The sequence below is a fragment of the Streptomyces sp. NPDC111744 genome (assembly GCF_055634995.1).
This window is the reverse complement of sequence record NZ_JBVKCG010000018.1, coordinates 56846-172188: the sequence shown is the minus strand read 5'-3', so window position 1 is coordinate 172188 and position 115343 is coordinate 56846. Positions and strand designations below refer to the sequence as shown.

87 protein-coding genes, 2 tRNA genes and 5 pseudogenes (1 of these 94 cut by a window edge) are annotated in these 115343 nt (G+C 70.5%); 33 read left to right on the top strand and 61 right to left on the bottom strand.

Going from position 1 to position 115343, the window contains the following annotated elements:
* Nucleotides 1–3442 carry the 5' end (the start) of an amino acid adenylation domain-containing protein gene (locus ACZ7OO_RS32550; RefSeq protein ID WP_471510295.1) on the bottom strand. It extends 3785 nt beyond the left edge of the window, so only the first 3442 of its 7227 coding nucleotides appear in the window; its start codon is at nucleotides 3440–3442; its stop codon lies off the left edge, out of view.
* A 108-nt stretch (nucleotides 3443–3550) separates the two neighbouring features.
* Complete coding sequence (locus tag ACZ7OO_RS32545; RefSeq protein WP_471510293.1) at nucleotides 3551–4834, bottom strand: M18 family aminopeptidase; 1284 nt, start codon at nucleotides 4832–4834, stop codon at nucleotides 3551–3553.
* Between the two features lie 409 nt (nucleotides 4835–5243).
* On the opposite strand from ACZ7OO_RS32545, the gene ACZ7OO_RS32540 reads away from it, so the two are divergent.
* Nucleotides 5244–6254, top strand: coding sequence for a LuxR C-terminal-related transcriptional regulator (locus ACZ7OO_RS32540; protein ID WP_471510291.1), 1011 nt, complete (start codon nucleotides 5244–5246; stop codon nucleotides 6252–6254).
* A gap of 1240 nt (nucleotides 6255–7494) precedes the next feature.
* Here ACZ7OO_RS32540 and ACZ7OO_RS32535 read toward each other — a convergent pair.
* From ACZ7OO_RS32535 to bldG, 11 genes are all read right to left on the bottom strand, one after another.
* Nucleotides 7495–7568, bottom strand: a tRNA-Thr gene (locus ACZ7OO_RS32535).
* A gap of 106 nt (nucleotides 7569–7674) precedes the next feature.
* Nucleotides 7675–9282 carry an alpha/beta hydrolase gene (locus ACZ7OO_RS32530; protein ID WP_471510289.1) on the bottom strand — a complete coding sequence of 536 codons (1608 nt, stop codon included), beginning with the start codon at nucleotides 9280–9282 and terminating at the stop codon, nucleotides 7675–7677.
* 112 nt (nucleotides 9283–9394) lie between these two features.
* Nucleotides 9395–10600 (bottom strand): DNA polymerase III subunit delta', encoded by a 1206-nt coding sequence (locus ACZ7OO_RS32525; RefSeq protein WP_471510287.1) that lies wholly within the window; start codon nucleotides 10598–10600, stop codon nucleotides 9395–9397.
* 238 nt (nucleotides 10601–10838) lie between these two features.
* Complete coding sequence (tmk, locus tag ACZ7OO_RS32520) at nucleotides 10839–14117, bottom strand: dTMP kinase (protein WP_471510285.1); 3279 nt, start codon at nucleotides 14115–14117, stop codon at nucleotides 10839–10841.
* A gap of 179 nt (nucleotides 14118–14296) precedes the next feature.
* The gene (gene topA / locus ACZ7OO_RS32515; RefSeq protein WP_471510283.1) at nucleotides 14297–17119 is read right to left on the bottom strand and encodes a type I DNA topoisomerase; all 2823 of its coding nucleotides are present in this window, start codon (nucleotides 17117–17119) and stop codon (nucleotides 14297–14299) included.
* 255 nt (nucleotides 17120–17374) lie between these two features.
* Nucleotides 17375–17572, bottom strand: a complete 198-nt coding sequence (locus ACZ7OO_RS32510) for a hypothetical protein (protein WP_471510281.1) — start codon at nucleotides 17570–17572, stop codon at nucleotides 17375–17377.
* A 678-nt stretch (nucleotides 17573–18250) separates the two neighbouring features.
* Nucleotides 18251–19780 (bottom strand): DUF7059 domain-containing protein, encoded by a 1530-nt coding sequence (locus ACZ7OO_RS32505; RefSeq protein ID WP_471510279.1) that lies wholly within the window; start codon nucleotides 19778–19780, stop codon nucleotides 18251–18253.
* Between the two features lie 53 nt (nucleotides 19781–19833).
* Entirely contained in the window at nucleotides 19834–20460 is a 627-nt protein-coding gene (locus ACZ7OO_RS32500; protein WP_471510278.1) for a small secreted protein, read from the bottom strand.
* A 279-nt stretch (nucleotides 20461–20739) separates the two neighbouring features.
* A complete protein-coding gene (locus tag ACZ7OO_RS32495) occupies nucleotides 20740–23148 on the bottom strand; it encodes a sodium-translocating pyrophosphatase (RefSeq protein WP_471510276.1) in 2409 nt (802 codons plus the stop codon).
* Nucleotides 23149–23474: 326 nt separating this feature from the next.
* A complete protein-coding gene (locus tag ACZ7OO_RS32490; RefSeq protein ID WP_352222458.1) occupies nucleotides 23475–23909 on the bottom strand; it encodes an ATP-binding protein in 435 nt (144 codons plus the stop codon).
* A gap of 236 nt (nucleotides 23910–24145) precedes the next feature.
* Entirely contained in the window at nucleotides 24146–24487 is a 342-nt protein-coding gene (bldG, locus tag ACZ7OO_RS32485) for an anti-sigma factor antagonist BldG (protein ID WP_010986038.1), read from the bottom strand.
* An 83-nt stretch (nucleotides 24488–24570) separates the two neighbouring features.
* Between bldG and ACZ7OO_RS32480 the strand changes: the two genes are divergently transcribed.
* Nucleotides 24571–27039: a DEAD/DEAH box helicase gene (locus ACZ7OO_RS32480; RefSeq protein WP_471510273.1), complete on the top strand. Its 2469-nt coding sequence runs from the start codon at nucleotides 24571–24573 to the stop codon at nucleotides 27037–27039.
* Here the strand turns inward: ACZ7OO_RS32480 and ACZ7OO_RS32475 are convergent.
* The 7 genes from ACZ7OO_RS32475 to ssd all read right to left on the bottom strand — a co-directional run bounded on the left by ACZ7OO_RS32475 (nucleotide 26990) and on the right by ssd (nucleotide 31939).
* On the bottom strand, nucleotides 26990–27376 hold the full coding sequence (locus tag ACZ7OO_RS32475) for an Rv3654c family TadE-like protein (protein ID WP_471510272.1): 387 nt from the start codon (nucleotides 27374–27376) through the stop codon (nucleotides 26990–26992). The genes ACZ7OO_RS32480 and ACZ7OO_RS32475 overlap by 50 nt on opposite strands.
* Complete coding sequence (locus ACZ7OO_RS32470; protein ID WP_471510271.1) at nucleotides 27373–27693, bottom strand: TadE family type IV pilus minor pilin; 321 nt, start codon at nucleotides 27691–27693, stop codon at nucleotides 27373–27375. The genes ACZ7OO_RS32475 and ACZ7OO_RS32470 overlap by 4 nt, the downstream gene beginning before the upstream one ends.
* A gap of 28 nt (nucleotides 27694–27721) precedes the next feature.
* On the bottom strand, nucleotides 27722–27901 hold the full coding sequence (locus ACZ7OO_RS32465; protein ID WP_471510270.1) for a DUF4244 domain-containing protein: 180 nt from the start codon (nucleotides 27899–27901) through the stop codon (nucleotides 27722–27724).
* 67 nt (nucleotides 27902–27968) lie between these two features.
* A complete protein-coding gene (locus ACZ7OO_RS32460) occupies nucleotides 27969–28748 on the bottom strand; it encodes a type II secretion system F family protein (protein WP_471510268.1) in 780 nt (259 codons plus the stop codon).
* A complete protein-coding gene (locus tag ACZ7OO_RS32455) occupies nucleotides 28745–29605 on the bottom strand; it encodes a type II secretion system F family protein (protein WP_471510266.1) in 861 nt (286 codons plus the stop codon). The genes ACZ7OO_RS32460 and ACZ7OO_RS32455 overlap by 4 nt, the downstream gene beginning before the upstream one ends.
* A gap of 121 nt (nucleotides 29606–29726) precedes the next feature.
* A complete protein-coding gene (locus tag ACZ7OO_RS32450; protein WP_471510264.1) occupies nucleotides 29727–30908 on the bottom strand; it encodes a TadA family conjugal transfer-associated ATPase in 1182 nt (393 codons plus the stop codon).
* Nucleotides 30905–31939, bottom strand: coding sequence for a septum site-determining protein Ssd (gene ssd / locus ACZ7OO_RS32445; RefSeq protein WP_471510262.1), 1035 nt, complete (start codon nucleotides 31937–31939; stop codon nucleotides 30905–30907). The genes ACZ7OO_RS32450 and ssd overlap by 4 nt, the downstream gene beginning before the upstream one ends.
* A 643-nt stretch (nucleotides 31940–32582) precedes the next feature.
* On the opposite strand from ssd, the gene ACZ7OO_RS32440 reads away from it, so the two are divergent.
* Entirely contained in the window at nucleotides 32583–33407 is an 825-nt protein-coding gene (locus tag ACZ7OO_RS32440) for an HAD family hydrolase (RefSeq protein ID WP_471510260.1), read from the top strand.
* Between the two features lie 390 nt (nucleotides 33408–33797).
* Here the strand turns inward: ACZ7OO_RS32440 and ACZ7OO_RS32435 are convergent, their stop codons facing one another.
* On the bottom strand, nucleotides 33798–34622 hold the full coding sequence (locus ACZ7OO_RS32435; protein WP_471510258.1) for a Fic family protein: 825 nt from the start codon (nucleotides 34620–34622) through the stop codon (nucleotides 33798–33800).
* 101 nt (nucleotides 34623–34723) lie between these two features.
* Between ACZ7OO_RS32435 and ACZ7OO_RS32430 the strand changes: the two genes are divergently transcribed.
* Entirely contained in the window at nucleotides 34724–35704 is a 981-nt protein-coding gene (locus ACZ7OO_RS32430) for an ATP-binding protein (RefSeq protein ID WP_471510256.1), read from the top strand.
* A 44-nt stretch (nucleotides 35705–35748) separates the two neighbouring features.
* Here ACZ7OO_RS32430 and ACZ7OO_RS32425 read toward each other — a convergent pair whose 3' ends face one another.
* Nucleotides 35749–37011, bottom strand: a complete 1263-nt coding sequence (locus tag ACZ7OO_RS32425) for a polysaccharide deacetylase family protein (protein WP_471510254.1) — start codon at nucleotides 37009–37011, stop codon at nucleotides 35749–35751.
* Nucleotides 37012–37350: 339 nt separating this feature from the next.
* Between ACZ7OO_RS32425 and ACZ7OO_RS32420 the strand changes: the two genes are divergently transcribed.
* The 6 genes from ACZ7OO_RS32420 to ACZ7OO_RS32395 all read left to right on the top strand — a co-directional run bounded on the left by ACZ7OO_RS32420 (nucleotide 37351) and on the right by ACZ7OO_RS32395 (nucleotide 45374).
* The gene (locus tag ACZ7OO_RS32420; protein WP_471510252.1) at nucleotides 37351–39804 is read left to right on the top strand and encodes a SulP family inorganic anion transporter; all 2454 of its coding nucleotides are present in this window, start codon (nucleotides 37351–37353) and stop codon (nucleotides 39802–39804) included.
* A gap of 173 nt (nucleotides 39805–39977) precedes the next feature.
* Complete coding sequence (gene acs / locus ACZ7OO_RS32415) at nucleotides 39978–41936, top strand: acetate--CoA ligase (protein WP_471510250.1); 1959 nt, start codon at nucleotides 39978–39980, stop codon at nucleotides 41934–41936.
* Nucleotides 41937–42139: 203 nt separating this feature from the next.
* Nucleotides 42140–43528: a Na+/H+ antiporter NhaA gene (gene nhaA / locus ACZ7OO_RS32410; RefSeq protein ID WP_471510248.1), complete on the top strand. Its 1389-nt coding sequence runs from the start codon at nucleotides 42140–42142 to the stop codon at nucleotides 43526–43528.
* A 136-nt stretch (nucleotides 43529–43664) separates the two neighbouring features.
* A complete protein-coding gene (locus ACZ7OO_RS32405; protein WP_471510246.1) occupies nucleotides 43665–44150 on the top strand; it encodes a phage holin family protein in 486 nt (161 codons plus the stop codon).
* Nucleotides 44147–45067: an alpha/beta fold hydrolase gene (locus ACZ7OO_RS32400; RefSeq protein ID WP_471510244.1), complete on the top strand. Its 921-nt coding sequence runs from the start codon at nucleotides 44147–44149 to the stop codon at nucleotides 45065–45067. Before ACZ7OO_RS32405 ends, ACZ7OO_RS32400 begins: the two co-directional genes overlap by 4 nt.
* Before the next feature lie 127 nt (nucleotides 45068–45194).
* The gene (locus tag ACZ7OO_RS32395; RefSeq protein ID WP_352222441.1) at nucleotides 45195–45374 is read left to right on the top strand and encodes a hypothetical protein; all 180 of its coding nucleotides are present in this window, start codon (nucleotides 45195–45197) and stop codon (nucleotides 45372–45374) included.
* Nucleotides 45375–45378: 4 nt separating this feature from the next.
* On the opposite strand, the gene ACZ7OO_RS32390 is transcribed toward ACZ7OO_RS32395, so the two are convergent.
* The 3 genes from ACZ7OO_RS32390 to nth all read right to left on the bottom strand — a co-directional run bounded on the left by ACZ7OO_RS32390 (nucleotide 45379) and on the right by nth (nucleotide 48371).
* A complete protein-coding gene (locus tag ACZ7OO_RS32390) occupies nucleotides 45379–46578 on the bottom strand; it encodes a MarP family serine protease (RefSeq protein WP_471510317.1) in 1200 nt (399 codons plus the stop codon).
* Between the two features lie 13 nt (nucleotides 46579–46591).
* Complete coding sequence (locus ACZ7OO_RS32385; protein WP_471510242.1) at nucleotides 46592–47299, bottom strand: NUDIX hydrolase; 708 nt, start codon at nucleotides 47297–47299, stop codon at nucleotides 46592–46594.
* 97 nt (nucleotides 47300–47396) lie between these two features.
* The gene (nth, locus tag ACZ7OO_RS32380) at nucleotides 47397–48371 is read right to left on the bottom strand and encodes an endonuclease III (protein WP_471510240.1); all 975 of its coding nucleotides are present in this window, start codon (nucleotides 48369–48371) and stop codon (nucleotides 47397–47399) included.
* Between the two features lie 356 nt (nucleotides 48372–48727).
* Between nth and ACZ7OO_RS32375 the strand changes: the two genes are divergently transcribed.
* Complete coding sequence (locus tag ACZ7OO_RS32375; RefSeq protein WP_018547939.1) at nucleotides 48728–49402, top strand: Crp/Fnr family transcriptional regulator; 675 nt, start codon at nucleotides 48728–48730, stop codon at nucleotides 49400–49402.
* A gap of 40 nt (nucleotides 49403–49442) precedes the next feature.
* Nucleotides 49443–50273 (top strand): nucleotidyltransferase domain-containing protein, encoded by an 831-nt coding sequence (locus ACZ7OO_RS32370; RefSeq protein WP_471510238.1) that lies wholly within the window; start codon nucleotides 49443–49445, stop codon nucleotides 50271–50273.
* A 50-nt stretch (nucleotides 50274–50323) separates the two neighbouring features.
* Here the strand turns inward: ACZ7OO_RS32370 and ACZ7OO_RS32365 are convergent, their stop codons facing one another.
* The 4 genes from ACZ7OO_RS32365 to ACZ7OO_RS32350 form a co-directional block, all read right to left on the bottom strand.
* Nucleotides 50324–51154 carry an MBL fold metallo-hydrolase gene (locus tag ACZ7OO_RS32365; protein WP_471510236.1) on the bottom strand — a complete coding sequence of 277 codons (831 nt, stop codon included), beginning with the start codon at nucleotides 51152–51154 and terminating at the stop codon, nucleotides 50324–50326.
* A complete protein-coding gene (locus ACZ7OO_RS32360) occupies nucleotides 51151–52053 on the bottom strand; it encodes an NUDIX hydrolase (RefSeq protein WP_471510234.1) in 903 nt (300 codons plus the stop codon). Before ACZ7OO_RS32360 ends, ACZ7OO_RS32365 begins: the two co-directional genes overlap by 4 nt.
* A 254-nt stretch (nucleotides 52054–52307) precedes the next feature.
* On the bottom strand, nucleotides 52308–52772 hold the full coding sequence (locus tag ACZ7OO_RS32355) for a RidA family protein (RefSeq protein WP_471510232.1): 465 nt from the start codon (nucleotides 52770–52772) through the stop codon (nucleotides 52308–52310).
* Entirely contained in the window at nucleotides 52772–52930 is a 159-nt protein-coding gene (locus tag ACZ7OO_RS32350) for a DUF4177 domain-containing protein (RefSeq protein ID WP_019992579.1), read from the bottom strand. The genes ACZ7OO_RS32355 and ACZ7OO_RS32350 overlap by 1 nt, the downstream gene beginning before the upstream one ends.
* Nucleotides 52931–53082: 152 nt before the next feature.
* On the opposite strand from ACZ7OO_RS32350, the gene bagA reads away from it, so the two are divergent.
* A complete protein-coding gene (gene bagA, locus ACZ7OO_RS32345; protein WP_471510230.1) occupies nucleotides 53083–54060 on the top strand; it encodes an ATPase BagA in 978 nt (325 codons plus the stop codon).
* A complete protein-coding gene (locus ACZ7OO_RS32340; protein ID WP_471510228.1) occupies nucleotides 54057–55640 on the top strand; it encodes an ArsA family ATPase in 1584 nt (527 codons plus the stop codon). The genes bagA and ACZ7OO_RS32340 overlap by 4 nt, the downstream gene beginning before the upstream one ends.
* Before the next feature lie 80 nt (nucleotides 55641–55720).
* On the opposite strand, the gene wblA is transcribed toward ACZ7OO_RS32340, so the two are convergent.
* Nucleotides 55721–56059 (bottom strand): transcriptional regulator WblA, encoded by a 339-nt coding sequence (wblA, locus tag ACZ7OO_RS32335; protein WP_132856581.1) that lies wholly within the window; start codon nucleotides 56057–56059, stop codon nucleotides 55721–55723.
* Between the two features lie 608 nt (nucleotides 56060–56667).
* Between wblA and ACZ7OO_RS32330 the strand changes: the two genes are divergently transcribed.
* Nucleotides 56668–58992: a transglycosylase domain-containing protein gene (locus ACZ7OO_RS32330; RefSeq protein WP_471510226.1), complete on the top strand. Its 2325-nt coding sequence runs from the start codon at nucleotides 56668–56670 to the stop codon at nucleotides 58990–58992.
* A gap of 164 nt (nucleotides 58993–59156) precedes the next feature.
* On the opposite strand, the gene ACZ7OO_RS32325 is transcribed toward ACZ7OO_RS32330, so the two are convergent.
* Nucleotides 59157–59624 (bottom strand): GatB/YqeY domain-containing protein, encoded by a 468-nt coding sequence (locus ACZ7OO_RS32325; RefSeq protein WP_352222430.1) that lies wholly within the window; start codon nucleotides 59622–59624, stop codon nucleotides 59157–59159.
* 106 nt (nucleotides 59625–59730) lie between these two features.
* Here ACZ7OO_RS32325 and ACZ7OO_RS32320 point away from each other — a divergent pair, with 106 nt between their 5' ends.
* From ACZ7OO_RS32320 to ACZ7OO_RS32310, 3 genes are all read left to right on the top strand, one after another.
* The gene (locus tag ACZ7OO_RS32320) at nucleotides 59731–60657 is read left to right on the top strand and encodes a metallophosphoesterase (RefSeq protein ID WP_471510224.1); all 927 of its coding nucleotides are present in this window, start codon (nucleotides 59731–59733) and stop codon (nucleotides 60655–60657) included.
* 56 nt (nucleotides 60658–60713) lie between these two features.
* Entirely contained in the window at nucleotides 60714–61472 is a 759-nt protein-coding gene (locus ACZ7OO_RS32315; RefSeq protein WP_471510222.1) for a Pr6Pr family membrane protein, read from the top strand.
* 74 nt (nucleotides 61473–61546) lie between these two features.
* Nucleotides 61547–61620, top strand: a tRNA-Pro gene (locus tag ACZ7OO_RS32310).
* 97 nt (nucleotides 61621–61717) lie between these two features.
* On the opposite strand, the gene ACZ7OO_RS32305 is transcribed toward ACZ7OO_RS32310, so the two are convergent.
* Nucleotides 61718–61888, bottom strand: a complete 171-nt coding sequence (locus ACZ7OO_RS32305) for a hypothetical protein (RefSeq protein WP_471510220.1) — start codon at nucleotides 61886–61888, stop codon at nucleotides 61718–61720.
* 81 nt (nucleotides 61889–61969) lie between these two features.
* On the opposite strand from ACZ7OO_RS32305, the pseudogene ACZ7OO_RS32300 reads away from it, so the two are divergent.
* Nucleotides 61970–62446, top strand: a pseudogene (locus ACZ7OO_RS32300) (transposase); the annotation flags it as partial.
* A gap of 362 nt (nucleotides 62447–62808) precedes the next feature.
* Here ACZ7OO_RS32300 and ACZ7OO_RS32295 read toward each other — a convergent pair.
* The gene (locus tag ACZ7OO_RS32295; RefSeq protein WP_471510218.1) at nucleotides 62809–63711 is read right to left on the bottom strand and encodes an NmrA family NAD(P)-binding protein; all 903 of its coding nucleotides are present in this window, start codon (nucleotides 63709–63711) and stop codon (nucleotides 62809–62811) included.
* Between the two features lie 187 nt (nucleotides 63712–63898).
* Nucleotides 63899–65518: an MFS transporter gene (locus tag ACZ7OO_RS32290; protein ID WP_471510216.1), complete on the bottom strand. Its 1620-nt coding sequence runs from the start codon at nucleotides 65516–65518 to the stop codon at nucleotides 63899–63901.
* Between the two features lie 191 nt (nucleotides 65519–65709).
* Here ACZ7OO_RS32290 and ACZ7OO_RS32285 point away from each other — a divergent pair, with 191 nt between their 5' ends.
* Entirely contained in the window at nucleotides 65710–66306 is a 597-nt protein-coding gene (locus tag ACZ7OO_RS32285; RefSeq protein ID WP_471510214.1) for a TetR/AcrR family transcriptional regulator, read from the top strand.
* Between the two features lie 569 nt (nucleotides 66307–66875).
* Here the strand turns inward: ACZ7OO_RS32285 and ACZ7OO_RS32280 are convergent.
* From ACZ7OO_RS32280 to ACZ7OO_RS32240, 9 genes and pseudogenes are all read right to left on the bottom strand, one after another.
* A pseudogene (locus ACZ7OO_RS32280) lies at nucleotides 66876–67423 on the bottom strand (TIGR03943 family putative permease subunit).
* A complete protein-coding gene (locus ACZ7OO_RS32275) occupies nucleotides 67420–68340 on the bottom strand; it encodes a permease (protein ID WP_471510212.1) in 921 nt (306 codons plus the stop codon). Before ACZ7OO_RS32275 ends, ACZ7OO_RS32280 begins: the two are co-directional and overlap by 4 nt.
* Before the next feature lie 554 nt (nucleotides 68341–68894).
* Nucleotides 68895–69650, bottom strand: coding sequence for a class I SAM-dependent methyltransferase (locus tag ACZ7OO_RS32270; protein WP_471510210.1), 756 nt, complete (start codon nucleotides 69648–69650; stop codon nucleotides 68895–68897).
* A gap of 48 nt (nucleotides 69651–69698) precedes the next feature.
* Entirely contained in the window at nucleotides 69699–70898 is a 1200-nt protein-coding gene (locus ACZ7OO_RS32265) for an aminotransferase class V-fold PLP-dependent enzyme (RefSeq protein WP_471510209.1), read from the bottom strand.
* 1 nt (nucleotide 70899) lies between these two features.
* Nucleotides 70900–72219, bottom strand: a complete 1320-nt coding sequence (locus ACZ7OO_RS32260; protein ID WP_471510207.1) for a pyridoxal-phosphate dependent enzyme — start codon at nucleotides 72217–72219, stop codon at nucleotides 70900–70902.
* A complete protein-coding gene (locus ACZ7OO_RS32255) occupies nucleotides 72216–73697 on the bottom strand; it encodes a type III PLP-dependent enzyme domain-containing protein (RefSeq protein WP_471510205.1) in 1482 nt (493 codons plus the stop codon). Before ACZ7OO_RS32255 ends, ACZ7OO_RS32260 begins: the two co-directional genes overlap by 4 nt.
* A 160-nt stretch (nucleotides 73698–73857) precedes the next feature.
* A pseudogene (locus ACZ7OO_RS32250) lies at nucleotides 73858–74007 on the bottom strand (GNAT family N-acetyltransferase); the annotation flags it as partial.
* 696 nt (nucleotides 74008–74703) lie between these two features.
* Nucleotides 74704–74955, bottom strand: a complete 252-nt coding sequence (locus ACZ7OO_RS32245; RefSeq protein WP_471510203.1) for a hypothetical protein — start codon at nucleotides 74953–74955, stop codon at nucleotides 74704–74706.
* A pseudogene (locus tag ACZ7OO_RS32240) lies at nucleotides 74952–75392 on the bottom strand (GNAT family N-acetyltransferase); the annotation flags it as partial. The gene ACZ7OO_RS32245 and the pseudogene ACZ7OO_RS32240, both read right to left, overlap by 4 nt.
* 587 nt (nucleotides 75393–75979) lie before the next feature.
* Between ACZ7OO_RS32240 and ACZ7OO_RS32235 the strand changes: the two are divergent.
* The 3 genes from ACZ7OO_RS32235 (at nucleotide 75980) to ACZ7OO_RS32225 (ending at nucleotide 81824) form a co-directional block, all read left to right on the top strand.
* A complete protein-coding gene (locus ACZ7OO_RS32235) occupies nucleotides 75980–76810 on the top strand; it encodes a class I SAM-dependent methyltransferase (RefSeq protein WP_471510201.1) in 831 nt (276 codons plus the stop codon).
* A gap of 87 nt (nucleotides 76811–76897) precedes the next feature.
* Complete coding sequence (locus ACZ7OO_RS32230) at nucleotides 76898–78559, top strand: adenosine deaminase family protein (RefSeq protein WP_471510199.1); 1662 nt, start codon at nucleotides 76898–76900, stop codon at nucleotides 78557–78559.
* 88 nt (nucleotides 78560–78647) lie between these two features.
* On the top strand, nucleotides 78648–81824 hold the full coding sequence (locus tag ACZ7OO_RS32225) for an ATP-binding protein (protein WP_471510198.1): 3177 nt from the start codon (nucleotides 78648–78650) through the stop codon (nucleotides 81822–81824).
* Here ACZ7OO_RS32225 and ACZ7OO_RS32220 read toward each other — a convergent pair.
* On the bottom strand, nucleotides 81802–82596 hold the full coding sequence (locus ACZ7OO_RS32220; protein WP_471510197.1) for an ABC transporter permease: 795 nt from the start codon (nucleotides 82594–82596) through the stop codon (nucleotides 81802–81804). The two genes, ACZ7OO_RS32225 and ACZ7OO_RS32220, sit on opposite strands and share 23 nt — an antisense overlap.
* Nucleotides 82593–83558 (bottom strand): ATP-binding cassette domain-containing protein, encoded by a 966-nt coding sequence (locus tag ACZ7OO_RS32215; RefSeq protein WP_471510195.1) that lies wholly within the window; start codon nucleotides 83556–83558, stop codon nucleotides 82593–82595. The genes ACZ7OO_RS32220 and ACZ7OO_RS32215 overlap by 4 nt, the downstream gene beginning before the upstream one ends.
* Before the next feature lie 164 nt (nucleotides 83559–83722).
* Between ACZ7OO_RS32215 and ACZ7OO_RS32210 the strand changes: the two genes are divergently transcribed.
* A complete protein-coding gene (locus tag ACZ7OO_RS32210; protein ID WP_471510193.1) occupies nucleotides 83723–84625 on the top strand; it encodes a sulfite exporter TauE/SafE family protein in 903 nt (300 codons plus the stop codon).
* A gap of 117 nt (nucleotides 84626–84742) precedes the next feature.
* Nucleotides 84743–85111 (top strand): peptidoglycan-binding domain-containing protein, encoded by a 369-nt coding sequence (locus ACZ7OO_RS32205; RefSeq protein WP_471510191.1) that lies wholly within the window; start codon nucleotides 84743–84745, stop codon nucleotides 85109–85111.
* Between the two features lie 92 nt (nucleotides 85112–85203).
* Here ACZ7OO_RS32205 and ACZ7OO_RS32200 read toward each other — a convergent pair whose 3' ends face one another.
* On the bottom strand, nucleotides 85204–85929 hold the full coding sequence (locus ACZ7OO_RS32200) for a TIGR03943 family putative permease subunit (protein WP_471510189.1): 726 nt from the start codon (nucleotides 85927–85929) through the stop codon (nucleotides 85204–85206).
* Entirely contained in the window at nucleotides 85926–86966 is a 1041-nt protein-coding gene (locus tag ACZ7OO_RS32195) for a permease (RefSeq protein ID WP_471510187.1), read from the bottom strand. The genes ACZ7OO_RS32200 and ACZ7OO_RS32195 overlap by 4 nt, the downstream gene beginning before the upstream one ends.
* Nucleotides 86967–87215: 249 nt before the next feature.
* Here ACZ7OO_RS32195 and ACZ7OO_RS32190 point away from each other — a divergent pair, with 249 nt between their 5' ends.
* Nucleotides 87216–89093, top strand: coding sequence for an NAD-binding protein (locus ACZ7OO_RS32190; RefSeq protein ID WP_471510315.1), 1878 nt, complete (start codon nucleotides 87216–87218; stop codon nucleotides 89091–89093).
* A gap of 184 nt (nucleotides 89094–89277) precedes the next feature.
* Here the strand turns inward: ACZ7OO_RS32190 and ACZ7OO_RS32185 are convergent, their stop codons facing one another.
* Nucleotides 89278–91098, bottom strand: a complete 1821-nt coding sequence (locus ACZ7OO_RS32185; RefSeq protein ID WP_471510185.1) for a S9 family peptidase — start codon at nucleotides 91096–91098, stop codon at nucleotides 89278–89280.
* A gap of 140 nt (nucleotides 91099–91238) precedes the next feature.
* Here ACZ7OO_RS32185 and ACZ7OO_RS32180 point away from each other — a divergent pair, with 140 nt between their 5' ends.
* Entirely contained in the window at nucleotides 91239–92036 is a 798-nt protein-coding gene (locus tag ACZ7OO_RS32180) for an SURF1 family protein (RefSeq protein WP_471510183.1), read from the top strand.
* A gap of 46 nt (nucleotides 92037–92082) precedes the next feature.
* On the opposite strand, the gene ACZ7OO_RS32175 is transcribed toward ACZ7OO_RS32180, so the two are convergent.
* From ACZ7OO_RS32175 to ACZ7OO_RS32135, 9 genes and pseudogenes are all read right to left on the bottom strand, one after another.
* Complete coding sequence (locus ACZ7OO_RS32175) at nucleotides 92083–93225, bottom strand: hypothetical protein (protein ID WP_471510181.1); 1143 nt, start codon at nucleotides 93223–93225, stop codon at nucleotides 92083–92085.
* Nucleotides 93226–93380: 155 nt separating this feature from the next.
* The gene (locus tag ACZ7OO_RS32170) at nucleotides 93381–94055 is read right to left on the bottom strand and encodes a SigE family RNA polymerase sigma factor (protein WP_471510179.1); all 675 of its coding nucleotides are present in this window, start codon (nucleotides 94053–94055) and stop codon (nucleotides 93381–93383) included.
* 473 nt (nucleotides 94056–94528) lie between these two features.
* On the bottom strand, nucleotides 94529–95608 hold the full coding sequence (locus tag ACZ7OO_RS32165) for an aspartate-semialdehyde dehydrogenase (protein ID WP_471510177.1): 1080 nt from the start codon (nucleotides 95606–95608) through the stop codon (nucleotides 94529–94531).
* Entirely contained in the window at nucleotides 95605–96876 is a 1272-nt protein-coding gene (locus ACZ7OO_RS32160) for an aspartate kinase (RefSeq protein ID WP_358917711.1), read from the bottom strand. Before ACZ7OO_RS32160 ends, ACZ7OO_RS32165 begins: the two co-directional genes overlap by 4 nt.
* Before the next feature lie 171 nt (nucleotides 96877–97047).
* Nucleotides 97048–97215, bottom strand: coding sequence for a hypothetical protein (locus ACZ7OO_RS32155; protein ID WP_471510175.1), 168 nt, complete (start codon nucleotides 97213–97215; stop codon nucleotides 97048–97050).
* A 230-nt stretch (nucleotides 97216–97445) separates the two neighbouring features.
* A pseudogene (locus tag ACZ7OO_RS32150) lies at nucleotides 97446–97750 on the bottom strand (VOC family protein); the annotation flags it as partial.
* A 92-nt stretch (nucleotides 97751–97842) separates the two neighbouring features.
* On the bottom strand, nucleotides 97843–98502 hold the full coding sequence (locus tag ACZ7OO_RS32145; RefSeq protein WP_471510173.1) for a DUF5063 domain-containing protein: 660 nt from the start codon (nucleotides 98500–98502) through the stop codon (nucleotides 97843–97845).
* Nucleotides 98495–99094, bottom strand: a complete 600-nt coding sequence (gene recR, locus ACZ7OO_RS32140) for a recombination mediator RecR (protein ID WP_123975374.1) — start codon at nucleotides 99092–99094, stop codon at nucleotides 98495–98497. Before recR ends, ACZ7OO_RS32145 begins: the two co-directional genes overlap by 8 nt.
* Nucleotides 99095–99233: 139 nt before the next feature.
* A complete protein-coding gene (locus ACZ7OO_RS32135) occupies nucleotides 99234–99578 on the bottom strand; it encodes a YbaB/EbfC family nucleoid-associated protein (protein WP_352222484.1) in 345 nt (114 codons plus the stop codon).
* 301 nt (nucleotides 99579–99879) lie between these two features.
* Between ACZ7OO_RS32135 and ACZ7OO_RS32130 the strand changes: the two genes are divergently transcribed.
* Both ACZ7OO_RS32130 and ACZ7OO_RS32125 read left to right on the top strand, forming a co-directional pair.
* Nucleotides 99880–100632: an SLATT domain-containing protein gene (locus tag ACZ7OO_RS32130; protein ID WP_471510170.1), complete on the top strand. Its 753-nt coding sequence runs from the start codon at nucleotides 99880–99882 to the stop codon at nucleotides 100630–100632.
* Nucleotides 100633–100732: 100 nt separating this feature from the next.
* Nucleotides 100733–101887, top strand: coding sequence for a Gfo/Idh/MocA family protein (locus ACZ7OO_RS32125; protein WP_471510168.1), 1155 nt, complete (start codon nucleotides 100733–100735; stop codon nucleotides 101885–101887).
* Nucleotides 101888–101985: 98 nt separating this feature from the next.
* Here the strand turns inward: ACZ7OO_RS32125 and ACZ7OO_RS32120 are convergent, their stop codons facing one another.
* Complete coding sequence (locus ACZ7OO_RS32120; RefSeq protein ID WP_471510166.1) at nucleotides 101986–103707, bottom strand: protein kinase domain-containing protein; 1722 nt, start codon at nucleotides 103705–103707, stop codon at nucleotides 101986–101988.
* Between the two features lie 221 nt (nucleotides 103708–103928).
* On the opposite strand from ACZ7OO_RS32120, the gene ACZ7OO_RS32115 reads away from it, so the two are divergent.
* From ACZ7OO_RS32115 to ACZ7OO_RS32100, 4 genes are all read left to right on the top strand, one after another.
* Nucleotides 103929–105284: an aminotransferase class III-fold pyridoxal phosphate-dependent enzyme gene (locus ACZ7OO_RS32115; RefSeq protein WP_471510164.1), complete on the top strand. Its 1356-nt coding sequence runs from the start codon at nucleotides 103929–103931 to the stop codon at nucleotides 105282–105284.
* A gap of 151 nt (nucleotides 105285–105435) precedes the next feature.
* Nucleotides 105436–106134 carry a GntR family transcriptional regulator gene (locus ACZ7OO_RS32110; protein WP_471510162.1) on the top strand — a complete coding sequence of 233 codons (699 nt, stop codon included), beginning with the start codon at nucleotides 105436–105438 and terminating at the stop codon, nucleotides 106132–106134.
* Entirely contained in the window at nucleotides 106131–108542 is a 2412-nt protein-coding gene (locus tag ACZ7OO_RS32105) for a dolichyl-phosphate beta-glucosyltransferase (protein ID WP_471510160.1), read from the top strand. The genes ACZ7OO_RS32110 and ACZ7OO_RS32105 overlap by 4 nt, the downstream gene beginning before the upstream one ends.
* Before the next feature lie 78 nt (nucleotides 108543–108620).
* Nucleotides 108621–109271 (top strand): phospholipase D-like domain-containing protein, encoded by a 651-nt coding sequence (locus tag ACZ7OO_RS32100; protein WP_352222380.1) that lies wholly within the window; start codon nucleotides 108621–108623, stop codon nucleotides 109269–109271.
* A 138-nt stretch (nucleotides 109272–109409) separates the two neighbouring features.
* On the opposite strand, the gene ACZ7OO_RS32095 is transcribed toward ACZ7OO_RS32100, so the two are convergent.
* From ACZ7OO_RS32095 to ACZ7OO_RS32085, 3 genes are all read right to left on the bottom strand, one after another.
* Complete coding sequence (locus ACZ7OO_RS32095) at nucleotides 109410–111233, bottom strand: bifunctional metallophosphatase/5'-nucleotidase (RefSeq protein ID WP_471510158.1); 1824 nt, start codon at nucleotides 111231–111233, stop codon at nucleotides 109410–109412.
* A gap of 175 nt (nucleotides 111234–111408) precedes the next feature.
* A complete protein-coding gene (locus ACZ7OO_RS32090; protein WP_471510156.1) occupies nucleotides 111409–113391 on the bottom strand; it encodes an AAA family ATPase in 1983 nt (660 codons plus the stop codon).
* Between the two features lie 496 nt (nucleotides 113392–113887).
* Nucleotides 113888–115171 carry an adenylosuccinate synthase gene (locus ACZ7OO_RS32085; RefSeq protein ID WP_352222378.1) on the bottom strand — a complete coding sequence of 428 codons (1284 nt, stop codon included), beginning with the start codon at nucleotides 115169–115171 and terminating at the stop codon, nucleotides 113888–113890.
* Between the last annotated feature and the right edge of the window lie 172 nt (nucleotides 115172–115343).

Sequence of the window (115343 nt, the reverse complement as noted above, 5' to 3'; positions counted from 1 at the left end):
CCGCGACCGCGGTACGCCAGGCGTCTTCGGAGTAGGCAGCCCTGAGCCGGTATGAGGAGGTGTTGTGGTAAAGGCCAGTGCCCATCGTCGACAGCCCGGTGTGGAAGAACATCCCCAGCTGCAGCCGGGTCATCGGGTAGGCGTCCTCCAGCCGGGCCGGCAGCCGCGAGCGGTCCTCGGGTGAGACGAGGGCGAACGGCTCGGCCCCCGGCTTCTTGGCGGAGGCCTCGGAGACGGTGGCCACCTCGGCGAGCCGACGGATGGTCTGGCAGGACAGCAGATCGGTGAGCGAGAAATCGATACCCGCCTCACGCACGGCCGCGAGTAGCGTGATGCTGCGGATCGAATCGCCGCCCAGCGAGTAGTACTTGTCGTCGATACCCACCCGCGGATGTCCCAGTACTGCGGCCCAGATCTCCGAAAGTGTGCGCTCCACCGCTGTGCGCGGCGCAGCGTGGGCTTGCGCGGGAGAGGTCGACGTGGTCCGCGGGTCCGGCAGCTTGGCCCGGTCGACCTTGCCGTTCGCCGTCAGCGGGAAGTCGTCGAGTACGGCGAACGCACTCGGAACCATGTAGTGGGGCAGAAGGCCCGACAGGTGCTGTCGCAGTTCCTCTTCGAGCGACGGTTGCTCCAGTGCGCCACCCGTGCTCCGCGCCACCACGTAGGCCGCGAGGTAAGGGTGTCCGTCGCCATCGGCGCGCAGCATCACCACAGCGCTGGATATCTGGTCGTAGGAGGCGAGGGCCGTTTCGATCTCGCCCAATTCCACACGGAAGCCCCGCAGCTTGACCTGGCTGTCGATGCGGCCCCGGTACTCGAGGTCGCCGTCCGGCAGAATCCGCACCAGGTCACCTGTGCGGTACAGCCGGTCCTCACACGTGTCGGGTGCGAACGGGTTCCGGATGAAGCGTTCCGAGGTCAGCTCGGGGCGATTGAGATACCCGCGTGCGACTCCCGCTCCGCCGACATACAGTTCGCCGACCGCTCCCGTCGGCACAGGCCTGCCGTGGCGATCCAGCACGTACAGGCGCAGGTCGGGAATGGGCACGCCGATCACGCTTCCCCGGCCGGTGTCGAGGTCGGACTGCCTGATCGGTCCGTAGGTGACGTGCACGGTGGTCTCTGTGATGCCGTACATGTTGACGAGGAGTGGGGCCTCGTCACCGTGCCGATCGAACCAAGGGCGCAGCGAGCCGAGTTCAAGTGCCTCGCCACCGAACACCACATATCGCAGCGCGAGTTGGCAGGCCGTCTCCGCGGCAGCCTGAGTGTCGGCCCGGATGAATTGAGTGAAGGCGGACGGAGTCTGGTTGAGCACGGTCACGCCCTCGGTCCGCACCAGTTCGTGGAAGGCCGACGGGGTCCGGCTTGTCTCGTAGTCGACAAGGACCAGACGGCCACCATGGGCGAGGGCGCCCCACAGTTCCCAGACGGAGAAGTCGAAGGCATAGGAGTGGAACAGCGTCCACACGTCCTGGTGACCGAACCCGAACCATGCGTCCGTCGCCGAGAACAAGCGGACGACGTTCCGGTGCGGAACGAGGACTCCCTTGGGGCGCCCCGTGGAGCCCGAGGTGTAGATGACGTACGCCAGGTGGTCACCGGTGACGGCGACGTTCGGGGCGGTTTCCGGGCGGGCTTCGATGTCCCGCGCGTCCTTTTCGAGGTGCACCACGTGCCCGTGGAAGTCCGACCACTGGTCCGCTGCCGCGTCGTTGACCAACAGTGTGGTGATGCCCGCGTCCTCGGCCATGTACCGGAGGCGCTCGACCGGATACGCGGGGTCGAGAGGCAGGTAGGCGCCGCCGGCCTTGTGAATGGCGAGGATGCACGCCACCAGGTCGGGTGAGCGGTCGACGCTCAAGCCCACCAGAGTGTCGGGCCCGACCCCCAGTTCCCGCAGGTGGTGGGCGATGCGGTTGGCCCTGCGGTCGAGGTCTGCGTAGCTGATGTGCTCACCACGGAAGGTGAGGGCCGTGCTGGCGGGCGCCATGTGCGCCCATTGCTCGAACTGTTCGTGGCACAGCGGACGGTGTGCGGGAGTGGAGGCAGCGTCGCCGGGCGGCCTCAGCCAGCGGGAGCGTTCATTGGTGGTGAGCAGTTCGAGCCGGGAGACGGGAGTGTGGGGTTCGCGCACGGCGGAGTCGAGGAGCTTGCCGAAGTGCTCTGCGAACAGTTCCACCGCGGCGGGATCCAACAGATCGCTCCGGTATTCGATCGAGCACTCGACTCCCCGTGGCGTCTTGTACGCGTCGAAGAGCAGGTCGAACTTGGCGCTGCGCAGTCCCGAGGGGACGGATGTGACGTCGACCCCAGGCAGCTCCCAGCCCAGATCGCCGTCCTGATTCATGCCGAACATGACCTGGAACAATGGCGAGGTGTCGTCGGTACGGTCGGCGCCTTTGAGAGCGACAAGCCACTCAAGCGGAATGTCCTGGTTGTCCTGGGCTGCGAGCACGGTGCCCCGTACCTGGGTTAGCAGCTGAGCGAACGTCTGGTCCCCGGACAGGTCCGCGCGGATCACCGAGGTGTTGACGAACAATCCCACGGTTCTCTCGAACTCGGCGCGGTTGCGGTTGGCGATCGGGGTGCCGACCAGGATGTCGGTGTGGCCGGTGTACCGGCTCAGAAGGACGTCGAAGACCGCCAGAAGGCCCATGTAAAGGGTGCTGTTGGACGCGACACACAGATCCGTGAGCCGCCCGATCGCATCCTGCGGAGGCGTGAAGTAGTGGACGGCGCTGGGGCGCTCCGGCGCCGCAGCCGTCTGGGGGCGGCTCGCCGGATGTCTGAGCACGGGAAGGTCGCCATCGAGGCGGTCCCGCCAGTACTCCTCCTGCCGACGAGCGGCCGGACCCTCCAGCCACTCCTCCTGCCAGGCGGAGTAGTCGGCGTACTGGAACTCGGGCGGTTTCTGGTCGTCGGGCTGTCCTGCGACCAACGCCCGGTAGCTTGCGGCGAGTTCCTTGAGCAGGATGCCCGCCGACCAGCCGTCGCACACGATGTGATGCAGGTGGAGAACGAGCACTCGCCGAGTGGGCGAGAGCCGGAGCAAGAAGACACGGAAGAGCGGGCCGTGCTCAAGGTCGAAGGAGCGGCGGTTCCGCGTCCGCAGCCAGTCGCGAACATCGGCCTGGGTCGTACCCTGCGCCGCGTCCTCGGCCTGCCAGTCGAGACGCGCTCGGGCGCTGATCAGCTGGACCAACTGGCCGTCTTTGACGGCGAAGCGTGTGCGGAGCGCCTCGTGCCGATCCACCAGTCCCTGGGCGGCGGCGTGCAGCACGGATTCGTCGAGGGCGCCGTTCAACTCGTGGCACAGAGGCACGTGGTAGGTCGGCGAACCTTGTGCCAGCTCTTCGAGGAAGTACATGCGCTGCTGTGCGCGAGAGGCCCGGAATTCGTAGGTCTCTCCCTCGAACAGACCAGCATGACCGACAGTCACAAGGTTCCCCTCACAGATAGACGATTACCGTTCGGCCGGGGTTGGTTCAGCACCCCGGGAGTACCGAGTCGGCGGACGAACGCCGCCGGGAGTGGCCCGGTCGATCGTTCAAGCGGCGGCCAGGAAGGCCATGAGTACCCTGGTCAGAAGCCAGGGGTCGTCCGCACCGCACAGTTCACGTGCCGAGTGCATGGAGAGTCCCGCCACGCCCACGTCGATGGTGGGCACACCCAGCCTGGCCGCTACGACCGGGCCGAGCGAGGTGCCGCAGCTGGTCGAGTTGTGGGCTACGAACTGTTGCCAGGGTGTGCCGTCCCGCTCGCACAGGGCGGCGAACATGGCCAAGCCCTGTCCGTCGGTGCCGTAGCTCCGGTTGCCGCTCACCTTCACCACTGGCCCGCCATTGGGCAGGGGGCTGTGGTCCGGGTCGTGGCACTCCGGGTAGTTCGGGTTCACGGCATGCGCCATGTCTGCGGAAACGCAGTACGAGTCCGCGAGCGCCCGCTCCCAGTCCTCCACGGCGCCGCCCCGTGCGCTCACTGACCTACTCAACGCCTTCTCCAGTAGTCGGCTCCGGGCTCCGGCGCGGGATACGCCGCCGGCCTCTTCGTGATCGAAGGCGACGAGCACCGCCACGGGAGCGGAGCGTGTCCCGCCGTCCGCCGCCACGTCGGTGAGGGCCACGATTCCGGCATGCACCGACACCAGGTTGTCCAGTCGGGAGGCGACGAGGAACTCCTCCCGGTCGCCCAAGTAGGCAGGCTGTTGAACGTCGTGCAGCATCAGGTCCCAGCCGAGGATCTCGTACAGGTCCGTGTCCGACTCGTCCGCGACGCGGCCGAGCAACGACCCGCTCTCGGCTCCGCCCAGGCCCCACACCGGCGCGCTGTGCCGCTGCCGGTCGAGGAACAGGGTGTCGCCGGTGCCACTGTCGAGACGGACTGCCAGTTGCGGTATGCGCAGCAGCGGGCGGTCGACGGCGATCAGCCTCGTCGATCCGTCACGCATGACGAGCCGACCCGAGATCCCCAGGTCCCGGTCGAGCCAGGAGTTGAGCGGCACTCCGCCGTAGATCTCCACGGCCGCCTGACGCCACCCCAGTCTGCTGGTATCCGGGGACGGTTTGATCTTCAGGTTTGGGGAATCGGTGTGGGCTCCCACGATGCGGAACGGGGTCCGCGGACCCGCATCTGCAGGTACATGCCAGGCAACTAGGGCCCCTTCACGGGTGACGAAGTGTCCGCCGGCGGCACCGGAGTACTCGTCCGCTTCCCGCTGTTCGCGGAACCCCGCCGCCACCAGCCGGTCCACCGCGTTTGCCACTACGTGATACGGGGAGGGGCTTGCCGCGATGAACGTCATCAGGTCATCGCAGTGACTTCTGTCAGCCACTAGTTCCTGGCCTTTCGTAGATGCGCGATGGGATTCAGCCGACTGCCCCGCCCTACGACGCACGACGGCGCGGGACACGAGCCTCCGTTCGGCGCGAGCAGGCGTATCGCCCTACGACACCGCGTTACCCCAGCCCGAATCGGCCGCGACCACCTGCGTCGCACTGGCGCCCCAGCCCGAGTCGGCCGTAGTAACCCCGTTCACCACATCGGCAGCACCGGAAGTGCACACTCCCAAAGCCGAGAGCGCCACAACGACGGAGGCAATGACAGCGGAGCGGAGCAGACGAAGCATGGAAACACCACTTTCATGACGATCAGGGCTGATTCTCTTGCCGTGACCTCATGCTTGCGGATGTGAACAGCTCCACCCACCCCCGCGAGGGCCCATGAATGTAACCTGCATAGTTGTGAACGAAGAGCAATCTGCCGCTACGCACTGTAAATGCGACATATCGACCGACGATGCTCCGTGCACAAGCGCGATGAACGCATACCGGCGCGCGTTGGACGGAGAGCGGTTGTCCGCCCAAGACGTGCCCGACTGCCTGCGTGACCTGCAGTTGGTGATGACTGATCCCAACGCGCCCGACCGGATCGTCGCCGTCCCCCCAGGACCTGCGGCACACGCCGTCCTGAACCCTCTACAGGACAGGATCGAGGAACAGCAGCGGGCAGTGCGCTCCCTCCAGGCGTCCTTCGCATCCTTCCAGGAAATTTACTCGGACAGCAGGAAGGACGAACTGCCCACGCTGACGCTGCTGACCGGTGGAGATCTGATCAACAAGGCGCTGGAAAACGCGGTCGAGAACTGCCGCCAAGAACTGATGACCGCACAACCCGGCGGTGGCCGAGCGCCCCACGTGCTGGGCGACGCCATCGGCAGGGATATGCGACTGCTCGCCCGCGGGGTGCGCCAGCGGACGATCTACCAGCACACCGTTCGGTCCCATCAGGCAACACTCGCTTACATCGAGAAGGTCACCGCCGCCGGAGCCGAGGTACGCACCCTGGCCGAGGTCTTCGAGCGATTGATCATCTGCGACCGTCAGGTCGCATTCATCCCTGTCTCGAATGAGCGCGGAGCAGCGGCCCTGCAAGTCCGACACCCGGCCCTCGTGCGATTCATGACCCAGTCCTTCGAGAGCACGTGGGCCCGTGCGGTGCCCGTCCAACCGGAGCAGTCACCTGTCCGCCCGCCGGTCATCAACTCCGACATCCAAAGGACCATCCTCTTCGCCGTGGTCTCCGGTGAGACCGACGACTCCATTGCCCGTCGCGTGGGAATGAGCCGGCGCAGCGTCGCCGAGCACGTCCGCAAAGTGTCCCAGCAGCTCAACAGCACGAGCCGGGCCCAACTGGGCTATCTCCTTGCGCTGTCGGGTCTTCTCGACCAGGACGACGAAGCGCTGCTCGACTGAGCCCCGATCCACCGGTCTGATGCCTGTGGATGGTTTCTCCAGAAACGAAGAAGTGCCCTGTGACCTGCGATGATGGGGTTTCTCTAGGACCACATCAAGCAAGATCGACAAAGCACTTCCGAGAAGCAATCCTCCCATGCCGCAGCGGCGGTCTCATCCGCGTTCGATGACCCGAACCTGGTCACGTACGGCGGACTGGAGCCGGTGATCCGGCTGGCCGAGCGGTGCGGTCTGCCAGCTCTGACCGACGAGCTCATCAGGCTGCCACGCTCGAAGGACGGCACCGGCGCCTTCCCGCGGCGAAGCTGATGTCGCTGGTGGGCGGCATGGTCGTGGGCGCGGACAGCATCGACGACATCGACCGGCTACGGCACGGCGCGATAGACCACCCGTTCGCCGGGGTGCGGACTCCGTCCACGCTCGGCTCGTTTCCTGCGCTCCTTCACGCACGGGCATGTGAAGCAACTGCACGCCGTGGCCCGCCGACTGTTGCCCCGTCTCGCTGCACACACCCCGCTGCTGCCCGGCGCGGACCAAGTCGCCTACGTCGACATCGACAACACCATCCGCCGCACCTACGGCTACGCCAAGCAGGCGCCGGATACGGACACAGCAAGGTCAAGGGCAAGGGCCTCAACACGCTGCTCGGAATCATCTCCACGCCTGGCCGCACCACTGATCGCAGCCACCCGCCTGTACAAGGGACCCACCAACTCCGCACGCGGGGCGGCCGCGTCCGTCGCCGAGACCCATCCGCACCGCCCACGCCTCAGGCGCGAGCGGTCTCCTCGTGGTGCGGGCAGACTCCGCATTCTACGGCGCCGACCGACGCCCGTGCCCCGATCGGCTACTGAGTGCGCTCACAGCCGTGATCAACGCCAAGACCCGAACCGCACGTAAGACCTGTCAGGATTGGACAGTCCCGCCGCTGCCGATCGCCCCATCGAAGACGGTCACATTTCACCCGTCGCCTTAGGGGCAGCGACAGGCCCCTGATGGAGTGTCACGCACGTCTGTCCACCGGTTGTCCACCGAAACCCATTGCGCATACCTGACTTGACCCTCCCAGATCAGCAAAAGCCCAGCTCAGAGACTCAGGCCGTCTATACGGTCACGGAAACGGTACCTCCGACCTACGCATTACGATGCACAGACCACCGTCACCCGATTTGCATCGATTCCAAGGTCAACAGAAACAAGAAACCCCAGGTCACGGCGAGTGAGTCCTGAGGTTCCTTAGAGCCGCCTTCGGGATTCGAACCCGAGACCTACGCATTACGAGTGCGTTGCTCTGGCCATCTGAGCTAAGGCGGCGCGTCGCCCGCACTATGGTGCGATCAGCGACGTCGGTAAGTCTACACAGTTTCCGAGGGTGCTCAGAACACGCCCCGGCAGCGGAGCTCCCGGGGCGTCGGCAGGGCTATGAGCAGCGTTTTCCCTTCGCCGGTGGGGTGCCCTTGAGGAGGTAGGTGTTGATCGCCGAGTCGATGCAGGCGCTGCCCCGGCCGTACGCGGTGTGGCCGTCGCCGACGTAGGTGAGGAGACGGGCCGAGGTGAGCTGGCCGGCCAGGGACTGGGCCCAGGGGTAGGGCGTCGCCGGGTCGCGGGTGGTGCCGACCACGACGATCGGGGCGGCGCCCTTCGCCTTGATGCGGTGCGGCTCCCCCGTGGCACTCACCGGCCAGTACGTGCAGTTCAGCGACGCCCACGCCAGGTTGGCCCCGAACACGGGGGACGCCTTCTCGAACTCGGGCAGGGCCTTCTCGACCTGCTCGGGGCTGTTGAAGGCGGGCGGCAGGTCCAGGCAGTTCACCGCGGCGTTGGCAAACATCAGGTTCGAGTAACGGCCGTCGGAATCGCGCTGGTAGTAGCTGTCGGAGAGGGCGAGCAGGCCCGCGCCGTCGTTCTCCTTCGTCGCCGCGTGCAGCGCTTCGCGCAGTTGTTCCCACTCCGCCTGGTCGTACATCGCCGCGATCACACCGGTCGTGCCGAGGGACTCGGTGAGCTTGCGGCCGTCCGCGTCACCGGTCGGGATCGGGTGCGCGTCGAGTTTCCGGAAGAACGTACCGAGGTTGTCCGCGATCTGCGTCGGCGTACTGCCCTTCGTGCCCAGCGGGCAGTCGGTGCGCTTCGCGCAGTCCTTCGCGAAGGACTGGAACGCCGTCTCGAACCCCGCCGTCTGCTCCAGGTTCATCTGACGCGCGGACAGGGAGGGGTCCATCGCACCGTCCAGGACCATCCGCCCGACCCTGTCCGGGAACAGCCCCGCGTAGGTCGCGCCGAGGAACGTGCCGTACGACGCCCCGACATAGTTCAGCTTCTTGTCGCCGAGCACCGCCCGCAGGATGTCCATGTCACGCGCCGAGTCGGCGGTGGAGACATGGCGCAGCAGCTGCGCCGAGTGCGCCCCGCACGCCTCCGCGAACTTCTTGTACTCCCCGACCAGTTCGTCCGTCTCCCGCTGGTCGTCGGGCGTCACGTCGGTCTCGGTGTACGCGTCCATCTGCGGTCCGTCGAGGCAGTCGACGGGCTCGCTGCGAGCGACCCCGCGCGGGTCCATCGCGACCATGTCGTAGCGTGCCCGTACCTCGGAGGGGTAGCCGATGCCGGCGTACTGCTGGAGGTAGTCCACCGCCGAGCCACCCGGCCCACCCGGGTTGACCAGCAGCGAACCGAGCGGCTTCGCCTTGCCGGTCGCCTTCTTCCGGGCGACCGCCAGCCGGACGTCACCGGCGCCGGGCTTGGCGTAGTCGAGCGGGGCCTTCATCGTCGCGCACTGGAAGCCGGGGACGCCGCAGGTGCGCCAGCTGAGCTTCTGGTCGTAGTAAGGCGCCAGCGCGGACGGGGTCGAACGGGGCAGCGCGGCCAGCTGGGCGGCGCCGGCGGAGGCCGATGCCGATGCGCTGCCCGAGGAGGAGCAGGCGGAGACGAGCAGGGCGGCGGTCGACAGCAGAGCCGCCGCGGCCAGGGCGTTGGTGCGAGTCCGGGTACGGGTCCGGGTACGGCGGATGGTTCGCCTGGTGTGCATCAATCGAGCGTAACGCTGCGAGATGATCTACGTGCGGTGCGTGTTGACTGGCGCTCGTATGGGTGACCCTGGTCAACGAGGCGACCATCGGCCCTGCCGGTCAGCGGCCCGCTCAGCCCGCTCTGAGCGCCATCGTCATCGCCTCGACCGCCAGCAGCGGCGCCACATTGCGGTCGAGGGCGTCCCGGCAGGCGGCGATCGCCTCGATCCGGCGCAGCGTGGCCTCGGGCGAGCCCGCGCGGGCCAGCCGATCCAGGGCGTCCTCGGCGTCCCCGTTGGCGATCGCGACCCTGGAGCCCAGCTGGAGGGCGAGGACGTCACGGTAGAAGCCGGTGAGGTCGGTGAGGGCGACGTCGAGGCTGTCCCGCTGGGTTCTGGTACGACGGCGCTTCTGCATGTCCTCCAGGTCCTTCATCACGCCCGCCGTGCCGCGCGGCAGCCGCCCGCCCTGGGCCGCGCCCAGCGCCGTCTTCAGCTCCTCGGTCTCCTTGCCGTCCGTCTCCTCAGCAAGCTGCTTGGCGTCCTCCGCCGCCGCGTCGACCAGCTCCTGGGCGGCCTTCAGACACGCGCCGATCTCGTCCAGCCGCAGCGGCAGCTTCAGCACGGCGGCACGGCGCTGACGGGCGGCCGGGTCGGTGGCCAGCCGACGGGCCCGGTCGACATGCCCCTGGGTGGCACGGGCGGCCGCGGCGGCCACCTCGGGCTCGATGCCCTCGCGCCGTACGAGCATGTCGGCGACCGCCTCCACCGAGGGGGTGCTGAGGTTCAGGTGACGGCAACGGGAGCGGATCGTGGGCAGCACATCCTCGATCGACGGCGCGCAGAGCAGCCAGACCGTACGGGGAGCGGGCTCCTCGACGGCCTTGAGGACGGCGTTGGCCGACTTCTCGTTCAGCCGCTCGGCGTCCTCGACGAGGATGATCTGCCAGCGGCCGATCGCCGGGGACGTGTACGACTTGCGAACCGTGTCGCGCATGTCCTTGACCAGGATCTCGGAGCCGACGGCGGCGACCGTGGTGACGTCCGCGTGGGTGCCGATCAGCGCGGTGTGGCACCCGTCGCAGAAGCCGCAGCCGGGTACTCCGCCGAGGGCGCGGTCGGGGCTCACGCACTGGAGGGCGGCGGCGAAGGCCCGCGCCGTCTGGCTCCGGCCGGCACCGGGCGGGCCCGTGAACAGCCAGGCGTGTGTCATCTTCGACGTCTCCGGCAGCGGCTGGTCGGCCGCGGCGGCGGTGACGAGGGCGTCGGCATCCCGGGCGGCGGCGGTGAGCACCTCGCTCACCCGCTCCTGCCCGACGAGGTCGTCCCATACGGTCATGGGTCACGCCGCCTTCCGTCCGTCACGCGTCTTGATCCCACGCGTCCTGATCCCTGATCCGTAGTCCACCGGTTCCGTGGTCCGGACTCCATTGTGCGGGCGCCCACTGACAACGGGTTCCGTGGTTCCGCACAACGGGTTCCGCGTCACGGGTTCCGCGCCGGCGGCAACGGGGGCGGCACCGGCCGGCATCCCGACCCGCACCGCCCCCGTACGAGCGCCTCCGGGCCGGAAGGGGTCAGCCGCGTCGGCCACGCCCCCGGCGGCCCCGTTCGTCGCCGAACTCCTCTTCCTCGTACGACCCCAGCAGCTCGTCCGCCAGCGACGGCAGGTCGTCCAGCGGGGTCTCCTCGGCCCAGTCGGGCCGGGGGCGCTGTCGCCGGGCCGTGCCGTCGTCCTCGACCTGCGGCAGCTCGCGCGTGCGGTCCTGGGAGCCGTCGGGGTTCCCGCCCGACCGCTCGTCCCGGAAGAAACCGGGCGGCACCCGGTCCGCCGGGACGTCGGCCGGAGCGGTGGCGTCGTCGCGCAGGGGAGGCAGTACGGCGGTCTCGTCGGCCGCGCCCACGTGAGGCAGCACCGCCGTCTCATCCGCAGCGCCGGGCACGCCGGGAGGCAGCACGGCCGTCTCGTCCGCGGCCCCCGGCACCGGAGGCAGCACCGCGGTCTCGTCGGTCGCGCCCGCCGGCGGCTGCGGCAGCTGCGCCGTCACCTCGGACTCGGACTCCGGGGCCGCGGGCTCACGGTCCGCACGCACCGGGCGCAGCACCGTCGTCTCGTCCACCGCGTGCGTCGGCGCCGCCGGAGGCTCGTCGTCCGGCCGCACCACCGGCGTCGGCATGGTCGTCGCCTCCGGTGTGACGCCGGGTGCCGTCGGCCGCGGCGCGGACGACTCCCGGGCGGCCGCGTCGGCCGCGGCCGCCGCCTCCGCCGCGGCGCGCCGCGCCTGCTCGGCCTTGAGCAGGGCCTCCTCGGCCTTGCGCTGCTTCTCCAGGCGCCGTTCCTCGGCCTCGGCATGCAGCCGGGCCTCCTCCTCGGCCTGCTGGCGGCGCCGCTCCTCCTCGGCCTTGCGGCGGGCCTCCGCCTCCGCGCGGGCCTTCTCCTCGGCAAGCAGCCGGGCCTGCTCCTCCTCGGCACGCCTGCGGGCTTCCTCGGCGCGCAGCCGGGCCTCCTCCGCCTGCCGTTCGGCCTCGCGGCGCTGCGCCTCCTCCAGCTCGCGGCGCTTGCGCTCCTCCTCCTCGGCGCGCAGCTTGGCGAGCTGCTCCTGGCGCTCCCGCTCCAGGCGCTCCTCCTCGGCCTTGCGCGCGGCCTCTTCCTCGGCCTTGCGGCGGGCCTCCTCCTCGGCTGCCTTGCGGGCTTCCTCGGCGGCCTTGATCTCGGCCTCGGACAGCGGCAGCACGGTGTCGAGCCGGGCCCGGATGACCGTGGTCACCGCCTCGGGCTCCTGGCCGGCGTCGACGACCAGGTAGCGGCCGGGGTCAGAGGCGGCAAGTGTCAGGAAGCCGGCCCGTACGCGCGCGTGGAACTCGGCGGGCTCCGACTCCAGCCGGTCGGGTGCCTCGGTGAACCGCTCGCGGGCGGTCTCCGGCTCCACGTCCAGCAGAACGGTCAGATGCGGGACCAGTCCGGCGGTCGCCCAGCGGTTGATGCGGGCGACCTCGGTCGGGGACAGGTCGCGGCCGGCGCCCTGGTAGGCGACGGAGGAGTCGATGTAGCGGTCGGAGATGACGACCGCGCCGCGCTCCAGGGCGGGCCGGACGACGGTGTCGACGTGCTCGGCGCGGTCGGCGGCGTACAGCAGCGCCTCCGCGCGGTGCGACAGACCGGCGGACGACACGTCGAGCAGAATCGAGCGCAGTCGCTTGCCGACCGGGGTGGCACCGGGCTCGCGGGTGAGGACGACCTCGTGTCCCTTGGCGCGGATCCACTCGGCGAGGGCCTCGGCCTGGGTCGACTTCCCGGCGCCGTCGCCGCCCTCCAGGGCGATGAAGAAACCGTTGGCAGTGAGCGCCTGCGCCGGGTCGTCGCCGCCGAGCAGCGCGTCCCGCAGGTCGTGGCGGAGCGGCACGCCCGCGCGGTCGTCGACCTTGGCCAGCACCAGCGCGGCCACCGGCAGCAGCAGCGCGCCGACCAGCATCAGGGTGAAGGCGGCGCCGCCGTGCGCGAACAGGAACTTGCCGTTTTCCAGCCGGTGCGGTCCGATCAGCGCGGCCACCAGGGGGGCGGTCAGCGCGCCGACCGCTATGGCGACCCGGACCACCGCGTGCAGATGCTCGGTGGTGCGGGCCTTGCGGTGGTCCTCGGTCTCCTGGTCGAGCAGGGTGTGCCCGGTGTTGGCGGCCACGCCCGCGCCGATGCCGGCCAGCGCGACGATCAGCAGCACCGTGGTGACGTCCGGGACCAGGCCCGCGGCCAGCAGCGCGATACCGGTGAAGGCGATGGCCAGCGACAGCAGCCGGCGGCGGGAGAGCGTCGGCAGCAGCGAGGGCGCCGTACGGATGCCGATGGCGACCCCGCCGGTCAGCGCGAGCACCAGCAGGCCGTACAGCACCGGGCCGCCGCCCAGGTCCTTGGCGTGCAGCACGGAGACGGCGACCGCGGCCGAGATCGCACCGGCGACGGCTGCGCAGGCCGTCACCAGCAGCGGGATGGCGCCGGTGCGGCCCCGGTCGGTGCCGGTGCCGGCCCTGGGACGGCGCAGCCCCTCCAGCGGCGACCGCGCGCGCGGGGTGCGCGTGCCGGGCACCTCCAGGTTGACCAGCACCGAGAGGGAGGCGGCGAACAGGCCCGCCGCCACGTACGAACCGAGGGCTGCCTGATGCTGGGCGAACCACTCGATGCCCGTGCCCAGCAGGTTGTTGATCAGGGAGGCGGCGACGAGCGCGGCGGCCGCGAGCGGGACCGCCAGGAAGGTCGTACGCAGCGACAGACGGCGCAGCGCGTCCAGGTGGTCCGGCAGCGGTCGTACCGTCGCGCCTTCCGGGGGCGGGACGGGCAGCAAGGTGGGGGCCGCGCTCTCCCGGCAGACCGTCCAGAAGCGCTCGGCGACGCCGGTGGCGAAGGCCGTCCCCAGAAGCACCGCCGGGGCGTTCTCCGGGGTCCAGTCGATCCACAGGGGCGCGATGATCAGCAGGGCGGCGCGCAGGCCGTCGGCACCGACCATGGTCCAGCGGCGGTCCAGCGGGCCGTCCTGAGCGGTCAGCGTGGTCAGCGGGCCCAGCAGGACCGCGCCGAAGAGCAGGGTGGCCAGAACGCGCACCCCGAAGACGATCGCCACCGCGAACGCCACCCCGCGGTAGCCCCCGCCGAACGAACCCTGCGTGATCGCCGCTTGGAGCGTGAGCACGACAAGCACAAGGAGCGCAAGCGTGTCGCCGACTCCGCTGACGAGCTGGGCGCTCCACAGCCGCCTCAGCTCGGGTCGGCGCAGCAGCGAGCGGACGGCGCGTTCGCGGGAATCCGCTACCAGTGCGTCGTCCGGTTCTGTCCGGTGGGCCGTTGGCTGCTCGGCTGGCGTCATGCTTTCAGCCTATCGGCAGCCGCCGACAGGCCGCCGCGACCGTCCACAGGTACGCGCGCCCCGACACCAAGTTGATGCCGGGGCGTTCGTAATGCGAAGCCGGTGTGAACCAGTGTGGCCGGTATGAACCGGCACACCCGATACGAACCGGGCTGACGGTATGAGCACCTGAGGGTGGCTCAGTCCTCCGCGACCGCCTTGGAAGCCGTCGCCTTCTTCGCGGCCGTCTTCTTCGCGGCCGTCGTCGTCTTGGCGGCGGTCTTCTTGGCAGCCGTCTTCTTCGCGGGCGCGGCCTTCTTCGCGGCCGTCGTCTTCTTCGCGGGTGCCTTCTTCGCCGTCTTCTTGGCGGGCGCCTTCGCCCGCTTCTCGGCGAGCAGTTCGAAGCCGCGCTCCGGGGTGATCTCCTCGACGCTGTCGCCGGAGCGCAGGGTCGCGTTGGTCTCCCCGTCGGTGACGTACGGCCCGAAACGGCCGTCCTTCACCACGACCGGCTTCTCGCTGACCGGGTCCGTGCCCAGCTCCTTCAGCGGCGGCTTGGCGGCGGCCCGGCCCCGCTGCTTGGGCTGGGCGTAGATCGCCAGCGCCTCTTCGAGGGTGATCGTGAAGAGCTGGTCCTCGGAGGTGAGCGAGCGCGAGTCCGTGCCCTTCTTCAGGTACGGCCCGTAGCGCCCGTTCTGGGCGGTGATCTCCTGGCCCTCGGCGTCGGTGCCGACGACACGCGGCAGCGACATCAGCTTCAGCGCGTCCGCGAGGGTCACCGTGTCCAGCGACATCGACTTGAACAGCGACGCCGTACGCGGCTTGACCGCGTTCTTGCCGGTCTTCGGGGTGCCCTCGGGGAGCACCTCGGTGACGTACGGGCCGTATCGGCCGTCGCGGGCGATGATCTGGTGGCCCGTCTCCGGGTCGGCACCCAGCTCGAAGTCGCCGCTCGGCTTGGCGAGCAGTTCCTCCGCGAGTTCGACGGACAGCTCGTCGGGCGCCAGGTCCTCCGGCACGTCCGCGCGCTGGTGACCCTCGGAGTCCTTCTCGCCGCGCTCGACGTACGGGCCGTAGCGGCCGACCCGCAGCACGATGTCGTTGCCCACCGGGAACGACGACACCTCGCGCGCGTCGATCGCGCCCAGGTCGGTCACCAGCTCCTTGAGGCCGCCCAGGTGGTCGCCGTCGCCGTTGCCGGCGTCGGCCGCACCGCCCGTCGCCGTGCCTTCGCCGAAGTAGAAGCGCCGCAGCCACGGCACCGCCTGTGCCTGACCGGCCGCGATGCGGTCGAGGTCGTCCTCCATCCTGGCGGTGAAGTCGTAGTCGACCAGCCGGCCGAAGTGCTTCTCCAGCAGGTTGACCACGGCGAAGGACAGGAAGGACGGCACGAGGGCCGTGCCCTTCTTGAAGACATAGCCGCGGTCGAGGATCGTGCCGATGATCGACGCGTACGTCGACGGGCGGCCGATCTCGCGCTCTTCCAGCTCCTTGACCAGCGAGGCCTCGGTGTAGCGGGCCGGGGGCTTGGTGGAGTGCCCGTCGACCGTGATCTCCTCGGCGGAGAGCGCGTCACCCTCGCTGACCTGGGGCAGCCGGCGCTCGCGGTCGTCCAGCTCGGCGTTCGGGTCGTCGGCACCTTCGACGTAGGCCTTGAGGAAGCCGTGGAAGGTGATCGTCTTGCCGGAGGCGCTGAACTCGACGTCCCGGCCGTCAGCGGCGGTGCCACCGATCTTGACCGTCACACTGTTGCCGGTCGCGTCCTTCATCTGGGAGGCGACGGTTCGCTTCCAGATCAGCTCGTAGAGCTTGAACTGGTCGCCGGTCAGGCCGGTCTCCGCCGGGGTGCGGAAACGATCACCCGAGGGGCGGATCGCTTCGTGCGCCTCCTGCGCGTTCTTGACCTTCCCGGCGTACGTACGCGGGGCCGAGGGCAGGTAGTCGGCACCGTACAGCTGCGTCACCTGGGCGCGGGCGGCGGCGATGGCCGTGTCGCTCAGGGTCGTGGAGTCCGTACGCATGTACGTGATGTGGCCGTTCTCGTACAGCTTCTGCGCGACCTGCATGGTGGCCTTCGCGCCGAAGCCGAGCTTGCGGCTGGCCTCCTGCTGCAGCGTCGTCGTACGGAACGGGGCGTACGGCGAGCGGCGGTACGGCTTCGACTCGACCGAGCGGACCGAGAAGCGGGTGTTCTCCAGGGCGGCGGCCAGGGCGCGAGCGTTCGCCTCGTCGAGGTGGAGGGTGTTCGCGCTCTTGATCTGTCCGAGCGAGTCGAAGTCACGGCCCTGGGCGACGCGCCTGCCGTCGACGGCCTGGAGGCGGGCCACCAGCGACGACGGGTCCGACGGATCGCCCGCGCGGCCGGTCGCGAAGGTGCCCGTCAGGTCCCAGTAGTCAGCGGAGCGAAACGCGATGCGGTCGCGTTCCCGCTCGACCACGAGCCGGGTGGCGACGGACTGGACACGACCGGCCGACAGGCGCGGCATGACCTTCTTCCACAGGACCGGCGAGACCTCGTAGCCGTAGAGGCGGTCGAGGATACGGCGGGTCTCCTGGGCGTCGACGAGCTTCTGGTTGAGGTCGCGCGGGTTGGCGACAGCCTCCCGGATCGCGTCCTTGGTGATCTCGTGGAAGACCATCCGCTTGACGGGGATCTTCGGCTTGAGGACCTCCTGGAGGTGCCAGGCGATCGCCTCGCCCTCGCGGTCCTCATCGGTGGCGAGGAAGAGCTCGTCGGAGTCCTTCAGCAGGTCCTTGAGCTTCTTGACCTGCGCCCTCTTGTCCGCGTTGATCACGTAGATGGGCTGGAAGTCGTGCTCGACGTCCACGCCGAGGCGGCGCACCTCGCCGGTGTACTTCTCGGGCACCTCCGCGGCGCCGTTGGGAAGGTCACGGATGTGCCCGACGCTCGCTTCGACGACGTATCCGGGGCCCAGATAGCCCTTGATCGTCTTCGCCTTGGCGGGCGACTCGACGATGACGAGTCGGCGGCCGCCCTGTGCGGTCTCGCTGGTCGGGGACAACTTCGCTCTTCTCTCCGGTCGACGCTGGGGCCTCCCCAGGCCTTGCTCCCGGGGTCGTGGCACGGGCACGGATGCCCGCTCACTTGGTGACGCTGCGGAGTGTGACGGTACATCCCGCCCCCGTGTCAAACGGGAAAAGCCCACAACGGCCACTCGAACGGTAACCCGACTACCGCCATTCCTGCCGCCCGGAGTCCCCGGCCACCCTCACGGCCCTGTCCGGAGCGTGAGGCTCCGATTACCGGAACGGCATCCTCACAGGCGGGTCAGGCAGTATGCCCCGAGGCCCAGCGAGACCACCGCGGCGAGGCTCGCGAGGGTCGTCGATGCGACCTGACTCACACCCTGGGCGACGGGTTCACCACGCCGGACCCGGATGCCGGTCCACACCAGCAATGCGCCTCCGAACAGGGCGAACACCGCCCCCGCGAAGATCGCCGGTCCGCTCTCCATGGGCCGCGCGCCCCTTCCCTGCCGTCCGTGAATGCCCAGCGCGGGGAGACTGCCACGGGCGGGCGGCGGACGGGAGGATTGCGGGGGAAATCGAGGTGAACGAGACGCCGTAACAATCTGGAACAAACGACCGACGGACTACGGGGCGAACATTCCGGCCACATTTTTCCGGCCCTTTCCTTCCCCCGGCGTGTCCCAGTTGCGCCCGGACCGGCCGGCCAGGCCCTGCCGGGCACGGCCTCTCCGCCACCTCTGCCAGGCAGACGGACAGTCCCGGCCGGGCTCAGTACGTCCCGCGGATCAGCCCTGCAGGCTGCCCCGCCGGACTCGGCTGCCCCGCAGGCCCCTCCGGGCTCGGCCTGTCCCACGGATCGGCCGGCCCAGGCAGGGCCGGGCGCGGCATGGCCCAGGGACAGCAACATCGGCCAGGCGAGCCCCGAAAGGCGCGGCGGTCTCCAGCGGCTCAGCCAGGCAGACCGGGCAGGACAGGCCCCGCCGGATTCGGCCTGCTCCATGGATAAGCCCCGCAGCCCCACCAGACTCGGCCTGTCCCACGGACAAGCCCCGCAGGCCGAGCCGGCCTGGGTCTGCTCGGTCCGCGCCGTGGACCGGTCTGGTAGGGCAGGCAGGTGCGTCGCGCGGAGCACGGGGTCTCCGTCGGCCCGTGCTCCCGGTCCGTCAGCGCGCCGGCTCCAGGAACCCCTGTTCCACCAGCAGCCGGATCTGCGCGGGCGTGCGGTCGCGCAGCAACACCGGGTCCTCGCCCATCAGCTGGGCGATGGCGTCGAGAATCCGCCCCGCGCTCAGCGAGCCGTCGCACACCCCTGCGAACCCCGCGCCCACCGTGTCCACCTTGGTCGCGCGGCGCATCCCGCGGTGCTGACGCAGCACCACATGCTCCGGGTCCTCGGCGCCGGGCAGCCCGACCTGTTCCTGGACCACCTCGACGGCGAGCCTGAAGTGGTCTTCGAGCAGATCGGCGTCGTCGTGGTCGCGGAGATAATCGAGGCGGTCGAAGTGCGCGCGGATCGCCTGACCGAGCGGCTGTTCGATCGGATGTGGCCATTCCTCCACGGTGACCGAGGGCACCGCGGCCCCTGTCTTCTTCAAGGTGATCCAACCGAAGCCCACCCCCTTCACCTTGCGCGCCTCGAACTCGTCGAGCCACGCGTCGTACCGCGCCTGGTACTCCGCCGGGTCCCCGCGGTGGTCGCCGGCGTCCCGGAGCCACAGCTCGGCGTACTGGTTGACGTCCTGCATCTCGCGCTGCACGATCCACGCGTCGCACCCGCGCGGCACCCACGACCTGACCCGGTCCTGCCAGTCCTCCCCCGCGACGTGCTGCCAGTTGGCGAGGAACTGCGCGAACCCGCCGTCGGCCAGCCGCTCCCCGGCCTGTTGAACGAGCGAGCGGCACAGATCGTCCCCGCTCATCCCGCCGTCCCGGTACGTCAGCCGGGCGCCCGGCGAGATCACGAACGGCGGGTTGGACACGATGAGGTCGTACGTCTCCCCGTCCTTGACCGGCTCGAACAGCGAGCCCTCGCGCAGGTCGGCCGCCGGGGCGCCGGACAGCGCCAGCGTGAGCGCCGTGATGTGCAGCGCGCGCGGGTTGAGGTCGGTCGCCGTCACGCGCGTTGCGTGCTGGGCGGCGTGCAGGGCCTGGATGCCGGAGCCCGTGCCGAGGTCGAGGGCGGCGGAGACGGGCGTACGGACGGTGATGCCGGCCAGCGTCGTGGACGCACCGCCGACGCCCAGGACGACGCCCTCGTGGCGCTGCCCGATGCCGCCGGCGCCGCCGACCGCGCAGCCGAGGTCGGAGACGATGAACCAGTCCTCGCCGTCGGGCCCGCCGTACGGCCGTACGTCCACCGTGGCCGCGACCTCGTCGCCGCCCGCGCGGGTCAGCCAGCCGCTCTCCAGAAGGTCGTCGACGGGCAGCATGTCGGCCACGCGCGCGTGCGGCACGGGCTGCTGGAGCAGGAACAGCCGGACGAGAGTCTCCAGCGGTGTGTCCCCGCGGGTGGCCCGAAGCGCGGGCACCGTCTCGCTGCGGGCCAGCGCCGCGTACGCGGGCGCGCCGAGCAGTTCCAGGAGCCCGTCGGCGGTGAAGGAGGCGCCCAGCAGGGCGGTGCGCAGCCGGGCGGCGACGTCGGGGCGGTCGGAGGCGGGCAGGGTGGCGAGGCCGGAGTCAGTCACGCCCTCCATTGTGGCCCGCGCCCCCTTCCGGACACCGCCTCAGCTCGCGGCGGCCGGGGCCGTCAGCTCGTGGTCGACGAGGCCGACGCCGAAGCCGACGTCGTCACGGAGACCTTCTTGCAGCTGGCCTGCTCGGCGATCGCGTTCTTGACCTCGCCCTGCTCCAGGGCCTGCAGCGCCGCGGTGCCGCTCTTGTTCTGCGTCTCCAGGTCCGCCATCTGGGAGGCGACGTCGTGCAGACCGGAGGCGAACTTCGCCTGGTCCTTGGTGTCGAGCGCGTCGACCTTCTTCTTCAGGGCGGCGTAGGACGCGGAGAGGCTGTTGAGGTTCCTGACGACGTCCTGCTGGCGCTTGGCGCCGTCGGCGATCCCGGGGGGCGCGCCGGCGCTGCCGATGGCCGTGGCGAGCGCCCTGTAGCCGTCGGACATGTCCTGGAAGGCCTGGGAGTCGGTCTTCTGGATGGTCGCGGGCGAGCTCGTGGTGTCCGAGGCCGTCTGCGCGATGGCCTCGTTGGCCGCCTTGATCTTCGCGTCCTGCGCCGGCACCGCGTCGCACACGGTCTTGGCCCAGGCGATCAGCTTGGGGTCGGTGCCCTTGTTGCTGCTGCACCCGGACAGCGCCACTACCAGTACCGCACCGCCGGACAGTGCGGCCGCGAGCTTCTTGTTCACCGGATCGGTCCCTTCCATGGCTCTCGGCTCCCGGAATCTACACGGCGCACGGACAGCACCCCCATGGAGACCACCCGTTAAGTATGTTTTTAGGCGAATTTGCACCAGGGAGAGAAGGCTCACCACAAGACGACGGGCACACCAGGAGCCGGAGCCCACGACCGCGTACGACCGCGCACGGGAACCAGCGAGCGCGCCCAGCGCACGAAACGGGCGGACGGCGCGTCAGCACACGCCATCCGCCCGCTCGTTGGCCGGGCCCCCTCGCGAGAGCCCCGGTGGCCGTCGTAAGACCGCCTACGAAACCACCGCTGGGTCGGCCGAATTGGCCACGCGTTCGGCGCTGTCCTCGTCGTCGCCGACGGTGATACCGCGCCGCTTGGAGATGTACACCGCGCCGACGATCACGACCAGCGCGAGGACCGCGATCAGGATCCGGATGCCGATGCTCTTGTCATGGCCGTACGAGAACTTGATCACCGCCGGCGCGATGATCAGCGAGACCAGGTTCATGACCTTGAGCAGCGGGTTGATCGCGGGTCCCGCGGTGTCCTTGAAGGGGTCGCCGACGGTGTCACCGATCACCGTGGCGGCGTGGGCCTCGCTGCCCTTGCCGCCGTGGTGGCCGTCCTCGACGAGCTTCTTGGCGTTGTCCCAGGCGCCGCCCGAGTTGGCCAGGAAGACGGCCATCAGGGTGCCCGCGCCGATCGCCCCGGCGAGGTAGGAGCCGAGGGCCCCGACGCCGAGCGTGAACCCGATGAAGATGGGCGCCATCACGGCGAGCAGTCCCGGCGTGGCCAGCTCGCGCAGGGCGTCCTTGGTGCAGATGTCGACGACCTTGCCGTACTCGGGCGTCTCCGTGTAGTCCATGATCCCGGGGTGCTCGCGGAACTGCCGCCGCACCTCGTAGACCACCGAACCCGCCGACCTCGACACCGCGTTGATGGCGAGTCCGGAGAAGAGGAAGACGACCGCCGCGCCGGCGATGAGGCCGACGAGGTTGTTGGGTTGCGAGATGTCCATCGACAAGGTCAACGGCGCGCCCGTACCGGTCAGTTTCGCTCCCACGTCCTGCACGTTCGTGGTGATCGCGTCCCGGTACGACCCGAAGAGCGCCGACGCCGCGAGGACGGCGGTGGCGATGGCGATGCCCTTGGTGATGGCCTTGGTGGTGTTGCCGACGGCGTCCAGGTTGGTGAGCACCTGCGCGCCCGCGCCCTGGACGTCGCCGGACATCTCGGCGATGCCCTGGGCGTTGTCGGAGACCGGCCCGAAGGTGTCCATGGCGACGATCACACCGACCGTGGTGAGCAGGCCGGTGCCGGCCAGCGCCACCGCGAACAGCGCCAGCATGATCGACGTACCGCCGAGCAGGAACGCCCCGTAGACGCCGAGGCCGATCAACAGGGCGGTGTAGACGGCCGATTCGAGGCCGACCGAGATGCCGGCGAGGACCACGGTGGCCGGGCCGGTCAGCGAGGACTTGCCGATGTCCATGACCGGACGCCGGTTGGTCTCGGTGAAGTAGCCGGTCAGCTGCTGGATGACGGCCGCCAGCACGATGCCGATGGCGACCGCGACGAGCGCGAAAATCCGCGGATCGCCGTCCTTGGCCCTGATGGCCGCGTCGGAGATGCCGTTGAGGTCGGCGTACTTCCCCGGCAGGTACACGAAGACCGCGACCGCGACCAGCGCGAGCGAGATCACCGCGGAGATGAAGAAGCCGCGGTTGATGGCGCTCATGCCGCTGCGGTCGCTGCGACGCGGGGCGACCGCGAAGATGCCGACCATGGCGGTGAGCACACCGATCGCCGGCACCAGGAGCGGGAAGGCGAGACCCGCGTCCCCGAAGGCCGCCTTGCCGAGGATCAGCGCGGCGACCAGGGTCACCGCGTAGGACTCGAAGAGGTCGGCCGCCATGCCCGCGCAGTCGCCGACGTTGTCGCCCACGTTGTCGGCGATGGTCGCGGCATTGCGCGGGTCGTCCTCCGGAATGCCCTGTTCGACCTTTCCGACCAGGTCGGCGCCGACGTCGGCGGCCTTGGTGAAGATGCCGCCGCCGACACGCATGAACATGGCGATGAGGGCGGCGCCGAGGCCGAAGCCTTCGAGCACCTTCGGCGCGTCGGCCGCGTACACCAGCACCACACAGGAGGCGCCGAGCAGGCCGAGCCCCACCGTGAACATGCCGACCACGCCGCCCGTGCGGAAAGCGATCTTCATGGCCTTGTGCGAGACGGCGGTGAGATCCTTTTCCGGTTCGCCTTCCGCCGGGGTGGCTTCCCGGGCCGCCGCGGCGACGCGGACATTGCTGCGTACGGCGAGCCACATGCCGATATAGCCGGTGGCCGCCGAGAAGGCCGCGCCGATCAAGAAGAAGATCGATCGGCCGGCGCGTTGATTCCAGTCGTCCGCGGGCAGCAGCAGGAGCAGGAAGAACACCACGACGGCGAATACGCCGAGGGTGCGCAGCTGCCGGGCCAGATAGGCGTTCGCGCCTTCCTGGACCGCCGCTGCGATCTTCTTCATGCTGTCGGTGCCCTCGCCGGCCGCGAGCACCTGGCGCACCAGGATCCAGGCGACCACGAGCGCGGCCAGCGCCACGACGGCGATCACCGCGACCAGGACCCGGTTGTCGTGGGTCAGGACCGCGGCCGCGAGGGTTGTGGGGTGACCCAACTGATGAGGGGTAGAAAGCCCCGCCATTCGTCCTCCTTGACGCTTGGGCTGAGCTCAAGATGTGGACGGATTGTAGGTACCCGCGAGTGATCTAAACAGGGGACGGTAAACGGAATTGGCCTTCTCGTGCTCGTCAGCAATGATCGAGGTCACGCCGACGAACCCGAAAGTGGTAACGCCCCAAAACCATTGACGATCACCACTGGCCTATTCGGCGCTTGATCAAATTATCGGGCGATCTTCCCGAGCATTGATCGTGAATTCTTTCACGAATTCGGCGACCGGATGACATCCGTCGGAAAATAACAAGAAGGGCCCTGCTCGGCAGGACCCTTCTCATGATCGGGCGACTCTCAGGTGAGCGCGACTCCGGGCGGGGTGGTCGGCCAGGTCATGCGGATCAGCCCGCCGTTCTCGCCGGCGGTGACCTCCACGTCGTCCACGAGACCGCTGATGACCGCGAGGCCCATCTCGTCCTCCTCGGCCTCCACGTCCGCGTCCGGCGCCGCACCGGTCGCCCGGTCGACGGGAGCCGAACGGGGTGCCTCGTCGCCGACCTCGATGGAGAACTGTTTCTCCTCCTCGATCAGCGCCACCCGTACCGGCTCGGTGATGCCGGCACTCTGGTGCAGACCAACAGCACGGGAACAGGCCTCGCCGACGGCCAGCCGGACCTCGTCCAGGACGGCCTCGTCCACTCCGGCCCTGCGTGCCACCGCCGCCGCCACCAGTCGGGCGGTGCGGACGTGCTCGGGCAGCGCGCTGAAGCGGAGTTCAACGGTGGCCATACGTCCCCCTCGAAACTACGGGCGTGCGGTAGGGGGCCGGATCGCCGAAAACCCGGCCCCCCGTTGAATTGCGTCCGCCACGGGCCTGCGGCCCGTGAACGGCTGCCGGCACGGACCGCGGGCCCGAGCGGGCGGGGGCGACACGGGCCTGCGTACGGCTCTGTACGAGCCCGTGTCGGAGGCCGACCGGACGGCGCGGACCGATCGGCGGTCCGGAAGCCGTCGGCCGGCCCGGGTCAGTCGGTGGCCGCCACCGCTTCCTCGACCGAGGTGTGAATCGGGAACACCTTGGTGAGGCCGGTGATGCGGAAGATCTTCAGAATGCGCTCCTGGTTGCAGACCAGGCGCAGCGAGCCCTCATGGGCACGCACCCGCTTCAGGCCGCCGACCAGCACGCCGAGCCCGGTGGAGTCGAGGAAGTCCACGCCCTCCATGTCAACGACGAGGTGGAAATTCCCGTCGTTCACCAGCTCCACCAGCTGCTCGCGCAGCTTGGGCGCGGTATATACGTCGATTTCGCCACCGACCTCGACGACCGTGCGATCGCCGACGGTACGGGTCGACAGGGACAGGTCCACGAATCCTCCAGCACCTTGCTATCGAGCGGGTCGCCCCTTGGGAAACCTCGGCTTGCGGCCCCCGGGACGGTACGCCAGCCGCGATGGCATTCAATCACTTACCGGCAGGCGTGCACGACGCCTTGGCCCCATTGTCCGTCACGCCAGTGACACACTCGGTCCCGATGGCCATAAATCACCGATCCGATCGACCCTCGGCTCCGGCCGCGTCCGGGTTCTCTCCGGGCACGGTCCTGGGCCGGCTCGCCTCCGGGCCGAGCCGGGCTTCGCGCATCACTCATACGGAGCACTTGCCCCCGCGCGCGGGTCGGCATGCCGTCTGGCCTGACCGGATTCGTTCGGAGGTTGTCGCGGCCGTGCAGGCGTGCGGCATCGACCATCCCTGGGAGCATCAGGCCCTGGCCGCCGAGCACGCCCTGGACGGCGACTCGGTGGTGGTCGCCACCGGCACCGCCTCCGGCAAGTCCCTGGCCTATCTCGTGCCGGTCCTCTCCACCCTCCTGGAAGGCTCCGAGGCGGCCAACGGCCGCGGCGCCACCGCCCTCTACCTGGCGCCCACCAAGGCACTCGCGGCAGATCAGTGCCGATCGGTGAAGGAACTTTCACAACCGCTGGGCACTGCGGTGCGCCCCGCGGTGTACGACGGCGACACCCCGTACGAGGAACGGGAGTGGATCCGCCAGTACGCCAACTACGTGCTCACCAACCCGGACATGCTGCACCGCGGGATACTTCCCGGGCACGCCCGTTGGTCCTCCTTCCTGAAATCCCTGAAGTACGTCGTCGTCGACGAGTGCCACACCTACCGGGGCGTCTTCGGCTCGCATGTCGCCCAGGTGCTGCGCCGGCTGCGCCGCCTGTGCTCCCGCTACGGCGCCTCCCCCGTCTTCCTGCTGGCCTCCGCGACCGCCGCGGAGCCGGCCGTCGCCGCCCGCCGCCTCACCGGCCTGCCGGTCGTGGAGATCGCCGAGGACGCCTCCCCGCGCGGCGAGCTGGTCTTCGCCCTCTGGGAGCCGCCCCTGACCGAGCTGCACGGCGAGAAGGGCGCCCCGGTCCGCCGCACCGCCACCGCCGAGACCGCCGATCTGCTGACCGACCTCGCCGTGCAGGGCGTGCGGTCGGTGGCCTTCGTGCGCTCCCGGCGCGGGGCCGAGCTGATCGCCGTCATCGCCCAGGAACGGCTGGCCGAGGTCGACCGTTCCCTGGCCCGGCGTGTCGCGGCCTATCGCGGCGGCTACCTCCCCGAGGAGCGGCGCGCCCTGGAACGCGCGCTGCACTCCGGGGAACTCCTCGGCCTTGCCGCCACCACAGCCCTGGAGCTGGGCGTGGACGTCTCCGGGCTGGACGCCGTACTGATCGCCGGGTACCCGGGTACGAGGGCCTCTGTGTGGCAGCAGGCGGGCCGCGCGGGCCGTTCCGGGCAGGGCGCCCTCGCGGTCCTGGTCGCCCGCGACGATCCGCTGGACACCTTCCTCGTCCATCATCCCGAGGCCCTGTTCGACCAACCGGTGGAATCGACGGTCCTCGACCCCGACAATCCGTACGTCCTCGCCCCGCACCTGTGCGCCGCCGCGGCCGAGATCCCGCTCACCGACGACGACCTCGACCTTTTCGGTCCCGCCTGCAAGGAACTGCTGCCGCAGCTGGAGGCCGCGAAGCTGCTGCGCCGCCGTACCAAGGCCTGGCACTGGACCCGGCGGGAACGGGCCGCCGAGCTGACCGACATCCGCGGCGAGGGCGGCCGCCCGGTGCAGGTCGTCGAGGCGGGCACGGGCCGTCTGCTCGGCACGGTGGACGCGGGCGCCGCGCACTCCACGGTCCACGAGGGCGCGGTCCACCTGCACCAGGGCCGCACCTACCTCGTGCGCTCCCTGGACCTGGAGGACTCGGTCGCGCTGGTCGAACAGGCCGAGCCGCCGTACTCCACGGTCGCCCGCGACACCACGGCCATCTCCGTCCTGGAGACCGACATCGCGGTCCCCTGGGGCGACGGCCGCCTCTGCTACGGCTCCGTCGAGGTCACCAACCAGGTGGTCTCCTTCCTGCGCCGCCGTCTCATCACCGGCGAGGTGCTGGGCGAGACGAAACTCGACCTCCCTCCCCGGACGCTGCGCACCCGCGCGGTGTGGTGGACCGTCACCGAGGACCAGCTCGACGAGGCCCGGATCAACCCGGAGATCCTCGGCGGCGCCCTGCACGCCGCCGAACACGCCTCCATCGGCCTGCTGCCGCTCTTCGCGACCTGCGACCGCTGGGACATCGGCGGCGTGTCGATCCCCCTGCACCCCGACACGCTTCTGCCGACGGTCTTCGTCTACGACGGCCACCCAGGCGGCGCGGGCTTCGCGGAGCGCGCGTTCCACACGGCCCGCGAGTGGCTGACTGCCACCCGGGAGGCGATCGCCGTGTGTGAGTGCGACGCGGGGTGTCCTTCCTGCATCCAGTCGCCCAAGTGCGGGAACGGGAACGATCCGTTGCACAAGCGGGGGGCGGTGCGGCTGCTCACGGTGCTGCTGAAGGGGGCGCCGGAGGAGAAACCGGCGGAGGGCTAGCGGCAGAGGGGCCCGCTCTGGCCCGGACCTCTGCCGTGAACAGCCCACCGCCCGACGCCGCCGTCACATCCGAGACGTCGCCCACGATCACGCACCGCGTCAGCCGCGCACCTTGTGCTTGGGCCACCCGGTCCGCCCGGGCGCAGGCCGCCGCGATCCCCTCGGCCCAGTGGTCGGCCGCCGCGAGCGCCGCCATGTCGGCACCGCCGGCCGCACGGTGCCGGACCACCACGGCCTGCCCCAGTCCGAGCACGACGCCGAACACCACGCACAGGACGGCGATCGCCCCTACGCTCCAGACCGTGGCGGACCCCTGATCCGAATACCGGCGTCTCACGGCCCCGCCTCCTCCGCCAGCGCCACCGCCGACTCCCGCACCTCGAACGGCAGTCCGTGCAGCACCGGCGGCCTCGCCACCACCGTCACCCGCACCTGGTCGCCCTCCCGGCCGACGGTCACCGTCGCCCCCTCCGGCGCCGCCTCCTTCGTCACGGCGACCACCGCGCCCTCGGCGTCCTGCCGCGCGGCGGCCCGCGCCCCGGTGCGGGCGGCGTCCACGCACCGGATCTGGGCGGCCACCACGAGCAGCCCCCACACCAGCGCCATCGTGAACGCCACCAGCACCGGCAGCACCACGGCCGCCTCAGCCGTCACGAACCCGCGGTCCGCCCCGCGCCCCCGCTCACATCCGCGCACTGAGGGCTCGTTTCACGATGTCCTGGAGCTCGGCACTGACCTGCCCGCTCGTCACGACCGCGTAGAGGACCGCCGCGAACCCGACGGCGGCGATGATCCCCATCGCGTACTCGGACGTGACCATTCCCGCGTCCCTGCGCAGCAACTTCCGCATCTTCTGGCACATCTCGACTCCCTTGAATGAATTCGGAATTCGGTGATCTGTTCCTGTTGACGGCCCGTTATCGCCCCTTTCATCCACCACCTCCTCGCATCACCCCGGCCGCCAGCCCGATCACCACGGGCAGGACCCCGACCGCGATGAACGCGGGCAGGAAACACAGGCCCACCGGTGCGGAGATCAGTACGGACGCCCGTCGCGCCCGTGCGGTCGCGCTTCTCGCCCACTCCGCGCGGGCGTCCGCGGCGAGCCGGGCGACCGGGGTGGCGGCCGGCATCCCGGACTCGTCCGCGCGCTCCAGGAGCCGGGCGAGGGCGGCGGCCCCCGGCAGTGCCGCCAACCGTCGCCAGGCGTCCGCAGGTTCGCCGCCCAGCCGGACCTCCGCCGCACCCCGCGCGAGCCCTTCCCCGACGGGTCCGCCGAGCGCCTCGCCAACGGCCTGGGCTGCGACCACCGGGCCTGCCCCGGCGGCGATGCAGGCGGCCAGCAGGTCGGAGGCGAGCGGGAGTTGGCGAGCGGCCCGGGACGCCTCGGCCTCCGCCGCCAGTCCCGCGTCTGCCTCCTGGCGCCGCCACCGCCACAGCCCCACGGCGACACCCAGCCCCAGGAGCACTCCGACGACCCCGCCGACCAGCACCCAGCCGCCGCACACCACACCGACCAGGGGCAGCCACCGGCGGGCAACGCCGCCGACGTCGGATCGCCGCTCCGTCATCTCCAGGGCCAGCAGTTCGGCCACCCTGCGCCGGGCCCAGCGCCGGCGCCTGACCCTCTCCAGCCGCCACGCCGACCAGCCCAGGGCCAGCAGCGCCGCGACCGTCACCCCCAGCCTGTGGACAAGCTCCGCGCTCATGCCGCCTCAGCTCCCCGCACGATCCGGGTCGCCCACCACATCCCGGCACCCTCGAACACCGCGCCGACGACCAGGCAGCCCAGCCCGGCCCCGGTGTGCAGCAGTACGCGCAGCGGGTCCGCGCCCATGGCCGAGCCGAGCAGGAGACCGAGGGCGGGCAGCGCGGCCAGCAGCACCGCGGTGGCCCGGGCGCCGGACAACTGGGCGCGCAGGTCGGCGCGCTGGTCCCGTTCGGCGCGCAGGGCCGCGTCCAGGCGGTCGAGGCCGGCCGCGAGCCCGGCGCCCTGGTCGACGGCCACCCTCCAGCAGGCCGCGAGCCCCAGCAGGCCGTCGGCACCCGGCTGGCGTGCGGCCATCGCGAGCGCGCCCGGCACATCCCCGCCGAAGCGTGCCGCCGCGACCACTGCCGCCTGGGCCTCGCCGAGTCCGCCGGAGTCCCGCGCGGCCCGCAGCAGCGCCTCGCCGGGCTGCCGTCCCGCGCGCACCTCACCGGCGAGCGCTCCGCACAGCGCGATCACCGCGTCGGCGCGCGCCTGCCGGACCTGCCTCGCCTGCCGGGCCAGCCGCAGCCGGCGCAGCACCGGCACCCCGGCCGCCCCCGCGAGGACCGGAAGCACCGAGGCGGCAAGGAGGGCGAGTGCGATGCCGACGGTCAGGGCCCACCACTCACCCCGCCAACGGCCGCGCAGCCGCCGCAGTTCCCCGACCGTCTGCTCCCAGGAGGGCGGCCCGGCGGCCACCGCGCCGCCCCCGGCGAGCAGCAGCCGCGCCCGCCGTACCTCGCGCTGCCGTTCGGCCAGGAGCCACGCCATGACCCCGCCGCAGACCACGGCCGCACCGGCCGTCATCTCACCCATCACACAAACCCCTTCCAATTCACAGACCACTCAGGTCACTTCAGGCCGGATGCCGCAGACACTCCGGCCCCACGGATCAGCCGGTCTTCGAACCCACAGATCACTGGCATCGCTTCGAAACTCACAGACCACCGTCGTCACTTCGCAGCAGGTCCCGCAGCCGCTCCCACCCCGGCTCGCGCACAAAGGCCTCCGCGCCCCAGCGCAGCGCCGGTTCCGTCCGCACCAGCCCCGAGGGGGCCCGCTCCAGCACATGCACCTCGGCGATCCGCCGCCGGCCCGTGCGGTCCCGTACGAGGTGCAGCACCACCGACAGCGCGGCCGCCAACTGGCTGTGCAGGGCGGCCCGGTCGAGCCCGGCGGCCGTACCGAGCGCCTCCAGGCGGGCCGGGACGTCCGCGGCCGCGTTGGCGTGCACCGTGCCGCAGCCGCCCTCGTGGCCGGTGTTGAGCGCGGCCAGCAGGTGCACGACCTCGGGGCCGCGCACCTCGCCGACGACCAGCCGGTCGGGGCGCATCCGCAGCGCCTGCCGAACCAGGTCCTCCAGGGTGACCAGGCCGGCGCCCTCCTGGTTGGCGGGTCTGGTCTCCAGCCGCACGACGTGCGGGTGTTCAGGCCTGAGCTCCGCCGAGTCCTCGGCGAGCACGATCCGTTCCCCCGGGCCCACCAGGCCGAGCAGCGCGCTGAGCAGGGTCGTCTTGCCAGTGCCGGTGCCACCGCTGACCAGGAACGAGAGCCGGGCCGCCAGAAGCGCGCGCAGAATCCGGTCGCCGCCCGGTGGCACCGTCCCGGCCGCCACCAGTTCGTCGAGCGTGAACGCCCGCGGTCGCACCACCCGCAGGGACAGGCAGGTGCAGCCGACCGCCACCGGGGGCAGGACCGCGTGCAGGCGGGTGCCGTCTGGCAGCCGGGCGTCCGCCCAGGGCCGTGCGTCGTCCAGGCGCCGGCCGGCCACCGCGGCCAGCCGCTGCGCGAGGCGTCGTACGGCCGCCGCGTCCGGGAAGGCGACCGGGGTCAGTTCCAGGCCGCCGCCGCGGTCCACCCAGACCCGGTCCGGGGCGGACACCAGGACGTCGGTGACCGTGGGATCGGCGAGCAGGGGTTCCAGGGGGCCGCTGCCGACCAGTTCGGAGCGCAGTCGCTCGGCCGCGCCGAGGACTTCGGCGTCGCCGAGCACCCGGCCCTGCGCGCGCAGCGCCTGCGCCACGCGCGCGGGGGTGGGTTCGGCGCCGCTCTCGGCGAGCCAGCGCCGTACCCCGTCGAGCAGGGCCGGGCCGTCCGCGTCCGCCGTGCCGGGCCTCATACGCCACCCGCCTCGACCAGCGTGCGCTCCCAGAAGCCCTTGCAGAAGCGGGCCAGCGGGCCGCGTGCGGCGGATCCCGGCGGTTTCCGGTGGGGGCGGGACAGGCCCGGTTCGGCGGGCACTTCGCCGGCCAGGGGCAGGCCGAGCAGCCTGGCCACCTCGCGGTCGTCCAGTCCGGGCGCGTACGGGCCCCGTACCGCCACCCGCAGATCGCGCACGACCATGCCGACCGTGGCCGCCACCCGGCCGGCCGCCGCGATCGCGCGGAGTTCGGCGGGGACCACCAGGACGGCGAGGTCGAGCTGGGTGAGGACCTCGGCGACCTCGTCGTCCAGGCGGCGCGGCAGGTCGACGACGACCGTGCCGCCGCGCCTGCGGACTGCGGCGAGCACCGCGCGGACGGCGGGCGGCGGGATGGCCACGCTGTCGCCGCGGTCCCAGCTGAGGATCCGCAGCGAGTGCAGTTCCGGCAGCGACTCCTCCAGGGCGCCGCTGCCGAGCCGGCCGCGCGAGGCGGCGAACGCGGGCCAGCGCAAGCCCTCGGCCGTCTCGGCGCCGAGGAGTACGTCGATTCCACCGCCCAGTGGATCCGCGTCCACGAGGAGGGTGCGCAGTCCCTCCCGCGCGGAGGTGACGGCGAGCGCGCAGGCCAGCGTCGAGGCACCGGCCCCGCCCCGGCCGCCGATCACCCCGACGGTGAGGGCCGGGCGACCCACGCCCTCGACGACGTCGGCGATCCGGTCCACGAGCCACTGCTCGCCGTCGGGCAGCATCAGGACGTGGTCCGCGCCGATCTCCACGGCGCGTTTCCACACATCGGGGTCGTCCTGGTCCTGGCCGACCAGCACCACCCCGCGCCGGCGTGCGGCCCCGCGCACCCGGAGGGCGGCGTCGTCGCCGACCAGGACGAGCGGGGCGGACTCCCAGCCGCCGCGTTCCGGTACCCCGTGGTGGACCTCGGGTTTGGCACCGGCCGCGGCGCACAGGCGCAACAGGTCGTCGAGGAGTTCGGAGTCCTCGGTGACGATCATCGGGCGTCCGGGCCGTCCTGAGGCGGCGGATGGTGGTTCGTGGGTGACAGTTCCGGCCACGTGAGCTTCCCCCTTGGCTGCGTTCTTGCGCGCGGCCTCCGAGGCCACGCGATTCCCAAACGTGTGAAGAACCGGCAAGCGGCCTCCATATGCACGGCCGACAGAAACCGGCCATTGGCGCCCGGCAATCGGAAGCGGCCATGAACTCGCCGCCGCCGGAGCGCGCTGGAATCACGGTGCAGCGAGCCCTGAAATCGTGTGGATCTTGGTGAAAAACTGTGGACAACTCGATGGTTGTGAATATCGCTGTCACCCATACCGGTGAGGCCCGTTCGGGACCCTGTGTGACTTCCACAGAGCAGCGCTACGGTTACCCACTGTGACGGATCATGGGCATGCGACAAGGGCGGCCGCAGCCGCCCGATCAAGGTCTCAGGGCCCGGAGAAGAGAGGAAAAAAGCATCCGGACATGCGACGACCCCCACCGGGGGGGAGAGTGGGGGTCGTCTCCACGGCCGACTCGGGGGGGGAGGAGCCGGACCGGGTTAGCACGGTCGCGAACGATCCGTGACTTCCATGGTGTACCCGAGAGGCCTCTCAGGCAAACCCACGCGCCCCACCTTACGCCGAATGGTGGGCGCCTATGCTCGGGGGCGTGGAAAACCACTCCTCGCCCCGCACCGCGGCCTTCTTTGACCTGGACAAGACGGTCATTGCGAAGTCGAGCACGCTCACCTTCAGCAAGTCGTTCTACCAAGGCGGTCTGATCAACCGCAGGGCGGCTCTGCGCAACGCGTACTCCCAGTTCGTGTTCCTGGCCGGCGGTATGGACCACGACCAGATGGAGCGCACGCGCGCATACCTGTCCGGTCTGGTCCGTGGCTGGAATGTCCAGCAGGTCAAGGAGATCGTCGCCGAGACCCTGCACGACCTGATCGACCCGATCATCTACGACGAGGCCGCCTCCCTCATCGAGGCCCACCACCGGGCCGGCCGGGATGTCGTCATCGTGTCCACCTCGGGCGCCGAGGTGGTCGAGCCGATCGGCGAACTGCTGGGCGCCGACCGGGTGGTGGCCACCCGCATGGTCGTCGGCGCCGACGGCTGCTACACCGGCGAGGTGGAGTACTACGCGTACGGTCCGACGAAGGCCGAGGCGGTCCGGGAGCTGGCCGCATCCGAGGGGTACGACCTCGACCGCTGCTACGCGTACAGCGACTCGGCGACCGACCTGCCGATGCTCGGGGCCGTCGGGCATCCGCACGCCGTGAACCCGGACCGGGCGCTGCGCCGTGAGGCACTCGCGCATGGCTGGCCGATTCTGGACTTCAACCGTCCGGTACGGCTCAAGCAGCGGATCTCCACGCCCCCGCGCCCGGCCCTGGTCGCCGCGGCCGCGATAGGGGCGGCGGCCGCCACCGCGGGCCTGGTCTGGTACGCGAGCCGGCGCCGGAGCTCGGTCGCCTGAATCGGCTTACCACCACCCCTTTTTCACCCGTTCGGACTACCGATGCCCCTTTATTACCACTCAGTGCATGTTTGAACCTACAAGTAAAGAACTGTAGGCAGGGGTTCCGCTTGCTCCGGGCTTGCAGTACAAAGGGCTTAGTGGCCCGCGAGACCGAAGGACATCCGAGAGGATCACCTTTAAAACGCATTTGGCCCCACGGACCCAGCATGGACACCGGGCACCCACGCGACGTCGACCCGTCGATTACGGGCCAGCCGCACCAGGTGACGGGCAAAGTACCCGACCTGATGGGCGACATTTCGAGGACGCTTGGTAACCCGGTGAACATGCCAGCGGCGGTACGAGAACTCGTACCGCCGCAACCCGTTTACGCAGCCTTGCGGGCTCTCACGCCGCCCCGCGCTGCAGCGCCTCGCACACCGCGGTCGACTCCCGCACACCCAGCTCGACCGCGCGGCCGCAGTGCGCGATCCAGGCCGCCATGCCCTCCGGGGTGCCCGAGACATAGCCGTCCAGGGCCGCCAGATAGGAGGCCCGGCCCAGTTCGGCGTGGCCGACCTCGGCGGGGCAGACCGACTTGGGGTCGAGGCCGCTGCCGATCAGCACGATCCGCTCGGCCGCGCGCGCGACCAGCCCGTTGTACGAAGTGAAGGGCCGCAGCGCGAGCAGCTCGCCGTGCACCACGGCGGCCGTCACCAGCGCGGGCGCGGAACTTCCCGCGATGATCAGCTCGGAGAGCCCGTCGAGGCGCCCGGACACCTCGTCGGCGTCCGGCAGCGCCAACCCGATCAGCGGCTCGTCGACGCCTTCGCCGGCCCGGCGTGGCCGCCCCACCTCGTCGTCACCGGTCGCGGCCGCCACCAGGTGCAGCCGGGCCAGCACGCGCAGCGGTGACTGCCGCCAGATGGACAGCAGTTGGCCCGCCTCGGCGGTCAGCCGCAGGGCCGCACCCACCACGCGCGCGTCGTCGTCGACACCGAAGTCGGAGCGCCGCCGGACCTCCTCCAGTGCCCAGTCGGCGCCAGACAGCGCCGCGCTGCCCCGGGCGCCGCGCAGCGCGGCCTCGGACGTGACGGCGTTGCTGCGGCGCCGCATGACCCGGTGCCCGTAGACCCGGTCCACGGCCTTGCGCACGGATTCCACGGACTCGGCCACACCGGGCAGCGAGCCCAGGGCCGCGAGCGGATCGGCGGTCGCACCTGTCGTACTCATGAGTACGACCCTACGCACCCCCTGCCCGCCACTCCACGAAGGAGTGGTCTTCTTCACTTCGCCCGACACGGTCGGCTATCGGTCGACTACTCTTCGTGAACATGAAAATTGCTTTCGTCGGGAAGGGCGGCAGCGGCAAGACCACGCTCTCCTCTCTGTTCATCCGCCATCTGGCGGCCGCCGGCGCGCCCGTCGTCGCCGTCGACGCCGACATCAACCAGCACCTGGGCCCGGCGCTCGGCCTCGACGAGACGGAGTCGGCGGCGCTGCCCGCGATGGGTGAGCGGCTCTCCCTGATCAAGGACTATCTGCGCGGCAACAACCCGCGCATCGCCTCCGCCGCAACGATGATCAAGACGACCCCGCCCGGCCAGGGCTCGCGGCTGGTCCAGGTGCGGGAACCCAATCCGGTGTACGACGCCTGTGCGCGCCCGGTGGAACTCGACGGCGGCGCCGTCCGTTTGATGGTCACCGGGCCCTTCACGGACGCCGACCTGGGGGTCTCCTGCTACCACTCCAAGACAGGAGCGGTGGAGCTGTTCCTGAACCACCTCGTCGACGGCCCCGACGAGTATGTCGTGGTCGACATGACTGCGGGTTCGGACTCCTTCGCCTCCGGCATGTTCACCCGCTTCGACATCACGTTCCTCATCGCCGAACCGACCCGGAAGGGGGTCTCCGTCTATCGCCAGTACAAGGAGTACGCCCGGGACTTCGGCGTAGTGCTGAAGGTCGTCGGCAACAAGGTGCAGGGGCAGGACGACATCGACTTCCTCCGCGCGGAAGTCGGGGACGACCTGCTGGTCACGGTCGGGCACTCGGACTGGGTGCGCGCCATGGAGAAGGGCCGCCCGCCCCGGTTCGATCTCCTTGAGGCCGCCAACTCCCGTGCCCTGCACGCCCTCAAGGTCGCCGCCGACGCGACGTACGAGCTGCGGGACTGGGAGCGCTACACCCGGCAGATGGTCCACTTCCACCTGAAGAACGCCCAGTCGTGGGGCAACGAGCGCACCGGGGCCGATCTGACGGCGCAGATCGACCCGGGCTTCGTGCTCGGCGAGGAAGTGACGGCACCCGTCTGACGGAGGTGGGCACTCCGCCGACGGGGCGCCACCCCGCCTGTTGCCTACTGCTTGACCGCCGGTGCCCCGGGCACCCCCTTCGGTGCCGGGGCAGGACGGCCGGAGAGGAAGGACGCCCAACCCTGGCGCGGGGCCTCGCCCACGTTCAGGGTGCGCAGCCGGGCCAGGACCTGCGGGTCCTGGGCGTCCAGCCAGTCGGCCAGCTGATGGAAGGAGACACAGCGCACCTCTGGCTTGTTGCAGACGTTCCCGACGACCTCGTCGATGGCCCGCATGTAGGTGCCGCCGTTCCAGGACTCGAAGTGGTTGCCGATGACGAGCGGCGCACGGTTGCCGTTGTAGGCCCGGTTGAAGCCCTGGAGCAACCCGTCGCGCATCTGCTCGCCCCAGTAGTCGTACTTGTCGGGGTCACCCTGGGTCGAGGTGCCGGACTGGTTGACCATGAAGTTGTAGTCCATGGTCAGCTGTTCGAAGGAGTGGCCTGGGAACGGGACGAGCTGCATCGACAGGTCCCACAGCCCTTCCTTCTTCTTCGGCCAGACCTGGTCGTTGACACCGCTGGTGTCGTAGCGGAAGCCCAGCTGGCTCGCCGCCTTCGTGAAGTTCTTCTGTCCCTCCAGGCAGGGGGTGCGGGCGCCGATGAGCTCCTTGTCGTAGTCGAAGGGCAGGGGTGAGGCGTTCTTCATGCCCGTGTTGGTCTTCCAGGTCTTCACGAACTGCTTGGCCTGGGCGATCTCGCTCTTCCACTCCGCCACCGACCACTCGCCGACACCTCCGTCGGGGCCACAGAAGTGCCCGTTGAAGTGGGTGCCGATCTCGTTGCCCTCCAGCCAGGCCAGCCGCAGCTGCTTGACGGTGTCGGCGATGCCCTGCTCGTCGTTGAAGCCGATCTCGGAGCGGCCGGGCGAGTGCTGCGGGGGCCGGTAGAGGTCACGTTTCTCCTCGGGCAGCATGTAGACGCCGCTGAGGAAGTACGTCATGGTCGCGTTGTTCTCCTTGGAGAGCTTGCGGAAGTGTGAGAACAGCTTCTGGCTGTCCTCGCCCGCGCCGTCCCAGGAGAACACCACGAACTGCGGGGGCTTCTCACCTGGCTGGAGCTTCTCCGGCCGGGGCAGATGCGGCTGCGCTCCGGTGTACGAGGTGGAACCGTCGCCGATCAGACGGACCACGCTCTGGGGCGCCGGCGCTCCCTTCTGCGGCCCGGACGCCCCTTCCTTGGAGTTGGTGCCTGTCGCGCAACCCGCCAGCGACGCGGCACAGGCCGCGGCGGCCACGGCGCCGACGGCGATCCTCTGGTTGGCGGCCAATTCCGCCCACCTTCTTCCTTCTCTCGGCAAACGCCGATCACGGCGTTTTATGGCGGTGTGCCGGGTATGTGCCGACAGCGCCGCCAAGGTCGCATAGGACCGAGAGAGGGATTAATACGACAAGCCGATGAACTGCTCACTTCACCCATGGAGGTGAACGGGTGCCCCATTTGCGCAGAAAATCCATGCCTGACCTTTACTCTGCATTACGATTCGTTTACCGAATGTTGATTCATCCCGCCACTGCACGCCGTGACCCACGGCCGCGACCGAGCCCCAGCCCTCTGGCGAGGGGACACCCTGATCCGCGACCGCGCTGCCCCGGAGGAGACGGGAAACATGTCATCAGCCTGCGTACCCGCCCACCCCGAGAGCTTCGGCCCCGCCCAATCCGGAGCCCCAGCCGAAGCCACAAGCCCCCGCCGCACCAAGGGCGCTGACCGGCCACCGAGCCCGACCACGCCCCCGCGCCGCCGTCTCCGGATCGAGGGCACCGACCTGTCCGCGTCCGTCTCGGTGTTCCTGATCGCCCTGCCGCTGTCCCTCGGTATCGCCCTCGCCACCGGCGCCCCGCTCCAGGCCGGGCTGGTCGCGGCGGCCGTCGGCGGACTGGTCGCCGGGCGGCTCGGCGGCTGCCCGCTCCAGGTCAGCGGCCCGGCCGCCGGGCTCACCGTGGTCACCGCCGACCTGATCCACCGCTACGGCTGGCGGACCACCTGCGGCATCACCGTCCTCGCCGGCCTGGCCCAACTGGGCCTGGGCTGTCTGCGTGTGGCCCGCACCGCGCTCGCCGTCAGCCCCGCCGTGGTGCACGGCATGCTCGCCGGCATCGGCATCACCATCGCCGTCGCCCAGCTGCACATCGTCCTCGGTGGCAACCCGCAGAGCTCGGTCCTCGCCAATGTCCGCGCGCTGCCCGCCCAGTTGGCGAACGTGCACCCGGCTGCCGTGACGATGAGCGCGCTGACCCTGACCCTGCTGTTCGGCTGGCCGCGGATCCCCGGCAGAGCGGGCCGTCTGCTGCGCACGGTCCCGGCGGCCCTGGTCGCCGTCGCCGGTGCCACGGCGACCGCCTCGCTCACCGGGCTCACCCTGCCCCGGGTCGACCTGCCGTCCTGGAGCAGCCATGCCCTGGCGGGGCTTCCCGAGGGGCCGGTGCTCGGCATCGTCGCCGCCGTGCTCACCACGACTCTGGTGTGCAGCGTGCAGTCGCTGCTCGGCGCGGTCGCGGTGGACAAGCTGGTGGTCGGCCGCCCCGGACCCCAGTCCCGGGTCGGCCGGTCCGACCTGAACCGCGAACTGCTCGGTCAGGGCGCGGCCAACATCGTCTCCGGTGCGCTCGGCGGGCTGCCGGTCGCGGGGGTCGCGGTGCGCAGTTCGGCGAATGTGCAATCTGGTGCCGTCAGCCGGAACTCCACGATGCTGCACGGCGTTTTCGTAGTAGTCGCCGCACTGCTGATGGTCCCGGTCCTGGATCTCATCCCGCTCGCCTCGCTCGCTGCCCTGGTGATGGCCGTCGGCATCCAGATGGTGTCCCTGCACCACATCCGTACGGTGACCCGCCACCGCGAGGTCGCGGTGTACGCCGTCACCACACTCGGCGTGGTGATCCTCGGCGTCCTGGAGGGCGTGCTCCTCGGGGTCGCCGTGGCCGTCGCCGTCGCCCTGCACCGCCTCGCCCGTACCCGCATCACCCATGAAGACGAGGGAGGAGTCCATCGCGTACACGTAAGAGGACAGCTGACGTTCCTCGCGGTGCCCCGGCTCAGCAGAGCCCTGCATCTCGTACCCCAAGGCGCCCACGCCGTGGTGGAGTTGGACGGTTCGTTCATGGACCACGCGGCATACGAGTCACTGCGGGACTGGCGCAGGGCCCACACCGCGCAGGGCGGCTCGGCCGAACTGACCGGCTGCCGGGTGGGTGTGCGCTCACCGGAGTACGGCCAGGAATCGGAGCATGGCCACAGACCGGAGCACGGGCACAGACCGGAGCACGGGCACAGACCGGAGCACGGGCACCGTCCCGAGCCGCGCCTGAGTCACGGCCACGGACCGGGCCTCGTCAGGTCGGGCCTCGCCCGGTGGGGCGGGGGCGGACCGGCCGGTGCCGGTCATGAACTCGCCCGTGGGGTCGGCGCGTTCCAGCGCGACACCGCGCCCCTGGTGCGGGAGGAGCTGGCCCGGCTGGCGCGTGAGGGGCAGCGGCCGTCGCAGCTCTTTCTCACCTGCGCCGACTCCAGGCTCGTCACGTCGATGATCACCTCCAGTGGTCCGGGTGACCTGTTCGTGGTCCGCAACGTCGGCAACCTGATCCCCCTTCCGGGTGAGGAGAACGGTGACGACTCGGTGGCGGCCGCGATCGAGTACGCGGTGGACGTGCTGAAGGTGCGGTCCATCACGGTGTGTGGGCACTCCGGGTGCGGGGCCATGCAGGCGCTGCTGAGTTCCGGGTCCGGGGGTGGCACCACTCCGCTCGGACGGTGGCTGCGGCACGGGCTGCCGAGCCTGGCGCGGCTGGCCGACGACGGTCTCCCAGGGGTCCGGCTGGCCGCGCGGGCGGCGGCGGACACGGCGGAGCGGCTCTGTCTGGCCAATGTGGTCCAGCAGCTGGAGCATCTGCGGGCGCACGACTCGGTGGCGCGGGCGCTGGCGGCCGGTGAGCTGGAGCTTCAGGGGATGTACTTCCATGTGGGCGAGGCGCAGGCGTATCTGCTGCGCCGGGCCGAAGGTGAGAGAGAGGAAGAGGTGTTCGAGGGGGTGCCGGGCGGGGAGGACCTGCGCAGCCCGGCCTGAGGAAGGGGCGGCGGGGGCCTGCCGGCGCCGTCCAGGCCGGCATCGCGGGCCCGGCTTGCCCTGCCGTACCCGACAGGTCTAAACCAATTTTTCGACGGCCCTTGTCACCGGGCCCCCAGGTCTGATGAGCTGTGGCCTGGGACACAACGGACACCCTTGGAAAGGGAGATGTCGTGAGCAACGAAAGCCTGGCCAACCTCTTGAAGGAGGAGCGACGCTTCGCGCCGCCTGCTGACCTGGCCGAGAACGCCAATGTCAGGGCCGAGGCGTACGAACAGGCCAAGGCTGACAGGCTCGGCTTCTGGGCCGAGCAGGCCCGCCGGCTGACCTGGGCCAAGGAGCCGACCGAGACGCTGGACTGGTCGAACCCGCCGTTCGCGAAGTGGTTCAAGGACGGCGAGCTCAACGTCGCGTACAACTGCGTGGACCGGCATGTGGAAGCCGGTAACGGCGACCGGGTCGCCATCCACTTCGAGGGCGAGCCCGGCGACAGCCGCGCGATCACCTATGCCGAGCTGAAGGACGAGGTCTCCAAGGCTGCGAACGCCCTGCTCGAACTGGGAGTCCAGAAGGGTGACCGGGTCGCGGTCTATATGCCGATGATCCCGGAGACGGCGATCGCGATGCTCGCCTGCGCCCGGATCGGCGCCGCGCACTCCGTGGTCTTCGGTGGCTTCTCGGCGGACGCGCTCGCCACCCGTATCCAGGACGCGGACGCCAGGGTGGTCATCACCTCCGACGGCGGCTACCGGCGCGGCAAGCCGTCCGCGCTCAAGCCGGCCGTGGACGAGGCGGTCGGCAAGGCCGGCAACGTCGAGCATGTACTGGTCGTAAGGCGCACCGGGCAGGAGGTCGCCTGGGACGACACGCGGGACGTGTGGTGGCACGAGGTCGTGGAGCGGCAGTCGGCCGAGCACACCCCGGAGGCGTTCGAAGCAGAGCACCCGCTCTTCATCCTCTACACGTCCGGTACGACGGGTAAGCCGAAGGGCATCCTGCACACCTCGGGCGGCTATCTCACCCAGGCGTCGTACACGCACTGGGCGGTGTTCGACCTCAAGCCGGAGACGGACGTGTACTGGTGCACGGCCGACGTCGGCTGGGTCACGGGCCACTCGTACATCGTGTACGGGCCGCTGGCCAACGGCGCGACGCAGGTGATGTACGAGGGCACCCCGGACACCCCGCACCAGGGCCGGTTCTGGGAGATCGTGCAGAAGTACGGGGTGACGATCCTGTACACGGCGCCCACCGCGATCCGGACGTTCATGAAGTGGGGCGACGACATCCCCGCGAAGTTCGACCTGTCCTCGCTGCGGGTGCTGGGTTCGGTGGGTGAGCCGATCAACCCCGAGGCCTGGATCTGGTACCGCAAGCACATCGGCGCCGACCGGACGCCGATCGTGGACACCTGGTGGCAGACCGAGACCGGCGCGATGATGATCTCGCCACTGCCGGGCGTCACCGCGACCAAGCCCGGTTCCGCGCAGACCCCGCTGCCCGGTATCTCGGCGACGGTGGTGGACGACGAGGCCCACGAGGTGCCGAACGGCGGTGGCGGCTACCTGGTGCTGACCGAGCCGTGGCCGTCGATGCTGCGCACGATCTGGGGTGACGACCAGCGGTTCCTGGACACGTACTGGTCGCGTTTCGAGGGCAAGTACTTCGCCGGTGACGGAGCGAAGAAGGACGACGACGGCGACATCTGGCTGCTCGGCCGCGTGGACGACGTCATGCTTGTCTCCGGGCACAACATCTCGACGACCGAGGTGGAGTCCGCGCTGGTGTCCCACCCGTCGGTCGCCGAGGCGGCCGTGGTCGGCGCGGCGGACGAGACGACCGGACAGGCGATCGTCGCCTTCGTGATCCTGCGCGGCACGGCGAACGCCGAGGACGAGGGCCTCGTCAACGACCTGCGCAACCACGTCGGCGCCACGCTCGGCCCGATCGCCAAGCCCAAGCGGGTCCTGCCGGTGGCCGAGCTGCCGAAGACCCGCTCCGGCAAGATCATGCGCCGGCTGCTCCGCGATGTCGCCGAGAACCGCCAGCTCGGTGACGTGACGACCCTGACGGACTCCACGGTCATGGACCTCATCCAGGCGAAGCTCCCGGCGGCGCCGACCGAGGACTGACCCCGGCCGCACGAAGATGACCCACCCGAAGGGGCGCCCGGCGCGAAACGCGCCGGGCGCCCCTTTTGCACCTACCGTGAGATTCACCTGGCAACTCTCCGCCACACCTTAGGTAAAGTAAGCAAAGTAACGCGTTCCTCAAGGTGTGCCGGGAAGTCTGGTCGGCAAGTAGCCCCGTCCTGCCCACCCGACCGGAGGTTCTCGTGTCCGCGCCCCGCACCACCCCCGTCCGCAAGGCCCTCGGCCGGCTCTCCCTGCCCGAGCGGACCTTCGTCGCGGACGCGCTGCGGACCGAGACCGTCGGCGGTGTACTGCTGCTGATCGCCGCGATAGCCGCGCTGATCTGGGCGAACATACCGGCGCTGCACCACAGCTACGAGACCGTCAGCCACTTCCACCTCGGCCCCGGCGTCCTCGGCCTGAACCTCTCCATCGCCCACTGGGCCGCCGACGGCCTGCTCGCGGTCTTCTTCTTCGTCGCCGGCATAGAGCTCAAGCGCGAGCTGGTGGCCGGCGATCTGCGGGATCCGAAGGCGGCCGTACTGCCGGTGGTCGCCGCGCTGTGTGGCATGGCCGTACCGGCACTCGTCTACACCCTCACCAACCTCGCCGGCGGCGGCTCCACCCAGGGCTGGGCGGTGCCCACGGCCACCGACATCGCCTTCGCGCTGGCCGTGCTGGCCGTCATCGGCACCTCGCTGCCCAGCGCCCTGCGCGCCTTCCTGCTCACCCTCGCGGTCGTCGACGACCTGTTCGCGATCCTGATCATCGCCGTCTTCTTCACCGCCCGGATCCACTTCGCCGCGCTCGGCGGCGCGGTCCTCGGCCTCGCCGTCTTCTGGCTGCTGCTGAGGAAGGGCGTACGCGGCTGGTACGTCTACGTGCCGCTCGCGCTCGTCATCTGGGCGCTGATGTACAACAGCGGCGTGCACGCGACCATCGCCGGTGTCGCCATGGGCCTGATGCTGCGCTGCACCACCCACAAGGGTGAGCAGCACTCCCCCGGCGAGCACATCGAGCATCTGGTGCGGCCGTTGTCGGCGGGGCTCGCCGTGCCCCTGTTCGCGCTCTTCAGCGCCGGCGTCAAGGTGTCCGGAGGGGCGCTCGGCGACGTGTTCGGCAAGCCCGAGACGCTAGGCGTCGTCCTCGGGCTGGTCGTCGGCAAGACGGTCGGGATCTTCGGCGGGACCTGGCTGACCGCCCGCTTCACCCGGGCCTCGCTCAGCGAGGACCTCGCCTGGGGCGATGTCCTCGCGGTCGCCTCGCTCGCCGGAATCGGCTTCACCGTGTCGCTGCTCATGGGCGAACTCGCCTTCGGCGGCGACGCCGTGCTCACGGACGAGGTCAAGACCGCCGTACTCGCCGGCTCACTGATATCGGCCCTGTGCGCCACGGTGCTGCTGAAGATACGCAACGCCCGCTACCGCGCGCTCTGTGCCGACGAGGAGCGGGACGAGGACCTCGACGGCATCCCGGACATCTACGAGCAGGACGACCCGGCGTACCACCTGCGGATGGCTGAGATCTACGACCGCAAGGCCGCCGACCACCGCCGCATAGCCGCCGAGAAAGCCGGGCAGGCCGCGCGTTAGAGGCCGGCGAGGGCACCCCCACAGGCATGACGCGCTTACCGAAGTGCCGGGCAGGGCAAGCAAGCAGGGCATCCGTCCGGCATGATCTGACGAGACGGTACAAAAGACGATGACAAGTACGCAGAGGGAGACCGCGATGAGCGCACCCGACGGCAGCCCGGTCGGTGCCGAACGCAGCATCGGCCAGTTGTTCGCCTCGGCCACGGCCGAGATGTCGGCGCTGGTGCACGACGAGATCGCGCTGGCCAAGGCCCAGCTGAAGCAGGACGTCAAGCGGGGCGCGACGAGCGGCGGCGCCTTCTCGGCGGCCGGTGTGCTGCTGCTGTTCTCCCTGCCGATGCTCAACTTCGCGCTGGCGTACGGCATTCGGACCTGGACCCACTGGAATCTCGCGGTCTGCTTCCTGCTCTCCTTCGCGGCGAACGTCCTGGTGGCGGGCGTCCTCGCACTCATCGGTCTGGTGTTCGCGAAGAAGGCGAAGAAGGGCCAGGGCCCGCAGAAGGTGGCCGCGTCGATGAAGGAGACGGCGGGCGTGCTGCAGAACGCCAAGCCGCATCCGCGTCCGGCGCTCCCCAGCGATGACCTGCCGGCCATCGAGGCTGTGGGACGCTCGTCGTCATGACCGATCCCGCCCCCTCGGCCGTACGGCTCGAAGGCCCCTGGACACACCGGGACGTCGCCGCGAACGGCGCGCGCTTCCACATCGCCGAGCTCGGCGACGGCCCGCTGGTCATGCTGGTGCACGGCTTCCCGGAGTTCTGGTGGGCCTGGCGGCACCAGCTGGTCGCGCTCGCCGACGCGGGTTTCCGCGCCGTCGCGATGGACCTCAGGGGCGTCGGCGGCAGCGACCGGACCCCGCGCGGCTACGACCCGGCCAACCTCGCGCTCGACATCACCGGCGTGATCCGCTCCCTCGGCGAGCCGGACGCCGCGCTGGTCGGCCACGACCTGGGCGGCTATCTGGCATGGACGGCGGCCGCCATGCGCCCCAAGCTGGTACGACGGCTCGCGGTCGTGTCCATGCCGCACCCACGGCGCTGGCGCTCGGCGATGCTGCGGGACCGCCGGCAGTCCGCCGCCGCCTCCTACATCTGGGGCTTCCAGCGGCCGTGGGTCCCCGAGCGGCAGCTCACCGCCGACGACGGCGCCCTGGTCGGCCGGCTGATCCGGGACTGGTCCGGGCCGCGGCTGCCGGAGGACAAGACGGTGGAGACGTACCAGCGGGCCATGTGCATCCCGTCCACCGCGCACTGCTCGATCGAACCGTACCGCTGGCTGGTGCGCTCGCTGGCCCGCCCGGACGGTATCCAGTTCAACCGCCGGATGAAGCGCCCGGTGCGCGTCCCGACGCTGCATCTGCACGGCTCCCTGGACCCGGTGGCCCGCACCCGCAGCGCGGCCGGCTCCGGCGAGTACGTCGAAGCCCCTTACCGCTGGCGGCTGTTCGACGGGCTCGGGCACTTCCCGCACGAGGAGGACCCGGTCGCGTTCTCCACCGAACTGATCAACTGGCTGAAGGACCCCGAGCCCGATCGGTGACCGTGCCGATGCGCCCGGTATCCGGATCTGCACACCTGTTCTACGAACGGCCACATGCCCCGCGCATACGCCAATTGAGGGCCGTGCGCGAGGTTATCGACCTTGGGGCAGGGGCAGACGTCGGGGTATGGGCTGGACGCACGACTACAGTGACGCACCCCGAAACCGCCGTACGACAGGCGGTCTGAACTCCCATCGAGGAGCCGCCCCGCAGCTGCCGGGCACGGACCTCAGGGTGGGGATTCCGCACATCCTGCGCCGCCGGGCCCGTTGGGTGTCGGTCCGTCTGCGCCACACCCGCGGCTGATCCCTCACAGGGCGCAGCTGTCGGTCCCGACCTGCTGATTCGCGGTGCGGCCCCGGGTGATGTCCGCCCGGATCTCGTCGGCCGTGAGGGCGTATCCGGTGTCGGCGTCGTCCAGTGACTTCGCGAAGACGACCCCGTACACCTTGCCCTGGGGGGTGAGCAGGGGGCCGCCGGAGTTGCCCTGGCGGACGGTCGCGTACAGCGAGTAGACGCCACGGCGGACGGTGCCGCGGTGGTAGATGTCCGGGCCGTTGGCGGTGATACGGCCGCGCACCCGGGCGGCACGGACGTCGTACGGCCCGTTCTCCGGGAACCCGGCGACGATCGCGCTGTCGCTGGTCTCGGCGTTCGCGGCGGAGAACTTCAGGGCCCTCGCCGGGAGGTCCGGCACGTCCAGGACGGCGATGTCGCGCTGCCAGTCGTAAAGCACGACTTTGGCGTCGTACCTGCGGCCCTCGCCGCCGATCTGGACGGTGGGCTCGTCGACGCCGCCGACCACGTGCGCGTTGGTCATGACCCGGCGGTCGGCGAAGACGAAGCCGGTGCCCTCCAGGATCTTGCCGCAGCTCTGCGCGGTGCCCGTGACCTTGACGATGGACTGTCTGGCGGTGGTGGCCACCGTGCTGTTCGCGAGGGCGGGGTCGGGCGGTGAGACATCGGTGATCGGCTCGTTGGCGAAGGGGCTGAACACCTGCGGGAAGCCGTTCTGCGCGAGGACCTTGGAGAAGTCCGCGAACCAGGTGTCGGCCTGGTTGGGCAGTGCTCTGGAGACCCCGAGGAGCACCTTGGAGTTGCGGACCTCCTTGCCGAGCGTCGGCAGCGTGGTGCCCGCGAGGGCGGAGCCGATCAGCCAGGCGACCAGCAGCATCGCCAGCACGTTGACCAGTGCGCCGCCGGTGGCGTCCAGGGCGCGGGCCGGGGACCAGGTGATGTACCGGCGCAGCTTGTTGCCCAGATGCGTGGTCAGGGCCTGGCCGACGGAGGCGCAGACGATGACGACGACCACGGCGACCACCGCGGCGGTCGTGCCCACCTCGGCGTTGTCGCTCACCGCGTCCCAGATGACCGGGAGGGCGTAGACGGCGACGAGTCCGCCGCCCAGGAAGCCGATCACCGACAGGATGCCGACGACGAATCCCTGGCGGTAGCCGACGATCGCGAACCACACGGCGGCGACCAGCAACAGGATGTCCAGCACATTCACGGTGGACACCCTGTCATGACCGCCAGTCGAGCGGGACCAGCTTCTCGCGGTCCCAGGAGCGCTCCCATCCCGCGTAGTGCAGCAAGCGGTCGATCACCCCGGCCGTGAACCCCCACACCAAGGTCGATTCGACCAGAAATGCCGGGCCTCGGTGGCCGCTGGGGTGCACGGCGGTGGCCCGGTTGGCCGGATTCGTGAGATCCGCCACGGGGACCCTGAAGACCCTCGCCGTCTCGTTCGGATCCACCACCCCCACCGGGCTCGGCTCGCGCCACCAGCCCAGCACCGGGGTGACCACGAAGTGGCTCACCGGGATGTACAGCCTGGGCAGCACCCCGAACAGCTGCACACCGGCCGGATCGAGCCCGGTCTCCTCCTCGGCCTCGCGGAGAGCGGCCCGCAGCGGCCCGTCGGCCTTCGGGTCGCCGTCCTCGGGGTCGAGGGCGCCACCGGGGAACGAGGGCTGCCCGGCATGCGAGCGCAGCGAGCCGGCCCGCTCCATCAGCAGCAGCTCGGGCCCCTGCTCGCCCTCGCCGAACAGGATCAGCACGGCCGACTGCCGTCCCGCGCCGTTCTCCGGCGGCAGGAAACGGCTCAGCTGGACCGGCTGCACCGTCTCGGCGGCCCGCACCACCGGGTCCAGCCACTCCGGCAGACCTTCCTTGCTGAGCGCCACACCCGCGCGTGGAGCCCCGGTGTGCGCCTTGCCGCTGTGTGTCATGGCATCCCCCGTCCTGCCCTGCTGCCCCGGCCTGCCCGTTCCAACGCCCGAAGACTCCTTGATCGTTCCGTTCCTCGCCCCTCAGAAGGTCCCTAGGTCATGTCCCTGATACGGCGCCCAGCGGCGGCGCCGGCCTGCCGCCCGCGTCCAGATACGCCTGCGGGGGCTTGAGGCGCTGGCCGGGGAAGCCGCCCTTCTCGTACTTGAGCAGCTTCTTCGCCTTCTCCGGGTCGGTCTCACCCTCGCCGTAGGCCGGGCAGAGCGGTGCGATGGGGCAGACCCCGCAGGCGGGCTTGCGGGCGTGGCACATCCGGCGGCCGTGCCAGATCACATGGTGCGAGAGGTCGGTCCAGTCGCTCTTGGGGAACAGCGCGCCGACGGCCGCCTCGATCTTGTCGGGCTCGGTCTCCGCGGTCCACCGCCAGCGGCGGACGAGGCGCTGGAAGTGCGTGTCCACGGTGATGCCGGGGCGCCCGAAGGCGTTGCCCAGCACGACGAAGGCGGTCTTGCGGCCGACGCCGGGCAGCTTGACGAGGTCCTCGAGCCGCCCCGGGACCTCACCGCCGAACTGCTCCACAAGGCCCTTGGAGAGCCCTATCACCGACTTGGTCTTGGCCCGGAAGAAACCGCACGGCCGGAGGATCTCCTCGACCTCCTCCGGGTTGGCCCCGGCCAGGTCCTCGGGGGTGGGGTACTTCGCGAAGAGCGTCGGGGTGGTCTGGTTGACGCGCAGGTCGGTGGTCTGGGCGGAGAGCACCGTGGCGACCAGGAGCTGGAAGGGGTTCTCGAAGTCCAGCTCGGGGTGGGCGTACGGATACACCTCGGCGAGCTCGCGGTCGATCCGGCGGGCGCGGCGGACCAGAGCGGTGTGCGACTCGGGCTTCCCGGGCATCTGCGGCCTCTCGGCGGCGGCCTGCTCGGCCACGGCCGTCTTGGACGCGGCGCGCTTGGCAGCGGGTCGCTTCGGGGCCGTCTGCCCGGCCGCGGTCTTCGCCGGTGCCGCCTTCTTCGTTACGGCCTTCTTCGTTACGGCCTTCTTCGCTACGGCCTTCTCCTGCGCCGTCTTCTTCACAGCGGCCCTCTTCACGGCTTTTGCCGCTTTTGTCGCCTTTTTCGGTTCCCCGGGGGCAGCATCGGACCCCTGTTCGCCCACGGCGGAATCACGACGTACAACCACCCGCCCAGCCCCCTTGGCCTGTGCTCTACCGGCGATTTGGACACCCGGCCAGCCTAAAGCCCGGCACCGACATCCGCCCCGGACCCGGAAGATCAGCCCCCGATTGGACCCCTGCCGCTTACCTCGGGACACCTGTGCGGCATCCTTGTGACAGATCACACTGTTTGAATCGCCCGGCAAGACGGGGAACACGGTCCCCTGGTACCAAGGGGGAGCAAGATCCCCTGAGCAGGTCTACAAGGAGAGAACTCGTGGACGACGTTCTGCGGCGCAACCCGCTCTTCGCGGCGCTCGATGACGAGCAGTCCGCGGAGCTGCGTGCCTCCATGAGTGAGGTGACCCTCGCGCGTGGCGACTCCCTGTTCCACGAGGGCGACCCGGGCGACCGGCTCTACGTCGTCACCGAGGGCAAGGTCAAACTCCACCGCACCTCCCCCGACGGCCGCGAGAACATGCTCGCCGTCGTCGGTCCCGGTGAGCTGATCGGCGAGCTGTCGCTGTTCGACCCGGGCCCGCGTACGGCGACGGCGACCGCGCTGACCGAGGTCAAGCTGCTGGGCCTGGGCCACGGCGACCTCCAGCCCTGGCTGAACGCCCGCCCGGAGGTGGCCACCGCCCTGCTGCGCGCCGTCGCCCGCCGGCTGCGCAAGACCAACGACGCCATGTCCGACCTGGTCTTCTCCGACGTCCCGGGCCGGGTAGCGCGCGCCCTGCTGGACCTCTCGCGCCGCTTCGGTGTGCAGTCCGAGGAGGGCATCCACGTCGTCCACGACCTCACCCAGGAGGAGCTGGCCCAGCTGGTCGGCGCATCCCGCGAGACCGTGAACAAGGCGCTGGCGGACTTCGCCCAGCGCGGCTGGCTGCGCCTGGAGGCACGGGCCGTGATCCTGCTGGACGTCGAGCGTCTGGCAAAGCGCTCCCGGTAGTCGTCATCGTTCGGGGGGCCGGGCTGATACGTGATTGCTGATGCCTGAAACGGTCCCGTCCCGAGGCCTCGACCCCCTGGGCTTCATCGAGCGCGAGGGCTCGCACGCGCGCGTGCCGCACGTTTTCCGCCCCGTCGTCGCCGCCGCCCGCGACCGGCTCCTGGACGTCTTCGGCGCACGGCTGGACAGCGCCTACCTCTACGGATCGGTCCCGCGCGGCACCGCGCGCGTGGGGCACAGCGACCTGGATCTGGTGGCCGTCCTGCGGGAGGAGCCGACCGGCGCCGACCGGGACGCGGCCCGTGCTCTCGGCGAGGCCGTCGACAAGGAGTTCCCGGAGATCGACGGGGTCGGGACCCTGCTCTACTCCCGCGCGCGGGTGCTCAGCGAACTGGAGCGGTACGACATCGGCTGGTTCGTGGCCTGCCAGTGCACCCCGCTGCTCGGCGAGGACCTCGCGGAGTTCCTGCCCCGCTACCGCCCCGACTCCCTGCTCGCCCGCGAGACCAACGGCGACCTCGCCCGCTTGCTGCCACGCTGGCGCGACCGGATAGCCTCCGCGGACGATACCGAGGAGGCCCTGCGGCCCCTGGTGCGCTTCATGTCACGCCATCTCGTGCGCACCGGCTTCACCCTCGTCATGCCCCGCTGGAACGGCTGGACGAGCGATCTGCGGGAGATGGCCGAGGCGTTCGCCGGTTACTACCCCGAGCGGGCCGAACAGCTGCGCCGTGCGGCCGGGTTGGGATACGAGCCGGTCGGCGACCGCGCGGCCCTGCGGTCGTACGTCGACGACCTCGGCCCGTGGCTCGCGGACGAGTACGCGCGCGTGCACGGCGTGAAAGCCCCCAGACCCCAGGGCTGGGACTAGGCCTCGAAAAGAGGGTGGCTGGGTCCAGGTCCCCGGCTTGAGCGCTGGGACTAGATCAGGCCGTGCTCACCGAGATAGTCCAGCTGCGCCCGGACCGACAGCTCCGCGGCCGGCCACAGGGAGCGGTCCACGTCCGCGTAGACGTGGGCGACGACCTCGGCCGGGCTGCGGTGGCCGTTCTCGACGGCCGTCTCGACCTGGGCGAGCCGGTGGGCCCGGTGGGCCAGATAGAACTCGACGACGCCCTGGGCGTCGTCCAGGACGGGTCCGTGGCCCGGCAGGACCGTGTGGACGCCGTCGTCGACCGTCAGGGAGCGCAGCCGTCGTAGCGAGTCCAGGTAGTCGCCCAGACGGCCGTCCGGGTGGGCCACGACCGTCGTGCCGCGACCGAGGACGGTGTCGCCGGTCAGGACCGCGCGGTCGGCCGGGAGGTGGAAGCTGAGGGAGTCGGCGGTGTGGCCTGGGGTGGGCACGACCCGGAGCTCCAGGCCGCCGGTCGTGATCACGTCGCCTGCCGCCAGTCCCTCGTCGCCCAGGCGCAGCGCCGGGTCGAGGGCACGCACGCGCGTGCGGGTCAGCTCGGCGAAGCGGACGGCGCCCTCGGCGTGGTCCGGGTGGCCGTGGGTCAGCAGGGTGAGCGCTATGCGTTTGCCGGCCTTCTCGGCCGTGTCGACGACGTTGTGGAGGTGGCCGTCGTCCAGCGGGCCGGGGTCGATCACCACGGCCAGGTCGGAGTCGGGCTCGGCGACGATCCAGGTGTTGGTGCCGTCCAGGGTCATCACGGAGGCGTTGGGCGCCAGCACGTTCACGGCCCGCGCGGTGGCGGGGCCCGAGAGAACCCCGCCGCGCGGCTGGCCGGGCAGGGCTGCTGCGTTCGTCATGCGGGGCCTCCTGCGCTGGATCCCGGGGCGGGTTCCGCGGTGGGCGCGGTCGGTATGTGCTTGGTGAACTCGTCGTGCCCCGGCCAGGCCAGGACGATCTCGCCGCCCTCCAGGCGGGCGCGGGCCAGCACCGGGGTCATGTCCCGCGCGGGCGCCGCCGCGAGCGTCTCGGCGGCCGTGGCGTACGGCGTCAGCTGACGCAGGGTCGCGATCGTGGGCGGCATCATCAGCAGCTCGCCCTTGTCGTATCCGGCGGCCGCCTCGGCCGGGCGGATCCACACCGTGCGGTCGGCCTCGGTGGAGGCGTTCCGGGTGCGCTGGCCCTCCGGGAGGGCGGCGACGAAGAACCAGGTGTCGTAGCGGCGGGTCTCGAACTCCGGGGTGATCCAGCGCGTCCAGGCGCCCAGCAGGTCCGAGCGCAGCACCAGGCCGCGCCGGTCCAGGAACTGGGCGAAGGACAGGTCACGGGTGACCAGGGCCGCGCGGTCGGCCTCCCAGTCGTCCCCGGTGGTGTCCCCCACCACGGCGTCGGCGGCCGGGCCCGCGAGCAGGACGCCGGCCTCCTCGTACGTCTCCCGCACGGCGGCGCAGACGATCGCCTGGGCGCCCGCCTCGTCGACGCCGAGCCGCTCGGCCCACCACGCGCGCGTGGGGCCCGCCCAGCGGACCTGGTGGTCGTCGTCCCGCGGGTCGACACCGCCGCCGGGATACGCGTACGCGCCTCCGGCGAAGGCCATGGAGGCGCGTCTGCGCAGCATGTGGACGACCGGGCCGCCAGGGGTGTCCTTCAGGAGCAGGACGGTCGCCGCGCGCTTCGGGGACACCGGTACGAGGGTGCCCTCCGCATGCGCGCGGATGCGGTCCGGCCACTCCGGGGGATACCACTGTCCATCGGCCATTACCGGAGGCTATCCCGTGGGGAGCGAATGTTCGAGAGGGGCTCCGGGGCACCCGGATGCGCCACGGCGGCGACCGGATGCGGTGACCGCGGCGACCGGCCGGACGCGGGGACAGCGGCGACCGGCCGGACGCGGTGACAGCGGCGACCGGCCGGACGCGGTGACCGCAGCGACCGGCCGAATGCGGTGACCGCAGCGACCGGCCGGATGCGGTTACGGCAGCAGCCGAACGCCGCAACAGCAGCCGGATGCGGTTACGGCAGCAGCTCGACCTGGACCTCGACCTCGACCGGTGCGTCCAGCGGCAGCACCGCGACACCCACCGCGCTGCGCGCGTGCACGCCCTTGTCGCCGAGGACCTCGCCGAGCAGCTCGCTGGCGCCGTTGATGACGCCGGGCTGGCCGGTGAAGTCGGCGGCGGAGGCGACGAAGCCGACGACCTTCACCACACGCGCGACGCGGTCCAGGTCACCGGCGACGGACTTCACGGCGGCCAGGGCGTTCAGCGCGCAGGTGCGGGCCAGTTCCTTGGCCTCCTCCGCGGTGACCTCGGCGCCGACCTTGCCGGTGACCGGAAGCTTGCCGTCCACCATCGGCAGCTGGCCGGAGGTGTAGACGTACGCACCCGACTGCACGGCCGGCTGGTAGGCGGCGAGCGGTGGGACGACCGCCGGCAGTGAGAGACCGAGTTCGGCCAGCTTGGCCTCGACGGCGCTCATCACGGCTTCTCCCGCTTCAGGTAGGCCACGAGCTGTTCGGGGTTGTTGGGCCCGGGCACGACCTGGACGAGCTCCCAGCCGTCCTCGCCCCAGGTGTCCAGAATCTGCTTCGTGGCATGGACGAGCAGCGGCACGGTTGCGTATTCCCACTTGGTCATGGGGCCGACTGTATCCGCTGTGACGGACGGGACACGTGGCCGACCGCCGGGCCGGTGACGGCCGACCGCCACCGGATTTCACGGCCGACCGCACGCACGGTTATCCACAGCCTCCCGCGTGAGTGTCCGGCCGACTGGTTAGTCTCGAAGATGTGAGCAGGCTCCAGGTCGTCAGCGGCAAGGGCGGGACCGGAAAGACGACGGTCGCCGCCGCACTCGCGCTGGCCCTCGCGACCGAGGGGAAGCGGACGCTTCTCGTGGAGGTCGAGGGTCGGCAGGGCATCGCCCAGCTCTTCGAGACGGAGGCGTTGCCCTACGAAGAGAGGAAGATCGCGGTGGCGCCGGGGGGCGGTGAGGTCTACGCGCTGGCCATCGATCCCGAACTGGCCCTTCTGGACTACCTCCAGATGTTCTACAAGCTCGGCGGGGCCGGCCGGGCCCTTAAAAAGCTCGGCGCGATCGACTTCGCCACCACCGTCGCGCCGGGCCTCAGAGACGTCCTCCTGACCGGCAAGGCGTGCGAGGCGGTGCGCAGGAAGGACAAGGCCGGCCGGTTCATCTACGACTACGTGGTCATGGACGCCCCGCCGACCGGCCGCATCACCCGCTTCCTGAACGTGAACGACGAGGTGGCCGGGCTCGCCAAGATCGGCCCGATACACAATCAGGCCCAGGCCGTGATGCGGGTGCTGAAGTCCACGGAGACGGCCGTGCACCTGGTGACCCTCCTGGAGGAGATGCCGGTCCAGGAGACCGCCGACGGCATCGCCGAACTGCGCGCGGCGCGACTGCCGGTGGGCCGGGTCATCGTGAACATGGTCCGGCCGGAGGTGTTGGACGCCGCCGACCTGGAACTCGTACGGACGGTGCCCCGCACCGCCGTGGCGCAGGCGCTGTCGGCCGCGGGTCTGGGCGGGGCTCGGCGCGGCGGGAAGGCCGAGCAGCTGGTGGACCCGCTGCTCGCACAGGCCGCCGAGTACGCCGAGCGGTACGCGCTGGAGCACGAGCAGCGTGCGGTCCTCGCCGAGCTGGACCTGCCGCGGCACGAACTGCCGCTGCTCGCCGAGGGGATGGACCTGGCGGGCCTGTACGAACTCGCCACCGAGCTGCGGAAACAGGGGATGTCATGACTTCGGACCCGGACTCGGACCCGGCTCAGGACGGCACGCGCCGGCTGGCCCATGCGCCCACGCTGGACGTCGACTCGCTACTGGACGACCCGAACACGCGGATCGTGGTGTGCTGCGGCTCGGGCGGGGTCGGGAAGACGACCACCGCGGCGGCGTTGGGGCTGCGAGCGGCCGAGCGCGGCCGCAAGGTGGTCGTGCTCACCATCGACCCGGCCAAGCGGCTGGCGCAGTCCATGGGCATCGACTCGCTCGACAACGTGCCGCGGAAGGTGAAGGGCACCGAGGACCGTGGACGGCCGTCGCGCGGCGATTCAGCCGAGGCCGAGACCGAGGGTGGGCCCGAGGGTGGGGCCGAGGGTGGGGCCGAGGGTGGGGGGCGACAGGCCGGCGGCGACAGCACCGAGGACGGTGGACGACGGGCCGGCGGCGAACTGCACGCCATGATGCTCGACATGAAGCGCACCTTCGACGAGGTCGTCGAGGCGCACGCGGACGCCGAGCGGGCGGCCGCCATCCTGGCCAACCCCTTCTACCAGTCCCTCTCGGCGGGCTTCGCGGGCACGCAGGAGTACATGGCGATGGAGAAGCTGGGCCAGCTCCGGGCCCGGGACGAGTGGGACCTGATCGTCGTCGACACCCCGCCCTCCCGCTCCGCCCTGGACTTCCTGGACGCGCCGAAGCGGCTGGGCTCCTTCCTGGACGGCAAGCTGATCCGCCTGCTCACCGCTCCGGCGAAGCTGGGCGGCCGCGCGGGCATGGCCTTCCTGAACGTCGGTATGTCGATGATGACCGGCACACTCGGCAAGCTGCTCGGCGGGCAGCTGCTGAAGGACGTACAGACGTTCGTGGCCGCGATGGACACGACGTTCGGTGGGTTCCGTACGCGCGCGGACGCGACGTACAAGCTGCTTCAGGCGCCCGGTACGGCGTTCCTGGTGGTGGCGGCTCCGGAGCGGGACGCGCTGCGCGAGGCCGCCTACTTCGTGGAGCGGCTGGCCGCGGAGGACATGCCGCTGGTCGGTCTGGTCCTCAACCGCGTACACGGCAGCGGTGCCGACCGGCTGTCCGCCGAGCGTGCGCTCGCCGCCGCGGAAAACCTCGAGGTCGCGGAAAACCCTGAGGTCGCGGAAAATCTTGAGGAGCCCCGCATTGTGGATCAGGGTGGCGGGAAAGCTGGACTTCGTAACTCTCCCGACACGTACGGCAGTTCTGAATCATCCGCGTCCGAGTCCGACGGCTCCCCCTCGTCCGGACTCGACGGGACGACGACGCCCCAGGCACCCCACGCATCCCGGGCAGACGAATCCCCCTCGTCCCAGCCCGGGCCCGACGCGTCCGAGCCCGACTCCTCCGACGCCCCGGACCGCACCGTCGACCAGCTCACCGCAGGCCTGCTGACGCTGCACGCCGAGCGCATGCAGCTGCTCTCCCGCGAGCAGCGCACACGTGACCGCTTCACCGCGCGCCACCCCGAAGTGGCCGTGGTGGAAGTGGCCGCGCTGCCCGGCGATGTGCACGACCTCGCGGGACTGCGGGACATCGGCGACCGGCTCGCGGCCGGCCGACCGGAGCTGCCGTAGCCGTATACCGCAGAGTCTCCGGAGGGCATATGCCCTCGGCGGGTTCGGCGGGTGGTTCAGTCGGCGGTGCGGCGGGTGATTCAGCTCACCGCCGCATAGTTCTCGTACACCTCGTCGCTGTCGAGGGGGACGATGCCGGTCCCCCGCTCGTACTCCGAGCGCGCAGTCTCCAGGAGCCTGCGCCAGGAGGTCACGGTGGGCCGCCTGCGCAGCAGTGCGCGGCGCTCCCGCTCGGTCATTCCTCCCCACACGCCGAACTCGACGCGATTGTCCAGCGCGTCGGCCAGGCATTCCGTGCGTACCGGACACCCGGTGCACACCGCCTTGGCCCTGTTCTGCGCTGCTCCCTGAACGAACAGTTCATCCGGATCGGTAGTGCGACAGGCAGCCTGCGCACTCCAGTCGGTTACCCAGCCCATACCGGCGCCGTCCTCTCCCGAATCGAGGCTCCCCCACGGCGGCAGCGGCATATTCACCGCCGCCAGTTGAGGACGTTACGGAAGGTGGGCACAGCGCAACACCCCCTTCGGGCCCAATCTTGAATGGCCCGAACGGACTATGGGTAAGCGGCAGATCACCCGCGGGAGTGAGCTGACGACATGCGTGATCATCCCGGCAAACCGGGACAGCCGTGGCGCGTCACAACGGACGCCGGATGACACACGAGGCGGATTCGGACACGCCATCAACACATCACCCGAAAAAAAGTGGGCAGGTTCCGGAACGATTCGGGGTCGCCGGACGTATTGATACGTGGCCGCGCTGCTGTGACAGTTGAGAGCAGCTTAGGCCAAGGCCTGCACGCGTGTCCGGCGAATGGCAAGGTAGACCGTTCATGTCGTCGTGCCGCCGGCGAGGCGCTGCCATGCCGTCAGGCGGACCGGGCCGCAGTGCCCCTGTGCCGATCGGGCCGCAGTGCCCCCCGTGTTCTGGTCGCGCCGCCCTCTATGTCACGATCCGGCACTCGAACATCCCGAGAGCCCCCCGCTCACCCGGAATGCTCATCCCTACGGATTAGGCTGCCCCCATGCCAAAGAAGCGCTCGGGCGGTGGTCTGTCGACCACACAGCAGGCCGCCAAGTTCCTCGGTGTCAGTGTGCTCGCGGGAGCCGTGATGGCGGGCATCGCACTGCCCGCGGCCGGCGCCCTGGGCCTCGCGGCCAAGGGTTCGGTCCAGGGCTTCGACGACATCCCGGCCAACCTGAAGAGCCCGCAGCTCAGCCAGCGGACCACGATCCTCGACAGCAAGGGCAACCAGATCGCCCAGGTCTACTCCCGTGACCGCACGGTGGTGGACCTCAAGGACATCTCGCCTTACATGCAGAAGGCGATCGTCGCGATCGAGGACTCTCGCTACTACCAGCACGGCGCGGTGGACCTGAAGGGCATCCTGCGCGCGCTGAACAAGAACGCGGTGAGCGGCGGGGTCGCCCAGGGCGCCTCCACACTCACCCAGCAGCTGGTGAAGAACTACTTCATCGAGGAGGCCGGCGACGACCCCACCAAGGTCGCCCAGGCCACCCAGCAGACCCTCGGCCGCAAGGTCAAGGAGCTGAAGTACGCGATCCAGCTGGAGGAGAAGCTCGGCAAGAAGAAGATCCTCGAGAACTACCTGAACATCACCTTCTTCGGCGAGCAGGCCTACGGCATCGAGGCCGCCTCCCAGCGCTACTTCTCCCAGCACGCCAAGGACCTCAACCTCCAGCAGTCGGCCCTCCTGGCCGGCATCGTGCAGTCGCCCAGCCGCTACGACCCGGTCAACGACGAGGCCGAGGCCACCAAGCGGCGCAACGTCGTGCTTGAGCGCATGGCCCAACTCGGCGACATCTCCCAGGCGGAGGCCGACAAGGCCAAGGAAGCACCGCTCGGCCTGCATGTCACCCAGCCCAAGAACGGCTGCATCACCGCCACCAAGGGCGCCGGGTTCTTCTGCAAGTACGTCGAGAACGTCTTCCTCACCGACCCGACCTTCGGCAAGACGCGCGAGGCGCGCGCCAAGCTCTGGAACCAGGGCGGCCTGACCATCCGTACCACCCTGGACCCGCAAGCCCAGGACTCGGTGCAGACGTCGATCAAGGACCACGTCTACAAGGCCGACTCGGTCGCCGCGGCCGCCACCCTCGTGGAGCCCGGCACCGGCAAGATCCTGGCAATGGGCCAGTCGAAGCCGTACGGATACAACAAGAACGAGACCGAGTACAACTTCTCGGTCGACCGGGACTACGGCGGCTCCAACTACGGCTTCCCGACGGGTTCGACGTTCAAGCCGTTCGTGGCCGCGGCCGCCATCGAGGGCGGCAAGCCGGCGACGCAGGAGTACTCGGCGCCGTACAAGATGAACTACCCGAGCCCCGTCCAGCAGTGCGACGGCAAGCAGTGGGTCAACACGGACAACGAGCAGGTCGAGAACGAGAACGAGTCCGAGGTCGGGCCGTACCAGATGAAGAAGGCGATGGCGAAGTCCATCAACACCTACTTCGTCCAGCTGATCTCCGACATCGGCCTGTGCCCGGTGGTCAAGATGACCGACGCGCTCCACGTCCACCAGGGCGACGGCTCGAAGCTCCCGCAGACCCCGTCCATCGCCCTCGGCGCGATCGGCCTCTCCCCGCTGACCATGGCGAGCGCGTACGCCACCTTCGCCGACCGCGGCATGTACTGCACGCCGGTCGCCATCGAGTCGATCACCCAGAAGGTCGGCAACGAGCAGAAGTCCCTGGCCGTGCCCAAGTCGACCTGCTCCCGGGCGATGAGCGAGAAGACCGCCGACACCATCAACACCCTGCTGCGCGGCGTGGTCGACTCCGGTACCGGTCAGGAGGCCGGCCTGGACAACCGGGAGAGCGCCGGCAAGACGGGTACGACGGACGCGCGCAAGAACGCCTGGTTCGTCGGCTACACGCCCAACCTCGCGGGCGCGGTCTGGGTCGGCAGCGCCAAGCAGAACATCGAGATGACCAACATCACCATCGGCGGCGTCTACCACAGCGAGGTCTTCGGCGCCGACACGCCCGGCCCGATCTGGAAGGACGCCATGACCGGCGCCCTTGAGGGCAAGCAGGCCGAGTCCTTCAACCTCGTCGACATCCCGAACGAGGACAACAAGGGCAACGGAAACGGGAACGGGAACGGGAACGGGAACGGGAACGGCGGTGGAGACAACACGGGCGGCCTGATCGGCGGTCTCATCGGAGGCCCGACGACGGACGGCGGCACGGGCAACGGCGGCACCACGAACGGCGCGACCACCGCCGGCACCACCACCCCGACCCCGACGTTCTCCTTCCCCGACGGCTTCATCCAGGGCAACGGGAACGGCGGGAACAACGGGAACGGAGGAGGCAGGGGCTGACCTCCCTCCTGCTTCTTACTGGTACGACGGCGGGGCCGCACCTCGGTGAAAGAGGTGCGGCCCCGCCGTCGTACCGCCCGAAGCCTCCGGTGCTTCGGGTGCTTCCGGCGCGTCGGGTGCTTCCGGTACTTCCGGTGCTTCGGGTGCTTCGGGTGCTTCGGGTGTCAGCCCTGGAGCCGCTTCTTCACCGCGGCGGCGACGCGGCCGCCCTCGGCCAGTCCGGCTACCTTCGGGTTCACGATCTTCATCACGGCGCCCATGGCCCGCGGCCCCTCGGCGCCCGCCGCCTTCGCCTCCTCGACGGCCGCGGCGACGATTCCGTCCAGCTCCTCGTCGCCGAGCTGCCTGGGCAGGTACTCGTCGAGGAGCTCGCCCTCCGCCTTCTCCCGCTCGGCGCTCTCGGTGCGGCCGCCCTGCGCGAAGGCCTCGGCCGCCTCCCGGCGCTTCTTCGCCTCTTTGGCGATCACCTTGAGCACCTCGTCGTCGGAGAGCTCGCGCTTCTCCTTGCCCGCGACCTCCTCCTTGGTGATCGCGGCGAGCGTCAGCCGGAGCGTCGAGGAGCGGAGCTCGTCACGCGCCTTGATCGCGGAGTTGAGGTCGTCGTGCAGTTTCGACTTGAGCGTGGTGGTCATGGTTCCGATTGTCGCAGGTGCCACCTGCGGGCCGCCCGCCGTTTTACCCGCCCCTGTTGTCGGCGGCCGGTCATCGGTCCCGCCGCGCGTCTGACACGATGGTCGTATGCGCGCTCGATACGGAGTACCCCTGGGAATCGCGGCGTTCGGCGCCGCCGGTGTGTTGTACGCGGCCGGCTTCGAGGTCCGTTCGTTCCGCCTGCGCCGGGTGACGGTCCCGGTCCTCCCGCCGGGGATGCGCCCGCTGCGCGTGCTCCAGGTCTCCGACATCCACATGGTGAGCGGCCAGCGCAAGAAGCAGCGCTGGCTGCAGTCGCTGGCGGGCCTGCGCCCCGACTTCGTGATCAACACGGGCGACAACCTGTCCGACCCGGAGGGCGTCCCGGAGGTGCTGGACGCTCTCGGTCCCCTGCTGGACTTCCCCGGCGCGTACGTCTTCGGCTCCAACGACTACTACGGCCCCAAGCTCCGCAACCCCGCCCGCTACTTGCTGGAGAAGACGAGCGGCAAGCACGGCCTGAACGGCAACGCGCCGGCGGTCGGCGCGATCCACAACCCGTGGGAGGACCTGCGGGACGCCTTCGACGGGGCGGGCTGGCTGAACCTGACGAACACGCGGGGTGTCCTGAAGGTCGAGGGCATCTCGGTGGAGCTGACGGGACTGGACGACCCGCACATCAAGCGGGACCGCTACGTGCAGGTGGCGGGCGGCCCGTCCAGTACGGCGGACTTCTCGATGGGCGTGGTCCACGCCCCGTATCTGCGCGTCCTGGACGCCTTCACGGCCGACGGCTACCCCCTGGTCCTGGCCGGCCACACCCACGGCGGCCAGCTCTGCATCCCCTTCTACGGCGCCCTGGTCACCAACTGCGACCTGGACACCGACCGCGTGAAGGGCCTCTCGCGGCACACGGCGGAGGGCCGTACGTCGTACCTCCACGTCTCGGCGGGCTGCGGCACGAACCGCTACACCCCCGTCCGCTTCGCATGCCCGCCGGAGGCGACGCTGCTGACGTTGGTGGGCCGGGAGTAACCCACCCAGCGTAGGACAACATGCCGCTTACGCCCTTTTCTTCCTATGTTGAGGGCATGACGGCTCCGATACCCCGGGAGATCCCGGACCTCCCCGCGGTCCCGGGCACGCCCGTACTGCTGCCCGGACACGTTCCGGCGACGGCGGTGGTGGCCCCCGCCCGCCGCCCCCTGACCGCGGTGTTCCGCCTGGTGACGGCCGCACTGGCGTCGGCGGGCGTGGCCCTGGAACTGCTGCTGGGCAGCCCGGGCCAGATCCTGAGCTACTTCGGCATACAGGCCGCGATACTCCTGACGCTGGTCAGCCTGGCCTCGGCCCGCCGCGCCTGGCAGGCGTCCCGCCCGCTGTCCTCGTCCCTGACAGGCGCGGCGCTTCTCTACATCGTGATCTCGGCCTTGGTCTACCACCTGCTGCTGGGCCACACCGATCCCCCCTTCTCCATGACGGGGGCGACACACCCGCCAGTGGCCTGGCACCCCCAGTGGCTGGCCCTGCAGCTCCTCTATACGGCGGCACCCGCGGCCGCCCTCGTGGACTGGCTCCTCCTCACACCCCCCGGCCGCCTCCACCTCCGCCAGACGGCGGGCTGGATGCTCTACCCCCTGGCCTACCTGGTGTTCTCCCTGACCCGAGCGGAGCTGCTCCTCCCCGGCACACCGGCCCGCTACCTCTACCCCTTCCTGGACGCCGAGCAGCACGGCTACCGCGGCACCCTCGCCAACGCCCTCCTCCTGGGCCTCGCCTTCTACACCCTGGCGGTCCTCCTGGTAGCCCTGGACCACACCCGTCCGAACCCGGTCGGCCGCCGCCCATAAACCGGATTTCGTCTCCAGCCACCAGTGGGCTAAAGTAAACGACGTCGCCGCGACAAGCAGGACAGCAGCGACGCCGGGGTGTAGCGCAGCTTGGCAGCGCGCTTCGTTCGGGACGAAGAGGTCGTGGGTTCAAATCCCGCCACCCCGACAGCCGAAACAGCAGATCAGCCACCTACTCACGTGAGTAGGTGGCTGACTTGTTTGGGGCTGCGTGTCTAACTGCGTGACTATCGATTCCCGAGTGTCTACGACCGCTGCGGATCAGCGCCGAAGATCCCGTCCATGACCACCGCGCCAGTCTGGAGCACGGGCCGGATCTGCTTCCGATAGACCTCCTCGGTCACGGCCGTACCCGAATGGCCGACAAGCCGGGAGATCTCCTCCAGCGGGACGCCCCGGTCGGAGAGCAGGGCCACGTCCCCTGTGAGGGTCTGTACGGTGAGTGGTGTAACTCCCGAGCTGAAAGCGACAGTTGATGACTGACGTGACCGAGTGACATCGAGGCCGGGGAGGCCGCTGTGGGTGCGACGGGCACCGTGGATGACGGGCTGGTCGCCGAGCTGGTGGCCCGGGCCCAGGCCGGTGGGATGAAACTCACCGGGGAGGGTGGCCTGCTGCAGCAGCTGGCCAAGCGGGTGCTGGAATCCGCGCTGGAGGGCGAGCTCACTGATCATCTGGGGCACGAGCCCGGCGAGCGGGCCGAGGGCGGTCGGGAGAACTACCGCAACGGGCACCGGTCCAAGACGGTGATCACCGAGTCGGGGCCGGTCGAGATCGCGGTGCCGCGGGACAGGGCCGGGTCGTTCGAGCCGCAGCTGGTCAGGAAGCGTCAGCGGCGTCTGGGCGGGGTGGACGAGATGGTCCTGTCGCTGTCGGCGAAAGGGCTGACGCATGGGGAGATCTCCGCACATCTCGCCGAGGTGTATGGCACGGAGATCTCCAAGTCCACGATCTCCACGATCACCGACAGCGTGCCCCTCGTTTCACCCGTTGCCGAGAGCTTCAGCTCCGGGCTGGAATGTTCGCCAAGGCTCGTCATGCTGGCGACGTAGATTGAGCAGTGCCCATACTCCCCGGCCAGGCGACCGTCAAGCGAGCCACTGATGTCTGACACCGGCGGCTGACACCAACAGCCGCGAACACGGTCGGATTCCGGCGTACTCCAGCGGCCGGCGTCGAGCCGCTTTCCCGTCGAAGTGCAGGGTGCGGAAGGCACCGTGATCGACCTGATAAGGATGAGGCCACCAGGTTCAAATCCTGTCAGCCGCACTGAAGCCACGGCCAGGGCCGGCCCCGTGACGGCAGTCGCCCTGGGGCCGGTCGTGGCCGGGACGGCTCAGCCCAGGTAGAAGTCCTTGCGGGCGGCCACGAACGCCTCGATCGACTGGGCGGGAACGCCCGTCACGCGCTCGACATCGTCGGCCGTACGGTCGTAACGGTTGTCCCGGTGCAGCTGGGCCATGGTGGCGACGTGCTGTTGAAGGTGCGGTGGCATCCCCAGCTTCGGGAGCTGGGCCTCCCACCGCTCCAGCGGCAGGTCCACGTAGGACACCGGACGTCCCAGCGCCGAAGAGAATTCTGCGGCCAGCTCCGTCATGTCGACCGAGTGCGGTCCGGTCAGCTCGTAGACCTGTCCGATATGCGGAGCCGGGTCGCGCAGCACGGTCGCGATGACCCGGGCGACGTCGTCCACGGCGACGGGAGAGGTGCGTCCGGTGCCGAACGGCAGGGCGATCGTGCCGCTCTCCTGGATCGAACGCGCGGCCATCGTGGTGAACAGGGGGGTGTCCAGGAACGCTGTCGGCCGGATGTGCACCACGGGCAGGCCCGACCAATTGAAGACCTGCTCGGCCAGCCAGTGCAGGCGCTGTTGGTGCGACTCCTCGGTACTGGTGGCGGTCATCTGTGACACCGTCATCTGCGACAGGTCGATCAGGGCCTCCAGGTTCCCGTACTCCTTAGCAACGGAGGCCACCACAGTCGCCGCCAGCAAGTGGTCCGGCGACACGCGCATCGCGAAGTACATTCGCGTCACGCCCTGCAACGCGACCGCTACCGTCTCGGGCCGTGTCAGGTCGCCGATGACGACCTCCGCACCGAGTGCCCGCAGCTCAGCCGAGCGCTCGTCCTCGCGGCGGACCATGAAACGCACCGGCACATCCTGATCCCGCATTTGTTCGAAGACCGCGCGGCCCACGCCGCCGGCACCGGGGATGAGAACAAGGTTGTCGGCAATCATCAGTCGACCTCTCTCGGAGTAGTGGAATAACTGGGTTGAGGTGTGGTCAGAGCCTCAGTGGAGCTGTCGGCGAGCGTCCGCAGCGCGGTCTCGATGACGGGGTATCCGCGGCGGCGGCACTGCGGGCATGTCCCGCCGGGCGGTCGCCTCTGGTGTGTCGCGGGACGGCGCGTGATCACCCGTGGGCTCAGACGGTCTGGCGCCGGGACTTCTCACCGCCGGCGGCCACTGCGGCGCCTCTGCCCGGCAGGAAGAGCAGCACGACGGCCGCGCCGACCAGGGCGACGGCCGCCGACCCCATGGCGGTGATGTGCATGGCGTGGATGAAGGCGTCGTGCGCGGGCCGTACGAGCGCCCTGCCGGCCGGCCCCAGCTGCTCCGCGACGGTAAGGGTCGCCTGGACGGATTCTCCCGCGGCGTGCCGGTCGGAGACGGGCAGTACGCCCAGGTGGCCGTCGATGCCGTTGCGGTATGTGGTGGACAGCAGCGAACCCAGCACTGCGACCCCCATGGCTCCACCGACCTGCCGGAAGGTGTTGTTGACCGCGGACCCCGAGCCGGCCTTCTCCCGCGGCAGCGACGACATGATCATGACGGTGGCGGGCGGCATCACATGGGCCATTCCCGTGCCCATCAGGAAGAACAGCACTTCCAGGACCCAGATCGGAGTGTCCTGGCCGAGCAGTAGGAAGCCAGCGAAGCCCACGGCGGTCAAGGCGAGGCCCGCGGCGCACACGGCGCGGGCACCGAAGCGGTTGACGACCAGCCGGGCCCGCGGGGCGAAGAACATCTGGGAGGCGGCCAGCGGCAGCACGAGCAGACCGGACTGCAGGACGCTGTAGCCCCGAACGCTCTGGTTGTAGAAGACGGAGAAGAACGTGACGCCCATGAGGGCGAAGAAGACCAGGCCGATGGCAGCGACGGAGGCGGAGAACCGCCGGTTGCGGAAGTAGGCGACATCAAGGGCCGGATGGTCGCTGCGGGCCTCGTACACCACGAAACCGGCGAGGACCGCCAGGCCGCCCAGGATCGTCACCCACGCTTCGGGCCGGGTGAAGTCGCCCAGCTCGCCGCCCTTGATGATGCCGTAGACCAGCACCGCCAGACCGACGATCGACAGCAGCACGCCGACCGGGTCAAGCCTGCCGGGCCTGGGGTCCTTGGAGTCGGGGACGATCGCCACCATCGCGGCCATCGCGGCGGCCACGATCGGCACATTGACCAGGAAGACCGAGCCCCACCAGAAGTGCTCCAACAGGACGCCGCCCGCGATGGGGCCGGCGGCTATGGCGAAACCGACCACACCGGTCCAGATGCCGATGGCCTTGGGCTGCTCCTCGGGCTCGAAGACGTTCATGATGATCGCGAGGGTGGCGGGCAGGATGAAGGCGCCGCCGAAGCCCATCACGGCGCGGAAGGTGATGAGCTGCCCGGAGGAGCCCGACAGCGAGGACAGCACGGATCCCGCGCCGAATACCAGCATGCCGAAGAGCAGCACTTTCTTGCGGCCGAGGCGGTCACCGAGCAGCCCAGCGGTGAAGAGCAGTCCGGCGAAGACCAGCGTGTAGGAGTTGACCGCCCACTCCAGCTGGCTCTGGGTGGAGCCGAGTCCGGTGGGCGCGGGCTGGGCGACGGTCTTCATCGCCACGTTGAGGATCGAGTTGTCCAGCATCACCACCAGGAGGCTGCAGGCAAGCACGGTCAAGATGACCCAGCGTCGGCGGTGGACCACCTCGGAAACCCTCCGTCGCTGGGCAGGCAACGTGGACGCCGCGGAAGTCGAGGAATCGGTGGGTGGTGATGCCACAGGGGGCCTCCAGTGCTGTCGCTGATTCTGCGATGGCGAGGCGGAGACCGTAGGTCTCGGATGGCCGGAGGAGGCGCAAGGCCCCACTTGATCCACCGGGAGATCTCACCAAACACAAATAGATGTCATCGCTAATCTAAATAAGGCTTACGATAGATGGCAAGCGACATCCATTCGAGGAGAGTGATTCCATGGGCCGTGTGTCCCAGGCGCAGGCACAGGTGAACCGGCAGCGTGTCGTAGCCACCGCCTCCCGCATGTTCCGCGAGAAAGGCACTGCGGTCAGCGTCGCCGACCTGATGAAGGCCGCCGGGCTCACCCATGGCGGGTTCTACAAGCGGTTCGCCTCCAAGGAGGACTTGGTCGATGAGGCCATCGCCCACGCTTTCGCCGAGCAGGCGGCACACTCGGCGGTGGCACTCGAGGAGCACGCTGCGGAGCGAGAGGCCGCCCGCCGGACGCTGATCGAGGACTACCTCTCGGTCTGGCACCGCGATCACGCCGGGGACGGCTGCCCCGTCTCCGGATTCGCCGCTGACCTCGGGCGCGAGCCCGACCAAGCCGCCCGCGCACGCCACGCCTACATCAATGGAGTACGGAACCGCGCCGCCCGGCTGGCCACCGGGGACAACGACGGCATGGCCCAGCTGTGCACCATGGTCGGTGCCCTCGTCCTCGCCCGCGCCACCCGGGGCAACCCGATCTCCGAAGAACTGCTGCAGGCCGCACGCACGGCTCTCACCGAGAGTGGCACCGGGCGGTCCGAACCACAGCAACGCACGGACTGACCGAGAGCCAGCCGACGTCTACCTCGCGAAACCGACGCCGACATCCTCGGCAAGAGCGCGGACCCCGACGTCACCGGCGACGGCTGCTGCACCAGCCGGCCCACCCGGGCGACAGCGGCGGCAAGGGGCTGTAGCTGCGGCTGAACAGCAGCTCTCCGCAGATGCGGTGATGGTTGCAGTACAGCAGCGAAGCACGGCAACCACCCCGACCGCAGCTAACTACCAGCGGCCCCCGGCCCCATGACCAGCCTCCTGGACTGCAATAGCTGCGTGGCGGATACGTCGGGGCTCGTTTGGAGATCGCTTGGGAGAAATCTGGGAGAAGATCTTGGTCGGGTTCTCCCGGAGCAGTCTCCGGTGCCGCACGAAGAGCGGCGCTCACGCGCCCTCGGACCTGCGCGTTCGCGAATCCAGGGCTCGTAGCCGACCAGGAACACCCGTGCGGGCCACCCCAACGGTCGTTAGGAACACCGCACATGGCAGGTCAACGCTCAACGCCTCCCCACGACTGTCGTGCAGTACGTACAGGACAGCTTGTTCGGTGAGTGATGTGTTCACCGCGAGAGTCGCTAGGAAGGCGTGAGTGGCAGGTCGTCCGTGTAAGCGTTGACCGGTTGGGGGACCTGCTCGGCGCGTCGCACGTCGAGAGCTGCGGCCGCGGACCTTGTGCCGAGTCTGCCCTGGGGACGCCAGGTTCCGGTGACGGCTACCCAGGTGTTCGCGGGGAGGGCGTCGGTGCCGTACATCCGGACCTTGACCGACTGGGCGTCCGCGGCGCAGCAGGTGAAGATGATCCGGGTCAGGTACCAGCCGCCGCCCTGGCCGGCCGGGGTGACGAAGCCGGTCATCCGGACGGTACGGCCCTTGATGCTCAGCTCCCGGTCCTGCTGGACCCGGGCGGTGAATTCGCTGAGCGTCATGGGCAGGGGCGAGGCCCCGGCGGGCAGTCCAGGGCCGCGCCCGTCAGGGCGAGCAGCAGCAGGAGTACGCCGGACGCGATCAGCAGCGGGTGCAGGCCCTCTTTGACGTAGCGCAGGTAGAGGTCGGTGAAGAGGGCGGCGTGCAGCAGACCCAGGCCGGTCAGGGCCAGCAGCACGACTTGGACCGGGCGCTTCACAGCAGTGCGCCTCCGATCAGGACGCTGGTGGCCACGGCCACGACCGTGGTCGCGGTGGAGAAGCGGAACGCGAACGCCCGGCCGAAGGTGCCGGCCTGGAGGGCGATCAGTTTCAGGTCGACCATCGGGCCCACCACCAGGAAGGCCAGCCGGGCGATGGGCGAGAAGCCGCTGAGGGAGGCAGCGACGAAGGCGTCGGCCTCCGAGCAGACCGCGAGCAGCACGGCGAGCGCCGTCAGGAAGAGGACGGACAGCCAGGGTGAGCCGGAGAAGGTGTCGAGGACGGTACGTGGCACGGTCACGTTGAAGGTGGCCGCCGCCATCGCACCGAGCACCAGGAAGCCGCCCGCGTGCAGGAAGTCGTGCTGGAAGCCACGGCGGAACTCCGTCCAGCGGTGGTGACCCGGCTGGTGGCCGGTGTGGCGGACGGTGGGCCGCAGCCACTCCTCCCGCCCCAGCCAGAGCCACAGCCAGCCCATGGCGGCGGCGGTGGCGAGCGAGGCGAGCAGGCGGGCCACGACCATGGCTGGGCTGCCGGGAAAGGCGACCGCCGTGGCGGTGAGCACGACGGGGTTGATCGCGGGCGCCGAAAGGAGGAAGGCGAAGGCCGCGGCCGGGGTGACGCCACGGCGGATCAGGCTGTTCGCGACGGGGACCGAGGCGCACTCGCAGCCCGGCAGGACGACCCCGGCGGCACCGGCCACCGGGACGGCGAGCGCCGGGCGTCTGGGCAGGATCCTGGTGAACAGGTCCGCTGACACAAAGGCGTTGATCGCCCCGGACAGGACCGTGCCGAGCAGGAGGAACGGCAGCGCCTGGACGGTGATGGCCAGAAAGACGGTGCGCCAGGCCGAGACAGCGGGGCTGTTCAGCCACTGGGTGCCGGCGAGCACGAGGGTGAACGCCACGGCGACCATGACAACGCCTACGGCCCACGGCCACGGGACGGTACGTCGCCCGGGTAGCGCGGCGGGCGCGGTCGCCACTCCGCCCCTCACATCGAGAATTTCATCCGCTTTTGGCATTTTTACTCCGGATGTCGGATGTCGAGGCCGAAGATAGCGAGGAAGCCGCCCCGCACGGCGCCCACACGCCGCCGCAGATGAATGATGAGAATCCGAACTAACCGTCTCTTCAGGGATCCGCCCTCCGGGCGGCGGCAGCGGTCCTCGGCAGCGGTCCTCTTCTGCGTCAGCCTCGCCGTAGCGCGGCGGCCGCGCTCGCCGGTGGGGCTGCATCTGTGGCTCATGAGGGAACACGCCGACGGTTCGACGACGGCCGGCATCTCGGAGTGTCCGTCAGGGCGGTGTTCCGGCCGAGCCGGGGGGGGGCCGATGCCGACGGCATTGAGCCGGCGAGCGGGCGTCGAGCGGGCGTGCTGCGTGACCACGCCCGGGATCCAGCCGAGCCGTGCTGTCCGGTGACGCCCTGATCCCGGCTTAAATGGCGGACGCGCCCGCCGTTCCCGAATTCAGCGGACGGCGGCCAGGACGTGGCTGGGGCCCACCTGCCAGACGGCTCCGACATGCTCGAATCCGGCATCGCGCAAGAGGGTGACATGACCGGACAGGGTCAGGTCGTTGCCCTCGCACCGGGGGCGTCCGTCGTCGCCGCTGCGGGAGACGAGCGGGGCCAGTTCCGGGTCGGTGGCTGCGCTCGACCACCAGGATTCCCAGTCCTCGCCGGGGGATGCGGCGGTGCGTTCCGTTCGGCGGCGTCCGATGTCGCTCGCGAGCTCGGACACCTTCGTCGAGTCCGGGCTGATGTGGTCGCCGTTGATCAGGATGCCGCCGGGGCGCAGCAGCCCGGCGAGGTCCCGGTAGACGTACCGCAGGGTTTCCGTCCCGAGGTAGTGCAGGGCCGTGGTCGAAACCACCGCGTCCGCGGGACGATCCAGGGCGAGGGCGTCGAGCCAGCCCGGCTCGCCGATCAGGGTTCTGACGTAGCGCAGGCTGCTGCCGTAGTGGGCGCTGCCGAGCTCCAGGAGGAGCGGGTCCGCGTCGATGGCGAGCACTTCGGCGGTCGGCAGGCGGGTGGCGAGCCGCGCCGCCAGGCAGCCGGGGCCGCTTCCCAGGTCGAGGACGAGTGGAGTGGGGCGGTCGGTTGTCACATGTTCGACCAGGTCCGCGATGACGTCGAATCGTTCCTCACGGTCGACCGCGTACAGCTGCTGCTGGCGTTCCCAGCGCTCCACCCATCGCGCCGCCGTCGTTGTGCTCACGCCCATGCCGGTCGTACCGCCTCCGTCTCCGGAACTCGACTCTGCTAATGGAAATCATTGCAGAGTGGCGAGGGCGGTGAGCAGTTCTTGCATCTCTTCAGGGGTGTTGTGAACGTGCAGGCTCACCCGCACCGAGCCGTCCTCCGCGTCACGGCCTGCCTGGCAGTGGCCGTCGGTCCGCACCATGAACCCGTGGCTGAAGAGGATGAAGCCGAGATCCTGGGAGCTGATCTCGCGGTGCCGGAAGGTGACGAGGCTGCGGCGCCGCTGGACCTCGGACCCGGCCGCGAGGCTCTGACGGCAGCCGAGGACCTCGTAGGCGTCCATCCGGTCCAGACCGTCGGTCAGCAGGGAGGTCAGCGCCACGGTCCAGCGTTCGATCCGCTCGGTGCCGGCGACGTCCAGCCAGTCGAGTGCCGCCGCCAGCCCGGCGACACCGACCGTGTTGGGGGTGCCGCTCCACCCGCCGGGCCGGAAGTCCGGTCCCCGCCGGCCACGGGACCAGACGGCGCCGGAACCGGGCAGCGCCATCATCTTGTGGCCGGAGAACACCACGAAGTCGACGTCGAGTTCGGCCACCGAGACCGGCAGGTGCCCGATGCTCTGCGCGGCGTCCAGGCAGATCGGCACCTCGGTCCCGACCACCTGCCGTATCCGGTGCACGTTCATGTCGACGCCGTAGACGTGGTGCACATGGGTGGTGGCGACGAAGCGGGTGCGGGGGCCGACGAGCGCGGCGAGGGCCCGTGGGTCGTAGTCGCCGGAGCACGCCTGGTACGGCAGCTGCCGTACCCGGATGTGCACGCCCTGGCGGCCCAGCAGTTCTCGCGCCTCCAGCCACGGCGACAGGTTCGCCTGATGGTCGGCGAACGGGACGACGATCTCGTCCCCGTCCGCGAGGAGGGCCGGCAGCCAGTCCCGGGCGACCGTGCGCAGCCCTTCCGTGGTCCCGCTGGTGAAGTGGACCGACGACCGCTCCGGGTCCGGGTCGCCCAGGAACTCCTTGATCCGCTCCCGGGTGTTCTCCACCAGTGCCGTCGTGGTGTTGGCCCAGGGATAGGAGCCCCGGCCCGCGTTGGCGTTGGACGTGGTCAGGTAGGTCTGTACGGCATCCAGGACCTGCTGCGGTTTCTGGGCGGTGGCCGCGTTGTCCAGGTAGGCCAGGTGCGGGTGCTTGACGATGATCGGGAACTCGGCGCGCAGCGGTCGCTGCCACGCGGCCAGTGCCGCCAGTTCCGCGGCGGGATCAGCCATGTCAGTCACGCACCAGCGGCGCGCCCGCGTCCCGCCAGGCGATGATGCCGCCGGCCAGGCTGCGTACGTCGGGGTGGCCCATGCGGGTGAGCAGGGCCGCGTACCGGGCGGACTTCTCGCCGACCGGGCAGGCGAGCAGTACGGGCTGTCGTTTGCTGAACGGCAGCCCGCCGCGTACGAGTTCGTCGAAGAGCTCGTCGACGATGTTCATGGAGCCGTCGATGTGGAGTGCCGCGTACGCGAAGGGGCCACGCAGGTCGACCACGAGCGGGTGCTGCTCGGCGATCCACTTCTGGGCGTCCTCGACGTCGATGACCGTCGCCGTGCGGATCTCGGTGTCGGTCAGTGTGGCGGGCGAGTTCCTCGCCGGGGGACGGCCCAGCAGGTCCGGGCGGCGCTGCCGTACATAACCGAGGTAGCTCTCCACCCGGTCGCAGACGATGAACACCGCTGACCTGCGCTGCGTCAACTCGGCGTCGAGCGGCCGGAGATGGCGGACGGCGCCGTGGTAGGCCGCACCGCCGGTGGGTCCCGCGAGCAGGCCGCAGCGGCGGAGCAGGGTCAGCATGCCGTCGATGGCCTCGTCGGCGCTCACCGCTTCCAGCGTGTCGTAGGTGGCCGGGTCGAAGATGCCGACCTCCTGTACTTCGTCGAGGGTGCGGATGCCGGGGATGAAGTCCGCCTTCTGCCCGACCAGTCCGACGACGCGCACCGCCGGGTCGTGCGCACGCAGGGCACGGGCCACGCCGGTCGACGACCCGGCCGTGCCCACGCAGGCGATGAACCAGTCGGGGGACCGGCCGTCCAGGTCCGCGATGATCTCCGGGCCGGTCCCGGTGGCGTGCGCCTCGGTGTTGAGGACGTTGAAGTACTGGTCCGTGTGCAGGTGGGCGCTGCCGGGACGGTTCAGCTGCTGGTGGAAGAGCGTCAGCGGGTCGTCGGTGTCGGTCGGGTCGAGGCACTCGGTCTGTCCGGGCAGTTCCTCGATCTCGGCGCCGAGCAGCAGGAGCAGCTCCTTGATCTCGGGGATACGCATCCGGTTGGTCACGCTCTTGAACGGCAGTCCGTGCAGGCCGGCGATGAGGGCCAGGGCCTTGGCGGTGTTCCCGCTGGACAACTCCACGATCGTCTCACCGCGCTCCCTGGCCCCGGCAAGGTCCTGCCGGGTCATGTTCCACGCGGCCCGGTCCTTCAGCGAGCCGAAGGGGTTGAGCATCTCCAGCTTGGCGTAGAGGTCGATGTTGCGCAGGCCGTGCACGGCCGGGTCGATGCGGACCAGCGGTGTGTCGCCGATGGCGTCGGTGATGCTGTCGTACCTCATCCTTGCGGATCCCCCGTACGTGTGAGCGGCCAGTAGTGCTCGTCCAGGCACCAGTGCCAGCGACCGGCCTCCTGGCGGACGGCCACCTTCCTGGCGACGGGCTGCTGCTGTGCGTGTGTCGCGCCGAAGTCCATGCAGTAGCCCGCCGTGTTGGCGAAGGCGAGGAGATCGCCGGGGCGCGGCAGGCGGGGCAGGAAGACCGTTCGGCGGGTGATCAGATCCGCCTCCAGGCACAGGTTGCCCATGAGATGCACGCGCACCGGGCCCGCTGTGACGGGTGGGGGCACGTCGCGGAGCAGGACCACGGGATCCATGAGCACGCCGTGGTCTTCCAGACCGACGTCACCCGCGTTCATCGCGAGGCGCACCATCCACTCGCCCCTGTCCGTGGGCCGTACTTCCAGGACCTTGCCGAGGGTGAGCCCGCACTGGTCGGCCAGGGCCCGGCCGGGCTCGACGTAGAGGTCGTAGAGGCTCTCCAGGAGCAGGGTGCCCAGGGGGCGTTCCAGGCTCGGTGCCGGATGTGAGAGCAGTGCGTCGAGGTACGCGGCGCCGGTGACGGGCCGATGCGCCGGGTAGAGGGTCAGGGCGCCCCGGAGGGTGCCGTTCTCGACCCGGAGGCCGTAGCCGTGCCCGTCCCGGGTCAGGGGCGGGCGGCTGCCCATGACGGCGTGAGTGAGCTCGGTCGTGTAGCGCTCCCACTGGGCCGCGTGGGCCAGGTAGTTGACGCCGAAGCCACCGCCGACGTCGATCGCTCGCGGCTGGAATCCGTGGATCCGAAGCTCCTCCATGGCCCTCAGGCACCCTTCGAGGGCAGTTGCCTTCTCGTCCAGGCTCGTGGTGTCGAGGTGGTAGCCGACACCGATCGGCTCCAGCGCCTCCCGGTGACGGTCGAGGACGCCGACCAGGTCGTGCAGGGACTTCACGGACGTGCCGAAGCGGCTCCTGCGTGAGAGCCGTCTGGGGCCGGACGCATCGAACCCGGACAGGCGTAACAGGACGCGCAGACGCGGAAGTCCGTACTCGCGAACCAGGCCCGCCGCCTGTTCCAGCTCCTGAGGGCCGTCGACGTTGAGGCTCGCTCCGCTGCGCGCGGCGAGCCAGAGGAACTCCGGGTCCTTGGGGCCGGTCGCCATGATCCGGTCTCCCGTGAACCCGGACCCGAGCGCATGCTGCAGCTCGCTGAGCGATGCGGCATCGAGTGCCGCGTCCGTCGTGGTCAGCCGTCGTACGAGGGCACTGGAACGGTTCGCCTTGTGTGCGAAGAAGATCTGTCCGGCGAGCTGGTGGCGGTCGAAGACCGTACGGAACCGCCGCACGTTCTCGGCGATCTGGTCCGGCAGGATGATGTTGAGAGGCGATCCGAGCGCGTCCACGAGTGTGTGCAGAAGCGGTGCCGACTCCAGGAGTGCTGCTGTGCGCGCTGCCAGCCTCGGTTCAAGGTGCAACAGGTCGTCGTACAACGGGTCGTCGCTCATACCAGTTGTTCCTCCCCGCCGAGGAAAACGTACCGGTGTCGGCAAACGGTCATAACGACCGTAACCCTCGCCGGGCCTTCTGGGACCGGCCCGGTGGGGTAGCAGACGTTTCCCGACCGTTTCCCGACGCCCGGCGGCTGGATCGGGACGGTCGGAGGGGTCAGAGAGCGAGGCTCATCAGGATCTCGTCCCGGTCGTCGCCCGGGGCGATCCGCAGCGCACCGGGCCGTCGGCCGACTTCCACCCAGCCCAGCCTGCGGTGGAACTCCTCCAGGCCGACGCCGCCTCCGTCGCCACGACGCTCCAGGCCCTTGCCACACCGTCCCGCCTGCCGATCCGCACGACTCTGCGGCTGGGGCGGGGCAACCGCACACCCGGAACCAGAGGCGAGCCGGTGGTCCTGCGCGGCGCTGCCGTGCGGGTCGGCGGCCGCACGCTCTGGTCGCGAGTCGGCCAGGCACGTGCCGTGACGGTTCTCGACACCATGGTGTCGCAGCGGAGTTCGGCGTCCATTCCGATGAGCGGTGCCGTCTCGTCGAGGCGGCTCAGCTCCGGAACCCTTGCATCCGCCGCCGTTCGACGTAGGCGCAGCCTGTTCCTCGGACGGACGAACCCGAGGATCATGCGCGCGGCCTCGAACTCCGTGCTACCCCGGACGTCGCGGGACGCCTCGGCCAGTGCCAACTCCGCCGCGTCATCCGCCTGGAATGTATCGACGTCCACCCACGGTGCTACGAGACGGCCGGGACTGACCCATTCCTGCAGACCGGCGTCGTCGCCTCCGAGGAACCGGACATGAATCCGGCCAGACCCGCCAGGGCCGCCGACTCGAACGACCTCCACCTGACGAACCGAGTGTGTGACCGCCCCGGCTGGGGCCTGCCCGGGGTTTCCGTCATGATTGCCCCCGGTGCATCTGGCACACCTGGCCCCGAATTCAAAGGCCGACCACGCAAAACGCTCGGCTGGGAAATCCCAGCCGAGCGTCTGCGTAAACTGCTCGCGGTTACCTGCCGTGATCGCAGTCGGATCCGATGTCGGTGAACTGCCCACCTGGGCTGCCCTCGCCGTTGATCAGGTTTCCGCCCAGGCCGTTGAGGATGCCGACCTCGCCGAGAATGTCGATGTCCAGGTCGTGGGACCTGCACCCGCCGCCCTGCATACGTTCCGCAGCCTGGGCGTTGGCGGGGCTGATGGCCACGAAGCCGACACCGCTTATGAGGGCCGCCGCAACAGCAACCTTGCGAAAACTGTTCATTTCTCCTCCTTGGGCGAGAGAGCGCACTGCCAAAAGATCCACTCAGCGCTCATTTCGGAGGCTAGATCGACATCCCGCGCGGCGCTCTTCGGGGAAGCCATCCGGGGGTTCTGAGGCGGGTTCTGACGTCCAATCGGGCAACGTGATTTCTTCCGGCTGCTGACGGCTCTCCGCGGGTTCGCCCCGTGGTGTCGGTCCCGCGCCCTGGCAGCGGGAGACCGGTCCCGTCGCCGTGTGCCGTAGCCGGCGGGCGTCGATCTCGCGGCCGTCGGGCAAGGTGTGGCGGGGCGGACCGTCGTCGTGACGAGGCCGGCGCCGGCCAGTGCCCGCGCGCTCGCGGTGTTCGCCGGCTCGTGTCCCGCCCGTACCGTCCGCAGGCCCAGGTGGGTGTGGCCGAGGTGTACGGCGGCCCGGAACAGTTCCGTGCCGAGGCCGAGGCCACGCGTATGGGAGCGCCGTCGTCCACGCGTACGCCGATCAGTACCTCTGCCCGGTCGGGGTGGGGTTCGAAGGGCTCGCCAAGCAGGCGCCGGGCCACCGGGGACGCACGAAGGGCATCAGCGTCACCGGGACACAGCTGGAGCACGGCTTCGCGGAGGCGCGTGGCCGTCACGATGTCTCTGTCCCAACCGAGCCGGCGTTGTGCCTCGGGGTCCGGGGCGGCGCACGCCGCGGCGGCGATGTCCGGCGCGGTCTCCGGGGTGTGGAGCAGGAGGCGCTCCGTGCGCAGGGTGTGCCGCCGGGCCCAGCACGGACCGGGCAGGGGGAGTTCGGGCCTTGCCCGCCCGCGGCGCATCCGTGACCAGACCATGTTTCCCTCTGAAGCCCCGCCCCACGGCCGGTCCGGCCGCGCTCGACGATGCCGGAGTCCAGGTGGTGTCCGGGCAGAGAGAGGTCCTGCCGGGATCCCGCCCGGAGCGGTCGGAGGCAGGCGCTCTGGCCACTGTGACCGGTCAGGGGCACGATGCGTTCCAGAGGCCGAGCACTCTCGTCGTGGCACTCTCATCGTCTACAGGGAGCTTGTGTGGATCACATCCGCTACGACGTCGCGCCTTCCGTGCGTGCCGTCTACGGGCCCCAGGACCTCAGTTCCGCACCGGCGTTCGGGGGCGGGTTCATCAACTTCGGTCACTGGGAGGGGATTCCGCTCGACCGGCCGTTGACCGCCGAGGACCGGGTGCGCAGTCAGCGGAATCTCTACCGTCGGGTGCTGGGCACTCTCGACGGGGCGGACGCCCATGCCGTCGAGGTCGGCTGTGGGCTCGGGCTCGGTGCCGTACTCGCGCTGGACGAGTTCGGGTTCGCCTCCGTGACCGGCCTGGACATCCATCCCGAGCAGCTGGAGCGGGCCCGGCGGGCCAACGCCGAACTGCTCGCCCGCGCTCCGCAGCGGCTCCGCTTCACCCGCGGGGCGGCGGAGAGGATGCCGTTCGAGGAGGGCCGGTTCGAGCGTCTGTACTCCGTGGAGGCCGCCCAGCACTTCCGCGACCTGGCCGCGTTCGTCCGTGAGGCCGCGCGTGTGCTGCGGCCCGGCGGCCGGCTTGCCGTCAGCAGTTTCTTCCTGCCGGTCGGCGCCGAGGACGTGGGTGAGGAACTGGCCGCCCGGCTGAACAGCTTCGCGTCCGGCCTTGACATGGCCCACACGCTCATCTCCCTGCTCGACGCCCTGGACGCCGCCGGCCTGACCGACGTACGAGCCGAATCGATCGGTGATCATGTCTGGCCGGGGCTTGACCATTTCCTGTCCGGCATCGACCAGCCCGCGCAGTGGCCGCGAAATTTCTTGCCCGCCTACCGCGACGGGTTGCTGGACTACTACGTCGTCTCCGCACAGCGCCCGCTGCGGCGCGGCTGACGCGGGTGACGGCCGCCCGGGTGGCGCTGCCGTGTGTGCCGCGCGGCTATCCGGTCGTAGCCGAACCGATTTGCTGATCATCCTTGCGTGACGACCTACGACAGCTCGCGGTACGCCGCCGGCATCCCCCGCCGGACGGCACTCACCGCCCTGACCGTGGCCCTGAGCTGTCTGGTGGCGTGCCTGTCGGCCGCCGCGTCGCCCGCGGTCGCGCGCGGGGACGGTACGGCGTCGTCCCGGCCGTTGACCGGCGCCGAGGCCCGTGTGGCCGGCTATCTGCGGTCGATCCACGATGAACCGCGGCTGCTGCGGCGCTTCTTCGTGTGGCTGCCCAAAGGTGGTGACCTGCACAATCACCTCTTCGGTGCGGTCAGGACCGAGTATCTGATCGAGCTTGCCGGGGAGGACGGGCTGTGTGTGGAGACGGCGACGCTGACCGCCGTCCTACCGCCGTGCGGCCCCGGCACCCGCCCGGCCGCCGACGCCCGTACCGACCTCGGCTTCGGTGACACGATCATCCGTGCCTGGTCGATGCAGGACTTCCCGCCGGACCAGCTCGGTCACGATCACTTCTTCGCCACGTTCGACAAGTTCGGTCTGGTGGCCTCGCGGCACCCGGGCCAGGTGCTCGCCGAGGTCGCCGACACGGCCGCGGCGCAGCACCAGTTCTATCTGGAGACCATGGTCAACCCGGCCTCCGACGGCGCCGAGCGGCTCGCGGACGAGGTCGGCTGGGACCCCGACCTCGCCGCACTCCACGCCAGGCTCGTCGCCGGCGGCAGGCTCGACGGGCTCGTCGACGACGCGCGCGGGCAGACCGACGACGAGGACGCCGAGTTCCGTGCCACCGCCCGCTGCGGCACCGACAGTCCCCGCCCCGGCTGCCGGCTGACCGTGCGCCGGATCTACCAGGCCTTCCGCGGCGACTCCCCCGAACGGGTCTTCACCGAGCTGGCCCTCGGCATGCGCCTGGCCGAGCGCGATCCCCGCTTCGTCGCCGTCAACCTCGTCCAACCCGAGGACCGGGACAGCTCGCTCCGCGACTACAGCCTGCAGATGCACATGGTGAACTACCTGCGCACCCTGTATCCGAGGGCCCATGTGACCCTGCACGCGGGCGAGTTGTGGACCGGGCTCGTCAAGCCCGAGGACCTGAGGTTTCATATCGAGGGAGCCGTGCGCGTCGCGGGCGCCGACCGCATCGGGCACGGTGTCGACCTCGTCCACGAGGACGACTGGCAGCGCACGGCCCGTACGATGGCCGACCGCCAGATCGCCGTCGAGGTCCCCTTCACCAGCAACGCCCAGATCCTCGGCGTACGCGGCGCCGAGCACCCCTTCCCCGTCTACCGTCGCTACGGTGTGCCCGTCGTCCTGGCGACCGACGATCCAGGGGTCTCCCGCAGCGGCATCAGCGACGAGTACCGGTACGCCGCCGAGACGTACGGCCTGACGTATCCCGAGTTGAAGGACCTGGCCCGCGCCTCCCTGCAGTACGCCTTCCTCCCCGGCCGGAGTCTGTGGCGGGGCAACCCCGCGCGGGACGGCTACCGGCCCGTGGCCGACTGCGCCGGACAGCTTCCGGGCGGCGGGCAACCTCCGGGCACCGGACAGCTTCCGGGGGCCGAGCAGGTTCCCGGCGGTCGTCCGCCAGGCCCGGAGTGCCGTCGTCTGGTCGGTGCGAGCCCCAAGGCCGCCGTCCAGTGGCGTCAGGAGGTCGCCTTCGCGGCCTTCGAGAGCACCTTCTGAAGGGACGTGGAGAGCACCTTCGCCCCACGGGCACGACGGCTGACCATCGCGGCCCCCGTTCCTCCCACCCCCTGACTACTCTGCACGGGTGACCACCGAGCTGATCCTGCTGCCCCGAGTCGCCTGTCGTGGACGGGAGATCACCGCGCCCCGGCTGCGCGGACTGCTGGCGTTGCTCGCGGAGGATCTGCGCGGCGGATGCAGCACCGGTCGGCTGGTGGAGGGGCTGTGGGCGGAGGAGCTGCCCGAGCGGCCCGGCAAGGCCGTGCAGATTCTGGTGTCGCGGCTCAGGTCGCAGCTGGGTGCCGAGCTGATCGTGAGTACGCCGACGGGGTACCGGCTGGCGCTGGACGGGACGCAGGTCGACAGTTCCGCCCTGCTGTTGCACGAGGCGGGCAGTGCCGAGCGGGCGCGAGCCAGGGATCACGAAGGTGCCCTGGCCCAGGCCGAGGCCGGGCTGGCGCTCTGGGACGGGAGCGTGGGCGCCGGTGCGGGCGAGGACCTGCACGATCCGGTGGTGGCGCTGCGCGCCGAGCGGGTCCGGGCGCACCGCGCGCTGGTCCGGACCCGGGCGCTGGCGCTCGCCCGGCTGGGGCGGCCGGCCGAGGCCGCGGCGCCGCTGGCCGCGCTGGCCCGGAAGCTGCCGCGGGACGAGGAGGTGCTGGCGGAGCTGCTGCGCTGTGAGGCCGCGACCGCCGGGCGGGCCGCGGCGCTGACCCGGTACGACGCCTATCGCCGCAGGCTGCGGGACGAGCTGGGGTCCGATCCGGGGGCCGGACTCAGATCCGTGCACCAGGAGCTGGTGCGGGCGGACGTGCCGAGGGTCAGGCACGGGGTGCCGCACGAGCCGAATCCCCTGTTGGGGCGGGACGCGGATGTGGCCGCCGTGGGCGAGTTGCTGCGCACGTTCCGGGTGGTCAGCGTCGTCGGACCGGGCGGTCTCGGCAAGACCCGGCTCTCCCACGCGGTGAGCCGGGCGGCCGAGCAGCCCGTGGTGCATTTCGTCACCCTGGCCGGTGTCCTCGCCGACGACGACGTGGCCGGCGAGGTGGCCTCGGCCGTCGGTGCCGGGGAGGGCGGGCGATTCAGCGGGGGCGGGGACGCGGTGAGCGGCATCGTCGCCGCGCTGGGCACGGGACCCGCGCTGCTGGTGCTGGACAACTGCGAGCAGGTGATCGCCGGCGCCGCCGGTCTCGTCCAGGCTCTGGTCTCGCGGTCGAAGGAGCTGCGGGTCCTGGTCACCAGCCGGGCTCCGCTGGGGCTGACCTCGGAGTCCGTGTACGCCCTGCCGGAGCTGTCGCCGGCGACGTCGGTCGAGCTCTTCGGGCAGCGGGCGCGGGCCGCCCGGCCCGGTGTGGAACTGCCCGCCGACCAGGTGGCGGAGATCTGCCGGCATCTGGACGGGCTGCCGCTGGCCGTGGAGCTGGCCGCGGCCCGGGTGCGGGTGCTGTCCGTGGCCGACATCGCGCGCCGCTTGCAGGACCGTTTCACGCTGCTGCGCGGCGGCGCCCGGGACGCGCCCGAGCGGCATCGCACCCTGCGGGCGGTGGTCGAGTGGAGCTGGAACCTCCTGGAGGCCGACGGTCAGGCAGCCCTGCGCGCCCTGTCGGTGTTTCCCGGCGGCTTCACCGAGGAGGCGGCCGAGTGCCTGCTCGGGGAGAGCGGGGACACGCTGGCCCTGCTGGAGCAACTGGCCGGTCAGTCCCTGCTCAAGGTGGGCGACAGCCCTTCCGGGGTGCGTTTCCACATGCTGGAGACGCTGCGGGAGTTCGGTGCCGCCCGGCGCGCCGAGGCCGGCGAGGAGGAGACGGTGACCGACCGGTTCCTGCTCTGGGCCCGGGACTTCGGGCGCGCCCACCACGACGCGCTGTTCCGCCCCCACCCGCTGCCCGCGTGGTTCCGTATCCGCGCCGAGCAGGACAACCTCGTCATGGCCCTGCGGTACGCGCTGGCCCGCGCCGACGGGCCGGCCACCGCGGCGGTCACCGCCGTACTGGCCTCCCTGTGGGTCACCGACTCCAGCTACGCCCGGCTCGTCACCCTGTGCACCGAGACCGGCGGGCCGCTGTCCCGTTTCCGCCCCGGCGTCGACAGTCCCGAGGACGTGGAGACGGCCCGCAGTGCGGCGGCGATATGCACGGGCGCCCTCTTCGTGGGCCTCGGCCCGCACGCCGTACGGCAGCTCGTCACCCTGCGCCGGCTGCCGGCCGCCCCGCCGGACACGGTCGTGCGGGCGATGGCCCTCGTGCTGTGTGCCACGCCGGACATCCGCCCGCCGGAGTACGCGCGGCTCCATGAGTTCTGCACCTCCGACGCGCCCTTGCTGGCGGGCACGGCGTGGAGCGTCGCCAGTTACGTCTGGGAAGCCGCGCACGAGACGGAGCGGGCGCTCGAGTGTGCCCGCCGGGTGCCCGAGACGCTGGGGGCACTCGCCAACCCGGCCATGCAGTTGCTCAGCCACGGGCGGATCAGCGAACTGTGCATGCAGGCCGAACTGGGCGAGGAGGCGTACGACCATCTGCGGGCCGCGCTGCGGACGCTCGACGAGTTCGACGGCTGGCCGGACTCGATCGGCGTCCGCTGGGGGCTGGTGCTCGCCTGCCTCCAGCGCGGAGAGGTCGACGAGGCGGAGTACTGGCTGGAACTCGCGGCCCTGGACCAGCAGCCGGAGTCCGCCCGGATCTACGCTCCCGACCTGGTGGGCCGGGCGGAGATCGCGCTGGCCCGGGGACTGACCGAGGTCGGGCTCGGTCTGTGGCGCCGGGCGGTCGAGCGGATCCGGGAGGACAGTGTGCTGCTCGCGGGCGATCCGTTCGTGGATCCCTGGGCGCTGATGGTGCAGTCGGCCGCGCTGGCGGCGCATGCGCAGCACGGCCGGCTCGAGCCGGTGACCGCCCTGGCCGGGCAGCTGAGGGAACGGCTGCTCGGAATGCTGTCCGGCTCGTCCGGGAGCGGCTCTGCGGAGGAGGGCTCTTCGGCGGACAGGTCTCCGGTCGAACTGCCGGTGTGCGGCACCGCGTTGCTCGCTCTCGGCTTCGCCGGGCTGGCCGGGGGCGACCCCGGGGCCGTACGCCTGGTGGCGCTGGCGGAACGGATGACGGCGGTACGGGAGGTCCCCAGCCTCGCCCTGGCCCGCTCCCGGGAAGCGGCCGAGAACGCGGACCGGGCCGCGTACGCCGACGCGAGGTCGGAGTACGCGGCCCTGGGGCGGGATCAGCTGCGGGTCGCGGCCCTGCACGAGCTCACTGCCGGGGCTCGCGGCTGAACCGCGCCCTGGACCACAGGTAGCCCAGCACGGTCAGCGCCAGGCCCCAGGCCAGGGCCAGCACGGCGTTCTTCGTACCGATCGCGCTGCCCAGCAGCAGACCGCGCAGGGTCTCGATGAAGGGCGAGAACGGCTGGTACTCGGCGAACCAGCGGAACCAGCCCGGCATGGCGTCCACCGGCACGAACGCGCTGGACAGGAACGGCAGCATGACCAGCGGCGTCCCGATGTTGCTGGCCCCCTCGGGGTTGGGGCTCACCAGGCCGATACCGACCGCGATCCAGGTCAGCGCGAGGCTGACCAGGGCCATCAGCCCGACCGCCGCGATCCACTCCACCGGGGTCGCGTCGGGCCGGAAGCCGATGGCCAGTCCGATGCCCAGGACCACCACAAGGGCCATCATCGTCTGGATCACGCTGCCGATCACATGGCCGACCAGCACGGACGCGCGGGAGATCGCCATGGTGCGGAACCGGGCCATGATGCCCTCGGTCATGTCGGTGCACACGGACACCGCGGTGCCGAGCGAGGTCATGGCCACGGTCAGGAAGAGGATGCCGGGGACGAGGTAGGCGACGTAGTCGGACCGGTCCGCGTGACCGCCGGCGATGCCGGCACTCATCACGTTCCCGAAGACGTAGACGAAGAGGAGCAGCAGGATGACCGGGGTGAGCAGGAGGTTGAGGGTGAGGGAGGGGTAGCGGCGGGCGTGCAGGAGGTTGCGCCGCAGCATGGTGAGGTTGTCGCGGAACGCATAGCCGGCGGTGCTCATCGGACGGTCTCCTTGTCGGTGGCGGCTACGGGGTTGCCCGTCAGGGCGAAGAACACGTCGTCCAGGTCGGGGGTGTGCACGGAGAGCTCGTCGGCCTCGATGCCGGCGGCGTCGAGCCAGTCGAGGATGGCGCGCAGTTCGCGCTGGGTGCCGCCGCTGGGGATCTGCAGGGCGAGCGCCTCGTCGTCGCGGGTGGTCTCGCGCAGCGCGGTGGCCGCCTGCTCGTACGCCGTCGGGTCGGAGAACCGCAGCCGTACGTGGCCGCCGGGGACGAGCCGCTTGAGTTCCTCGGCGCTGCCCTCGGCGACGAGCTTGCCGCCGTTGAGCACCGCGATGCGGTCGGCGAGCTGGTCGGCCTCCTCCAGGTACTGGGTGGTGAGGAAGACGGTGGTCCCGCGGGAGACCAGCTCGCGGATGATCTGCCACATGGTGTGCCGGGAGCGCGGGTCCAGGCCGGTGGTCGGCTCGTCCAGGAAGATGATCCGCGGGCTGCCGACCAGGGTCATGGCGATGTCGAGGCGGCGCTTCATACCGCCGGAGTAGGTGGACGCGGGCTTCTGCGCGGCCTCGGTGAGGTCGAAGCGCGCCAGCAGTTCGGCGGTGACCCGCCGTCCCTCGCTCTTGGAGAGGTGGTGCAGGTCGGCCATGAGGAGCATGTTCTCCTCGCCGGTGATCAGACCGTCCACGGCGGAGAACTGTCCGGTGACCCCGATGGCGGCCCGGACCGCCTGGGCCTCGGCGGTGATGTCATGGCCGGCGATCAGGGCCTGGCCGGCGTCGGCGGAGATCAGGGTGGAGAGGATGTTGACCGCCGTGGTCTTGCCGGCGCCGTTCGGCCCGAGGAGGGAGAAGATCGTGCCGGCCGGTACCCGGATGTCGATGCCGTCGAGGACGGTCTTGTCCCCGTAGGTCTTGCGCAACCCGGTGGCCGCGATGGCGAGTTCGCTGTCTGTCGTCGTCATGCGGCAGAGCTTGCGGCCGCGGCGGTTCAGCACGGCTTCAGCCGGGTTTCAGCGTGGGGTGGGCGGTTTCAGCGGGCGGTTTCAGCGGACGGCCTCAGGGCACTGGAGCATACGGTTCGCGGTTCCATACTTTTCCCATAGGAATGGTGGTTAAGGTCCGCCCCGTGGATTCCACCGGCCCGATCGTCATCGCGGGAGCCCTGGTCGGCTTCGCCGTGGGTCTCACCGGCATGGGCGGCGGAGCCCTCATGACCCCGATCATGGTCATGGTGTTCGGGGTGAATCCGACGGCGGCCATCGGCAGCGACCTGGCCGCGTCCGTGTTCATGAAGCCGTTCGGCGCGCTGGTGCACCAGCGGGCGGGCACCGTGCGCTGGCTGCTGCCCACCGCGGTCCCGGCCGCCTTCGGCGGTGTCTTCCTGCTCCGCGCCCTCGGCGAAGGCGACGACCTGCAGCAACGCGTCAAGTACGTCGTCGGTACGGCGCTGATGCTCGCGGTCGTCGGCATGCTCACCCGGCTGTGGCTGGATCGCCGCCGCGCCGCCCCCGACGCCGAGGACGCCCATGTTCCGGTACGGCCGGTGGCGACGCTGCTCATCGGGCTGGTGGGCGGGGTGATCGTCGGGATGACGTCGGTCGGCTCGGGCTCCCTGATCATCGTGATGCTGATGCTGGCCCACCCGCGCCTCAAGGCGAACCATCTCGTCGGTACGGACCTGGTGCAGGCCATCCCCATGGTGGCCGCCGCGGCCCTGGGCCATCTGCTCGTCGGCGACGCCGACCTGGGTCTCGCCGCGACCCTCCTGATCGGCGCCATCCCCGGCGTGCTGCTCGGTTCCGCCATCTCAAGCCGGGTCGCCGGAGGCGCGGTGCGCTGGGCCCTGGTCGTCCTGCTGACCGGGTCGGGCCTGTCGATGCTGAAGGCGTCCTCCACCGTCATGGTGCTCGGCTGCGTGGGGATGGCGCTGCTCGGCGGGACCGTCAGCGTGCGCGACCGCCGTATCGCGCGCCCTCGGGCTGCGGGCGAGGCGGCGGCCGAGCCGGCGAGCGTCAGCAGCGGCTCGTAGGCGGTGACCGACTCCTCGGCGTCACCCACCCGCTTCCGTCTCTCTCCTCCGAGCCCAGGTCGCGGAGGTCGCCACCCGCGCGGGATCATGGCATGAGCCGGCCTTGAAGGAGCCCACATGCGACGGAACCGACTGCTCACCTCGGCCGCGGCGCTGTGCGCGGCCGTCTCGCTGGGTCTGGCCGTGCCCCACACCGCCACGGCCGCCACCGAGCACGACTGTTCCTACGTGTCGTCGGGCTTCCGGCCGACCCTCACGTACGGCGACTCCGGCGCGGCGGTCAGCCAGGCCCAGTGCCTCAGCAACGCATGGGGCGGCGAGCCGCCCCGACTCGCCCCGAACGGGGTCTACGACACCCTCATGCTGAAGAAGATCGAGTGGATCCAGGTCTGCCACGGCCTCCCGGAGAGCGGAGTGATCGAGGGCCGCACCTGGCAGGCGCTGTACCACCCGGCCCTGGACTGCTACGTCCCGTATCCGACCTGACGGCCACCGCCCCACCCTTGCCCAGACCTCGCCCTGCCGGACCCCTCCCACCCCGGCGACAGAGAAGCTGGCCCGCTTCTTCCGGTGAACCGTCAGTTGTTCCAGGTCTCGTCGTAAGGGTCGGCCGGCGTCGGGATCGGCTTGGCCTCGGTGACCTTGAGGAACGGGATCGGACCGCCGTTCACCGGATCCTTGGTCCGACGGGCGGTGTACGTGCCCGTCACCTGGAACCAGGCGTCCGGCTGGAGAACCGGGGGGATGCTGCCCGTCAGGGCGATCTTCACCGGCTGGGCGTCCGCCGCACAGCAGTTGAGGGCCATGCGGACCAGGTAGGGGGTGCCGGCGGTGTCCACGGCCACGAAGCCGGTGATGCGGACACTGTGGCCGTCGAGCGAGCGGCCGTGGTCGTACACCGCGCGGCCCGCGTAGTCGACCAGGTTGAGCGGGATCGGGTCCCCGGTCGGCAACTTCGTGTACCCGTACGGCTGTTGCAGGGCCGTGCCCGCGCGCATCGCGCTGTAGGAGCCGAGCGCGGGCGGGGCGATGAGGATCAGGGCCAGGAGGGGAAGGACCAGGAGCCAGGAGATACGGGGTTCGGGGTGGGCGTGGGCCGTAGCGGTGACGGGGGTACGACGGCGGCTGCGGCGCCACTCGTACCACGCCGTCGCCAGAGCCGACACGATCAGGACCGCGCCCGCCGCCAGCAGCAACGGGCGCAGGCCCGCCTTCACATAACGCAGATAGAGGTCGGTGGCGCCCGCGTGCAGCAGGGCCGCGCCGACCAGGAACATCACCGCCGCCTGTGCCTGCCGGTTCACAGCAGCACCGCCCCGGTCAGGACCGCGCCTGCGATCGCCGCGGCGAAGGTGGCCGGGGCGAAGCGCAGGGCGAAGCCGCGGCCGAAGGTGCCCGCCTGCATCGCGAAGAGTTTGAGGTCGATCATCGGGCCCACGATCAGGAACGCCAGCTTCGCGGTGAGGGAGAACTGGGTGAGGGACGCCGCCACGAACGCGTCCGCCTCCGAGCAGATGGAGAGCAGTACGGCCAGGATCGCCAGGGCGAGGATCGCGATCACCGGGTTGGCGGCGGCCGTGCGCAGCCACTCCGCCGGGGCCACCGCCTTCAGCGTCGCCGCCGCCATCGCGCCGAGGACCAGGAAGCCGCCGGCGTGCACGGTGTCGTGGCGGACCGAGTCCCAGAACGCCTCCGCCCTGGTCTCGCCCTGGTGGTGCGCGTGCGCCGGCGTGCGCAGCCAGTCGGTGCGGCCGAGGCGCTGCCACAGCCAGCCCATCCCGCACGCCACCAGCAGACTGCCGGCGAACCGGGCCAGCACCATCTCGGGATTGCGCGGGAACGCCACCGCCGTCGCCGTCAGCACGATCGGGTTGATCGCGGGGGCGGAGAGGAGGAAGGCGATGGCCGCGGCCGGGTTGACACCCCGGCGGACCAGGGCGCCGGCCACCGGGACGGACGCGCACTCACAGCCCGGGAGTACGGCACCGGCCAGGCCCGCGACCGGGACGGCGAGCGCGGCGCGGCCGGGCAGGGCGCGGGCGAAGAAGGACGGGGGCACGAAGACCGCGATCGCCGCCGAGAGAAGCACGCCGAGGACGAGGAAGGGGAGCGCCTGGACGACCACCGCCACGAACACCGTCATCCAGCTCTGCATCACCGGCTTCGACAGCGCGCCGCGCACCGGGCCCTGGAACACCACGACCAGGAGGAGGAGCAGGGTCAGGGCCAGGGGGGAGCTGAGATGCCAGCCTTCCTGGTCCGGGCGTCGGCCGCCGGTGCCGGGACGCTCGTCGTCGTGGGCGGCGGGCCCGGGCGGGGCGGCTTCTTCGGTGATGGCCACGGGGCGGGTACCTCCGGCACGTCGGTGCGTGGGCGCTTCGGGTCGGGTGCGGCTCGGGTGGTCTTGTGTCGGTGGTTCAGGAGCGGGCTTCGGCGGCTTCCGGTGTGTTCGGTGGTTTTCGGCCTTCCCGTTTACTACGGCCCGTCGCGGGCGGCTGTTCACTCCGTTGCTGGAACCGTGCGTCCCGTTGAGGCAGTCTTTCCCCTTGTGGCGAGCGTTCCGTATCAGGGTGGTGGCGCCCCGGCGCACATGGTGGTCTGCGGCGACGACGGGCTCGCGCACCGGCTGGCGGCCGAGTTGCGCGTGGTGTACGGCGAACAGGTCACCCTTGTCGTACCGCCGGACGTGCGGACCGCCAGGCCGCCGGTCGTCGGACGGGCCCGGGCCGCCTCGGCCGCGCTGCTCGACCGGGTGGTCAGCGCCGCCGTCGGGCGGGCCAACGGGAACGGCGCCAACGGCGGTCCCGGCCCGGTCAACAGTGAAGGCCCACGCGGGGAGCGGGTGCTGGAGGCCGTGGAGGCCACCGAGGCGGTGCTCGCCGAGGCGGGCGTGGAGCGGGCCGCCGCGCTCGCGCTCGTGTACGACGACGACGAGACCAACATCCGGGCCGCCCTCACCGCCCGCCGGCTGAACCCCCGGCTGCGGCTCGTGCTGCGGCTGTACAACCGGCGGTTGGGGCAGCACATCGAGGAACTCCTCGACCAGGCGGCCGCGTTGGCGGTCGGCGACACGGACGGCGGCGGGGGCGACACGTCCACGACCGTACTCTCCGACGCCGACACCGCCGCGCCCGCACTCGCCGCCACCGCGCTCGCCGGGACCGGCAAGGTCATCCAGACCGACGGGCTGGTGCTGCGGGCGGTGGACCTGCCGCCGGGTGCCCTCGCACGGCAGGACGCCGACCAGGGGCTGTGCACGCTGGCTTTGTTCTCGGCGAACAACAGCGGTCCCGAACTGCTCGAGGGCGCCGGGGAGCAGGGACCGCGGCTGCTGCCCGACGACGCGGAGGTACGGGCCGCGGGTGAGCGTGGCGTGATGGTGCTGGAGCAGGTGTCGTCGTCCGCGGCGGCCGCGCAGGACAGGCGCCGGGTCGGGGTCGGGCTCGGGGTCGCACCGCTGCTCGCCTCGCTGTTCTCGCGGCGGCTGCGGTGGTCGCTGGCCGGGGTGGTGGGGTGTGTGGTCGCGCTCGCGGTCGCGCTGTCGGTGGTGACGGGCATTCATCCGGTACGGGCCTTCTACTACACGCTCCTCGATCTGTTCGCCATCGACAATCCCGCGATCGGGCAGTCGCTCGGGCGGCAGATCCTTCAACTGCTGTCCGGGTTGATGGGGTTGCTGTTGCTGCCGGTGTTGCTGGCGGCGGTACTCGAGGCGCTCGGCACCTTTCGGACGGCTTCCACTCTGCGGAAGCCGCCTCGGGGGCTGAGCGGGCATGTGGTGCTGCTCGGGCTGGGAAAGATCGGGACGCGCGTGCTGACGCGGCTGCGCGAACTGCACGTGCCCGTGGTGTGCGTCGAGTCCGATCCGGACGCGCGGGGGCTGGCGGTGGCCCGGCGGCTGCGGGTGCCGGTGGTGCTCGGGGATGTCACCCAGGAGGGGGTCCTGGAGGCCGCCAAGATCCACCGGGCGCAGGCGCTGCTCGCGGTGACCAGCGCGGACACGACGAATCTGGAGGCCGTGCTGTACGCGCGGGCCGTGCGGCCGGACCTGAAGGCCGTACTGCGCCTGTACGACGACGACTTCGCGACGGCCGTGTACCGGACGCTGCGGGCCGCCCATCCGCATGCGGTCACCCGGAGCCGGAGTGTGTCCTATCTGGCGGCGCCGTCCTTCGCGGGGGCGATGCTGGGGCGGCAGATTCTCGGGGCGATTCCGGTGGAGCGGAAGGTGTTGCTGGTGGCGGTGGTGGAGGTGGGTGGGCATCCGCAGTTGGAGGGGCGGACCGTGGAGGGGGCGTTTCGGGCGGGGGCCTGGCGGGTGCTGGCGCTGGAGGGGCGGCAGGGAGTTGCGGGGGCTTATCTGCTGCGGGGTGGGGATCGGGTGGTGGTTGCGGCTACTCGTTGGGGACTGGCGGAGTTGTCCGGACGTCGGGTGCCGCCCACCCACCCCCCTGACTCGCTTGGTTGAGAGGTGGGGGTGGGTGGGTTGCGGTGGTGGGCCCGGCGCGGCTGCGTGGGGGTCGAGCGCGCCCACGCGGCGGTAGCCGCACATCGATACAGGCCCGCGCCCCTGTACGGGGCGCTTGGCCTAGCGGATTTTGCCGGTTGCCCCCTGCGGGGAGCTCTGCCGCACCGGTCTCGGAAAGTCCGCCTCAGTCCGTCGGTGCCGTCGCCACAGACGTGAGGTGCCTTTCCGCGAACTCCATCTCAAGTCTCAGTTGCTTGATCCGTTCGTCCACCACCAGGGAGCCGTGGCCCGCGTCGTAGCGGTAGACCTCGTGGGGGGCCGAGCGGGCTGCCAGGCGGGTGACGTAGTTGTCGATCTGACGGATGGGGCAGCGGGGGTCGTTGACGCCGGCCGAGATGTACACCGGGGCCTTCACGTCGTCGACGTATGTCAGCGGCGACGAGGCGGCGAAACGCTCGGGGACCTCCTCCGGTGTGCCGCCCAGCAGCGTGCGGTCCATCGCCTTCAGTGCCTCCATCTCGTCGTGGTACGCCGTGACGTAGTCGGCGACCGGGACGACCGCGATACCCACCGCCCAGGACCGGGGCTGGGTGCCCAGGCCGAGCAGGGTCAGGTAGCCACCCCAGGAGCCGCCGGTCAGGATCAGGCGGTCGGGGTCGGCCAGGCCGGACTCGATCGCCCAGTCCCGTACCGCCGCCACGTCCTCCAGCTCGATCAGGCCCACCCGGTGCTTCAGCGCGTCCGTCCAGGCGCGGCCGTAGCCCGTGGAGCCCCGGTAGTTGATGCGGACCACCGCATAGCCGTGGTCCACCCAGGCCGCCGGGCCCGCCGCGAAGCTGTCGCTGTCGTGCCAGGTCGGGCCGCCGTGCAGATCGAAGACGGTCGGCAACGGCCCCTGCGCTCCCGCCGGCTTCTGGATCAGGGCGTGGATGCGGCCGCCGGGCCCCTCCACCCACGCGTCCGAGACGGGGACGGACGGGGGGCACTTCATACCCGGCGGGTCCAGGACCACCTCGCCCGTGGTCGAGCGGACGACCGGCGGCTCGGCGGCGGAGGACCACAGGTACTCGACGGTTCCGTCGGGGCGGGCCGTGGCCCCGGAGACCGAGCCCGGCGGGGTCGGGATCCGGGTCAGCTCATGCGTCGCCAGTTCATAGCGGAACAGCTCGCTGCGGGCCTTGTGGCTGTGGGCGATCAGCAGTGCGCTGCCGTCCGGGTACCACTCGGCGCTCACATCGCCCGGCAGGTCGAGGGGCAGGTCCGTCTGCTCGCCGGTCACGACGTCCCAGACCAGCGGTTCCCAGCGGCCGCGCCGCTGGTGGCCGATCAGCAGCCGCGGGTCGCCGTCGACCGGGGCGAAGCCCAGCACCTCCAGGCCCAGTTCCTCCGCGCCGCCCCTGGTGTCGTCCAGCTCGGCGACCGGCGTGGCGTCCGGGCGGATCACGCGCAGCGCCGAGTGCATCGCGTCGCCGTGCTCGGTGTGCTCGATGGCGATCAACGAGCCGTCGTGGGAGAGGTCGCCGACACCCGCCGACTCATGGTGGCGGTAGATCTCCCGCGGCTCCTCCCCCGTTCTGACCAGGTAGATCGTCGTACCCTCGTCGTCGGTGGAGCGGCCCACGACCGCCGTGCGGCCGTCTCTGCCCAGGGCCAGGCCCGAGGGGTAAGACGGCTCCAGGCCCGGCGTCGCCTCCTCGTCCGCGCCGCCGCCGAAGGGCTGGCGGCGCCAGACGCCGAACTCGTCGCCGTCCTTGTCGTCGAACCACCAGATCCACGCGCCGTCCGGGGAGAGCAGCCCGTCCGTCGTGCCGTTCGGCCGGTTCGTCGCCTGGCGCTGCTCCCCGCTCGCGCGGTCCCAGGCGTACAGCTCATACGTCCCCGTCGCGTTCGACACGAACAGGGAACGGTCGGGGGCGTCTTCCGCCCAGTCCGGCAGGGAGACCCGAGGGGCGCGGAAGCGCTTCTCCCAGTCCGGCATGTCGCTCTCACTCATGGCCGCAGTCATGGCCCCATAGTGCCCGCCCCCACCCACAATGCGCTGGCGCGCGTCCTCAGCCTGTGGATAACTTTGCGAGCCTGCCCACGCACGGCCGGCCGCCCACCCCACTCCCGGCCGCCCGCGACGCTCCCCGTACCGTGGAAGGCGTGTACCGCTTCCTGCTGACACCCCGCTGGTGGGGCATCAACGTCTTCGTGCTGCTCGCCATCCCGTTCTGCGTCTTCATGGGGTCCTGGCAGCTGAGCCGCTTCGAGGCGCGGGTCGAGGCGCATCGCAGCGCCGACAAGCAGGTCGAGGCCGCCCGGACGGAGGCGGCCCGGCCACTGGCCGACCTGCTCCCCGTCGACCAGTCGACCTCCGGCAAGCGGGCCACCGTCAGCGGCCGGTACGCCAAGCAGCTACTGGTGCCCGGCCGGCAGCTCGACGGCAAGGACGGCTTCTACGTCCTGACCCTGCTGCGCACCGACTCCGGTCAGGCCCTGCCCGTCGTCCGCGGCTGGCTGCCCGGCAAGGCCGACGCGGCCAAGGCGCCCGCCCCGCCCGCCGGCGAGGTCACCGTCACCGGCGCGCTCCAGGCCTCCGAGACACCGGGAGACAACGGCGTCAGCACCCAGGGCGGGCTGCCGTCGGGACAGACGGCGGCGATCAGCGCGGCCTCCCTGGTGAACCTGGTGCCGTACCGGGTGTACGACGCGTGGATCACGCTGGACAGGGCCGACTCGGGGATGACGGCCGTACCGGCGACCGCGCCGGACAACTCGGGGCTCGATCTGAAGGCGTTCCAGAACCTCGGCTACACCGGCGAGTGGTTCGTGTTCGCCGGGTTCGTGGTGTTCATGTGGTTCCGGCTGCTGCGCCGCGAGGTGGAGTTCGCACGGGACGCGGCGCTCGGGCTGGTACCGGACGAGGAAACCCAGGCCCAGCAGCCGACCGCGACCGTCTGACGGACGCCGACCCGACGGCGCTGACCCCGCCGCGCCGGCCGGCCGGTCATACCGCAGGCAGCACCCCGGTCCAGTAGACCGTCCCGGCGCATGCGTTCGTCACCGTCGCGGAGCCGGTCGGGGATCCGGCCTCCGGGGTGTACGAGACCGCGACGCTGCCGTCGGCCGTGCCGTCCTCGGTGAGCAGCTGGGTGGTGGTGCCGACCGATCCGGATGTGGTCGTACCGGTGCTGCTGCCGGTGTCCTCGGAGGGGCTCGGGGAGGCCGTGGTGCCGCCGGTGTCGGTGGAGCCGGTGCTGGAGCCGCTGGTCGGGCAGGTCTCCAGGGGGACGAAGCCGAACTTCTCCTCGTAGGCGGCGCCGGGTGCCAGGACCAGGCCGGTGAGTTCGGTGGACGGGTCGGGGAGCCCGGCCGCCGCGTCACCCGAGGTGTGCCGGACGGCGCTGATCTTGGTGGCGTCGGCCGCGCCCTGCGCGAGCAGGCCCACGCTCCCGGGGCCGCCGACGGTACAGCTCGTCTTTGAGACGTTCACCACCCGGAAGGTGCCGTAGACGACGCCCGTCGAGTCGGGGGCGTCGACGGTGGCGGCCGGGGTGGCGAGCTGGTCCGAGGTGCAGACCGGGGCCGCGGTGTCGGCGCTGGCCGTGGGGACGACCTTGGTGCCGCCGACGGCGCCGGTGCTCTCGTCCTTGCCGCTGTTCTTGGTGCCGCCCGGGTGCTGCTCGGTGGCCTGGCCGCTGGAGCCGCCCGCGGTGCTGGAGCCGCCGTCCGGGTTCTTGCCGCCGGTGGCGCCGCCCTGGGCCTGGGACGCCTGGGCGGCGATGGACGTGTTGGGGTCGGTGCCGCCGGAGTTGGAGACATGCACGAGGGCGGGGATCGCGGTGCCGATGAACAGGGCGGCGGCCGCCATGCCTACGGCGGCCTGGCGCTTGCGGGCCCGGCGGGCGGGCACCGCGCGGCGCAGGTGGTCGAGGGCGCCGTCGCGCGGTGCGAGATCGTCGACCGCGGAGTGCAGCATCCGGCGCAGGGCCAGCTCGTCGGCGCCGAGCCCGTCATGGCCGGGGCGCAGCCCGTCATGGCCGGCGCGCAGCCCGTCATGGCCGGCGCCGAGCCCGTCAGGTCCGGGACCAAGCCCGTCAAAGCCCTGTCCGAGCTCCTCGGGGCCCTTTTCGTCGGGGCCGTGGTTCACAGTTCCGTTCCCAGCGTGCGATTGCGTGTGCTCTTGCTCGTGGTCTCGCGGCAGCTCTCGCCGACCGGCAGGCCCATGGTGATGGTCCCGCGTCGGCTCGTGCCAAGCGTAGGGCTCGTGGCGATCATGTGAGTCGCCTCCCTCGGGGCTGTCCGTCATGCCAGCGACTCCATCGCCACCCGGAGCGCCGCGATGCCGCGCGAGCCGTACGCCTTCACCGAGCCCAGCGAGATGCCGAGCGTCTCGGCGACCTGGGCCTCGGTCATGTCGGCGAAGTAGCGCAATACGAGGACCTCGCGCTGGCGGCGCTGCAGACCCTTCATCGCCTTGATCAGGTCGCGCCGCTCCAGCAGGTCGTAGGCGCCCTCCTCGGCGCTCGCCATGTCGGGCATCGGCTTGGAGAGGAGCTTGAGGCCGAGGATGCGGCGGCGCAGCGCGGAGCGGGAGAGGTTGACGACGGTCTGGCGGAGATAGGCCAGGGTCTTCTCCGGGTCGCGGACGCGTTTGCGGGCGGAGTGGACGCGTATGAACGCCTCCTGGACGACGTCCTCGCAGGAGGCGGTGTCGTCGAGGAGGAGCGCGGCGAGGCCGAGAAGCGAACGGTAGTGGGCCCGGTAGGTCTCGGTGAGGTGGTCGACTGTGGTACCGGCCGCCGCCGTCTCCTCGGCTCCGTCACGCTGGCTGGGTATGCGGGTGGGCCGCGCTGCGGGCATGGGCGCGATCACCGGCATGCCGCCGGCCGCGCCGGGCATGCGGGGACGCAGGCCCGCGCTGGGCGGCCGCAAAGCCGTCGCGCCGAGGGGCGCACTGAGTTCGAGTACCTCTGCCACGCAAGTTGGACACGTCTACCCCCCTCGGGGTTGTACGCGCCGGGCATCCCTTTCGCGTCAGGCGCGCCGGGCGGGGTCCCGCCGGGCATGCCGGGTCGGCCGGCCCGCACGGTCGACACCGTTCTCCGCGCGTCCGGCAGTGCACCCGACGGTGTCTCACATGCCGTCATGCGTCCCGCTCTTCCCTTGTGTCCCATATGAACGGGCGTCCCCACGCCCTGATCACGGCGTCCCCACGCCAGGATCATGCGTCCCCACGGCCCGAAGGCCGGCCGCTTAAGCGCCCCGTAAGAGGGCGACCGCAAAGACGCTCCCCGCCGTCCGCGTGGTTGCGGAGGACGGGGAGGAAAATCTTCGAACGCCGACGGGTCCGGGTTCAAGAGGTTTGGACCATGCCCATGGCCACATTTCTTACTGTGATCCCACTTGTGGGCCCGCTCCCACCCGGAGCATTTCCCGTGGTCACCGGCTGTTCACGCAATCTCCGCCGCGCCTGAACGGCCAGTCAGTCCCGCCGCCACCAACTCGGCGATCTGCGCGGTGTTCAATGCGGCACCTTTGCGAAGGTTGTCCCCGCAGACGAAGAGCTCCAGCGCGGTCGGGTCGTCGAGGGCCCGCCGTACCCGCCCCACCCAGGTCGGATCCGTGCCCACCACGTCGGCCGGCGTGGGGAACTCCCCGGCGGCCGGGTTGTCGAAGAGGACGACTCCCGGGGCGGTGTCCAGGATCTCCCGGGCCCCGTCGACGGTGACCTCGCCCTGGAACCGGGCGTGCACGGTCAGCGAGTGCGTGGTGACCACCGGAACCCGGACACAGGTCACCGCGACCGGCAGCTTCGGCAGCCCGAGGATCTTGCGGGACTCGTCCCGCACCTTCATCTCCTCCGACGACCAGCCGTCCTCCCGCAGCGACCCGGCCCACGGTACGACGTTCAGCGCGACCGGCTCCGGGAACGGCCCGGTGCCGTCCCCGACGGCCCGCCGCACATCGCCAGGCTTGGTGCCCAGCTCCGTACCGGCGACCATCGACAGCTGGGCCCGCAGCGTCTCCACGCCGGCCCGCCCGGCCCCGCTCACCGCCTGGTACGACGACACCACCAGCTCGCGCAGCCCGAACTCGGCGTGCAGCGCGCCCAGGGCGACGATCATCGACAGGGTGGTGCAGTTGGGGTTGGCGATGATCCCGCGCGGCCGGTTGCGGGCGCAGTGCGGATTGACCTCGGGCACCACCAAGGGCACCTCGGGGTCCATCCGGAAGGCCCCGGAGTTGTCCACGACGACCACGCCCCTGGCGGCCGCGACCGGTGCCCAGCGCGCGGACACCTCGTCGGGTACGTCGAACATCGCGACGTCGATCCCGTCGAAGGCCTCCTCCGACAGGGCGACGACCTCGACCTCCTCCCCGCGCACGGTCAGCTTGCGGCCGGCCGAGCGCGCGGAGGCGATCAGACGGATCTCGCCCCAGACGTCCGCCCGCTGGGACAGGATCTGGAGCATGACCGTGCCGACGGCCCCGGTCGCCCCCACGACCGCGAGCGCCGGCTTGGCAGTCATCGGCCGGTGCCTCCGTAGACCACGGCCTCGTCGCTGTCGGAGTCGAGCCCGAAGGCGGTGTGCACGGCGCGCACCGCCTCCGGCACGTCGTCGGCGCGGGTCACGACCGAGATACGGATCTCGGAGGTCGAGATCAGCTCGATGTTCACCCCGGCGTCGGACAGCGCCTCGAAGAACGAGGCGGTGACGCCCGGGTTCGTCTTCATACCGGCGCCGACCAGCGAGATCTTCCCGATCTGGTCGTCGTACCGAAGCGAGTCGAAGCCGATGCCCGGCCGGTTGCGCTCCAGCGCGTCGATCGCCTTGCGGCCCTCGGTCTTCGGCAGCGTGAAGGAGATGTCCGTCAGGCCCGTGGAGGCTGCGGACACGTTCTGCACGACCATGTCGATGTTGACCTGGGCATCGGCGATGGTCCGGAAGATCGCGGCGGCCTCACCCGGCTTGTCCGGCACACCGACGACCGTGACCTTGGCCTCGGAGGTGTCGTGCGCGACACCGGAGATGATGGCCTGCTCCACCTTCTTGTCCCCAATCGGCTGACTGCTGACCCACGTGCCCTGGAGTCCGCTGAAGCTGGACCGGACGTGGATCGGAATGTTGTAACGGCGTGCGTACTCCACACAGCGGTGGAGCAGCACCTTGGAACCGGAGGCGGCGAGCTCCAGCATGTCCTCGAAGGAGATCCAGTCGATCTTCCGCGCCTTCTTCACCACGCGCGGGTCGGCGGTGAACACACCGTCGACGTCGGTGTAGATCTCGCAGACCTCGGCGTCGAGCGCGGCGGCCAGCGCCACGGCCGTGGTGTCGGACCCGCCGCGCCCCAGCGTGGTGATGTCCTTCTTGTCGGCGCTGACGCCCTGGAACCCGGCCACGATGGCGATGTTGCCCTCGTCCAGCGCCGTCCTGATCCGCCCCGGCGTGACGTCGATGATCCGGGCTTTGTTGTGGACCGAGTCGGTGATGACGCCTGCCTGGCTGCCGGTGAACGACTGGGCCTCGTGGCCCAGGTTTTTGATCGCCATGGCCAGCAGTGCCATGGAGATACGCTCTCCGGCGGTCAGCAGCATGTCGAACTCACGCCCGGCAGGCATCGGGGATACCTGCTCGGCGAGATCGATCAGCTCGTCCGTCGTGTCGCCCATCGCGGAAACGACGACAACCACCTGGTTGCCGTTCTTCTTCGCTTCCACGATTCGCTTGGCGACGCGCTTGATGCCCTCGGCATCGGCTACGGAGGAGCCTCCGTACTTCTGCACGACAAGGCCCACGTGCGCTCCTCGCTCGGTATGTCTGTGTCGGCTCAGTTTAACGAGCGCCCGAATTCCACCAGTGCGCTCCCGCATGGTGAGACGTCGGCGCTCGCGACCGGAACCTGCCCAGACAACGGCACCCCACGCGGAAAGTGCCCCGGCTCACAGTTCCGGCCCCTTCGCCTCCGCTCAGCCCCGCAGCAGGCCGACCCCGGCGCCGAGCGAGACGACGCCCATGGCGACGGCGGTCAGCAAGCCCTGTGTGCCGTCGACGGCGAAGGGCGCGACGGCGGCGACGACCAGGTTGAAGAGGAAGAGGAACCACAGGACGGGACGGGAGGAGAGCAGGGGCTTCATCGGAGAGATCCTTGTCGGCTGGTCCGGCTGGTTGACCTGGCGAGATCAACAGTCCCGTCTCCGGAGGACCGCAACGAGGGAGTGCGCTGCCGGACCGTTGGTGTAGGCAGGTACACCATGACGGCGCCGATAGTGTGCGGTGGCTGACCGGCATGGGCTTCGCGCTGGTCGCCGTACCGGCACCTGATCCTGCTGCTCGGCCCGGCCGAGGGGGTCGCCCTGGCGAACTGCGCGGCAGGCGCGATCAGTGTGACGACCTGGCCGCCGGCCGCGAGGGCCCGGGTGAAGGTGTCGTCCGCGTCGGCGACGAACACGCGCAGCAGACTCGGCAGTACGGGCCAGTCGGCGTGCCGGTCGAAGGCCAGGACGACGGTGTCGCCGAGCCGAGCCTGATCTCGGCGTGCCCGATCAGCCCGTCCTCGGTCGGTACCCGCCCCGGCTCCTCGCCCCCGAACGCCTCGGTGACGAAGTCCAGGAAGGCGCCCGTGTCGTCGGTGACGACCCAGGGCGCGACGGTGGTGCAGCCCTCGGGCATGGTGAGTCTCTCGCCGGTGTCGGTTGTCACCGGCGACGGTAGGCACCGCTCAGGACGGGAGCTGTCCTGGATCAAGGGACCGAGTCCTCGGCTCACTTGGCCTTGAGGCCCAGCTGGCCGCCGATCTCCTGCTGCATGACCTGGCCCGCCTCGAACTCCAGGGTCTCGTCGCCGATCGTGTCCTGGTCGGTGTCCAGGCCGTCCAGTTCCTCCAGGGGCTGGTTCAGGCGGACGTGGATCAGGATGGACTGGAGGGCTCGGAGGACCGCGGAGGCGGTGGGACCCCAGTTGGAGAAATAGGAGAACTGCCACCACCACAGGGCCTCCGTGGTGCGGCCCGCGCGGTAGTGGGCCATGCCGTGGCGGAGGTCGGCGATGATGTCGGCCAGGTCGTCCGAGATACGGGCCGGGACGGGGGCCTTGCGGGGCTCGTACGGGTCGAAGACCTCGGAGTAGACGTCGATGGGCTCCAGGAGGCGCGCGAAGTTCTCCCGTAGCGGGTCGACATCCGGCTCGGGGCCCAGGTCCGGCTCGTAGCGCTCGTCGGGGACGATGTCCTCGTGCGCGCCGAGGCGGCCGCCGGCCAGCAGGAGCTGGGAGACCTCCAGGAGGAGGAAGGGGACCGCCGAGTCCGGCTCGTCGCCCTTGGCCACCTCCGTGACGGCCACCAGGAAACTCTCGACCTGGTCGGCGATCTGGACCGCGAAGTCGTCGGGGTCCGGGGCGGTCGCGTGCAGTGTGGCGTCAGACATCTAGGAGTCGTCTCCCCTCGAAGGCGCGGCCGAGGGTGACCTCGTCCGCGTATTCCAGGTCGCCACCCACCGGGAGGCCGCTGGCCAGGCGGGTGACCTTGAGGCCCATGGGTTTGATCATGCGGGCGAGGTAGGTGGCGGTCGCCTCGCCCTCCAGGTTCGGGTCCGTGGCCAGGATGAGTTCGGTGACCGCGCCGTCGGCCAGCCGGGCGAGCAGCTCCCTGATCCGCAGATCGTCGGGGCCGACGCCCTCGATCGGGCTGATCGCTCCGCCGAGTACGTGGTATCGGCCGCGGAACTCACGGGTGCGCTCGATGGCGACCACGTCCTTGGGCTCCTCGACCACGCAGATCACCGTCGGGTCCCGGCGCGCGTCACGGCAGATGTTGCACAGCTCCTCCTGTGCCACGTTGCCGCAGGTCGCGCAGAAGCGGACCTTCGCCTTCACCTCCAGGAGGGCCTGGGCGAGCCGTCGTACGTCCGTCGGCTCCGCCTGCAGGATGTGGAAGGCGATCCGCTGCGCGCTCTTCGGACCGACGCCGGGCAGCCGCCCCAGCTCGTCGATGAGGTCCTGGACCACGCCTTCGTACAACGGACTGCCCTTCCTGGAGTCTTTCGGTACGTACGGTAGTTGGCTGCCGCCTGTCCTAGGAAGGCGGTGTCGGTGTCGCGCGGGCGACGAACATCAGAACGGCGAGATCAGAACGGTCGGGCCAAAAGGCCGGGTCGGGTCAGAACGGCAGGCCGGGGATGCCGCTGCCGCCGCCCAGGCCCTGCGCCAGCGGGCCGAGCTTCTGCTGCTGGAGCGCCTGAGCGTTCGCGTTGGCCGCCTGGACGGCCGCGACGACCAGGTCGGCGAGGGTGTCGGTGTCCTCCGGGTCCACCGCCTTCGGGTCGATCTTCAGCGCGCGCAGCTCGCCGGCGCCGGTCACGGTGGCCGTCACCAGGCCGCCGCCCGCCTGCCCGTCGACCTCCGTGTTCGCCAGCTCCTCCTGGGCCTGTGCCAGATCCTGCTGCATCTTCTGGGCCTGCTGGAGCAGCTGCTGCATGTTGGGCTGGCCACCACCGGGGATCACGATCAGCTCCTGGGTCCGGGTCCGTGTCTTCGTACTGCTCTGCTGTGCATGAGCCTACGTGGTCGACGCAGCCATCGCCCCGCCACTCTTTCGAGTGAGAATCCTGAGGGGTCTATACCTGATCAAGGCCCACTTCCGGGCGGAAAAGTGGCGAAAGCAAGGCCTTCGCCACCCATTGGGCGGTAGGAAGGGTTCCCGTCGTCAGGATCCATTGTCACGTCCAGTGCCATGGCCGACACCATGCGCGATGTCGGTTCGATGTCACGGAACGTGACCGGTTGTGATCAGTTGGGAGTGCCGGGTGGGTCAGCCGGAGATGCAGCCCGAGGGACCGGCGCAGGACGGGCGGGGCGAGGGTGCGGCCGGACTGCGGCCGGGGGATCTGACCGGGCGGCCGTTCCCGCTCGGGGACTGGGGAGAGCCGGCCGAGCGGCTCGACGAGCTGTACCGGTGGGTGGAGCGCGGGGCGCTGCAGACCGCCGCCTGGTATCTGACGGACCGGGTGTGGAAACGGCGGGGCGCGCGGGCGCTGCGGTGCGGGGCAGCCGTGGGCGCGGTGCTCGGGGCGGCACTGCCGCTGCTGGACCTCACCGGGGTGGTCAGCGGGGTGGCGCCCTGGGGGTATCTCGCGCTGCTGATGGCGGTGGCGTGTGTGGGCATCGACCGGTTCTTCGGGGTGACCTCCGGCTGGATAAGGGACATGGCGACCGCGCAGGCCGTGCAGCGGCGGCTCCAGGTGCTCCAGTTCGACTGGGCGTCGGAGAGCGTGCGGGAGGTGCTCGGGCCGGCGGAGGGCACGGCGAGCGAGGCCGCCGAGCGCTGTCTGGCGGTGCTGCGGCGGTTCACGGAGGACGTGACCGAACTGGTCCGCACGGAGACGGCCGACTGGATGGTGGAGTTCCGGACGGGTCCGGCACCGCTCGGCATGCAGGCGATGGTGACGGCGGGACCGCGCGCGGACGCGGGACATCTGAACGGCCGCTTCCCGCTGCCGCCAGGAACGAACGGGGCACGGCCCAACATGCCTCGGCAGCGACCGCCGGAGCCGCGGTGAGGGACGTTTTGTCAAGACGGCCTAATGTCTTGACATCAATGGAAGCAGCCCCGCATCGTGAGCGGACAGTCTCCGGAACGGTCCGAAGAGGGGCAGCCACATGGTGCGTACGCTCGGCGTCGCCGTCGTCGGGTTCGGCTGGATGGGGCGGGTGCACGCCCAGGCCTACCAGCGGGTCCCCCACCACTTCCCGCAGCTGCCCGTACGCCCCGAACTGGTGACCGTCGCCGAGGAGGTGCCGGGCCGGGCCGAGGAGGCCGCCGACCTGTTCGGGTTCGCCTCGACCACCCGTGACTGGCGTGAGGTCGCCGCCGACCCGCGCGTCCACGCCGTCAGCATCACCGCGCCGAACTTCCTGCACCGCGAGATCGGCGTCGCCATGGCGGAGGCCGGCAAGCACATCTGGATCGAGAAGCCGGTCGGCCTGACCGCGGAGGACGCCGGCGCGGTCGCCGAGGCCGTCACCAAGGCGGGCGTCCAGGGCACGGTCGGTTTCAACTACCGCAACGCGCCCGCCGTCGCCCACGCCCGTGAGCTGATCGCCTCCGGCGAGCTGGGGACCGTCACCCACGTCCGCATCCGGCTCTTCAGCGACTACGCGGCCCACCCCGACGGTGCCCTGACCTGGCGCTACGAGCGTGCGCGCGGCGGCGGAGGGGTGCTCGGCGACCTCGCCTCGCACGGCGTCGACCTGGCCCGCTTCCTGCTCGGTGACATCACCGCGCTCACCGCCGACACCGCCGTCTTCATCCCGGAGCGCGCCCGCCCCACCGGCGCCACCGCCGGCCACACCCTGGCCACCGGCGGCGTACTAGGCCCGGTCGAGAACGAGGACTACGTCAACTGCCTGCTGCGCTTCGCCTCCGGCGCCCGGGGCGTCCTGGAGGCCAGCCGGGTCTCGGTCGGCGAGCAGAACAACTACGGCTTCGAGGTGCACGGCACCAAGGGCGCCGTCTTCTGGGACTACCGGCGGATGGGCGAACTCGGCGTCAGCCGCGGCACCTCCTACCAGGACCAGCCCGTCAGCACGATCTACGTCGGCCCGGGGCACGGCGAGTACGGCGCCTTCCAGCCCGGCGCGGCCAACGCCATGGGCTACGACGACCTCAAGGTCATCGAGGCCCACAACTTCCTGCGCTCCATCGCCGACGACACCCCGTACGGCCCGACCCTGACCGACGCCGTGCACAGTGCGACCGCCCTCGACGCGATGAGCCGCTCGGCAGCCCAGGGCACCTGGGTGAGCCTCGGCTGAGCCGCCGGGTTCACCGGCAGAGCCTCATCCCCACCGGGGTGTAGCAGGGCACATGCCCGTGCGTGCGGATCACGGTCACGCCGTTGCCTCGTGGGAGTTCATTGCTTGCTGTACGTGAGACTCTCGCCGCCGTCCTTCCGCACCCGCTTCAGGCTGCCGTCCGACAGCAGCGTCACCTCGGTGGCCTCTCCGGCGCTGCAGGACGAACGGGGCCTGCCCCTCGTGACCGTGGAAGGGCCGATCTCCAACGGACCCCCTGAACCGGGCTTCTCGGCGAGCTTCGCGTCGAACTCGCAGTGGTAGCCGGGGCCGTCCGCGACCAGGGTGAGGACGGTGTCGCCCACGACGCCCTGGCGGATGGTCAGTTCGCGGGTGTTGTGGCCGGTGGAGTTGTCTATCACCGTGGTCCAGCTGCCGAGGAAGGCGGTGGGCACGGCGCCGGTGGAAGGGGCCGAGGAGGAGGGCGACGAGGTGGGCGTCGGTTCCTCGGAGGAGGTCTGGGCGGTGACCGAGGGGGTGGCCGTACCGCCCGCCTTCTCGCCGCCGCCGCTGTTCATGAGCGCGTACACCGAGCCGCCCGCGGCCAGCATGACGATCACGGCGACGGTGACGAGCAGCACGGTGGAACGGGCGGTGCGGCGCGGCTCACCGTCGAGGGTGGGGTCGTACGGCGGCGGCGGTGGGGGTGTGTAGAGCGGCTGGGCGGGCTCCGGGGTGGTGACGGCGGTGTAGGGGTTGGTGTACGGGTTGTACGGCTGCGGGTGCTGGTGGGGCTGTTGGTTCGGGTAACCGTAGGCCGGGTGGGCGGGGGCGTGTTCGGGAGAGGGAGGGTTGAGTGTCGGCTGTGGGTGGGGGGCGGCTGGTCGCGCCTCTGGCACCTCCACCGAGGACCCGTACGTCGTCGGGTCCTCCACCTCCAGCAACTCCACCGCGTGCCGGCCCAGTTGCGCCACCAGTGACCCCGGTAGCCACGGATCCCTGGAGCGGCCCTCCTCGACCGTGTCGACCGCTCCCGTTCTCGCCAGGATCGCGTCCAAGGAGGGGCGGGTCGCCGGGTCCTTGCGGAGGCAGTCGCGGACCACGTCGGCGATGCCCTCGGGGAGCCCGGACAGGTCGGGTTCCTCCTGGGCGATGCGGAACATCTGCGCGTGGGCGCCACCCTCGGTGGCGCCGAAGGGAAGCCGGCCGGTGGCCGCGTAGGCGAGCACCGAGCCGAGGCTGAAGACATCGGAGGCCGGTGTGATCCGCTCGCCGCGCACCTGCTCGGGGGCCATGAAGCCCGGCGAGCCGACGAGCGAGCCGGTCCGGGTGATGCCCTCGCCGGGGAGGGTCTCCAGGGCGCGCGCGATGCCGAAGTCGATGACCCGGGGTCCCTCTATGGTGAGCATCACATTGGACGGCTTGAGGTCACGGTGGACGATCCCGGCCGCGTGGATGTTGGTGAGCGCGTGCGCCAGCCCGGCGGCGAGGATGCGCACCGACCGCTCGGGCAGCGGCCCGTGGTCGTGCTCGACGACCCGCTGGAGGCTCGGCCCGGCGACATAGCCGGTGGCCACCCAGGGCACGGCGGCCTCGGTGTCGGCGTCGAGGACGGGCGCGGTCCAGAACCCGCCTACCCGCTGGGCGTTGCGCACCTCCTGCCGGAAGCGGGCCCGGAAGTCCTCATGCGCGGCGAGTTCCGCCCGTACCAGCTTCACGGCGACGGTGCGGCCGCGCTCCGACCGGGCGAGATACACCTGCCCCATGCCGCCCGCGCCCAGCCGCGCCAGCAGCCGGTACCGCCCGATGTGCTGCGGATCCCCGGGCACCAGCTTCTCCATGGCAGATCCGCCCCTTCTCCACACTTGTGATCGAGCCGAGAATATTCCGGCCGCTCCGGCGACCGGGACCCGCCTCGTCTACGGTTCCGTAACAGGTACCGGCCGCTCCGCTGTATCCACGGTGTATCCACGGGCTGTGGACAATCTGTCGCGGAATCGCCGTAGCCATGGAACATGTCGCCGATATCGCGTACGAACCGGGCACTCATAGGCTCGGCGCCATGACCCCTCAGCCCAATCCCCAGGCCGGAGCCGCCGTCAAGGCGGCCGACCGTGCGCATGTCTTCCACTCGTGGTCCGCGCAGGACCTCATCGACCCCCTGGCCGTGGCCGGCGCCGAAGGGTCGTACTTCTGGGACTACGACGGCAGGCGTTACCTGGATTTCACCAGCGGGCTCGTCTTCACCAACATCGGCTACCAGCACCCGAAGGTCGTCGCCGCGATCCAGGAGCAGGCCGCGAGGATGACGACCTTCGCGCCCGCCTTCGCCGTGGAGGCCCGGTCGGAGGCGGCCCGGCTGATCGCCGAGCGGACCCCCGGCGACCTGGACAAGATCTTCTTCACCAACGGCGGCGCGGACGCGATCGAGCACGCCGTGCGCATGGCCCGGCTGCACACGGGCCGCCCGAAGGTGCTGTCCGCCTACCGCTCGTACCACGGCGGCACCCAGCAGGCGATCAACATCACCGGCGACCCGCGCCGCTGGGCCTCCGACGGCGCCGCCGCCGGGGTCGTGCACTTCTGGGCGCCCTTCCTCTACCGATCCCGTTTCTACGCGGAGACGGAGGAGCAGGAGACCGCGCGGGCGCTGGAGCACCTGGAGACCACGATCGCGTTCGAGGGGCCGGGCACGGTCGCGGCGATCGTGCTGGAGACCGTGCCGGGGACCGCCGGGATCATGGTTCCGCCGGCCGGATACCTGGCGGGGGTCCGTGAGATCTGCGACAGGCACGGGATCGTCTTCGTCCTGGACGAGGTCATGGCCGGGTTCGGGCGCACCGGTGAGTGGTTCGCCGCCGACCTGTTCGGGGTCGTACCCGACCTGATGACCTTCGCCAAGGGCGTGAACAGCGGGTATGTGCCGCTCGGTGGTGTCGCCATCAGCGAGCGGATCGCCGAGACCTTCGCCCGGCGGCCCTACCCGGGCGGGCTGACGTACTCCGGGCATCCGCTGGCGTGTGCCGCCGCCGTCGCCACCATCAACGTGATGTCGGAGGAAGGCGTCGTCGAGAACGCGAAGCGGCTCGGCGCGGATGTCGTGGGGCCCGCCCTCGCCTCGCTCGCCGAGCGGCACCCGAGCGTGGGCGAGGTCCGCGGTACCGGCATGTTCTGGGCGCTGGACCTGGTGAAGAACCGGGAGACCCGGGAGCCCCTGGTGCCGTACAACGCGGCCGGGGAGGCCAACGCGCCGATGGCCGCGTTCACGGCTGCCGCCAAGCAGCAGGGCCTGTGGCCGTTCGTGAACATGAACCGGACGCATGTCGTCCCGCCGTGCAACGTCACCGAGGCCGAACTGAAGGAGGGCTTCGCCGCGCTCGACGCCGCGCTGGGCGTGGCCGACGAGTACACGGCGTAGGCGTGGTGCTCCGTTCGGGCGCCGGTCGGTGGCGCAGTTCCCCGCGCACCTGAAGGGGCGGTCGCGGAACCCGAACGCGTAAGGTGGCGTGCTCGTAGATGTACATGTAAGCGAGCACGTCACCCGAACGCGTGAGGAGAGGCGCCCGACGATGCCCGGCAACGGCGCTGTGACCCGCAGTACCCTGCGCCAGCAGATCGCGGACGCGCTCCGTGACGAGGTGCTCGCCGGGCGGCTCCAGCCGGGCCGGGAGTTCACGGTCAAGGAGATCGCCGAGCAGTACGGGGTCTCCGCCACGCCGGTCCGCGAGGCCCTGGTCGACCTGTCCGCGCAGGGCGTCCTCGACGCCGACCAGCACCGCGGTTTCCGGGTGCCGGAGTACTCCCTCACCGACCACCGGGGCATGATCGAGGCCCGCAGCCTGGTCGTCGACGGTATGTTCCACGCTCTCGCCGGCGGCCACCACCCCGCCTTCAAGGATTTGAAGGAGCCGCGGGTCGGGGCCGCCCTGGCCACCGTCCGCCGGCGCGGCGAGGAGGCCCAGCGTGCCGCGACCGCCGGCGACCTCACCGTGCTGGTCGGCTACGACCTGCGCTTCTGGCGGGAGCTGTCCGCGCTGTTCGGCAACCCCTACCTCGGCGACTTCCTGCACCGGCTGCGCGTGCAGTCCTGGGTGTGTGCGGTGCAGCATCTGCGCCGGCTGCCCGATCTACGCGGGTATCTGTGGTCCCGGCAAACGGAGTTGGTCGACGCGCTGTCCCGGCGGGACATCGAGGCCGCCCGGGGGATCGTCGCCGCGTACAACACACACTCCCTCGCCCTCATCGAGCGACTGGCGGAGAACGGATGACCGCGCCCGACCTTTCTGTCGTCATCCCGGCGTACAACGAGGAGGAACGGCTCGGCCCGACGCTCTGCGCCGTCACCCGCTACCTCGCCGACAACGAGTCCCGCTTCGGCTCCTGGGAAGTGATCGTCTCCGACGACGGTTCGACCGACGGGACGCGTACGGTCGCCGCCTTAGATCACCCGCACGTCCGTCTGGTCACCGGTCACCGCAACCGGGGCAAGGGCAGCGCCCTGCGCCTGGGCGTCGCCGCCAGCCGCGGCCGCCGGGTGCTGGTCACCGACGCCGATCTCGCGGCCCCGATCGAGGAGCTGGAGCGGCTCGACAAGGCGCTCAGCGAGGGCAACACGGCGGCGATAGGCTCGCGCGCGGTGCCCGGCGCGGAGATAGCCCACCCCCAGCACCGGCTGCGCGAGCTGCTCGGCCGCGCCGGGAACCTGCTGATACGGGCCACCGCGGTGCCCGGCATCAAGGACACCCAGTGCGGTTTCAAGCTGTTCGACGGCGACCAGGCCCGCGAGGCCTTCGCCGGCTCCCGTCTCGACGGCTGGGGCATCGACGTCGAGGTCCTCCAGCATCTGCACCGGGGCGGCGCGTCCATCGCCGAGGTCCCGGTCCACTGGAGCCACCAGCCCGGCTCCAAGGTCGGCCCGCTCGCCTACCCGAGGGTCCTCGCGGACCTGGCCCGCCTCCGGCTGCGCCGGCTCCGCCCGGCCGACCTCCTGGTCACGGTCCTCTTCCTGGCCCTGTCGGTCGCCCTGTACTCGGGCCGCTTCTTCGACCCGGACCACCGCTACCTCACCGACTCCCTCCAGGACCAGAACCAGTGGGAGTGGTTCTTCGCGGTGACCGCGGACAACCTCGCGCACTTGCGCAACCCGCTCTTCTCCGACCTCCAGGGCTTCCCCGACGGCGTCAACCTCATGGCCAACACGGTCATGCTGGGCGCCTCCGTCCCCTTCGCCCCGCTGACGCTCCTCGCCGGACCGGCCGTCTCGCTCTCCGTCTGCATGGCCCTCGGCCTGGCCGCGACCGCCGTCGCCTGGTACTGGCTGATCGTGAAGCGGGTGGTACGGCACCGGGGCGCCGCCTTCCTCGGCGCGGCCCTCGCGGCCTTCGCACCGCCGATGGTCAGCCACGCCAACGCGCACCCCAACTTCGTCATCCTGTTCACGATCCCGCTGATCATCGACCGCGCCCTGCGCCTGGCCACGGGCGCCCGGGTCCGGCGGGACGGGATCGTGCTCGGCCTGGTGGCGGCGTACCAGGTTCTCCTCGGCGAGGAGCCGTTGCTGCTGGCGGCGCTGGGCATGGCCCTGTTCGCCGCCGCGTACGCGGCCGTACGACCGGAGGTGGCGAAGGAGTCCTGGCGCCCACTGGGCAAGGGCCTGCTGATCGCCGGGGCGGTCTGTCTGCCGATCGTGATCTATCCCTTGTACTGGCAGTTCACCGGCCCGCAGAGCTACCACAGCGTCCTGCACGGCGACAACGCCGGAAACAGCCCCCTCTCGCTCCTCGCCTTCGCCGAGCGCTCGCTGCTCTACGGGAACGCCGGCCGCGCCAACGAGCTCTCCCTCAACCCCACCGAGCAGAACGCCTTCTACGGCTGGCCGCTGGTCGTGCTCGCCTTCGGGATCGTCGTACGGATGTGGGAGCGGCCGCTGGTCAAGGCGCTGGCGTTCACTTCGCCGGCCGCGGCCGTGCTGTCCATGGGCCCGAAGATCCGCATCCCGCTGACCGACACGGTGTATCCCGGCCCGTGGGCGCTGGTGCGGAAGCTGCCGCTCTTCGAGTCGGTGATCGAGGGCCGGGTGGCGATGATCTGCGCCCCGGCGCTGGGCCTGCTGCTCGCGCTCGCGCTCGAAAAGGTGCTGGTCACCCGTCGTATCGGCACCCAGTACTTCGGTCTGCTGGCCATCGCGCTGGCCCTGCTCCCGATCGTCCCGGCCCCGCTCAAGTCCGCGCCGCGGGAGACGGTCCCGGAGTTCATCACGAGCGGGATGTGGAAGTCGTACGTGGGAAGGGGCGAGTCACTCGTCCCGATCCCGCTCCCCGATCCCGGCTACGCGGAGGCCCTGCACTGGCAGACGACGGCGGACCTCGGCTTCAAGCTCCCCGGCGGATACTTCAACGGTCCCTACGGTGAGGACCGCATCGGTATCTACGGTGCCGTCCCGCGCTACACCTCCAACATGCTGCGGGACGTCCGCTACACCGGGAAGGTGCCGGTGATCGGCAAGAACTGGCGGGCGCAGGCGGTGAAGGACTTCGCGTACTGGAAGGCGGGCGCCCTGGTGGTCGCCCCACAGCCCAACGACGACAAGCTGCGGCAGGCGGTCGACGCCCTGACCGGAAAATCCGGTAGGTGGACCGGTGGGGTCTGGGTATGGGACCTGCACGGGGGGAGCTGACCGGTGCCGCACGGATTACTCTTCCCTGACCACCTGGCTGAACACTTGCCGTGAACGCGCTGATACGAGGAGCCCTCTTTGGCCTGTGACCTCTGGCTGGTACCGCTCGTCGACGTGTTGTGCCACACGCCTGACAACCCGTTCGCCGAGGAACTCGCGCAATACAACAAGGTGCTCGCCGAGGCCGGGCTGCCGCCGGTGCCGGTGTACCAGTACATGCCGGGCCTGTCCGGCGATGTCGCCCCGGTGGCCGGCTTCGACTACGACGCGCTGCACTTCCTGCGCCGCGCCTATCTCCTCCAGGTCTGCGGCCTGCCCGTCTCCCCGGTGGACGACCTGGGCGGCGACTACGAGCAGCTCCTGGAGATGTTCGAGTCGACGGCCCAGCAGTCCCATCTGGTCTGGCACTACGACCACGCGGGCGCCTACGTCCCGGTCGACTTCCCGAACCCGCTCTCAAGCGACGAACTCCTCGCCGGTGGCGGCCCGCTGGGCTCGTCCCACGCCCTGCTGCGCGAGCTGGAGTACGTCGCCCCGTCGATCGGCATCGACCCGGCGAACCCTCCGGCGGCCCCGCAGCCGCCCTCCGCCCCGACCGACCTGGAGGAACCGGCGATCCCGGCCCCGTACGACCCGAGCCCCTTCGCCCGGGAACGGCACGTCTGGCTCGGCCTGCACGCGGCGGCGACGCGCAGCCTGGCCCAGGGGTCGATGATCGTGTTCAGCTGAGGCGGAGCCGGGGCAGGGGGCGGTTACTGCGCGCGGCCATTCGACGGCCGGCAGGGCGAAGTGACCGTAAGGCCGCCGTCTCCCGCTCCAGGGATGCCTTCTGCCCTGGAGCGGGGACGTGGAGGAAATCCGGCAGGCTTACGAGAAGACCGGCGTCCCGCCCTGCGTCAGCTTCCAGTTGGTGGCCGCGAACGTCGACGGGTCGATCGTGCCCTTCGCCGTCGCGTAGGCGACCATCAGGTCGCGGACCTGGTTGGGGGTGCTGTAGACGACCTCCGCGGCGGCGATGTGCGGGTAGCCGCTGCCGCCGTTGGCGCGGTAGTTGTTGACGGCGACGACGAAGACCTGGTCGTCGGCGACCGGCGTGCCGTTGTAGCTGAGGTTCTTGATGCGCGAGCCCTCGGCCGCCGCGATGTCGATCTCGTAGTCGACGCCGGCCGCCGTGTCGTACATGTAGTCCCAGAAGCTGTTGGCGTTGGTGAGGGTGGCGGTGTCCACCGCCGTGCCGGACGGGACCCGGTGGTAGTACTTCGCCGCGTACTCCAGGTAGTCCTTGAGCTGGGCGCCGGTGAGCTTCTTGCCGTACAGGGTGTTCTCGTAGACGTAGAGACCCGCGACGTCGCGGATCGTCACGTCGCCGGCCGGGATGACGGCCGTACGGCTGAAGGGCGCGGCCACCGAGATCAGCGGGAGCGCGGCGTCCGCCGTCGACAGGCCCGCCTTCACCGCGTCCATCTGGACCTGCTGGATGAAGTCGATGGCGGCGACGTCCTTCCAGCAGGCGTCCGTCGTGGACATCGTCTCGGTGCAGGTGCCGATCGCGGTGTTGACGTACTTGACCACCAACTCGTGCTCGGCGGTGAGCAGTTCGGTGATCCGCGGGTCCTCGGCGACCGTGTTGCTGTTCAGGGTGGTGGCGGTCTTCTTGGTGATCTTCCAGGAGTGGTTCACCAGCTCCAGTTCGAAGTCGAAGACGGAGAGGCGGTAGCCGTAGCAGTACGGCTCGGAGAGGAGGACGTCCTCGCCGGTCTCCGCGTTCTTCACCGTGTACGTGGGGACGTCGACGTGGGTGTGGCCGACGAGGATCGCGTCGATACCAGGGACCTGCTCGGCGACCAGGTTCGACGCGTTCTCCACGTAGGGGAGCGAGTCGCCCCACGACGACGAGCCGTCCAGGCCCGAGTGGTCGGTGAGGAAGACGACGTCGCAGCCGAGGGCACGCAGGCGCGGGACGTACTTCTTCGCCTGCTCGACCAGGCCCGTGAACGCCAGCTTCCCGGAGACGTTGTCCTTGTCCCACAGGGCGATGCCCGGGTTGGTGAGGCCGAGGATGCCGACCTTGATGTCCGGGCCGTGGGGGACCTTGATGTGCTTGACGGTGTAGGGCCGGAAGGCGGGCCGCAGCGTCTTGGCGTCCAGGGCGTTGGCGCCGAGCAGCGGGAAGTGGCACTGCTTCTCGAAGGTGCGGATGACCTCGACCCCGTAGTTGAACTCGTGGTTGCCGAGGGCGGCCGCGTCGTAGCGCATCTCGTTCATGGCGATCGCCATGGGGTGCTTGGGGCCGCGCTTGCCGTCCTTGCCGGTGATCGGGTCGACGCTCGCGTAGTAGGAGGCGAGGGAGGTGCCCTGGATGATGTCGCCGGCGTCGACCAGCAGGACCCGGTCCTCGCCCCTCTCCTTGCGCAGGTTCTTCACCAGGGTGGCGATGCGCGCGATGCCGTAGGTGTTGCCCTTGGAGTCCTTGTAGGCGGCGTCGGTGTAGTAGTCCCAGTTGAAGACGTGGCTGTGCAGGTCGGTGGTGCCCAGGATGGAGAAGCTCCAGGTCTTCGGCGCCTTTCCGGGCTTGTGCTCGGCCGCCTGGGCGGGGGCCGCGGCGGCGACGGTCCCGGCGGCGGCTACGGCCGCCCCGGTGACGGCCGACTTCTTCACGAAATCCCGGCGGTTCATGGGACTGACGGGCATGAGGTCTCCTGGGAGGCTGACATGACGCGTGTAGACAGAGGTGTGGTGCGGGGCTACTCGCGTAGAGCGTGGCGTCTGTCCAGGCCTCCGAAAACCAGGAATTGGCCATGACCGAGTCAACAAACGGCAATGCGCGGGCGGTTGTGTGCCCCGCTCGGCCGACCGCGCGGCTCGCTCAGTCGACCGGCCGCGTGGCGATCACGACCATCGCCTCCGACTCCGCCTCGTCGAAGGGGCCCCGCACGCGCCCGCCCCTGGCACCGAAGACGGCCTCCTGACCCAGCCCGGCCTGCTCCATCATGGTCAGCACCTCGGGCAGCCGGTAGTAGTGCATGAAATGGCGGAACCAGCCTCCGCTGCCGTCGGGCCGTTGCAATCGGATGGCCGTCAGGGATGTCGCGCTCGTCGGGTCCGTGATCGAGTACTCCGTGCGGACGGCGCCGTCCGGCAGCGCCGTGGTGTCGACCTGGCGCTGGATCCTGCGGTGTTGCCAGTGCGGGCCGTTGACGTACTCGAAGACGAACGGTGCCCCCGGCTTCAGCGCCGCGGCGGCCGTGCGGAAGACCCCGGCGTTGTCCTCGTCGGCGTCCTCGTACCCGAACGACGATCCGATGTTGAACACCGCGTCCATCGACGCCGGCTGGACCTCCGGGGGCAGTCCGCGCGTCATGTCCGCCACCACGTAACGGACATGACCGGCCAGCCGTACCGCCCGGCTCTCCCCCAGGGCCGCGGTCTCCGGCTGGATGTCGATGTCCGTCACGTCGAGGCCGTGTTTGACGAAGCCGGCGTCGTGCGTGCCGTGGCCCGCGCCCAGCACGAGGATGCGCGCGCCCGGTGGGAGCGTACGGCCGGTGTCCGCGAGCCGGTCGAGCAGGTCGTCGACGAACCGGATGTGCCGCTCCTCCGCCTGCACATAGTCCGGGAAACTCTCCAGATACAGCGGTCCGTACGACGGCTCGTCCGCGCCGAGGCCCTCCAGGAAGACGTCACGGGCCCGCGCCCGGTACCAGCGGGTGAGACGCGCGGCGAACGTCGCCCGCTCGTCGTCGGTGAGCCGTGCGTCGACGTGGTCGCGCACGGAGCTGTGCGGTTCGAAGCCGGCCTCGGTCCGTGTCAGCAGGAACCTGGCCTCCAACTCGGCCAGCAGACGCGGGGTTTCGCCGTCTTCCGTCAACTCGCCGACGAGCTCGGGCGGGGCCGCCTCGTAGACGAAGGTCGCGGCCTTCAGGACGGTGCGCTGCGCGGGGGCCAGGGCGTCGTAGATGGGGCCGATCCAGGCGTTCAGGTCGTCCCGTTGAGCGGACAGGTCCACGGCCAGCACCTCGGGTCTCGTATGCGTCGCCTGACCGGCGAAGAGGGTCAGGGCCTGCGGGTTTCCTTCCCCCGCCCGGCGCCAGACCGTCGTCAGCGTGGGGTCCGGCATGCTCAGGCCGCAGCGGCGCAGCAGGTCGCGCGCGTCCGCCTCGGGCAGTCCGCGCAGCTGGACCCAGGGCAGGTCGGCCGTGCGCGGTATCTCCCGAAGATGCCTTCGGCTGGTCAGTACGACGGTCGACCGCCCCTCGGTGTGCACGGTCCGCCGCGCCCACGCCACCAGCGCGGGATCGCGCACGGTGTGGAAGTCGTCGAGTACGAGGAGGACCGGGTTGGCCGCCAGGAACGCGGCGAGGGTGTCCTGGAGCCGGTCGCCGTCCGCGTCCGACGAACCGGCGACCAGGGCGAGTTCGCGCGCGCCGTCCAGTTCGGTGTCGTAGGACAGGGCGAGCGCCAGGGACCGCAGGCTCAGTGTGTGGGTCTTCTCGGCGCAGAAGACCCACTTCACCCGGTGCGTACGGGCGTGCAGGCGGCAGAGCGCGGCGGCCAGCGCGGTCTTGCCGACGCCGCTGAATCCCTCGATGACGAGGGTCGGCGCGTGTCTGCGCACGCCCGCCCGCAGTTGGCGCAGTTCCGCCGTACGGTCCACCAGGGGCCGGGCGTGGCCCCGGACCCGTGCGTCGGGGGCGAGGACGGTGAACTCGGAGAGCAGCGGAGCCGGGCCTGGAGACGCGAGGGTTGGCTGCCTGCGCGGGCCGGAGCGGCGGGCGTCCCGCCACTGCAGAACGCCGACGGCGGTGCCGGCCACTCCCGCCACCGTGCCGATCAGCGCCGTGAGATCCATCGCCCGTCCCGGCTCGAAGGTCCTGCATGGGGTGGTGCGTGGGATTGCTGCGTGGGCGTGCGGAATACACCCACCGCCATACCCATCGCACTTCCCTTGTGAACCACCGAAACCCGGGTCATGGTCGGGGAGTTGGAGCTCGACTACGCCGGACCAGGACTTCGTCCACGACCAGTTCATGGCCCACTGGAGAGAGATCACCGGCGCTCCCGCCCCGCCTTCGGGACAAGTGCTGGACATGCCGGGGATACGGCGCCGAGCGGTGCGACACCTGCGGCAGACGGGGCGGGGGGCGCCGCGAGACCGAGCTGCCATGGCCCGTCGTGCCACCGGCCGGCTCACCCTGCTGAGCTGCCTCGCGGTGCTGTTCCTGGCCGGGACAGTGGTGTCATGTCTCTCCCATGGCGGACAGACCCGTCACACCATCCCGCTCACGTCCCCGGCGCGCGGCGGCAGCCGGCATCTCAGCCAGGACTGTCGCCGCGCCAGGTCGGACCTACAGGAACGAGTTGATCTCGATCGTCTCGTCCCGGCCCGGGCCCACGCCGATCGCGGAGATCGGGGCGCCGGACATCTCCTCCAGCGCCTTGACGTACGCCTGGGCGTTCTTCGGGAGGTCCGCGAAGGACTTGGCCTTGGTGATGTCCTCGGACCAGCCGGGCAGGGTCTCGTAGACCGGCTTCGCGTGGTGGAAGTCGCTCTGGGAGTACGGGAGTTCCTCGACGCGCTTGCCCTCGATCTCGTACGCCACGCAGACCGGGATCTGCTCCCAGCCGGTGAGGACGTCGAGCTTGGTGAGGAAGAAGTCGGTCAGGCCGTTCACGCGGGTCGCGTAGCGGGCGATCACCGCGTCGAACCAGCCGCAGCGGCGGTCCCGGCCGGTGGTGACACCCCGCTCGCCGCCGATCCGGCGCAGCGCCTCGCCGTCCTCGTCGAAGAGCTCGGTCGGGAACGGGCCGGCGCCGACGCGGGTCGTGTACGCCTTGAGGATGCCGATGACCCGGCTGATCTTCGTCGGGCCCACGCCGGAGCCGGTGCAGGCACCGCCCGCGGTCGGGTTCGAGGAGGTGACGAAGGGATACGTGCCGTGGTCGATGTCCAGGAGCGTGCCCTGGCCGCCCTCGAAGAGGACGACCTTGTCCTCCTCCAGGGCCTGGTTGAGGACGAGGACCGTGTCGGAGACGTACGGGGCGAGCTTGTCCGCGTAGCCCAGCAGCTCCTCGACCACCTGGTCCACGGCGATCGCGCGCCGGTTGTACAGCTTTGTGAGCATCTGGTTCTTGACGTCGAGGGCCGCCTCGACCTTCTGGGTCAGGATCGACTCGTCGTACAGGTCCTGGACCCGGATGCCGACGCGGTTGATCTTGTCCGCGTAGGTCGGGCCGATACCGCGCCCGGTGGTGCCGATCTTCCGCTTTCCGAGGAAGCGTTCCGTCACCTTGTCGACGGTGACGTTGTACGGCGTGATGATGTGCGCGTTTCCGCTGATGAGGAGCTTGGACGTGTCGACGCCACGCTCGTTCAGACCGCTCAGCTCGGAGAGCAGGACCGACGGGTCGACGACGACGCCGTTGCCGATGACGGGAACACAGGTAGGCGAGAGGATTCCGGAAGGGAGGAGGTGGAGCGCATACTTCTGGTCGCCGACGACGACCGTGTGGCCGGCGTTGTTGCCACCCTGGTAACGCACCACGTAGTCGACGGATCCGCCTAGCAGGTCCGTCGCCTTTCCCTTGCCTTCGTCACCCCACTGAGCACCGAGCAGCACAAGTGCGGGCACGCGCGTACACCCCTTCCGGGCGGGGCATGTCCAAGGTCAGGGGCGTACGCGTAAGGTTCGGCGCCGCGTACCACCGCGACCGTCGTTGGCCGCACAACCGTTGGACAGGATGCCCCGGAATAGACGAAGCCCCTGGCGCAATAGCGCAAGGGGCTCTTGCACAGTGATGCTA

What these genes read in the sequence shown, in the direction of transcription:
- ACZ7OO_RS32365 (WP_471510236.1), bottom strand. Translation starts at nt 51,154, where the DNA reads ATGACGAACGCAGCAGCCCTGCCCGGCCAGCCGCGCGGCGGGGTTCTC.
- tmk (WP_471510285.1), bottom strand. Translation starts at nt 14,117, where the DNA reads ATGACGCCAGCCGAGCAGCCAACGGCCCACCGGACAGAACCGGACGAC.
- ACZ7OO_RS32495 (WP_471510276.1), bottom strand. Translation starts at nt 23,148, where the DNA reads ATGGCGGGGCTTTCTACCCCTCATCAGTTGGGTCACCCCACAACCCTC.
- ACZ7OO_RS32450 (WP_471510264.1), bottom strand. Translation starts at nt 30,908, where the DNA reads ATGAGGCCCGGCACGGCGGACGCGGACGGCCCGGCCCTGCTCGACGGG.
- ACZ7OO_RS32465 (WP_471510270.1), bottom strand. Translation starts at nt 27,901, where the DNA reads ATGTGCCAGAAGATGCGGAAGTTGCTGCGCAGGGACGCGGGAATGGTC.
- ACZ7OO_RS32460 (WP_471510268.1), bottom strand. Translation starts at nt 28,748, where the DNA reads ATGAGCGCGGAGCTTGTCCACAGGCTGGGGGTGACGGTCGCGGCGCTG.
- wblA (WP_132856581.1), bottom strand. Translation starts at nt 56,059, where the DNA reads ATGGGCTGGGTAACCGACTGGAGTGCGCAGGCTGCCTGTCGCACTACC.
- ACZ7OO_RS32145 (WP_471510173.1), bottom strand. Translation starts at nt 98,502, where the DNA reads ATGTCTGACGCCACACTGCACGCGACCGCCCCGGACCCCGACGACTTC.
- ACZ7OO_RS32165 (WP_471510177.1), bottom strand. Translation starts at nt 95,608, where the DNA reads ATGACTGCCAAGCCGGCGCTCGCGGTCGTGGGGGCGACCGGGGCCGTC.
- ACZ7OO_RS32285 (WP_471510214.1), top strand. Translation starts at nt 65,710, where the DNA reads ATGGGCCGTGTGTCCCAGGCGCAGGCACAGGTGAACCGGCAGCGTGTC.
- ACZ7OO_RS32455 (WP_471510266.1), bottom strand. Translation starts at nt 29,605, where the DNA reads ATGGGTGAGATGACGGCCGGTGCGGCCGTGGTCTGCGGCGGGGTCATG.
- ACZ7OO_RS32245 (WP_471510203.1), bottom strand. Translation starts at nt 74,955, where the DNA reads ATGAACAGTTTTCGCAAGGTTGCTGTTGCGGCGGCCCTCATAAGCGGT.
- ACZ7OO_RS32395 (WP_352222441.1), top strand. Translation starts at nt 45,195, where the DNA reads ATGGGCTGGACGCACGACTACAGTGACGCACCCCGAAACCGCCGTACG.
- ACZ7OO_RS32105 (WP_471510160.1), top strand. Translation starts at nt 106,131, where the DNA reads ATGACCGCGCCCGACCTTTCTGTCGTCATCCCGGCGTACAACGAGGAG.
- ACZ7OO_RS32295 (WP_471510218.1), bottom strand. Translation starts at nt 63,711, where the DNA reads ATGATTGCCGACAACCTTGTTCTCATCCCCGGTGCCGGCGGCGTGGGC.
- ACZ7OO_RS32155 (WP_471510175.1), bottom strand. Translation starts at nt 97,215, where the DNA reads ATGAAGCCCCTGCTCTCCTCCCGTCCCGTCCTGTGGTTCCTCTTCCTC.
- ACZ7OO_RS32215 (WP_471510195.1), bottom strand. Translation starts at nt 83,558, where the DNA reads ATGACGACGACAGACAGCGAACTCGCCATCGCGGCCACCGGGTTGCGC.
- ACZ7OO_RS32435 (WP_471510258.1), bottom strand. Translation starts at nt 34,622, where the DNA reads ATGAGTACGACAGGTGCGACCGCCGATCCGCTCGCGGCCCTGGGCTCG.
- ACZ7OO_RS32490 (WP_352222458.1), bottom strand. Translation starts at nt 23,909, where the DNA reads ATGGCCACCGTTGAACTCCGCTTCAGCGCGCTGCCCGAGCACGTCCGC.
- ACZ7OO_RS32315 (WP_471510222.1), top strand. Translation starts at nt 60,714, where the DNA reads ATGACGGCTCCGATACCCCGGGAGATCCCGGACCTCCCCGCGGTCCCG.
- ACZ7OO_RS32400 (WP_471510244.1), top strand. Translation starts at nt 44,147, where the DNA reads ATGACCGATCCCGCCCCCTCGGCCGTACGGCTCGAAGGCCCCTGGACA.
- ACZ7OO_RS32505 (WP_471510279.1), bottom strand. Translation starts at nt 19,780, where the DNA reads ATGGAGGGCGTGACTGACTCCGGCCTCGCCACCCTGCCCGCCTCCGAC.
- ACZ7OO_RS32440 (WP_471510260.1), top strand. Translation starts at nt 32,583, where the DNA reads ATGCTCGGGGGCGTGGAAAACCACTCCTCGCCCCGCACCGCGGCCTTC.
- ACZ7OO_RS32330 (WP_471510226.1), top strand. Translation starts at nt 56,668, where the DNA reads ATGCCAAAGAAGCGCTCGGGCGGTGGTCTGTCGACCACACAGCAGGCC.
- ACZ7OO_RS32270 (WP_471510210.1), bottom strand. Translation starts at nt 69,650, where the DNA reads ATGGGCGTGAGCACAACGACGGCGGCGCGATGGGTGGAGCGCTGGGAA.
- ACZ7OO_RS32260 (WP_471510207.1), bottom strand. Translation starts at nt 72,219, where the DNA reads ATGAGGTACGACAGCATCACCGACGCCATCGGCGACACACCGCTGGTC.
- ACZ7OO_RS32480 (WP_471510273.1), top strand. Translation starts at nt 24,571, where the DNA reads ATGGCATTCAATCACTTACCGGCAGGCGTGCACGACGCCTTGGCCCCA.
- ssd (WP_471510262.1), bottom strand. Translation starts at nt 31,939, where the DNA reads ATGATCGTCACCGAGGACTCCGAACTCCTCGACGACCTGTTGCGCCTG.
- ACZ7OO_RS32530 (WP_471510289.1), bottom strand. Translation starts at nt 9,282, where the DNA reads ATGCACACCAGGCGAACCATCCGCCGTACCCGGACCCGTACCCGGACT.
- ACZ7OO_RS32420 (WP_471510252.1), top strand. Translation starts at nt 37,351, where the DNA reads ATGTCATCAGCCTGCGTACCCGCCCACCCCGAGAGCTTCGGCCCCGCC.
- ACZ7OO_RS32095 (WP_471510158.1), bottom strand. Translation starts at nt 111,233, where the DNA reads ATGCCCGTCAGTCCCATGAACCGCCGGGATTTCGTGAAGAAGTCGGCC.
- ACZ7OO_RS32350 (WP_019992579.1), bottom strand. Translation starts at nt 52,930, where the DNA reads ATGACCAAGTGGGAATACGCAACCGTGCCGCTGCTCGTCCATGCCACG.
- ACZ7OO_RS32360 (WP_471510234.1), bottom strand. Translation starts at nt 52,053, where the DNA reads ATGGCCGATGGACAGTGGTATCCCCCGGAGTGGCCGGACCGCATCCGC.
- ACZ7OO_RS32205 (WP_471510191.1), top strand. Translation starts at nt 84,743, where the DNA reads ATGCGACGGAACCGACTGCTCACCTCGGCCGCGGCGCTGTGCGCGGCC.
- ACZ7OO_RS32320 (WP_471510224.1), top strand. Translation starts at nt 59,731, where the DNA reads ATGCGCGCTCGATACGGAGTACCCCTGGGAATCGCGGCGTTCGGCGCC.
- ACZ7OO_RS32275 (WP_471510212.1), bottom strand. Translation starts at nt 68,340, where the DNA reads ATGGTCGCCGTGGCGTTCACCCTCGTGCTCGCCGGCACCCAGTGGCTG.
- ACZ7OO_RS32255 (WP_471510205.1), bottom strand. Translation starts at nt 73,697, where the DNA reads ATGAGCGACGACCCGTTGTACGACGACCTGTTGCACCTTGAACCGAGG.
- ACZ7OO_RS32525 (WP_471510287.1), bottom strand. Translation starts at nt 10,600, where the DNA reads ATGACCGTATGGGACGACCTCGTCGGGCAGGAGCGGGTGAGCGAGGTG.
- ACZ7OO_RS32265 (WP_471510209.1), bottom strand. Translation starts at nt 70,898, where the DNA reads ATGGCTGATCCCGCCGCGGAACTGGCGGCACTGGCCGCGTGGCAGCGA.
- ACZ7OO_RS32190 (WP_471510315.1), top strand. Translation starts at nt 87,216, where the DNA reads ATGGTGGTCTGCGGCGACGACGGGCTCGCGCACCGGCTGGCGGCCGAG.
- ACZ7OO_RS32340 (WP_471510228.1), top strand. Translation starts at nt 54,057, where the DNA reads ATGACTTCGGACCCGGACTCGGACCCGGCTCAGGACGGCACGCGCCGG.
- ACZ7OO_RS32370 (WP_471510238.1), top strand. Translation starts at nt 49,443, where the DNA reads ATGCCTGAAACGGTCCCGTCCCGAGGCCTCGACCCCCTGGGCTTCATC.
- ACZ7OO_RS32510 (WP_471510281.1), bottom strand. Translation starts at nt 17,572, where the DNA reads ATGGAGAGCGGACCGGCGATCTTCGCGGGGGCGGTGTTCGCCCTGTTC.
- ACZ7OO_RS32115 (WP_471510164.1), top strand. Translation starts at nt 103,929, where the DNA reads ATGACCCCTCAGCCCAATCCCCAGGCCGGAGCCGCCGTCAAGGCGGCC.
- ACZ7OO_RS32125 (WP_471510168.1), top strand. Translation starts at nt 100,733, where the DNA reads ATGGTGCGTACGCTCGGCGTCGCCGTCGTCGGGTTCGGCTGGATGGGG.
- ACZ7OO_RS32385 (WP_471510242.1), bottom strand. Translation starts at nt 47,299, where the DNA reads ATGACACACAGCGGCAAGGCGCACACCGGGGCTCCACGCGCGGGTGTG.
- ACZ7OO_RS32430 (WP_471510256.1), top strand. Translation starts at nt 34,724, where the DNA reads ATGAAAATTGCTTTCGTCGGGAAGGGCGGCAGCGGCAAGACCACGCTC.
- ACZ7OO_RS32120 (WP_471510166.1), bottom strand. Translation starts at nt 103,707, where the DNA reads ATGGAGAAGCTGGTGCCCGGGGATCCGCAGCACATCGGGCGGTACCGG.
- ACZ7OO_RS32090 (WP_471510156.1), bottom strand. Translation starts at nt 113,391, where the DNA reads ATGGATCTCACGGCGCTGATCGGCACGGTGGCGGGAGTGGCCGGCACC.
- ACZ7OO_RS32405 (WP_471510246.1), top strand. Translation starts at nt 43,665, where the DNA reads ATGAGCGCACCCGACGGCAGCCCGGTCGGTGCCGAACGCAGCATCGGC.
- ACZ7OO_RS32355 (WP_471510232.1), bottom strand. Translation starts at nt 52,772, where the DNA reads ATGAGCGCCGTCGAGGCCAAGCTGGCCGAACTCGGTCTCTCACTGCCG.
- ACZ7OO_RS32185 (WP_471510185.1), bottom strand. Translation starts at nt 91,098, where the DNA reads ATGACTGCGGCCATGAGTGAGAGCGACATGCCGGACTGGGAGAAGCGC.
- ACZ7OO_RS32110 (WP_471510162.1), top strand. Translation starts at nt 105,436, where the DNA reads ATGCCCGGCAACGGCGCTGTGACCCGCAGTACCCTGCGCCAGCAGATC.
- ACZ7OO_RS32325 (WP_352222430.1), bottom strand. Translation starts at nt 59,624, where the DNA reads ATGACCACCACGCTCAAGTCGAAACTGCACGACGACCTCAACTCCGCG.
- ACZ7OO_RS32220 (WP_471510197.1), bottom strand. Translation starts at nt 82,596, where the DNA reads ATGAGCACCGCCGGCTATGCGTTCCGCGACAACCTCACCATGCTGCGG.
- ACZ7OO_RS32500 (WP_471510278.1), bottom strand. Translation starts at nt 20,460, where the DNA reads ATGGAAGGGACCGATCCGGTGAACAAGAAGCTCGCGGCCGCACTGTCC.